This window comes from Streptomyces sp. NPDC111507, assembly GCF_055638955.1.
This window is the reverse complement of sequence record NZ_JBVKBU010000007.1, coordinates 283,379-385,454: the sequence shown is the minus strand read 5'-3', so window position 1 is coordinate 385,454 and position 102,076 is coordinate 283,379. Positions and strand designations below refer to the sequence as shown.

The window sequence follows — 102,076 nt, the reverse complement described above, 5'->3', positions numbered from 1 at the left end:
GCCGGCTGCCCCCCCCCCCCCCCCCCCCCGCTCCCGACCGACGGAGCACCGCACCGCCAGGGGCACCCGGGTCGGCCGGCCGCAGCACAGCGGCCGGTCGGCCCGGGTCTTGCGTATGAGCCGCCGGTGGCGCGTCTCCCCTCGATCAGAGGCGTTCAGTAAATCGAACGTGATGTTCAACGCATCAGGGGTTCGGTATAGTGAACGCATGGTTCATTCGATCGGGGCCCCTCGGGTCCGCATCCGCGTCTCCTGCACCGCACACCACAGGAGCCTCTGATGACGCCCCCTCCGTCCGGCCGACAGCCGGTCAGCAGTACCGCAGCCGCGGTCGGCGCGAAGATCCGTCTGCGCCGCCAGCAGCGCGGCATGAGCGCCGCGGAGATGGCCCGGCGCGCCGGGCTGAGCAAGGCCACCTTGTCGCAGCTGGAGGCCGGCAACGGCAATCCGACGATCGACACCCTGGATGCGATCGCGATCGCCCTGCGCATTCCGATCGCCGACCTGCTGGCGCGTGACGCCGACACCGGGCCGGTCTTCCGGCCGGGCACGGACGCCGAGCCCGGCGAGGTCTCCCGCGAACTGCTGCGCCGCATCAGCAGCGGCAACAGCCTGGAGATCTGGCGGCTGCGCATTCCGCCCGAGACGGAGCTGCCCGGCGTCCCGCACGCCACCGGCACGATCGAGCACCTGCTCATCGCCACCGGGCACGTCACCGCGGGTCCCGTCGACGCCCCGCAGGATCTGGGCCCCGGCGACATGCTCGCCTTCGCAGGGGACGCCCCGCACTTCTACCGCACCGGCGCGGAGGAAGTGGACATCACCGTCGTCTTCGCCTCCCCCATCAGCACCTGAGACCAAGGAAGACGCTTCATGAGCACCACCATCGCCATCACCCCCTCCCACCGTGCCTTCATCAGCGACAACATGGCCGGGGCGTCCCCGCAGATAGCTCAGGCCGTCGCCGACGCGGCCGCCGGACAGGTCCTGCCGTACGGCAACGACCCCTTCACCGACAGCGCTCGCCGCAGGCTCAGCGAGATCTTCGAGCGGGACGTCGATGTCTTCCCGGTCACCACCGGGTCCGCCGCCAACGGCCTGAGCCTGGCCGCCCTCACCCCGCCGTGGGGCAGTGTGCTCTCCCATCCCGACAGCCACATCAACACCGACGAATGCGGCGCTCCGGAGTTCTTCACCAACGGCGCCAAGCTCGTCGGTGTGCCAGGCCCCGACAACAAGATCGACCCCGAGGCGCTGCGGGTGGCGGTGCGCCGCCGGACCGGTGACGTGCACAGCGTGCAGCCGTCCGCGGTGAGCATCAGCCAGGCCACCGAGAGCGGCAGCGTCTACGCCCTGGAGGAGATCCGCAGCCTGTCCGCCATCGCCAAGGACGCGGGACTGCGCGTCCACATGGACGGCGCGCGCTTCGCCAACGCACTCGACCATCTCGGCGCCACCCCGGCCGAGATGACCTGGAAGGCCGGCGTCGACGTCCTGTCCTTCGGCGCCACCAAGAACGGCGCGATGACCGCCGACGCGATCGTCTGCTTCGACCCCGCACTCGCCGCCGAACTCGCCTTCCGCGTCAAGCGTGCCGGGCAGCTCGCCTCCAAGATGCGCTTCCAGGCGGCTCAGATCGACGCCTACCTCACCGACGGCCTGTGGCTGCGCAACGCCCGCCAGGCCAACGCGATGGCCACCCGCCTCGGCGACGGCCTCAAGTCCATCCCCGGCACCGGCCTGCTGGCCACCCCACAGGCCAACATCCTCTTCTGCCGACTGCCCCAGCAGGTCACCGAAGGACTCCTCGCCGAGGGGTACGTGTTCTACCACGACCGCTGGGAACGGGGGATCGTCCGGCTCGTCACCGCCTTCTCCCACAGCACCGACGACATCGACCAGCTGCTCGACGCGGTCCGCCGCCACACCTGCTGACGCTGTCGCCGTATGCGACGGTGATCTGGTCACTGAAGACGTCGGGCTTCTTCCAGGCGCACGGAGAAAGGCGCCTGACCTGGGCTTTACCCGTCAGGCACCTTTCACGCGCCGTACTCTCGGCTCATGGAGCGCTCGATGAGCGTCCATCGCTTTCGGCACGAAGTGCGGTTCACCCCTGCGTCAGCGGGGACCAGGGGACAGCTGGATCGGCAGGGTCACCTCGTGTGGCCGTCGGAGCGCCGGCGGTGGAGCGTGAAGGTCTCGAACACCGACAGGTCGCCGTTCGGCTTGTTCACGTTGTAGTAGGTCACGTGCATGCGGGTGGTGTCACCGGCGTGCCGTCCGGGGTCGACGGTGAAGGCGGCGAAGCCGTAGGGGTGCTCGATGTCCCGGACACCGGTCCAGACCGCCTCCTCCTTGGTGTAGGTGGAGGTGCGCTTGCCGTTGGAGCCGGGGGTCGCCGACACAGCGGTGATCACCTTGGCGGTGCCGTCCGTGAAGAACTTCTCGTTCGTCGTACCCGAGACGCCTCCGCCGCCGAGAATCATGTGCACGGTGCCAAGACCGGTGTCGATGGAATCGGTGGCCTGGGAGGCCGGGCGCGGGGTCAGCGTCTCACTGCCGGTGACGAAGCCGCGGACGGCGAGCGAGCGCTCGTAGTTGTGCTCATGGCCGCACAGGACCAAGTCCACACCGTACCTGTCGAACAGGGGCCCGTACTTCTGGCGCAGGCCCAGGTCGGCGCCGTTCGCGTCCGAGGAGCTGATCATGACCTGGTGCATGGCGACGACCACCCAGTCGACGTCACCGGAGGAGCGCGCCGCCTTCAGCTCCTTCTCCAGGAAGGCGAGTTGCCGTCCGCCGGAGTAGCCGCTGATATAGACGTCGCCACCGTCCTGGAGGCAGTTGTCGTCGTTCTGCAGCACGATCACCCGGACGGAGCCGACCGTGAACGCGTACCACAGGCCCGCGAGTTCGGCGTCGGTCTCGGTGGAGGGCAGGGTGAAGTAGGTCTGGTAGGCGCCGAGCCCGAGCGGGCCGTTGGCCTTCTCGATCTCGTGGTTGCCGGCCGCGGGCATCCAGGGGCGGAAGCGCGCGGAACGGGTGTTGTTGGTGAAGAAGTTGTTCCAGGTACGCACCCGGTCGACGTCCAGGTTCGCGTAGCACAGGTCGCCGTTGAGCAGATGGAAGAGCGGGGCGACCTGCTCGATGCCGGTGACGATGTCCTTCGTCGCGGGGGTGGAGTTCGCGTCGAGCGCCACCGTGCCGTTGGCCGCCCAGGTCACCTGCGGAGCGGACTGGTCGCCGAAGCTGGTGAAGGTGAACGGCTTCCGTCCGCGCGGAGCGGTGCGGAACGTACCGCTGTCGGGCGTCGTGCCCTCGTGGGTGGCGAGGTAGACGTAGTCGGTGCCCGGGGTGAGCCGGTTCAGCGAGGCGTGGTGGACGTAGACGGTACGGCTGGAGGTGCCGTCCACGTAGGTGACGGTCCGGGCGTCGGCGCTGGATCCGAAGCCGTGCTCCAGCGTGCCGTAGTGCACAACCGGTCTGGTCACCGGTCTGTCGGTGATCCACGACACCGTCATCTGGGTGCGCGGATCCGCCCCGAAAGTCAGGTGCAGCCCTTGGACCGGGGGCGCACCGGCCGAGTCCGCGGTGAGGTGAAGGGCCGGGGCGTCAAGCGGAGCGGCCTGCGCCATACCTGCTCCCAGCAACGGGGTGACGGCCGCGCCGGCCCCTGCCGTACCGAGAAGGCCCAGCGCGTGGCGACGGCTGACCCCCTCGGAAGACTGCGTCGACTCGTCCGATGTCCCTGTCTGTGTGGCCATGGTGCCCTCTCTGGCGAGCAGTTGAGCTGACAACCACCGCACCCTGGCGCGCCCCAGCGGCCCCTGAGTGAACAGTGCGTTGCCAGACGGTCATCGCGCCGCGAGTGGCGGGCCACGGAGGCGATTCTTGCCCCGGCCTTTGCCAGCGGCCGCCCCGCCGTTGACGTGACCGGGCCACGACCGTCGATGAACAACGGTCCTTTCGACCCGGTCGCCATTCGTCGAGCGAGCGTGCCGGATCAGCCGAGGTCGAGCGGTTCCTCGTAGCAGCCGCCGAACTCGCGCCCCCGGTCCACGAGGTGGATCTCGAGGATCCAGTGGCAGCGGCGCCCGGCCTTGTCGGTGCGTCGCAGCGGGGTGTCATTGCCCGGCGCGATGGACGACTCCACGTCCGCACCGTCGATCGTCTCGTGCGGGAACTCGCCGACGAGATGCCCGGAGTGCCGGTCGCCCAGCTCCCAGCCCGCGTCGATGGCAGGCCGCTCGAGCTCGGCTTGCAGCCGCCTGCCTGTGATGTCCGGGTCGCTCTCGAAGTAGCCGACGCCCGGCCGCGAAGACCTCGGGCAGGTCGTCGCGCAGCCGCTGCGATGTCATCCGCGGCGATGCCCCGGTCCGGCGGGCTACCGCCGCTTCGCTTGCGCCTGGGCGTCCAACAGACATGCGGCGCACGCGGGTTCGTCATCCGCCATGGGGCCGAACGTAGACCTGTGAATCATCGTCCGGCAACCGGATTCGTCACGGCTTCAGCCGCTGCCAGGACCAGTGCAGGCCCGGCTCACGGTCGTAGCGGAGCCTGCGGTGCGGTCGGGACATCGTCCTGCGTCAGTCGGTCGTTCGCCGTGCGCGAGGGCGGGCGGCTCCGGCCGGCCCGCAGTCGTGCGCCGTCGACCCTGGGTACCGGTTGCCGGCGGGGCAGCACCGCCCCGCCGGGCCGACGGCACGCCTCGCCGCGCGGTCGAGGGCCGACCGGCGCAGTGGCGTGAGGTGCCCCTCATCCCGTCAGCAAGAGCAGGGGCACCGGGGTGTGGGGCCGCCAGTCCGGTGGTACGGCGGCGAGCGCGTCGGCGAGGGCTGCGCCGTGCAGGAACGCGGGCCGGTGTCCGCCGACGGGGCGGGCGGTGGCGCCGTCCCAGGTGACGGGGATCAGCCGGGTACGGCCAGGGGCGGTCGTGATGTCACCGGTCAGCGGGATGCGGGGCAGGGCCGGCAGGGGGCGCCCGGTCAGGCCCGCGAGGAGTGGGGCGAGCAGGGTGTGGGCGGCGGTCAGTGCCGCGTACGGATTGCCGGGGAGGCCCACGATCCAGCGCCGGTCGGGGAGTTGGGCGAGCAGTTGAGGATGGCCCGGGCGGACGGCGACCGCGTCCACCACCCACCGGGCTCCGTGTTCGGCCAGCAGCCGCCTCAGCTGATCGGTGACGCCGACCGAGGTGGAACCGGTCACCACGATCACGTCGGAGTCGTACGACGTGGTGAGCACGACCGTGGCCAATGACCCGACGGGGTGGTCCGGCACGGGACGTACGTCGGTGACCTCGCCGCCGAGCGTGTGCACCAGCGGCGGCAGCAGCGGGCCCAGCGCGTCGCGTACCTCGCCGGGGGCCGGCCGCCCGGAAGGGATCAGTTCGTCGCCGGTGACCAGGATCCGCACGCGTGGCCTGGGCCGTACCGCCAGCGTGTCGTGGCCGCAGGCGGCGGCCAGGCCGAGCAGGGCGGGACCGACCCGCGTCCCTGCCGGCATCAGGCACGCGCCCGCAACGGCGTCCTCGCCCACCAGGCGGATGTGTTTCCCCGGAGCCGACACCGGGCCGCGTACCGTCGCCCCGGCCCGTACCGCGTGCTCCAGTGGCAGCACCGCTTGGGCGCCGCGGGGCACCTGCGCGCCGGTGGAGATCTCCATCGCCTCGCCCTCGGCCAGTACCGCGGGCACCTCCGTGGCACCCGCGCGCACCGCTCCGGCCGACAGCCGCCACGGGCCGGGGCCGGCGACGGCGTATCCGTCCATGGCCGCGGTGTCGAAGGCCGGCAGTGGCTGCCGGGCGCACAGGTCCTCGGCCAGCGTCAGCCCGGCGGCCCAGGTGAGCGCCACCTGCCGGGCGGGCAGGGGCATGGGGGCCGCGTGGGCCAGTTCGCGCGCCCGCGACCACGGCACATCGCGGCAGGAGGTCACCGGGGCTGCGGCAAGTACGGTCATGTGTCCACCGTGTCGCCGTCGTTTTACCCCCTATGGCGCCGGAGGTTGCCGCCGCGCACCAAGTCGCTCACGCCTGTCCCGCCGGGGCAGTGAGAAGCGGGTGCCCACGACGACGCCCGGGAGATTCTGGACCGGACGCCCGGGAGATTCCGGCCCATCTGCCGGGCGCTGCGGCGCACTACCCGCTGCGGGCTCGATCGCGCCGCCTGCTCTGCCGCACTGAGCCGAGGAGCTCAGCCGACCCGTACGGCACGGGCCAGGAAGTGGTGCCGCGCGTCCTCGTAGTGGGCCAGCCGCCAGCCGACCGCGTCCAGCGCGGGCCGCAGGTTGGTCTCGGCCAGCGGGTCGTCGGGGTCCAGGGGTCGGCCGTGCCGGGCGGCGCGTTCGACGCGGCCCGAGGGGTGGAAGAGCAGGAGGGTGCCGCCCGGCGCGGTCACCCGAGCCCATTCGCCCAGTGCGGGGGCGGGTTCGGGCAGGTGGTTGATGAGTCCGGCGCTGAAGATGCCGTCCACCGAGCCGGAGGGCAGGGGCAGGTGGCAGGCGTCGGCGAGCAGCAACGCCGCGAGCTCATCGCGGCCGTGCCGGGCGGCGGCGTCGAGCATCGCCGCGGTGACGTCCACCCCGAGGACCACGCCCTTGTCTCCGACTCCCGCCCGCAGCGCGGGCAGCGCCCGTCCGGTGCCGCACCCCAGGTCGACCACCGTCTGCCCCGCGCCGATCCCCATCCGGGCGACGGCAGCCGCGTAGACGGGTCCGTCGGCCGCGAAGCGCTCCTCCCAGGTCTCGGCCCTCGGCGTGAAGAACGTACGGGTCGATGTGTAGCCGGCGCGGGCCGCCACCAGCGCGGCGAACCGGCCCAGTACGCGGGCCCGGTGGGGCGCGAGGACCGCCAGCTCTTCGAGCGCGTCCTCGCGCAGGCCCGGCGCGTCATCCGGGAAGGCGGTCGCCAAGGCGTCGACCGCGGCGGCGTCGACCTCCAGGTGGAACTGGAGTCCCCACGCCGCCGCGCCCACCCGGAACGCCTGCACCGGACAGCGGTCGCAGGAGGCCAACGCCACGGCTCCGGCGGGCGGATCCATGGTGTCGCCGTGCCAGTGCAGCACCCGCAGTCGCTCCGGGATCCCGGCGAACAGCGGGTCCCCGGCGGCGGCGGACGCCATCCGCACCGGCGCCCATCCCACCTGGAGTCCGTTGCCGGGCCGGGCCGTTCCTCCCGCCGCCACCGCCAGCAGCTGAGCGCCCAGACACACGCCGAGCACCGGCACCTGAGCATCCAGCGCCGCACGCAGCAGGCCCAACTCCGCCGTGCGTGTGGGGAAACCGTCGTCGCTGTACGCGGACATCGGGCCGCCCAGCACCACCAGCGCCTCGGCCCCGTTCAGATCCTCGGGAAGCGGGTCGCCTGCCCACACCCGGCACACCCGCAGCGCGAGCCCGGCTGCCTCCAAGGAGGTGCCGATCTCGTACGGGCCCTCCTCCGCCACGTGCTGCACCACCAGAACAGCCACGGCCGCCCCCTTCCGACTCCGCAGATGCCAACCTGAACAGCGGGATCACATCGTACGCGCGAACCCGGATCGACCATCCAGATGGCGGATGCGGAGACAGAAGGGCACCACACCGGCAGGCGCTGGAAAGACCTTGCCGCTCGCTGTACAGACCTCGATACTTTGTACGGTGACGTCGGAGGAAGCAGGCAAACTGGGAACGGTGGGCCGGCTCATCCGCTACCCGGTGAAGTCGATGCTCGGCGAGGATCTCTCCACGGTCGACGTCACCGAGCGGGGCCTCGCCCACGACCGGCGCTTCGCCCTGACCGACCGGGACACCGGCAAGGTCGCCAGCGCCAAGCACCCCCGTCTCTGGCGTCGGCTGCTCACGTTGACGGCACGGGCCGAGCGTGGCGCGGTACGCATCACCGCTGCGGAAGGCAAGGTGCTGTGGCCGACCGGACCGAGCGTCGACGAGATGCTGTCGGAGATCGTGGGCCGCCCCGTATGCCTCACCGACGCCCCTCCGCACGAGGCGACGCTCGACCGTGCCGACCCCGAGGATGTCCTGCGTGACGCCTCGGAGCCACCGGTGAGCGCGCGGGAGGGACGACTGGGCGGCGGTTCTCCGAAGGGTACGTTCTTCGACTACGCACCCGTCCATCTGCTCACGACCTCAACGCTCGCCCGGATCGCGGCCCTGTCCCCGACCGGCACCGCCGAAGCGGAGCGCTACCGCCCCAACATCGTCATCCGTACCTGTCTTGCCGCGGGTTTCGCGGAGAACGACTGGACCGGCCGCGACCTGCGCATCGGCGCCGACCTCACTCTACGCGTCATCGTGCGCACTCCACGCTGCGCCGTGCCCACCCTGGCGCACGGCACCCTTCCCCCGGACGCCGCCGCCCTGCGGGTCCTGGCGGACCACAACCGGGTCATCCCGTTGGAGTCGATGGGGCCCCAACCGTGCGCCGGCGTCTACGCCCAGGTGCTGCGGCCGGGGCCGATCCAGCTCGGCGACCCCGTCCGCTGGGCCTGACACGAGAAGTCCCCTCGACTGCTCAGTGAGTCGCTACCACTGATAAGGCAGGTACTTCCCGTCGAGGGTGATGACGACCCGGTCGCCCGCGGGGTCGGGAACACGACGGACATCGAGCCGGAAGTTGATCGCGCTCATGATGCCGTCGCCACACTGCTCATGGATCAGCTCCTTGATGGTCGGCCCGTAGACCTGGACGACCTCGTAGAGCCGGTAGATCGTGGGATCCACCGGAACGGCCGCATCCAGGGCTCCCCGGGTCGGCTGGAGCTGAAAGGCCAGGGCGGCGTCGTCACCGAGTTCGAGCAGTGCCGCCGCCGTGGCCGCCTCGTCCTTGCCCATCGGATGCTGGCCGAGCAGGGCCGCCGTGGTCCAGGCCAGCGGCTTGCCGACCGCTTCGGCCAGTTGGGCCCATGTGATCCCGGTCTTCACCTTGGCCTGCCGTACGGCTTCGGCCGCTTCCTGCTTGTTGAGCATGTGCATCTCCCTTGACGACGGTGGTCCTGGTCGCACGTGACACCAGAGTAGGAGCCGTGCCGGGGCATTGACCCAACGACCCACTGGCCTACCGACTCGCAGGCCTGCACGAGGTACTGCCACTTGGTCATGCGGTCCTTCAGGTCCACGGTCGGCCCGTCCAGGGTGAAGGTCCCGTCTCCGCGGTGGTGAACAGCTGCGGTTGGGGCTGAGAGGGGTCTGTCCACGCCCTGACGGCCACCAGAAGGAAGCGGCTGTAGGGGGCCACGAGGCTGCTGTCGGCGACCTGCACTCGATGGTGGCGAAGCATTCGGCCACGAGTGGCGCCTGGACCTCCGCACCGGATACGGCGGTCAGGTCGAGCTCTGGTGCCGTGCGATCCGCGCGACGGTATCCCGGCCGGCGCGCTGTCTGTCGAATCGAGTGTCGGCAGACGGGCACACCCCTATGAAGGCCGCGTCGTTCCTGGGTGCGGCGGGACCAGCCTCCACCGGGCGCACATGTTCATGTGCCCCGCTCCCGCTCCTTGGCGGCGAGGTCGGCCGCGGGCACAGTCGCCTGGGCATGCTTCGGCTCGGGGGCCATGGTCCTCAACGTCTCGAAGGCATCCGCGGTAGGGCCGGCCGGTTCAGCCTGAGGGGATGCTTGAGATGCTTCCCTTCCTGGGACTCTCCCTTGACCTCGCGCATCTGCCACATCCCTGCGAACTCCTCGCTCTGGGCGGACAATTCCGCCACGGCCTCCGCTATGCGGGCCAATTCGGGATCGTGGCCGTAGGCTGCCCTGATTTCGGCGGCACAGGAGTGCGCGGCGCGCTCCCATTCCTGAGAGAACTCGCGCCCCGCCGGGTCGACGAGCACCATGCGGGCGAGGTTGTCGAACTGGTCGAACCCGCTGTGGAGCGCCGCGGCAAGGGAGTTGCCCGCCATGACGTCGAGGGCCGGGCCGATGTCGAAGGCCGGAGTGTGCTCCCATCCGTCCATCAGCTGCAACAACTGTCGACTGACGTCCGCCTCGCCCCCGTCGTGCGGGCGCTGCGAGGCGGTCAGACAGAGGCGGTTGAGATGGTCAGCAGCCTCCGCATCCAGTTTCAGCGCTCGTGCCACGGCCTCGAGCACCTGCGGGGACGGACTGTTTTCGCGCCCCTGTTCCAGCCTGATGTAGTAGTCGGAACTGACTCCGGCGAGCAGCGCGACTTCCTCTCTGCGCAGTCCCGGCACACAGAGCAATTCGCCCTCGTGGTACGCCGGGGAGACCTCTCGTCGTCCGTCAGCTCCCTGTGCCGGCCGGGGGCCCGCAATCCTGGGTGTCATGCACCCACCGTCGACAGAAGTCTTCCGGGCGTTTTCCGCCTAGCCTCGGCAGCATGGACAACGACACGCGCCCTGACACGGTTGAAGGGCTGGGTCAGTTCCTCCGCTCCCACAGGGAACGCCTCAGCCCCGTGGACACGGGACTGTCCAGTGCCGGCCGGCGAAGAGTGCCCGGCTTGCGGCGTGACGAGGTCGCGACGCTCTCAGGTGTCAGTCCGAGCTACTACAGCCGACTCGAGCAGGGCCGTGCGCTCAGCCCCTCACTCCGGGTGCTGGAGACCATGGCCCGCGTCCTGCAACTCGGGGAAGAGGACAAGCGGGAACTCTTCCGGCTGGCCCAGCCGGCAACCCGCCGCACGAAGCGGTCCTTCCGGGTCGAGCGTGTCCGCCCGCACCTGCGGCAACTGATCGAAAGCTGGACCAGGACGCCGGCCTTCATCGTCGGGCGTGCCCAGGACCTGCTGGCCACCAACTCATTGGCCGATGCCCTTTACCGCGATTTCGCGCAGCACGACAACGTGCTGCGCATGCTCTTTCTGGACCCCGCGGCGAAGGCCTTCTACAGGAACGCGGAGCGGGCCAAGCACCGTGCGGTCGCCGACCTTCAGCGGTCCGCCGCGAGCACTCCCGAGGATCCCGGCATCCAGGAGCTCGTCGGCGAACTGTCCGTGCGCAGCCCGGAGTTCCGTTCCCTGTGGGCACGCGAGTACACCCGGGTCCCGCCCTACGACGTCAAGCATGTGCACCACTCCGGAGTGGGAGACCTGGAGTTGCGGCATGAGGCCCTCAACATCCGCAGCGCTCCGGGACAGCAGCTCGTCATCCTGCAGGCCGAGCCGGCCTCCCCCTCCGCTGACGGCCTGGCTCTGCTGGGCTCCATCAGCGCGCCTGAAGTACCTCACCGGCAGAATCCCGCACACGGCGCCTGAGCCAGGAGCCGACGCGCACACTCGCATGCGTCAACAGGTAATCCGGCTCATCGCAGAAGAGGGTGCAGTCGGGAGCTGTCGGTTTTCGAGGTCGCCTGCACGGATTCCCACGCTCGGCTGCACTCCTGTCCGGGCGCGACGAGACGTGCGCCGAGGAACGAGCTATGCACCGTCGTTGCCCTCACGCAGGGAATGAATCATGCTCTGCAGGATCCGGAACGCGCCTGACTGCTCGGTCTCGGTCATGCCGGCCAGCATTCTGACCTCCACGGACCGGACCGCTACGGTCGCCTTCTCCAGGCTCCGTCGGCCGCGAGGGGTGAGCCGCGCGGGAAGAGCCTTCCCGACGGGCGCCTCCGTAGGCCTGGTCACGTAGCCGTCTCGTTCCAGGGCCTGGAGCAGCACGTTCATCGACTGCCGTGTCACGAACGCGCCACGCGCGAGCTCGGAGTTCGACAAGCCCGGCCGTTGAGCCAGCAGCTCGAGGCAGGAGTAGTGCGTCACGCTCATCCCGAGTGGCCGCAGCACCTCCTCCATGGCTGCCCGCAGGGCGCTCGAAGCCTCTTTCAGCAGGTAGCCCAGTGATTTGTCCAGGTCGACTCCGACACCGTTTTGACTCATGTCAGCATTCTGACATACATTGACCTGTGTCAGAAAACTGACACGAAGAGAAGGAGCATCATCATGCCCGCCACCGGCCCCGACTTCATCTCGCTCCAGGTGCGCGACCTCGACGCAGCACAGGCGTTCTACGAGCAGTACCTCGGCCTCGTCCGCTCGCCGGCCGGACCTCCGCACGCCGTCGTCTTCGAGACGAAGCCGATCGCGTTCGCACTGCGCGACGTCGTTCCCGGCACCGATCTCGCATCTGTTGCCCAGCCCGGCATCGGTGCCGCGATCTGGCTCCACGCCACCGACGTCCAGGCCATCCACGATGCTCTCGTCGCCGACGGTCACACCATCGTCTCCGCACCGATCGACGGCCCCTTCGGCCGGACATTCACCTTCGCCGACCCCGACGGCTACCAAGTCACTCTCCACGACCGCGCCTGACAGCCAAACGCCCCCGAAGACCGCCGGTCGCGCCCGGGACGCGATCATCACGCACGGCCTTGATCCACTTTCGAAGAGGGCCCCAGGAGCGCGCGGGGTCGTCCTGGGAGGACTCCGCCGCCGCGTGATTCCAGGCCCTCCACGTCGGTGCCGTTCGTGTTCATGGCTCCACGGTCGCGCCCCGACGCACGGGTAACCGGGCCAGGACTTTCTCAGGAGCTGCGTTCCTGGGAGTTCCCCACCCGCCCTCTGGAGGGTTCGGCGTGGATGAGCCGTGCGAGGTGGTGGCCGGAGTGGGTGGGCGCCCGGCGCAGGGCGATGAGCGCGGCGTCATCGCCGAGGCGTCCACCGACGTGGGCGAGGAGGTCACGCCGGATGTGACGCAGAAGCGGTTCGGGGCCGCACTCGGTCCACTGGGCGGCTCGTTCGGCGAACGGATAGAAGTCACCGCCCTGATTGCGCGCCTCGATGACACCGTCGGTGTAGAGCAGGAGAGTTTCCCCGGCTTCGAAGGTGAACACGTCCAGCGTGCGTGGCGATGGGCCCAGGACACCGACTCCCAGCGGGGGCGCGGGGTGCAGCCTCAGTGCAGTGACGGAGTGTTCCGGGCTGAGCAGCAGGGGCGCGGGGTGCCCGCAGCTGGTCATCCTGACGATGGCCGCATCATCGGGGATCTCCAGCAACAGGGCGGTGACGAAGCGCTCCTCGGCCCCGGCCTCGTCCTCCGGCGGGGTGAATTCGCCGTGGTAGCGGGAGATGCTCTGTTCCAGCGCGTCCGTCAGCGCGGTGAGGTCGGCGTGTTGATGGGAGGCTTCGCGGAACGCGCCGAGCAGCAGGGCGGCCTCTCCGATGGCCGCCAAGCCCTTGCCTCGGACATCTCCGATGAGCACGCGCGTGACGTCGTCGGTACGCGTGACGGCATACAGGTCTCCACCGATCTCGGCCTCGTCCTCGGCGGCCAGATACACGGACGCCGTACGCAGGGGGCCGATCCCGCTGGGCAGCGGCCACAGCAGTACGTGCTGTGCGGCCTCGGCGACCGATCTCACCTGGGCCAGTTGCCGTCCGTGCCGCTCGCGCACCACGGAGTAGCCCACGATCAGAAGGCTCAGTACGGCGAGGGCGACCATCTGCACGATGATGTTGCGCGAGAAGAGGATGCCGTCGTGCAGGGCGATGCCCGCCTCGGCCGCGAGCGCCAGGACGCCGATCGCCCCGGTCAGCCGGGGACCGGCGAAGGATGCGGTGATCGCCGGCGCGATCACCAACAGCGGGCCCAGGTGGATGTCGGCCGGGGCAACGATGTCGACGACCGTGATCATCACGATCAGCAGGACGGGGAGCGCCAACAGCGCATGCTTCGACAGCCCCGGGCCGAAGCCGGCAAAGCGATTCCAGATCCCCACATGTTCCACAGTGCACCGCCCCAGGACAGCTTGCGAGCGCAGCCAGGAACTGTCGGCAAAGCGCCGGAAAAGACTGCCGCGCGCGTGCCGCACGCGCCGGACCACGCATCGACGGAACCGACCCCGCACCGGCGCCCGGCGCGGGGTCGGCAGGGTTGCCGCCCGGCCGCCAACCGCGGGCGACCAGGGGCTCACGCTGCCCGTCCGGCATCGCGTTCACCACGGTGGCCGCCCGGTCGGACACGGAACGCGACCACCTCCGCGACGACGGCCGGGGCGGGTCAGTCGAGGAGGAGGGGATTCGGCAGGGTGGCCGCGGGGTGCATGCGCAGGAGGGTGTGAAGTACTCCTGAGAGGCCGGACATGAGGCTGGGCGAGAACGCCTCGCGGGCCAGGCCGCCGACCGGGCCGCGTTGCTCGAGGCCGGTGAGGATTTCGGCGTCGAGGTCGGAGGGGTCGCCGAAGGCCATGGACGTGAGGAATTCCCAGAGGCCGAGGTCTCCGTGGCACAGGGTATGGCTCCAGCCGAAGCCCTCGGCGACGCAGGCATGTGCGGCCCGACGGGCCATGTCGAGGTGGGCGGGATCGCCCGTGCGCCGGTGGAGGTCGAGCATGCCGATGCCCACTCCCGCACTCCCGTGGCACCAGCTGGTGAAGAAGTCCTCCTCGGCGCCGATGCGGACGTCGAGCCAGTTGCCGTGCTCGGGTTGGTAGAGGGACTCCTGATAGGCGAAGGCCCGCTCGGCGAGGTGGTTCCAGTCGCACCGTTCGGCCGCGGAGCCCGCGTCGCTGAGCGCGAGCCGGGTCAGCGCCCAGCCGATGCCGGTGGCGCCGTGGGCGAAGCCGCCGATGCCCTCGGGGTTGAGCCGGGTCGTCCAGCGGGCGCCGCTCTCGTCGAGGGTGGCCAGCCCGGTCAGTCGGCGGCCGATGTGCGCGGCGGCGCCGAGCCAGCGGTCCTGCCCGGTCGCCACGGCCAGGTTGAGCAGGGGGACGACGGCGCCTGCCGCCCCGTTGAGGAGGTCCACCTCGACGTCGTCCTCGACCAGTCGGCCCTCCGCGAGCAGCAGGCCCCTCGCGGCGGCCCGCTCCAGCAGCCAGTCCTCACCGAGCACCCGGTGCAGCGCCAGCCACGTCCACACCTGCGACGCGGCACCGCTGAAAGCCCCGGGTGACGGCGTCGGTGTCCGGTCCTCGGTACCGACCAGGACCCGCAACGCCCCCTCGAACGTCTCGGCGACGCCCGGCACCTCCTCCGCCCGCCCGGCCCGCACCTCATTCACGTACTCCGCGAGCGTCAGCGCCACCCCGCCCTGCCCGGTGTAGAGGTCCGCGGGCAGCACCCTGATCGACCACCCCGCAGGGGTGAAGACGGGGCTGATCCAGGTGACCGTACCGTCCTCACCGCGCACCGCCCCGTCGCACAGCCGCCGTACCATCTGCGCGGCCAGGTCACGGCGGCGGCGCTCCCTGTCCCGGGCGTGCGGGTCGCGGGCGGCGGCCTGCGTCCGTGTGGGCAGCGAACGCTCGTTGAGGTACGCGCCGACCAGCGCGTCCTGGATCACCGCCTCCTCCAGCGCCAGGTCGGCGGTGCGCCAGTCCTCCACGGTGGTCCGTACGGCGGCCGAGTCCACGGTGAAGGTGAACATCGGCACGTCACCGGCCAACAGGTCCGCGATCTCGCCGTCGATGGCGGCACGCTCGGTCGGCGCGCCGGGCAGCACCTCGGCGTTGCGCCGCAGGATGTCCCGGGCTCGTTCGACCGCCGCCGCCTCGTCGTGCAACGACGCCGGGTGCCAGAGCATCCGGCCGATGTCGACGTACGCCTGCGTCGGCCGCAGGATCCGCCGTGCCTGGGCGCCTTCGAAGCGGCGCAGCAGCCGGTACGGATCCGCCCCGGTCCGGCGCAGGTGCGCGGTCATCTCGCGGAAGCCGGCCAGAATCCTGTCCCAGTACGCGCTCAGCACGGGAGTGGGGCTGGGGTGGTTGCCCGCGGTGGGCATCGCCACCAGGTCCACCTGGAAACGGGCCGCCGCGGTGCCGGCGTCCGCGATCACCGGGCTCGGGATGAGCGGCTGCTGGCCGGGCAGCGACCCGACTCCGGAGATGTCGACCCCGCCGAGCGCGAAGCCGGTGCCGCGTACGGGCAGCAGTCCGGTGCGCAGCACCGTACGGCGGATGGCCGCCGCGGCCACGTCCACCGCGTCGCCCCGGCCGCTGGGCGGGAAGGGCGCGGGGGCGTCGAAGAGCGTCTCGGCGTCCACGATCACCGGCACGGGACCCGCGGCGATCATGTTCTCCGCGTGCATGTCGGTGCCGCCGGTGAAACGGAGGACGGCCAGCCAGTGCCCTACGTTCCGGTAGAACGCGGCGAGTTCGGCCTCGCCGGCGCAGTAGCGGTGGCGGACGAACTCGGCCCAGCCGTAGCCCTCGCGTGCTTGTGTCCGCGGCACCCGGATGCGCTCGTCGGGCGACGGGGCGCCAGGGAAGTCCGCGTAGAGCTCGTCCAGCAGCGCGCCCAGCGCCATGTCGGATTCGGACGGCCGGGGCTTGTACATGACGCTCCCGCCGGCGAAGTCGACTCGACTGACCGTCAGGCCGCCCCGGTGGGTGTCGCCCGCCCCGAACGCCACGGCTCGCATCTCCCCCGCGGATCCCCCCAGCAGCGGCCGCAGCACTTCGCGGTCCGCGGCGAGCCGTTCCGCGAATCCGGCCGTCGCCGCCACCGACAGCCGCGCCACCGACGCGATCCGCGGGCCGACGTTCGGGTATCGGCCGGCCAGCCGGTCGAGATAGCCCTCCTCCCCGGCCTGCTCCAGGAACGCGGTCCACGTCCGCGTGTCGGATCCCGCCCCCGCGTCCTCGGCGTGGCGTCCGCCGGCCGCGGTCATGCGCAGCGCGTGCAGTTCGATGAGGAACAGGCGGGACAGCTTCGCGTGCAGGGACTTGAGCAGGTGGGTGTGGCCGGCTTCCAGTACCGCTTCCTGTTCGTCCCGGCTCAGGGCGTCAAGGGAGGCCAGCCGCCGGGCCAGCTCCTCCCGCCACGGGCGGGCGATGGTCCGTACGGGTCGGGCGAACCATTCCGCCTCGTCCCGCCTCCCCGACTCCCCCGGCTTCCCCGGCCTTTCCGATCCTTCCGGCGCCGATCCGCTCACCGTCCACCCTCCCCATTCCGCCGTGAACTCGCTTCTTGCGGTCGTTCCGAGGGAGCGCGGGCAACTGTGCGACCAGCCCGGACCCATCCGCACCCGGCAGCAACCGACCGAGCCGGAAACCCCCGCGTCCCCGACGCGCGCGGGGCGGGCGGCAACCAACTCGGCAGGCCGCGGCGCGTTCCCGGGTGCGGACGCGTCGTGGCTTGGCGCGCGGTTTCCCACGCTCCGGCTTTATGAACCGCACTCCGCAGGGGCGCCCCCGAAGAGGCGTACTCCGCAGGCGATACGGTCAATAGGCGCGCCCTGGAGAGGGCATTCAGCGGGCAGGCCCTTCGCAAAGGGCCCTGGAGTCACCGCAGGCGATCAGCAACACCAGCTGCCGTGCGACCCACTCGGGCTGGAACAGAAGCCGTAGAGGGAGTCGCTCGGGTCGGTGAGCGCGGCCTCGGCGGCGGCGCCTCCGACGTAGAGGGGCCCGGCGGGGTTGGACTGGCCGTACGCGCTCTCGGCGCCCGCCAGCCAGGCATCGAGCACGGCTGTGGTGGCAACGCTGGTCTGGGGCATGAGAGACCTCCGGTGGATGTGGGGATTGGGGCGGATTGCCCAGCTCTGAGTATCGCCGGGTTCGAACACCCGTCAGACGTCCAATCTGGCCAAAGCCATGTGGTGTTCTTGCGGTCTGTCGCCTTCTACGGGACGGGTGGGACGGTCGCACGGCCGAGCGCCGACCGGGCGGGCGCGGCGGACGTCGAGCCTCCGACTCCAAGCTCCGGCCTGGGCCGCGCACCGACTCGGAGCCCCTGAAGAGCGAAGTAGGGGCGCCTCGGCGCTCGTCCGGTCACCGCGGACCGGTCGGCAACCGAACGACCCCGATCTCGCGCCCTCTCATGTCCCGGTCCAGACCGGCCACTTGGCCAACAAGCGCACCGGCTGTCTTCGATGCCGGCTCCCATGAAGTCGACGGCCGCCGAGGGCCGCCCACCACCATGTCCAGTCACCGGCACATGTCGGAACGTCCTGACAAACCTGTTGACATCACTTGGAGAGCGCTCCATAGTACGTGCCACTAGAGCGCGCTAATAAAGCGCTCTAGTCTCCGGTCGCGAAGGGCCGACGGTCCGCACCCACGACCGTCGGCCACCCCACCGCTCCACGTTCCGCCGTCACACACCCACCGCGGCCGCCGAGCACGGCCGAGCGCGTCCCTCCCCTTCGCCGAAAGCCCTCAAGCCCGCCCGCCGGGTGTCGACGCCATCCCACGCCCCACCGAAACCCACCCTGACCAGTACAGAGAGGCGCAACGGACATGCGCAGAAATCACCGAGCGGCCGCCTTGGCCGGTGCTGTTCTCACCTGCACACTCATCGCAGCCGGCTGCTCCAGCGGCTCGGGTGGCAAGAAGTCCGAGGAACGCGGCGCGGCCGCCTCCGCGGGCAAGGCCGACACCCCACGCATGACCGTGGCCATGATCACCCACGCTGCCCCGGGCGACACCTTCTGGGACCTGATCCGCAAGGGCGCCCAAGCTGCCGCCGCCAAGGACAACGTCAAGCTCGTCTACTCCAGCGACCCCAGCGCGGGCAACCAGGCCAACCTCGTGCAGAACGCCCTGGACCAGAAGGTCGACGGCATCGCGCTCACCGCCGCCAAGCCCGACGCCCTGAAGGCGGTGGCGGCCAAGGCCGAATCAGCCGGCGTACCGGTCGTGGGCTTCAACTCCGGTTTGGACGACTGGAAGCGACTCCACATGCTCGAGTACTTCGGCCAGGACGAGAACATCGCCGGCCAGGCCTTCGGCGGACGCCTGAGCCGGCTCGGCGCCAAGCACGCCCTCTGCGTCATCCAGGAGCAGGGGCAGGTCGCGCTGGAGGCCCGCTGCGCCGGGCTGAAGAAGGGATTCACCGGCAAGACGGACACCCTCTACGTCAACGGCACCGACATGCCGTCGGTGAAGGCGACGATCACCGCCAAGCTCCGGCAGGACTCCTCCATCGACCAAGTGGTCACCCTCGGCGCCCCGTTCGCGCTCACGGCCGTGCAGTCGGCGCAGGACGCCGGCGGCAAGGCCAAGATCGCCACCTTCGACCTCAACAAGGACCTGGTGAAGGCCGTCCAGAGCGGATCGGTCGAGTTCGCGGTCGACCAGCAGCCGTACCTCCAGGGTTACCTCGCCGTCGACGCCCTGTGGCTGTACAAGACCAACGGAAACGTCAGCGGAGGCGGCACGGCGCCGGTCCTCACCGGACCCGCCTTCGTCACCAAGGAGAACGCCGACACCGTCGCCGAGTTCGCGCAGAACGGCACGCGCTAAGGGCTCCGCTGGAAGTGCGGGGAGGTGCCGTCGATCGTCTGCGGCTCCATCGTGGCCGGTCGCGCAGTTCCCCGCGCCCCTTCAGGGCGCTGCCGAACCGCAGCGGACTTCGCCCGACCCGCTTAGCGGCATCCGACCGGCGCTGTGGGCACAGCGGCCGAGCCTCCCTTGGCCGCATCGGGCAGTCCTCGGCGGCGAGGGAGGCACCGTCGCGTATGCCAACGCCCCTGCCATGCGCCGGGTCACCGCGCCCGGCAGACGCCGCCCCGTGCCCCGACGCCGCCGCCTACCCCTCAGGGCCGTCCGACGGAACCGGCCCGCTCGTGCCGCGCACCACGAGTTTGGGGTCCAGCACCGCCTCTCGCGGCTCCAGACCATCGTCCTCCAGCCGTTGCACGGCGAACCGCACCGCGTGCTCGGCCATCAGGACCGCATCCTGGCGAACGGTCGTCAGACCGATCGGCATCAGGTGGGAGAGATGACTGTCGTCGTAGCCGATGACGGACATGTCGTGTGGAACGTCGACGCCTGCCCGCGCCAGCGCCATCAACAGGCCCATCGCGCAACGGTCGTTGCCCGCGAGGACCGCTGTCGGCAGCGGTTGCCCGCTGTCGCGCTCCGCCAGGAGCACGCGGCCGGTCTCGATGCCCGACCGCTCGGTGTGGTCGCCGGGGATCACCCGGATCTCCGGCTCCAAGCCGTAGTGGCGCATGGCGGCCCGGTAGGCGCGACGGCGTTCGGCCGAACCGGGGCCCCGGCCGCCGTCGATGTGCACGATGCGCCGGTGGCCCTGTTCGACCAGATGGTCCATGGCCTGCCGGATGCCCTTCGCCTCGGCACTGTGCACGAAGTCGACGCGGGCCCGGGGGACCCGCCGGCTGACCGAGACGGTCGCCGTGCGGTGACCGAGTTCCTCCAGGTACGCGGGCTCCGCCTCGGGACCGAGCAGGATCAGCGCCTCGCAACGGTGACTGAGCAGAGCCTCCACCGCCTTGGCCTCACTGCGGCCCTGGGAGCTCGCGGAGAGGACGACGTCGTAGCCGAGCCGTTCGGCCTCGGGGTAGATGCCCTCGATCAGGTCCGAGTGGAAGGTCTGATGGACGGTGAACATCACACCGAGCGTGCGACTGCGGCCGCGGGCCAGGAGCCTGGCCGCGCTGTCCAAGCGGTAGCCGATCTCGTCGGCGACACGCAGCACCCGCTCGCGGGTCTCCTGACTCGCGCCGGGCTGATTCCGGAAGATGATCGAGACCAGCGCACGGGACACACCAGCCTTCTCAGCGACATCCGCCATCGTGGGCCGCTGCTTGCCCGATGCGTCCACCTGCGTACCCACCCTTCGACGGCGCCCACCCTACGGGCAGTCGCGAAATCTCCCAGCACCAAGCTATTGACATGACATTTGGACACGGGCCATCGTACTCGCACTAGAGCGCGCTAGTAGAGCGCGCGAGAGAACCCATCGGCAGACCGCCGCCAATCCCCCGCCCCCTCCCCCAAGGACACGCCATGGCACCGGCGCCCTCCCCGCTCCGCACCACCGCGGGCAACCTCTGCCTGGGCTCCGCCCCCGACTCCCGGGGCGTCTGGTTCCCCGAGGACGAGCATCAGGTCCCGTACACCCGCTTCCTCGACGAACTCGCGCAGGCCGGCTACGAGTGGCTGGAGCTCGGACCGTACGGCTATCTCCCCACCGACCCGCAGCGGTTGAAGGCCGAACTCGACGCCCGTGGGCTCCAGGTCTCCGGCGGCACCGCCTTCGGCGCGCTGCACCGACCGGAAGCCTGGGACGAGATGCTCGCGCACGTACGGCAGGTGGCCGCGCTGACCGCCGCCGCGGGCGCCCACCATCTGGTCCTGATCCCGCCCATGTACCGGGACGAGAAGACCGGCGCGTTCACCGAGTCGCCCGAGCTGACCGCCGTGCAGTGGGCGGGCTTCGGCCGCGCCGCCGACCGGCTCGGCCGACTCCTCCTCGACGAGTACGACATACGGCTCGTGATCCACCCACACGCCGACAGTCACCTACAGACCCAGCCCGAGATCGAGCGGCTGCTGGACGCGTCCGACGGCCGGTACACCAACCTCTGCCTGGACACCGGCCATGTGGCATACGGCGGTGGTGACAACCTGGACCTGATCCGCCGCTTCGGCGAGCGCGTCGGCCATGTGCACATCAAGCAGATGGACCCGGCAGTCCTCGCCCAGGTCGCCGCGGAGAACCTCTCGTTCGGCGAGGCCGTACGGCGCGGGGTGTGCGTGTCCCCGCCGGAGGGCGTGCCGAGCCCGGCCGATGTGGTGGCCGAACTCGCGGGACTTGACGCCGAGTTGTTCGTGATCGTCGAGCAGGACCTGCATCCGTGCGCTCCCGATGTGCCGCTGCCCATCGCCGTACGCACACGTGAACACCTGGACGGCTGAGGCCTGTCCGCAACCCGGCGTCCGGACGCGCTTCTCCTGACCCTCTTCCGACTCATCTCCTGACCCCCCTCTTCAAGGAAACGACCATGACCGTACGTGTAGGTGTCATCGGTGCCGGAATGATCGGCCAGGACCACATACGACGACTCACCGAGGCCGTCACCGGCGCACGCGTGAGCGCGGTGACCGACATAGACCAGGCCCGCGCCACCGAGGTGGCCGCCCGCGTCGGCGCGGACGCACTGCCGACCGGTGCCGATCTGATCGCCTCCCCAGAGGTGGACGCCGTTCTCGTCACCTCCTGGGGCCCCACCCATGCCGAGCACGTCCTGAACGCCGTCACGGCCGGCAAGCCGGTGTTCTGCGAGAAGCCCCTCGCCACGACCGCCGAGGACTGTCTGCGTATCGTCGAGGCCGAGCGCGCCCACGGCCGTCGGCTCGTCCAGGTCGGTTTCATGCGCCGCTTCGACGTCGGCTACCGCCAGATGAAGGAGGTCCTCGCCTCGGGATCGATCGGCGCCCCGCTGATCGTGCACTGCGCCCACCGCAACCCGACCGTGCCGGAGTCGTACACCTCCGTGATGGCCGCGCAGGACACGGCCGTGCACGAGATCGATGTCCTGCGCTGGCTGCTCGACGACGAGATCGTCTCCGCCCAGGTGATCACCCCACGCGCCACCGGCAAGCGGTTCGCGCACCTCAAGGACCCGCAGATCATGCTCTTCGAGACCGCCCACGGGGTCCGCATCGACCTGGAGGTCTTCGTCAACTGCCAGTACGGCTACGACATCCAGTGCGAGACCGTCGGCGAGGAGGGCCTGGTCCGGCTGCCCGACCCGGCCGCCGTCGGGGTCCGTACCGCCGGACACCACGCGACCGCCGTACCGCAGGACTGGAAGGGGCGTTTTGCCGACGCCTTCGACACCGAGTTCCGCGCATGGGTCGCGGCCGTCGGCACCGGCAGCGAGCCTACCGGCCCCTCCGCCTGGGACGGCTACGCCGCCACCGTCATCACCGACGCCGCCGTCCGCTCCCTGGAGTCCGACGGCACCGTCGTCACCGTGGACATGAAGCCCCGCCCCGCCCTTTACGGAGGCGCCGCATGAAGATCGCCCTCGACCCGTACATGTTCCGCGCCCTGCCGCTCGACGAGATGGTCCGCACGGTCGCCGAACTCGGCTACCGATACATCGAGTTGTCCCCGCGCGACGACTTCATGCCGTTCTTCCTGCATCCACGGGCGGACGACGAGCGTGTGGCCGACTTGAAGAACTCACTGCGCAGGCACGGCGTCCAGCTCTCCTCCGTACTCCCGCTCTACAAGTGGTCCTCGCCCGACGAGACCGAACGGCAGGCCGCCGTCCGCTACTGGAAGCGGATGATCGAGATCGCCGCAGAGCTCGAATGCCCTTTGATGAACTCGGAGTTCAACGGCCGCCCCGACCGAGCCGCCGAGAGCGAGGCCGCCTTCTGGCGTTCCATGGAGGAACTGCTCCCCGTCTTCGAACGCGAGGGCATCGCCCTCAATCTGGAGGCGCACCCGGACGACTTCTGTGAGGAGAACACGCCGGCGGTCGACCTCGTTCGCGCCGTCAACAAGCCCTGGGTGAACTACCTCTACTGCGCCCCGCACTCCTTCCATCTCTCCGGAGCCTCGGACGTCGGCGCGGACATCGCGGCGATGATGCGCTACGCCGGCGGCAAGCTCCACCATGTCCACATCGCCGACTCCTTCAACCACAAGGGCTCCTCCGGCCTGCGCTACATCCTCAACCCGCCCGGCACCACGGCCCGCATCCACCAACACCTCGACATCGGCCAGGGCGAGGTGGACTGGGACGCCTTCTTCGGCACACTCCGGGAACTGAACTTCGACGGTGTCGCCACCGCGTGCGTCTTCGGCTGGGAGGAACGCGCCGAGGAATCCTCCGCGTTCATGCTGGACCGCATCAGCAAGGAACTCTCCGCGTAACGCGAGCGACGCACCGTGCCCCGACGGTCGGAGGACCGCCGGGGCACGGTGGGAGCGGAGGGCAACTGAACGCCGACCGGGAGAGGCCGCCGCGATCAGACCGCCGGGGCCGGGTAGGTCGGGTACTCCACGCCGGAGACGTGCTGGACGACGCGGACGACCTGGCAGGAGTAGCCGAACTCGTTGTCGTACCAGAGGTAGAGGATCGCGTTGTCGCCTTCGACCTTGGTCGCGCCGGCGTCGACGATCGAGGCATGACGCGAGCCGATGAAGTCGCTCGAGACCGCGTCGGGGGCGCTGATGAAGTCGATCTGGCGCTTGAGCGGCGAGGTCAGCGAAACGTCACGGAGGTGGTCGAGGACTTCCTCGCGCGTGGTCTCGCGGGCGAGTTGCAGGTTGAGGATGGCGATCGACACGTCCGGAACCGGGACGCGGATGGAGCTGCCGGTGATCTTCGCCTTGAGGTCGGGCAACGCCTTGGCGACGGCGGAGGCGGCACCGGTCTCGGTGATGACCATGTTGAGCGGCGCCGAACGACCGCGGCGGTCGGAGTTGTGGTAGTTGTCCAGCAGGTTCTGGTCGTTGGTGAACGAGTGGACGGTCTCCACATGGCCGCGCAGAACGCCGTACTCGTCCGCCATCGCCTTCAACGGCGGGACGATCGCGTTGGTGGTGCAGGAGGCGCAGGACATGATCTGCTCGTCCGGCTTGATCGTGTCGTGGTTGACGCCGTGGACGATGTTGGGAACGTCGCCCTTGCCCGGTGCGGTCAGGACGACCTTGGCGATGCCGGGGCGAAGGTGCTGGGACAGACCCTCGCGGTCACGCCACCTGCCGGTGTTGTCGATGAGGATGGCGTCCTTGATGCCGTACTCCGTGTAGTCCACCGACAGCGGGTCGTCGGAGTAGATCACCTTGATCTCGTTGCCGTTGGCGACGATCTTGCTGTTCGCCTCGTCGACGGTGATCGTGCCCCGGAACTGGCCGTGAATGGAGTCACGCCGCAGCAGCGAGGCGCGCTTGACGATGTCCTGGCCGGCACCCTTGCGGACGACGACGGCACGCAGCCGCAGCCCGTTGCCGGAGCCGGCCTTCTCGATGAGCAGGCGGGCGACGAGGCGGCCGATGCGGCCGAACCCGTAGAGGACGACGTCGCGCGGCTCCTGGCGCTCGATCTTGTTCACGCCCGTGGCGCCGGCCACGGCCTCGGCAGTGAACTCCGCCACCGACAGACCACGGTCGTCGGACTTGTAGGTCGCGGCGAGCATGCCGATGTCGATCTGCGACGGGCCGAGATCGAGCGTGGTGAGAGCCTGCAGGAACGGCAGCGTCTGGATGACCGAGAGTTCCTCGCCGGCGATCTGCCGGGCGAACCGGTGGGTCTTGAGGATGCTCACCACCGACTTGTTCACCAGGGAACGGCTGTGCAGCAGGACCGTGACGTCCCGCTCCCGGTGCAGCTTCCCGATGATCGGGATCATCGACTCCGCGATCTCCTCGCGGTGGTTCCAGTTGGTGAACGAGTCGTCATTGACAGTCACAGATTCATCTTTCGAGCTAGGTGGCGCTCAGATGGTAGCCCGACGCACTTTTGATCATTCGAGCGGGGCCACCTGATCAAGAGGAACGCCCAGCTGAGACGCTCATACGCCCTCGCGCCGGTGGCGCGGGTCCCGGCGACCGGCGTGCGAGCGCGCCCTCATGGCCGGTCTGCCTCGCGCAATGAATGCCCACTTCGAGGGCACGAATGCGCCCCTTTCACGCGGTTCCGACCGCCACCGGTGACTGTTTCGCTTGACATGGGGCGCGCGCTGCCCACCTGCCCGGACCGTCACGAGGTTGCTGTCCTGGCGCCCACCTCCCCGGAATCCGTCTTCGACCCCCACCGCCTCCGTGAACCCACGCCGCTCGGCTTCCGACGCGTCGTCGGGGCGCCCCTTCGACACGGGTTCAGGTCAGACGTCGTCCATGGCCGGGCAGCAGGAGCCCTTGCCCGAGGCGTACGGCGTCGACACCCCGCCTTGTTCGCTGATCTTCGTGCGTTTCCACCCGCGCCCGCTCACGTATCGGGAGGACATGTGACAGTCCCGGAAAGCTCCCCAGACAGCGCCGCCGAGCCCACCGCCGACGGACCACGGTCCACCAGTCTCAGCACCGACGCGGCACGTCAGCTCGCCACCACCACCAAGTCCGAACCTCAGATGCAGGCCATCACCTCACGATGGCTGCTCAAGATGCTGCCTTGGGTGGACGTCAAGGGCGGCGCCTACCGGGTGAACCGGCGACTCCAACTCCGCGTCGGCCGGGGCCGGGTGCAGTTCGAGCAGAACGGCGCGGACGACATCAGGGTCATTCCCGAGACACTGACCGAGCTGCCCGCCCTGCGCGGCTACTCCGACACCGCGGCCCTCCAGGAGATCTCCTCACGGTTCAGGGTGCGTGAGGTGCGTACGGGCCAGGTCCTCTTCGACGCCGGGCAGCCCGTCACCGAGGCCTATCTCGTCGTCCACGGCCGGTTCACCCGCTACACCACCGGCAAGTACGGCGAGCAGGAGGTCACCGGAGTCATCTCGGACGGCGACGGAATGGGGGACGAGGCCATCGGCCAGGCCGACCCGCTGTGGTTCAGCTCGGTACGGGCCGAGACTCCGGGCGTGGTGCTGGCACTCAACTGGGACACGCTCCTGGCGTTCGTGGAGCGCACCCCGTCGCTCGCCGCCCAGCTGGACGCCTTCGCACAGCAGCAGAGCAAGCCCATGAACCGCAAGGGCGAGGCCGACGTACCCGTACAGGCCGGGCACGTGGGCGAACCGGTCCTCGCCGGCGGCTTCGTCGACTACGACCTCGCCCCGCGCGAATACGAGCTGTCCCTGACCCAGACCGTCCTGCGCGTCCACACCAGGGTCGCCGACCTCTACAACCATCCGATGAACCAGACCGAGCAGCAACTCCGGCTGACCATCGAGGAGATCCGCGAGCGCCAGGAGTGGGAGCTGGTCAACAACCGCGAGTTCGGTCTGCTGCACAACGTCGACTACGGCCAGCGCGTCAGCACCTTCTCCGGTCCCCCCACGCCCGACGATCTCGACGAACTGCTGTCGATGCGCCGCAAGACCCGGCTCTTCCTGGCCCACCCGAAGGCGATAGCGGCCTTCTTCCGGCAGTGCAACCGGCGCGGGCTCGTGCCCGGCACCGTGAACCTCGACGGCCACGAAGTACCGGCGTGGCGCGGCGTTCCGCTCTTCCCGTGCAGCAAGATCCCGATCAGTCCCCAGCACACCAGCAGCATCATCGCGCTGCGCACGGGAGAGAAGGACCAAGGAGTCGTCGGCCTGCACCAGACCGGCATCCCGGAGGAGTACGAGCCCGGTCTGAACGTACGGTTCATGGGCATCGACAGCACCGCGATCATGAGCTACCTGGTCACCGCCTACTACGCGATGGCCATCCTCGTACCCGACGCCGCGGGGATCCTGGAGAACGTCCAGGTCGGACGGACCGCGGAATGAGCACACCATCGGCTTCCGGATCGCCGACGCGACTGCCCGGGCCGCCCCGCCTCGTCCCCCTCACGCAAGCCCGGCGGACCGGGGCGATCCCCGGGCTGCGCCACCGGCCCGCCGCGCCCGCGGACCCGGGGAAGGCAAAGGAGGTCGACCGCAGGCTGGAGGCCTGGGTCCGTCGGCTCGACGCGTTCCCGAAGGCGTGGACGGGGGACTTCGCGGGGTTCCAGTTCGGCCGGGCCGTCGTACTCCAGCATCCGGGCGCGGCCGACCTCGAACGTCTCACCGTGGCCGGCAAGCTGCTGCTGGCCGAGAACCTCGTCGACAACTGCTATTGCGAGGAGGACGAGGACAGGGGCGGCTCATCGCGCGGCCTCGGCGGCAGGCTGATCAGGGCCCAGTCCGCGCTCGACCCCTTCCACTCCACTCCCGAACTGGAAGCGCGGTGGCGGCGCGGCATACAGGCCGACGGGCCACTGCGCTCGTATCACGGGGCCCTCAAGGACTACGCCGTCTTCGCCACCCCGAGCCAGACCGACCGGCTGGTGCACGATCTCGCCCGGCTGCATCTGGGCTATCTCGGTGAGGCCGCCTGGGCCGAGATCCGGTACGTGCCACCGGTCTGGGAGTACCTGATGATGCGGCAGTTCAACAACTTCCGCCCCTGCCTGTCGATCGTCGACGCCGTGGACGGTTACGAGCTGCCCGAGGCCCTCTACGTCCGGCCCGAGATCCAGCGGATCACCGCACTCGCCGGCAACGCCACCACGATCGTCAACGACCTGTACTCCTTCACCAAGGAACTGGCCAACGATCCCAGCCATCTCAATCTGCCTCAGGTCATCGCCGCGAACGAACGGTGCGGGCTGAAGGCCGCCTTTCTGAAGGCGGTCGAGATCCACAACCAGGTCATGGAGGCGTTCGAGGAGGAGGCGGCGGCTCTGTCCGCCACCTCACCTCTCGTCGAGCGCTACGCCAGGGGCCTGGCCGCCTGGGTGTCCGGCAACCACGAATGGCACGCCACCAACACCCACCGCTACCACCTGCCGAACTACTGGTAACGCCCTGCCGCCCGGCCCGTCGTCCACCGCGCCACAAGGAGTCACCTTTGCCCATCACCGATGCCGGTACCGCGGCAGCGCCGATGCCGACCCAGGCCACCTGCCAGTCGACGTACCAGACCCGCGTCGCGGACTACTGGAACGCCGAGGAGAACCCGGTCAACCTCGAACTCGGAAAGATCGACGACCTCTACCACCACCACTACGGCATCGGGGACGTCGACTGGTCGGTACTCGACGCGGGCCGGGACGGGGGCGGAGACGGGGACGACGCTGCTCTGCGCCGTGACCGGATCACCGCCGAACTGCACCGACTGGAACAGGCACAGGCCGACCTCCTCGCCTCCCATCTCGGCCCTCTCTCCCGCGCCGACCGCGTCTTCGACGCAGGCTGCGGGCGCGGCGGCGGAAGTGTGGTGGCCCATCTGCGGTACGGATGCCACACCGACGGCGTCACGATCTCAGGGAAACAGGCCGACTTCGCCAATGCCCAGGCCCGCACTCGGAACATCGACGACAAGGTCCGCTACCACCACCGGAACATGCTCGACACCGGCCTGCCCTCCGGTGCGTTTGCGGCTTCCTGGAACAACGAGTCCACCATGTACGTCGAACTCGACCTGCTGTTCGCCGAGCACGCGCGGCTGTTGCGCCGCGGCGGACGCTACGTGACGATCACCGGCTGCTACAACGACGCCTACGGGCGGGCCTCCCGGGAGGTGTCTCTCATCAACGCCCACTACATCTGCGACATCCACCCACGGTCGGAATACTTCCGCGCCATGGCCCGCAACCGCCTCGTCCCCGTCCACGTCCAGGACCTGACCGCCGACACCATCCCCTACTGGGAACTCCGCAAGCAGGCCGACCACCTGGTCACCGGCATCGAGGAAACGTTCCTGAGCGCCTACGAGAACGGCAGCTTCCAGTACCTGCTCATCACGGCTGACCGCGTCTGACATCTGCGCCGCGTTGGCGCTCCTCCGGATGCGACCTATGGTGAGAAGTGGTGCAGAGGCTTCCCATTAGGTGTTCACGACGGGGAGGACATGATCATGTCCGAAGCCACACATGCCACACATCACCGCCCCCTTCGGCGGACGCACGACGATGGCGCGGGCGTCACGACCACCATCAACCGGGCAGCGAGTGCCGCGGGCGCCGCCGGTCGGGCCGCGGCGGATGCCGTACGGCACCCCCAGGCCGTGGTGGAGCGGCTGCGGCATCTGCCTCAGGCGCTGCCGCTGGTGCGGCAGGCGGTGACACCCCTCCTGACCGGACGAGTGCGTGACTGGCGTGGGGAATACGCCTACACGTTGGGTGAGCAGGCATTCGTCTACGGTTTTCCGTACATCTACAACGCCAGGCTGCGCCACCAGTGGGTGACCCAGCCGCGTGACCCGGCGACGGTGCCGTACGCGGCGGTCAACCATTTCTGGCACGCGCAGCGGCTGCTGGACGCCTCGTACCGGGACGGCGGTTGTCCGAACAACGACACCCTGTACTCGACCGCGTGGGTCAACCTGCGCAGCGAGCCGGTCATTCTCTCGCATCCGGACATGGGTGATCGCTACTTCTCCTTCGAGCTGATGGGCATCACCTCCGACAACTTCGACTACATAGGTCAGCGCTCCACGGGATCCGAGGCCGGCCACTTCGCGATCGTCGGTCCGGACTGGAGCGGGAAGCTTCCCGATGGTGTGCGCCGTGTCGCGACCGCGCCGAGCCCGTGGATCCTGATCCTCGGCAGGACGCTGGTCGACGGCGAGGACGACGTGCCGAACGTACAGACGCTCCAAGCTCAGTACCGGCTCACTCCGCTCAGCTTCTTCGGCAGCGGCGGCGGCCCCGTTGACCCGGCGCTGCTCCCGGCGAGCCATGAGGTGCCGGCGCCGGTGGACCCCGCGCAGGATCCCCTCGGCCCCTGGAAGACGCTCAACGCCATGCTGGCCGAGAACCCGCCACCGGCACACCACGCGATCCTGCTCAAGCAGTTCGCCGAGGTCGGCATCGGTCCCGGTCTCGACGTCGAGGCCCAGCCCGAGGCGGTGAGACAGAACCTCATCCGAGCTGCGGCTGTCGGCGTGCCGATGCTCAAACAGCAGATGCTCAGTGGTGAGTGGGCCCATGTGGTGAACGGCTGGCGTTATCCGCCACCGCAGATGGGCCGCTTCGGCGACGACTTCGTCAAGCGTGCCGCCGACCAGTCGTTGGCGGGCATCATGGCCAACGATCCCGACGAGGCGGTCTATCTGCTCAACTACGACGACGCGGACGGCAACAAGCTGTCGTCCGGCCGGTACGCGCTGCGGTTCGACGCGGGCGCGATGCCGCCCGTCGATGCCTTCTGGTCCCTGTCCGCGTACGGCGACGACATGAACCTGATCCCGAACCCGGCCAACCGCTACTCGGTCGGGGACCGCACGACCGGGCTCGTCATGGACCCTGATGGCGGTCTGACCCTCCATCTGCAGTCCACATCACCGGGAGAGGACCGCGAGTCCAACTGGCTGCCCACACCCGAAAACGGCACCTGGTTCGTGATCCTGCGCATGTACCGTCCGCACCGCGAGGTCGTGGACGCGGTATGGGAATGCCCGCCGCTCACCCGCGTCGAGTGACCTGACTGGTCCGCGGGCCGGAATGGATCGTTGCCGCGTGGCCTTGTCGGGATCAGGCCTTGGGGCCGACGGAGTCTTCGATGCGGGCGAGCTGGTGGTCGATGGCGGTCAGCCACACTTCGAGATCGATGAGTGTGGGCAGGGCCGGGTGGTGCTCCGGCAACGGTGGGCCGGCGGGACTCCGGCCCGGCACGGGGCGTTCGTCGGTGGTGAAGTACGTGGCGATGCGGTCGGCTTCCGTCGTCAGCTCGGCGGCCGTCCCACGGACCCATGCGCACGCGTCGGGCGGCACATCGGCCAGGGGCACATCGAAACAAGGAAGCCGCTGGGCACCGAGCACCGTGTGGTACGCCACGACGAGCACCCCGTGCCAGTCCGCCTGGGCGCCCTCCCAGGCGGTGGGTGGCTCGCTGCGGAACTGCGCATAGGCGGACTCCGCCAGACGCAGATGCCGCAGCGTCGGCAATGTCGCGGGCGCAGACGGAGCGGTCGACGGGGCCAGTAGCGCCTCGACCGTGGCGGGTACCAGCGTCCCGCACGAGCGCAGCAGCCCCGCCATGGTGCGGTGAACCTCTTTCCGTGCCCCCGCCGGCCAGGCGAGCAGCCCACACAGGAGGCCGATGAGACTGCCGGTGACGACATCGACGATGCGGGCTTCCGACAGTCGCCAGCCGGTCGGGGTGATCTGGGCGAAGGCGAGGGTGACCACCAGCGTGAACAGTCCCTGTGCGTAGGCGATTCCGAGCCGCGGGCCCAGAGCGAAGGCGATGAGCATGCCCGGCACGAGCAGGACGGCGTAGGCATCCAGGTGCCGGCCGAGGGCGATGAGCAGCGCACCTGCCGCGACCGCCCCCACCAGGTTGCCGATCAGGGCCTGGCGCACGGCCCGCCAGGTGGCGCCGACCGTGGTACGCCCCAGCGTGAGGACCGTGAGGAGGACCCAGAATCCGTGCGTGAGGTCGAGGGTGCCCGCGACAAGACGGGCGAGGGCGAGGCCGCACGCGACCCGTACCGCGTTCTGGAACCACACCGAGCGATGCGTCGCGTTGCCCACGATGCGACGCGCCCACAGCTGCGTCGTGGGCAGGTCGGCGTACCAGAAGAGTTCGCGGGGCCGGAGAGGCGAGGTTCTGCGCCCGGTGGTGGAGACACCCACGGCTGTCACCGCGATCCACGTCGACTCGGCCAGTGTCAGCTCCGCCGCCTGTCGCCGCAGGACGTCGGTGTCCGCACCGGGCTCCCCTTGGTCGGCCGCACGGCGGATCCGTTCCGCCTGGAACTGCCGGATCGCCCTGTCGAGCGCGTCGGCCGTCGGTGGCCGCTCACCGGCACGCAGGGCCGCAGCCGTGTCCTCGCACGTCCGCGCGACGCGTTCGCGGAGCGCGGCGGACGATCGATCCGTGCGCGGTGTCGTGCCAGGGGGCGCGGACGTCGTGCTCCGCGACGCCAACTGGTCCAGGACCCGGCGGACCGCGGCTCCCGCCTGCGCCAGGGCCCGGTCCCGGCGCCCCGGGCCGGTCGGGCGCTCACCTGGGGAAACCTGCGACAGCCGCATCCCCTCGCTGAGATCACGCAGCCTCGCGACGGAGACACGAGCCGGATGGACCGCTGCCGCGGCGGCCGTCTCCAGCGCGTCGGCAAGCACGATCCGGTAGCTCGTGGCAGGTGGACCGGACAGCACGAACACCTGGCACAGGGAGAGGAGTACGACGCCCACGGCCACGCCTGTCAGCCGGGCGCCCAGCGTCTGAGGGGCGTACGGCGGGAAGCAGGCCAGGATGTAGAGGAGTTGGAGACCGGGGGCGGGGCCCGCGGTACGAGGTCCGGCCACCACGGTGAAACTCAGCAGGAATCCGACGATCAGCATGCCGGTCACGGCGGCCGCCGTGCTCACCGCGAGTGCCGTGCCCAGCGCGACGAAGACCACTCCGAACGGCAGGGTCCGCAAGGTGATCCATGCCTGTTGCCGGCCGGTCCCGGGAATGGTGGACAACAGGCCGAGCGCGATCGGTGTGAACAGTGCGTACAGTGCCGCTACGGGTTGGTGAAGGCCGTACAGGAACGTGTAGAAGCCGACGCTCGCCGAGCAGGTGACCTGAATCGACCGTCGTAGGATCGCGGCACCGCCCGGCCCCGGCGTCATGCGTGCTCGCCGCCCGCGCCGGTACGTGCACCACGAACGGCCCCTGACGGCAATGGCGGCTGTCCGCGCATGGCGACGTTCCTCTCGGCAGGCACCGCGTGTCCTCGGCGACCGGGCCTCTGCCCATTTTCGTCCCTCTGAAGGGCCGGCGCACGTGGTGGCGGCCCTGATCGGCGCACGGTCACGCACCAGGCACTGAGCTCCGGGCCGCGCGGCGCCCGGTGGGCGGGGCACCTCACGGGCCCCGCCGAACCGGTCCGGCAGACCTCAGGCGGTCGGATCGTCAGACGGTCAGGTCGTCGTCAGACGGTCAGATGGTCAGCAGGCACCCTCGTCCTGCCAGACGCCCCAGTCGGAGGCGACGGGGGTCTCGTTCTGAGTCCACCACTTGGCCTTCCAGTTGTGGTTGTTGTACGACACCTCGTTGCCGACGGTGTAGACCGCGGTCGAGCTCCAGGCCGGCTTGCACCCGGTGCTCGGGGGCGTGGGCGTCGGCGTCGGGGTAGGAGTCGAGGAGGGCGGCGTGGCCCCGGCGAACTTCACCGAGTACTTGGCGAAGTCCCAGGAGTTCTGCGCCACGCTGGAGCAGGTGCCCGAGGTCCGGCCACCGTTGTCGGCCGGGGTGCACTGACGGTCGCGGTTGAGGGACCAGAACGTGAAGCGGTCCATGTTGTGGCTGGTGGCGTAGTCCAGCACGGTCTGGAAGTCGGTCTGAGTGAAGAACTCGCCGGCGTCGCTGCGCCCGTTCATCCCGGAGAAGCCCTCGTGAGCGTAGGCGGTCGCCTGGTCCCATCCGAAGGTGGACTGCAGGATCTGGTTGAAGTTGGTCAGCGCGCTGGTCTGCGACGCCGCGCCGTTGAAGCCGCCGTCGAACGGCATGATGGAGAAGTTGTTCGGGGTGAAGCCCTGTGACTTCGCCTCCAGCAGCATCTGCTTGCCGAACCAGCCGGTGCCGTCAGCGGTGCCGGCGGTGGTGACGGAGACGTAGAGTCCGGGGTTGTTCTGCTGGAGGATCTTCGCGGCGCCGATCTCGTTCTTGATGGCCGCCGTGTTCTCGTACTCCGGCTCTTCGAGGTCGAAGTCGATGGCGTGCAGGCCGTACTTGGTGATGACCTGCTGGTATGCCGCCGCCGTGGCAGCCGCGTCCGAGCACACCTGGCCGAGCTTGGTGCCGCCGTACCCGCCGATGGAGACGGAGACATCGCCGCCCTTGGCACGGATGGTGTTGACGACCGACTGCACGGCGGTGTCCGAGGAGACCGCGGCCGTACCGCCCCAAGTGGGGCTGCAGCCGCCGCCGTTGGGGGCGAGGACGAAGGCGAGCTGGAACGCCTTGAGGCCGGTGGCGTCCATGATGGTGGCCGGGTCCGGCGGGTCGTTGTCGAGCGGCATCAGGTAGGGAGCCGCGGCGTACCAGCGGTTGCTGAGTGCGGAGGTCGCGCCGGAAGCGCTGCCCGCGACCAGTGCGGTCGTGCCCGCTGCGGCGAGTCCAACGGCGGCTGCCGCGCCCAGACATGCGCGAAGACGTCTCACTGCGTGCCTCCAGGAGGTGGGGGAGAGTCGCCCCAGCTTCCTGCAGGTGTTGAGTCCATGCCAATAGATTGGCCTAGACCAGATAACTCTTGGACTAGACCATACGATTGCTTTACCTCTCCCCCGCTACGGGAGGAACCGAACGCGGTGAGACGTCACGGTCGACGCACGCGAACTGCGGAGCGTGGCCTCCGCCGGGTCAGCCCCGCGCCTGCGCCCTGACATGTGCCGGGTACCACTTCGTGAAGCGGATCGCCGCGACCAGCAAGGCGATCGGGATGACCCAGTTGAGCCAGTCCGACCCCGACTTCACGTGCAGTGCGAGCAGCCCCAGCAGGGCCGTGACCAGGAACACCCCGCCCCACACCGCCGTCAGGATCCTGTTGGTGCGCCGGAACAAGGGTGTGTCCCAGTACTGGCGGGGCACCGACTCACGTGCGTACTGCTCGGTGAATGGTGTGAAAGCGAGGGAACCGAGCGCCACGACGGCGATCACCCCGTTGGCCAACGTCTGCGCGTAGGTCTCCAGCCACATCAGGTCCTGACGGTCCACCGCGAGCCCGAGTACGAAGATGACGGCGAAGAACACCAGACTCGCCGCCTCCAGAATCTTGAAGCTCCCGCGCCGCAGGTCGGGCACATTGAACACCAGGGCCGCGATGAGCGCTGCCAGTGCGGCGTACTTCCACGTACTGGGGCTCGCCACCACGTCGAAGATGATCCAGGGGGCGAAACCGAGGAACACACTGTTGGTGCGCAGGGCTTCGCCGTTGGACACATCGGCCTGTACATCGGCCGCCGGCATTCCGGACGGCGTCATTCTGGGCGGCGTCATTCTGGACGGCGGAGACTCGCCGCTCCCCGTCGCTCCGAGTCCTCGATTCGCATCGGGTTGAGCCATCGGACACCTCCGCGGATGGCGCCTCCATGTCGGAAACCGAGAGCGCGAGGAAACCCCCGGCCGGGCGCTGAGGCGAGGACCTCTGCTTCTCATGCTGCGACCGCCCCCACCCCGCCGCATCCGCTGCGGAAGTCCCCCGGTGTCGCTGACCTGGTCGATCATCGGACCCGATGGCACGGCGCGGCGCGGTCCCACCGTCGTGGCCGGGGTCGACGAACCCATGGTGATCAACGACATGGCGATGACGAGCCGCTTCCTGGGACGAGGCCTTCTGGCTGTGGCACACCGTCGACGCGCACGACTCGTGACACCGGCCCAGCGAGTCGGACGGACCGGACCCGACGGTGATGCTCCACTACGTACAGTGGCACCGGTTGACACTCAGTGACTCCGAACGGTCGGGATCGGGCCGAGCGGCCGACAGGGAGAGCGACAGCGATCTGCCACGAGCCGTGATCGATCCGGCCGCCGGGACCATGCGGCGCAGGCTGCTCGACGACTCCCACGACGCGTTGCGCTGGTACGACACCCAGGGCGCCGCGGGCTCGTGGCTGAATGACGTACGCGTCGGACGGGACGGGCCTGCTGCTGGTCTTCGCGGTGCAGGAATCGGAGTCGGGCCCGGTGGCGCCCGTACGGATCCCGGTGCACGTGCACGCTAGGCCTGCGCGGCTGCCGGCTGCCGACGGAGGAGTGACCGCACGCGCGGCCCGGAATTCAGCCGATGCCGGAGGCTTCCAGGACACTGCCGTATGCCGGTCGTCCTACACGTAGGCGTCCCAGCGGCGTGACGTAGGGTGAGCGCCGGGGTGGAAGACCAGAGGGGGCATGAGGTGGCGCCGGATCCGGTGCGGTTCGCGGTACTCGGACCGGTTCGGGTCTGGCGGGCGGGGACGGAGCTGCACCTCGCGCGTCCACAGGAAAGGGCGCTGCTGGCACTGCTGTTGGTACGGGCAGGTCAGCCGGTCTCCTTGAACGAGATCGTCGACGTCCTGTGGGGCGGGCGTCCGCCGAACACCGCGGTCAATGTGGTCCACCGGCATGTCGGGGCACTGCGCCGCCTGTTGGAGCCCGGCCTTCCCACCCGGGCGACGGGCCGGTGGCTGCTCCGGGACACGGGTGGATACCGACTGGTGGCCGACAGTGACTCTCTGGACCTGTTGCGCTTCCGTGCCCTGCGAGTCGAGGCCCGGCGGGCCGCCTCGGACGGAGCATCCGCACGGTCCGTGGACCTCCTCACCGAGGCGTTGTCGCTGTGGCAGGGGCCGACGGCCCACGGAATCCCCGTGGAGGCGCGCGCACACGCGGCGTTCGTCTCACTGGAGGGCGAGCGCCTCGCGACCGTGAAGGAGGCCGCCGATGTGGCGCTGCGTGCGAACGTGCCCGGTGTGGTCCTCCCCCGGCTCCGGGAGGCCGCTGCCGACAGCCCGTTGGACGAACCGCTGATGGCCCGGCTGATTCTCGCTCTTTCGGCCACCGGTCGACGGGCCGAGGCGCTCAGCGCGTACCTCACCGTGTCGAACCGTCTCGCCGACGAGTTGGGCATCGATGCTGGACCGGAGCTGCGCGACGCCCACCAGACGGTGCTGCGCGACGCGGCATCCACGGCGGCCGGGCCCGCAGGTGGCGCCTCCGAGGCGCGCACCGCCAAGGGTCCAGCGCCCTCGGACGTCGTCGGTCCGCGAGTGGCCTCCCTGCCCGTGCCCGCGCAACTGCCGCTCGATCTGCCGACGTTCACCGGCCGGCGGGCCGAACTGGCCGAGGTCCTCGCACCGCTGTCGAGCGAGGGGCGGCCCGCCGAAACAGTGGTGATCAGTGCCATCGGCGGCATGGCCGGAATCGGCAAGACCACGCTCGCCGTGCACTGGGCCCATCGGGTCGCGGATCGCTATCCCGACGGGCAGCTCTACGTCAATCTGCGGGGCTTCGACCCCTCGGGGGCCGTCATGCGTCCCGACGAAGCGGTCCGCGGTTTTCTGGACACGCTGGGGGTACCACCGGAACGCGTCCCGCACGGTCTGGACGCCCAGGCCGCGCTCTACCGCAGCTTGCTGGCCGGACGCCGGTTCCTCGTCCTGCTGGACAACGCGCGGGATTCCGATCACGTGCGGCCGCTGCTGCCCGGCACGCCCGGCTGCCTCACGATCGTCACCAGCCGCAACCAGCTCTCCGGTCTGGTGGCCGCTCATGGGGCCCAGTCCCTCACCCTGCGTCCGCTCGGCACCGACGAGGGACGGGAACTCCTCACCCGCCGTCTGGGGGCCGAGCGGGTCTCCGCCGAGCGGGAGGCGGCGGCGGAGATCACCACACTGTGCGCCGGGCTACCACTGGCCCTGGCCTGCGTCGCCGCCCGCGCGGCCACCCACCCGCACTTCTCGCTGTCGGCCGTCGCCGCCGAGCTGCGCGAGGCCCATGGCAGTCTCGACGCCTTCATCGAGGCCGACACGTCGGCCGATGTCGGCGCGGTCTTCTCCTGGTCCTCCCGCGCCCTCTCCCCCGCCGCCGCCCGCCTCTTCCGACTGCTCGGACTGCATCCCGGACCTGATGTCACCGCGCCGGCCGCGGCCGCCCTGGCCGGGCTCGCGGTACGGGAGGCGCGGCTGCTGCTGACCGAGCTCTCCCGTGTGCACCTCATCAACGAGCACGCCCCCGGCCGGTACGCCTTCCACGACCTGCTCCGCGCCTACGCCGCCGAACTGGCGCACACCCAGCACAGCGAGGCCGAGTGCCGGGTGGCCGTGAACCGGCTGTTCGAGCACTATCTGTACACGGCGCACGCCGCCGGTCGGCTGATCGCACCGTACGTGGACACCATGCCGCTCCCGCCTCTGCCCGAAGGGACCCTCCCCGAACCACTCGCCGACGACGAGTCGGCCCTGGCCTGGCTCACGGCCGAGTACGCGGTGCTGCTCGCCGTCATCGACGCGGCCAGGAGCTCGGGATCGGACCGCCTTGTCTGCCTTCTCGTCTCGTCCCTTGAGCGGTTCTTCGACCGACAGGGGCACTGGCACGACTGGGCGACCGCCCAACGGACGGCACGCGACGCCGCGCTGCGGCTGTCCGACCCCGTCGTGGAAGCTCACGGCCTGCTCGGACTGGCCCGGGTTGCGGGCCGACTGGGCCTGCGCGACGAAGCCGCTGCCCACCTCGACCGTGTCCTGGAACTCTTCACCGAACTCGGAGACGACACCGGACGGGCCTACGTCCACCTGAGCCTCGGCTGGGAGGCCGAGCAGCACGGTGACCTCCCCGGCGCCCTCCGGCACGATCAGCTGGCCCTGGATCTCTTCCGGGCCACTGGCCGACAGGCCGCGCAGGCAACCGCCCTCAACGCGGTCGGCTGGGACCACGCGACGCTCGGGGATCACCAACAGGCCCTCAGCCACTGCCTCGAGGCCTTGACCATTCAGCGGGATCTCGGAGACCACATCGGCCAGGCCGCCACCTGGGACAGCATCGCCTACGCCCACCACAATCTCGGCGACCATCCGCAGGCCCTCACCAGTTACCGCAACGCTCTCACCATCTTCCGGGACCTGGGCGTGCCGTCCGAGGAGGCGGGAACCCTCGTCCGCATCGGTGACACGCACCGTGCGAGAGGCGACCACGAGGCCGCCCGAGCCGCCTGGCACAGCGCCCTCACCCTCTTCGACGAACTCGCCCACCCCGACGCCGAGAGGGTCCGCGCCCGGCTGGATGAACTGGGCAAACCGCTCGGTGAGGCGTGACGGAACATGTGCCCCGGGAATCGCCGTCCCGGGGCACACGTTCCGGTCAGCTGAGTGAGTTGTCTATCGAGGTCAACGGCACGGAGAACAGCACCCGTTGCGGAATCGCGGTGTCGGTTCCTGTCCAGTGACCTGTGCTGTCGGCCGCCCATTCGGTGAGCGTCCACACCCGGCCCGTACTCCACCAGTAGGACATGCTCTCGGTGTGCTGGCCCCAGCAGGCGTATGTGATGTCCTGCCCGCAGTTGGCTGCCGCCGTGGCTCCGCCGGTGTTCTGCCGCCACAGGATGCCGTGCTGGCCGACACCACCGCGCGCGTCGTCGACGTAGAAGTTCGGCGTGCCACCGTTGGTGGCGCTGTGCGAGAGCACGCCCTGCAGCCCGACGGCGTTCGTCTCGTACGCCTTCGAGGCGTTCACGTGGCTGCTGCTGTCGGTGGCGAGGTAGCCGGGCTCGGAGCTGAAGTCGTACCGCCAGATGCGGGCCGGCTGCGTGCCGCCGGAGGAGAACCACTCGGTGGCGACCAGGCTGTCCGGCACGCTGCTGCGGTCCAGCGAGATGGAGCCGAAGCACGGCCGGGAGTCGTCGTTGGCCGAACTACAGGCCCCGCCGGCGAGGCTGTAGGAGCCGATGGCCGGCATCACGTACTGGTAGCCGTCCGCCGACCATCCGCCACTCACCTTGCCGACCGCGGAGCTGTTGACGGTGGCCTGGAGGATGCGCTTCATGTCGAAGATGTACATCACGTTGTTGTCGGAGTCCTGCTCCCACGACGTGACGATCAGCTTGTCCTGGTACCAGACCATGCCGCCCATGTGGGACTTGAGCGCGCGGTAGTCGGTGCCGCCGTTGAGCGGGATGACCGGCAGCACCCAGCGGTATTTGAGGTTGTTCGGGTCGTTGGCGTCGATGAACGCGATACGGCCCATGTGGTCGGTGGTGGTGGTGCCGTTCTGTCCCCACCCGGACAGGATGACCTTGTTGGTGCCCCACACGCCGTCGTTGTCCGCGTCACCGGAGGAGGTCACGGACTGCGGCAGCCAGTCCTGCGTCACCGCGTCACCGGTGTCCCAGCAGTACGCGGACTCAGCGGTCGGTTTCACCGGCAGGGCGGCGGTCTCGGTGCTGTTGCAGTTCGCCGCGTTCCGCATCGGGTGGTTGGCACTGGCGAGGACCTGGTCGACCCCACGGGACGTACCCATCTCGCTCGCCAGATTGTCGAGAGAGGCCGTCGGGACGCGGTGCTCGACCAGTTGGAGCTTCGACAGCTCCGAGGACGAGGTGATCGTGGTCAGCTTGTTGGGGTTGTCGCCGGGAGCCGCCTGAGCGGTGCCCGCCGACACCAACAGCATGGCCACCGCCAAATACGCGGTGGCCGCAGCGGGTCTCAGACCCTTTTGGAATATTCCATTGATCTTCACCAGACAGATGCTACGGCGTTGTTGACCACGGTCCTCGGCGCTCACAGACGGAACTTGACCGTTCGTCAGGTCACATCCCCGCGTCCGGATCGGCCGCTGCCATAGAGGTCTTACAACGTGCCCTCAGGTAAGCGAGTTGACACGACAGGCTCTGAACGACTCGGCTGTGTCGTCGAGTCGGGGCAGAGCGCCACTCCTCACCTGCCGCTTTGCCCGACCGGAGTTGAGTACGGGTACTCATGCGCACCACGACCAGCCGCGGCACCCTGCAGCCATGACCGACACCCTTCCAGCCCCGGAACGCCGACGCCCCTGGTCGCACCCCACACGCCGGGGCGTGGACCTCGCCCTCGCCATCCCGCTGCTCCTGTTGGAGACCGCGTGGCTCGTGCTGGACTGGATATATGGCTACGGCCTGGAGGTATGGGCGGCGCAAGGCGAACAAACACAGATCGACGCGGCCGGGCTCGCGCACATCGGGCGGGTACGGATGCTGCTGATCGCCGTACTCGTTCTGGCAGTTCTCGCGGCAGTCTTTCGTGCCCGCTGGACGGTGATCGCGCACCTGCTGGTGGCCCTCCTGGCAGGCGGATCGCTGACGGCGGCGCAGCACGAGTGGGACCACAGCCACACCCCGCCACCCGGATGCGTCCGCTACAGCGCGAACTGCTGAGACCGCCGGGCGTGCATCAAGCCGTGTTGTCGCCTCTTGACGTCGCCTGGCCGGCGCCGACGACCTGCGGAGGGAGCGCTCATCCGCGACCCGCCTATCCGTCTCATGGTCGCCGATGCGCGCGGCCGTCCCGGCGCCGCATCCTCCGGTCCCGTTTCCGTGCGGCTCCACGACCCGCTGGGTGGTCGAGCGCTTCAACTCGCGCGCAGCAACATGTGCTTGAGGCGACTCCGAAGCTCATTCTGAAACGATCAGTCGGCCGCACAGTCCGTCACGCAGCCGAATGGGACGCGCCAGAAGAATGGCGCATGTATTCAAATGGCGTACGTATTCAGATTTGCGGTAATAGTTTGATTCCGATTCCGACGCCTTCTGATTTACTGCCGAGATCGGCTCAATGAGTGGCCTTCTCAGAACCGACTGGCGTGCTGCACTTACGCTCCGAATAAGCCCCTGTATTCCTTGGATGCTGCGTGAGGCGACGGAAGGACAGGGACGATGATTGAGCGAAGGAAATTCCTCATGGCCGGTGGCCTGGGGGCCGCGGCCATGTTTCCAGGTGGTGTTCTGGGAACGCGGGCGTATTCCGCGACGGCTCACCCGCCGGCAGGGTGTGAGGACCCCTCAGGGACACCGAACACCCCTCCGCTGAAGAGGTTCGTCGACCCGCTGCCCAGGCCGCTGACAGCCATCTCGGATCCTTCCGTCTATCCGGGCGCCGACTACTACGAGTTCACGATGCGGCAGGGCTCATGGCGCTTCCACCGGGATCTCGCGCCGTCACCCGCGTGGGGCTACTGGGCCACGAACCCGCACGATCCTCACAAGCCGATCGGCATGGGCTATCTCGGGGCTACCATCAGCACGACCAGGGACCACCCGACGGTCGTCAAGTGGCGCAACGAGCTGCCGACCACCCACATGTTCCAGAAGGTGATCGACCAGATTCGCCACAAGAACCCCCTGGTCGCCCCGGTCCCTCCGCCTCCCTACAAGTACGTCAAGCAGTTCCCCGATGACATCAACGTGTGGAACGTCGTACACCAGCACGGCGGTTACACAGCACCACAGTCCGACGGCCTGCCTGAGCAGTCGTTCAGCCCGAAGGGCTTCCATGCCGAGGGCTACACCACCCTGGACCCACGCCGGGCCAAACCCAACGAAGCGATCTACGGCTACACCAACCACGACCATTCGTGCATGCTCTGGTATCACGATCACGCCATGGGGATGAGCGCTCTCAACGTCTATGCGGGCCTTGCCGGCCTCTACCTCATTCGTGACCCCGCCGACGAGCGGCTCGGACTGCCGCAAGGCGAATTCGAGGTCCCCCTCATCCTGCAGGACCGGACCTTCAACCGGGACGGCTCGCTCGCGTACACCATGGTGGACAGGGAAGGCGAGGACACCCCGGTCGTCAACGGGAAGGCATACCCTTTCCTGGACGTCGAGCGGCGACGCTACCGGCTGCGCATTCTCAACGCTTCGAACGAGCGTTTCTGGCGGCTGAAGTTCGACGTAGACCCCAGAGACGCACTTCATGAGCCCCCACTGCCGTTCTGGCTGATCGGCACCGACGGCGGCTTCCGCGCCCCGCTGCAAATGCTGGACTTCCTGATCAGCCCAGCCGAGCGGTACGACCTGATCGTCGACTTCAGTCAGGTTCGCGCGGGCACGAAGGTCAGATTGACGAACTACCCGGGAACGCAGGTCCACTTCCCCGGCGTCCCCGGCTGCGGACCGGAAATCGCGGACATCATGGAGTTTCGGGTCAAGCCATTGTCCGGAGACAGGGACAGGACGACGCCGCCCGAGAAACTCGGGCTGCAGGCGGTCGCACCCATCAAACCGAAACCACACACCCGTCGGCGGGAATGGGTCGTGTACCAGCACAAGCTCTTCAGGACGATGACGCTCAACGCGGTGCCCTACATGGAGCCGTCCCAGGACTTCATCAAGGAGGGCTCGACCGAGATCTGGGAGTACATCAATCCCAACCACGACGCCCACCCGATGCATGTCCACCTCGTCAACTTCCAGGTGCTGAACAGGCAGCCGATCGACGCGGCCCACTACCAGGCGGATTACGAAAAGTGGATCTACCATGGCCGCAAACCAAAGGACTACCCGGTGTTGGCCAACTATTTCACCGGCCCACCGATTCCGCCGAACCCGGACGAAACGCAGTCCTACAAAGACACGGTCAAGGCCCCTGCGCAGATGGTGACCAGAATCATCATTCAGGAATTCGTCCCGCCCAAGGATGACATCGCGTCGATTCCGCACAGCGGCGCCGAGCTCCCGGCGACGTACATCCACCACTGCCACCTCCTCGAACACGAGGACGACGACCTGATGCGCCCGTGGACGATCGTCGGCCCCGACGGCGGCCACAGCGGTGGCGGCCACAGCCACTGACGGGATCCGATCGACCCGCGTGTGCCGGTCCGCGCCCGAGGGGCCCGGACCGGCACTACTGATGAACAGGCCGAGACCTACGGGAAGTTCGCCGGCACTTCTCCCCGCGCTTCCGTGACCCCCTCAACGTGCTCGGCCGCTACGGCTTCACCCCGTCCGCCCCGCGCGATCGAGGGCGGCGACCTCGCGTACGGCCTCGGCGATGGACGGGAAGTCCTTCTTGAGGATCGCACCGTGGTTGCCGGCGACCTTCGCGCCGATCCGTATGTTCGGGTTGCGGGCGATCACCGCATCGAGACCGGTGCGTATCCGTTCCTGCTCGTCACCGCGGCTTCCGAAGGACGTCCCCGAAGCGACCACGTACCGCACCGGGACGGTGATGTCGTCCAGCACGGGGCCCAGCTCGCGCTCGCGGGAGAGCCTGCCGAGCTCGATGTTGCTGTTCGCCTGCTGTTCTGCGGTCATCCGCGGGGCCAGCCCCGTCGGGCGCAGCAGCGGCAGGAACCAACCCATCCGCCGGAACAGCTTCCGGATCCGCTGCTCCATGGCCTCGTCGAGCCAGTCGTACGGGAACGCGCCGTCGACCAGGACCGCGCCCAGGGCACGCTCCGGATTCCGGCGGGCCCAGTGCGCCCCGACGACCGCCCCGTAGGACCAGCCCACCACCAGCGCCCGGTCCACACCCCTGGCCGCGAGAACGGCATCGACGTCCTGGACGGCTGCCTCGAAGGAATAGTCCGCCGAACGCTTCGATCTGCCGCGGGCCCGCTCGTCGTAGGTGATGTGTCGCCACCCCGTGCCCAGTTCGGCGATGACCCGCCGCCAGTACCCCTGAGTGGCGAACTGGCCATTGAGGTAGACCACGGGGATACCGGGACCGCCGGTGTCGGTGACGGCCAGGGCCGTGTCGTCGACCGACACCATGCCGGTCCACTTCGAACTGATCGAGGAAGTGCTGTTCTTCGTCATGTGTTCCCCCTGGCTGGTTCCGGTTCAGTTCGTTCAGAGGCTGCGGGCGGTGATGTCGCCGCGGGAGGTGGTGGCGCGGATGTCGAGTTCGGCGGTGCCGTCGTTCTTGAGCGCGTTGCTGACACGGCCGTAGCCGGTGCCGGCGTCCAGGGCGGCCGAGACGCCGGCGGCGGCGCCGACCGAGATGTCGCCGGACTGGGTGCGGAGCACGACCGTGCCGCGCACGGCCTCGGTGATCCTGATGTCGCCCCGTGCGGTGCTGATCTCCGCGGAGCCGCCCAGCCGGCCGACCTCGACGTCGCCGTCGATCGCGGTGAGGCGGACACTCGCGGCCTCGTCGATCTTGATCTGGCGGTACGCGCCTTCGAAGGCGATGTCGCCGAGGCGTCCGACGCCGCGGAGCTCGGCGCTCGCGGCCTTGGCCTCGATGCGGGAGCCGGCGGGCAGTTGGACGGTGACTTCCAGGGAACCGGAGGGGCCGAAGAGCTGGTTGCTGGAGGTCGAGGCCGTGATCCGCAGGACGCCGTCGGCGTAGGCGACTTCTGTCTGCTCAGCGGCCTTGGTGTCGCGGCTCTTGGAGGGGTCGGCGGGCCGGACCTCGACGGTGGTGTCGGCGCGGTCCGCGGCGATGAACTGGACGCGTCCGGCGGGGATGTCCAGGACGGCGGAGATCGGGGCGGGGGTGTCGAACTTCTGCATCATGCTCTCCCGTGCTCGCTCGTTGTTTCTGACATCGGAAACGCTACGTTGCTTTCAAGGAGCTGACAACGAGCTCGTTGCATAGAATTGACATCTATGCAGGTAGGTGCCTAGAAATTGTTGCAACGGTTCTGACAGGAACGCAACGGCAACCATCCTGGTCATTGCAATGGGTAAGACGTGAACGCTACAGTGGGGGCAGAGACCGCCACGAAGGACCACCGAGGAGATTGCGATGCCGGGAGGCAGGCTCACCCAGCAGGAACGCCAGCAGATCGCGCTGGGGCTGGCCGACAGCCTCCCCTACGCCGAGATCGCCCGACGCCTCGACCGTCCGACCTCGACGATCACGCGTGAGGTGATGCGCAACGGCGGCCCCACCGCCTACCGCGCCGACCTGGCCCACCGCGCCACCGAGCGCCGCGCCCACCGGCGGAGGCCCGCCTCCTCCCGAGGGCCGGAGTCGGTTGCCCAGCCGCACGGACGCGACGCCGAGGCCGTCGCCGAGTACGAGGAGACGCTCACCACCGTCCTCATGGCCTCGGGCATGACCAAGATGACGGCCCGGGTACTGACCTGCCTGTTCATCACCGACGCGGGCAACCTCACCGCGTCCCAACTCGCCCAGCACCTCCAGGTCAGCCCGGCGTCCATCTCCAAAGCGATCACCTTTTTGGAGAGCCAGAGCCTCGTCCGCAGAGAACGCGACGAACGCCGCCGCGACCGCTACGTCGTCGACGACGAACTCTTCTACCAGGCGACGATCGCCAGCGCCCGGGCCAACGACCAGCTCGTCGAAACCGCACGCCAAGGCGTCGCCGTCCTCGGCCGAGACACCCCCGCCGCCACCCGCCTGGAGAACATCGCCCGCTTCCTCGACTTCATCAGCGAAAGCATCACCCGCGCCGCCGAACAGGCCCGCGACGTGCTCCATTCCAGACCCGAAGCAACCTCGAACGACACCGCCCCATCAGGTCCGGACCACGGATAGACAAACCCTCTCGACATCAGGTTCCACCGCAGCGGCCGTCCGCTACAGGGTGCGGAAGTCTCCGCGCGGGCGCCCGCGCGGCTCAAGTCGATGCAGGGCCGCGAGACACCGCTCGCGGCCCTGTTGTGCGTCGGAGTTACGGCTGCTGCTGAGCCGGTGCGGGGCGAGCGCCCGCCGGGCGGCGGGCCTTGGAGACGGTCGAGGCCGCGTCGGACACGGGCGCCGCCACCGCGCGCCACCACGGGGCTTGGGGCAATTCGCCGCCAGGTTCGAAGGGTTGACCCGGTATGGGCAGGGCAACCCGAGCACCTGCTTCAGCAGCGGCCGCGTACGTACGCTCGGCAGGCTCCTCCCACGGATGCGGGGCCAGGTTGAAGGTGCCCCAGTGGATCGGCAGCAGTACACCGTGCGGCTCGCCTCCGCCCAGGTCGAGATGGGCGCGGAGACCCTCCTCCGGTGTCATGTGGATGTCCGGCCAGAAGTCGCTGTAGGCGCCGATCTGCATCATCACCGCGTCGAACGGACCGTGTGCCGCCCCGATTTCGGCGAAGCCGGGAAAGTAACCCGTGTCCCCACTGTGGAAGACCTGGTGCCTGGGACCGGTCGCCACCCAGGATGCCCAGAGCGTACGGCGGTGCAGCGCTCGTCCGCAGAAGTGCCGGGCCGGTGTGGCAGTCAGTGTCAGACCTGCGACCTGAGTCGACTCGTGCCAGTCCAGCTCCGTGATCCGTTCGGGTGCGACTCCCCAGCGCTCCAGGTGCGCCCCCACGCCCAGCGGGGCCACGAACTGGGCGCCCGTGCCGACGAGAGCGCGAATGGTGGGCATGTCCAGATGGTCGTAGTGGTCGTGGGAGATCACCACCACGTCCACGGGGCCGACGTCCTCAAGGGGCAGCGGGACCGGGTGGAGTCGTCGGGGTCCCGCGAAGCCCACCGGTGAACACCGATCGCCCCATACCGGGTCGAACAGCAGCCTTGCGCCATCGATCTCGGTGAGAACGGTGGAGTGCCCCGTCCAGGTCAGTCGCAGATCGGATTCCGGCGCCGCGTCGGGTCCCGTGAGGGTCGGTCGGTGCAGGGGGATCGCCGTGGCCGGCCTGCGACGGACGCGATCGGCGCGGTGGACGTTCGTCCGAGCCAAGTCGAGCGCGGAGCCGGAAGCCATGGTCAGGGTGGCCGTCGGATTGCGGAAGCTGCCGTCGGCGTACTGAGGAGATGCCTGCATGCGCTCCAGTCGTGCACCGGTGGGGATGCCGCCGAAGGCGGCGGGGCGAAGCAACCGCCCGAGGCGCGGCAGAGGCATGAGAGGTCTCCGTAGTGATAGCCGGGTGGGCCGAGGCCGAGGTGAGACGGAAGGTTCACTGTCGACCTGCCGCCTCGACGAACAGCCCTCGGGGTTTCCGCAGGATCTGCGACGCTGAATGTAGTCACTGGAAACAATGATGTCAACGACAACAATGATGCCAGTGTCTACATCTTCTGGGCATGACCATTCGGCCCGACCTCAGGGCAGTGCAGGAGCTTTGCGGTCTTGGCGGCGAAGACCACCTACGGCGCGAGACAGTTCACGGCGGTCATCTCGGCGTACCCCTCCGAAGTGCTGGCCGTGAGTGGTCGGAAGGTGCCCCCTAGAGGTCGGACTGTGGTCTCTGTCGCTCGGGTCCGACCTGCGCGGAGTGGTCGACGACTGCATGACGGCCGGCGGTCTTTCCCTTGCCGCGCTGGAGCGTGCGGGACTGGTCGAGCGGACGGCGGATCCCCATGACGGACGCTCCAAGCCGGTGCGCCTCACCCCGAAGGGCGCCAAGGCGCTCGCCGCGGGGACAGCGGCGGGGGAACAGGTGTTGCGGGAGGCCTTCGGAGCGATGGGCGCCGAACGGCTGGGGAACCTGGACCAGTTGCTCGACGCCCTCCGGGCGGGCCTGTCGGGAGCCGCTTGACGGGCCGCGACGTGACGGGGTCGGGAACCCCCGTTCGACGGGCTCCCCCCTCAGACTTGTGCCATGCCGCCGTCGACGCTCAGTTCCATGCCTGCGCAGAAGCTGCTCTCGTCGGATGCGAGGAAGACGGCGGCCGCGGCGACCTCCTCGGGGCGTCCCATGCGTCCGAGTGGAATGGCGGATGCGAAGGCCTCTCTGATCGCGTCGGCGCCTTCCTTGGAGTCCGCCTGGCCGTCCAAGATCGGGGTGTCGATCGGGCCGGGGCTGAGGACGTTGACCCGGACGCCGCGGCCCTTGAGCTCCTTGGTCCAGGTGCGGGCATAGGAACGCAGGGCGGCTTTGGTGGCGCTGTAGGTGGTGTACCCCTCGACGCCGATGTGGCCCGCGATCGATCCGACGAGGATGACCGAACCGCCGTCGTTCATCAAGGGCAAGGCCTTCTGGGCGGTGAAGAGGGTGCCCCGGGCATTCACGTTGAAGGTACGGTCGAAACCCGCTTCGGTGATCCGGCCGAACACCTGCGGTTCGACCAGACCTGAGTTGGCGACGACGACGTCGATCTTCCTTTTCTCCTCCGCGACGGTCCGGAAGAGCCGGTCGAGGTCGGCGGAGACGCTGACGTCACCCTGGACGGCCGTGACGTTCCTGCCGATCTCGTCCTTCGCCTTCTCCAGTTCGGGCCGGCGCCGTCCGGTGATGAACACGAAGGCACCTTCCTCCACGAACTGTTGCGCGGTGGCAAATCCGATACCGCTACTGCCGCCGGTGACGACGGCGACCTTTCCGTCCAGCCTGTTCATGGCTGTGACCTTTCATGTGTGCGTCGTATCAGCTCTGGTGCCCGATCCCCGCACAAGGAACGGGCGGGTTCGGATGGCGGTGCGGCCGCCGTCGACGGCGATGGTCGCGCCGGTGACTTGGCCGGCCTTCGGCGAGACGACGAAGGCGACGACTTCGGCGGGCTCGGCCACGCGTTTCATCGCAGTGGTCCCGCCGAGGCCGTCGAACAGGTCGCGAGCATGGGGCCGGGTGTGGGCGGGACCGGGGGCAACCGTGTTGAGCGGACGCCGCGGCCGCTGTACTCGGCCGCCCAGCCTTGCGTCATGGATGCCGGCGCGGCCTTGGTCGCGCCGTACGCGGCACCGGTGGCCACGCCGAGGCTGCCCGCCATGCTGCCGATATTGATCACGTTACCCGATCCCTTCGCCGCCGTCGCCAGGGCGAATACCGCGACGACGAAGCACGCCGCGCGCACGTTGCCGACGAACATCGCGTCGTAGCCGGAGACCTTCGTCTCCCCGTTCGGTGCCCAGACCGCGTGCCCGGCGTTGTTGTCTAGGACGTCGACCTCACCTGCCTCACGCCTCACCGGCCTCGGCGGCCGGCCGGTCGATGCCGGCTGAGTCCTCGAGGTCCGCCTCGACGCACCGGACGGAGCCGCCGTCCGCGTTGATCTCGTGGAGAGCGGTAGTGGATTGCAAGTCGAGGTTGTCCTCGCGCTCCACAGACATGGGATGCGCCTTCGAAGACAGACAGATCTGTCTGCCCATGGTCACCTCATGGTCACCCATGTCTGAGCAGATGCGGTCCCCTCGGGAACGCAGGGTGGCCGCACGGGCGCGGCTGTCGGCCGCCGGCCACCGCCGACGCGCTGTTCTACGCCGAGGGAGTCCAGTAGTCGGTCGGGATCGACCACGTCATCGAGCACGCCAAAGTCGCCAAGGCAACGCTGTACGGCGCCTTCGGCAGCAAGGACGGCCTGGTCCGCGCCTGTCTCCAGGCACGGCACGCGGCGACCGCCGAGCGCATGGCACGCGGACTCGAAGCCCGCTACGACATCCCGAAAGAGCGCCTGGTCGGCGCGTTCGAGGTGCGGGGGCTGTCGTTCACCGAGCCGGGGTTCCGCGGCTGCGCGTTCATCGGCGCGAGTGCCGACGCCTGCCGGGCGGTGTCGTCGAACAGGCCGCGCAGGACTACCGCGCTTGGCTGCACGAGCTGTTCTTCGACCTCGCCCAGCAGGCAGGCGCCACGGGCGAGAAGTCACTCGCCCACCGGCTGGCCGCCGCGCCCGCACGGGTGCCGCTCGATCCTGCTCTACGACGGCACCTGGATCAGTGCCTGGCCGGACCACGACCCCAGCGCCGAGACAGCGGCCCGCGCCGTAGCCGCGCCCCTGGTCGAGGCCGCCATCCTGGACGGAGACGGACCGCCCGACGGCGACCACGACCACCAGTCGTTGTGGTGGCCCAACCCGGAAGGAGCCGCTCCCCCGCCGGGAGTGAGCCGGGCCGGGCCGACTCAGTCGCCGACGCCCGGGGTGACCCCGTGACCGTTGGCGGTCAAGGTGACGTCGATATTGCCCCGGGTGGCGTTCGAGTAGGGACACACCTGATGTGCGGCCGCGACGATCTGCGCTGCCTGCTCGGGATCCGAGATCTGCGGCAGGGTCACGTGAAGCTCCACGGCAAGTGCGAAACCGCGATCCTCCGTGGGCAGGAGGCTGACCCGGCTCTCGATCGAAGCGTCACCCGTTCCGACCCTTTCGCGACGGCCCACCACGCCGAGTGCGCCCTCGAAGCAGGCCGCATAACCCACCGCGAAGAGCTGTTCGGGGTTCGTGCCACCCCCCTCGCCGCCCATCTCCTTCGGCGCGCGGAGCTGAACGTCCAGGGCTCCGTCATGAGTGCGCCCGTGGCCGTTCACACGGCCGCCGGTCACGGTTGCCTCCGCCGTGTAGAGAACTCGTGCCATCTCGATCTCCCTTCCGGACCTGCGGATTGCCCCGGCCCACGGCCGGGACCTTTCCAAAGTCTGCCGTTGATCGCACCTCGACGAACCCATCCGTAGGGCACGAGCGACCGGTCACTCCCGCGTCCGGTTCGGCGAACGGTGTCAGCGAAGGGTGGCGACCGAAGTACGGTAGAGGACTTCCTCGGCGCGCTCCCATGACCAGCCGTTCTCCACCACGAGCGTTCGCCAGCCGGTGGGACCGAACCAGTACCAGAGAAGGTCAGCCGTCTCCTGCACCGAGTGGGAGGGCGGCGGAGTCAGCTGGTGCAGGTGCTGGGCGGTCGCGCGCAGTGCGTCCCGGTAGGCCGCGGTCGCGCGCTCCCACAGGGCCTCGCCGTTCTCATGCACGGGCAGCGCCTTGCGGATCGCTTCATGCACGGCGAACTGCCCCTCGTTGCCCATCCGCGTGCCATGGGCCAGGGCTTTCAGGACCGACTCCGGTGTCCGCAGAGCGAGCAGGTCCTCCATGGCCTGCTCGTAACCAGAAGCGATCACACCCTGGTCGACGATCCGGTTCAGGATGTCGCTCTTGCTCCCGACACTCGCAAAGACGGTCTTCGAGGCGACGCCGGCCGCTGAAGCGATGTCGGCGACGGTCACGCGACCGTAGCCACGCTCGGCGAACAGTTCCGTGGCCTGCCCGAGGATCAGTGCCCGCGTCCGTGCGGCGGCCTGCTCGCGCAGCGGGGAGACGTAGCGGCGCTTGGACGGCATTGCGTCATCCTAAGGCGTGAATTCATTAGGCGTGCTATAACCTCAATATCTCCGGCCGGCCACGCGCTCGGCCTGGCTACGACCGCCCCCTGTCCCCCTCGGACCGGTCGGCGTCACCCCTCAGATCGCACACCCGTCGAAAAGGATCAACGCAATGGGCATGGATGCCACGGACCTGGCCCACGGACTCTTCCGGGTCCTCGAGACAGGCGATCCGGCACTGGCCGCAGAGGTGGTGCACGAGGACTTCCACAACCGCGAGGCAGCCGTGTCACCCACGGCCTGCGCACTCCCCGGACCGGCGGGAGTCCTTGCCTCAGGCGCGTGGATGCGCTTCGCCTTCAGCGACCTGACCTTCCCCGTCCTCGGCATCGCCCGCAACGACGAACAGGTCTGGGTAAGGCTTCGCATGCAGGGCCGCCACACAGGTCCGTTCGTCCGCTTCCGTGACGGCGCTCTCGACCAGGCCATACCCCCCACCGGGCGTGACATCGACTTCGAACAGATCCACGTGCTCGAACTCCGCGACGGCAAAGTGGTCGGACACGAAGCGGTGCGCGACGACATGACCATGCTCGGCCAACTCGGCGTCTTCCCGCCCACTCCGGCCACCGCGCTACGCATGGTCGCCTGGCGTGTGACCGGAAGGGCCACGCGCACCGCGACCGACGTCACGGCGAAAGCCGTCGAGGCGGCCGGTCGCCTGCAGGGCAACCCGGATCCGAACCACTGAGCCGCCGAACCGCTGAGTCGCCGAGTCGCTGAGCCGAAAGCCTCCTCGGCGTCCTGGCGCGCCAGGCTCCACCGGGACCACACGGACATCGTTCACGCAACCACCCGACGACCGCGTCGTCCCGGGCGGCCACGCCTCCGGTGGGGTCGCGACCGGTGGGCCCGGTCCGGCTGCCCGCGCCGATAGCGGGGCGGGTTCCGGACCCGGCCCGCCCGACCTGACCATTCGTCGGCGTCCCGCCGACCGACACACCTCCTCCCCCGGCGGGAATATCCGACAATGATTTAGCACTCAACAATATGGACCTGATCGCCGACCGTATGGGAGGCTCGCATGGGCACCACCGCCGAGATCGGGGATGGAACGATGTCTGAGCTGGGCCTCCTCGACACCGGTGGCATCCTGCGCCAGGCATGGGTCGCCCCGGACCGGACGAGCTCGGGCCTGGGCTGGGAGCACGCATATCTGTCCACCCAGCGGGAAACGCCGTACCACTCGACCTTCGACAGCGCCCCCACTCATCTGCTGATCCTTCACCTCAGTGGCCCGGTGACCGTCCGGCGTCGGTCCGGCCGGGCGATGCGGGCCCAGCGGATTCCGGCAGGGGGGCTCTTCGTCCACCCGGCGGGTCGCGCGCTGGACGTCGAACTCCAGGGGGGCCTCGACACCGTCCACCTCTATCTCAGCGACTCGGCCCTCCAGGAAGCGCACGGCGGCCGCGGAGCGGTGGAACTCGCCGAGGAACTGGGCAGCTCGGATCCCCTGATCGAGCAGGTCATGCTGGCCCTGGACGGCGCCGTGCGGCAGTGGGAACCCTCCGCGCGCACCTACGTCGATCACCTCGTCGGCATGCTCGCCGCCCAGCTCGCCCACGCGCACACGGCCGGTCGGCCTCCGGCCGCGGCCGGCGCGATGTCGGGACTGACGACTCAACAGCTCGTGTCCGCACGGGAGTTGATGGAGCAACACATCTCCGACCCGTTGCGCGTCTCCGATCTGGCCGCGGCCACCGGGCTCAGCGCGAGCCAGTTCAGTCGGCAGTTCAGGACCAGCACCGGAAAATCTCCGCACCAGTTCCTGTTGCAACTGCGGCTGGACCACGCACGCCGGATGCTGCGCACCACGGTCCTGCCCATCCCCGACGTGGCCGTCCACTGCGGTTTCTCCCATCAGGAACACCTGACGCGCGTGATGCGCGCCAAGCTCGGCACGACCCCCGCCGCGGTCCGACGCGCGGGCTGACGCCGCGTTCCACGGCCCGCCCCGGCCCGTCCCGCCCGCCCCTCTCCTCCGGCGCACCGCGGGCACCACATCCGCCCCGCGCCCCCGCCAGAGCCACCGCACTGCGCCGATCCTGCAGAAACACGCGCGAAACGTGCAGGAGTCCGAGCGCCCGCCGTCCCCACACTCGGTGTCAGAAATTCAGGGACCCACGGCAACGCGAAGGCGGACCCCCATGAGGAATTTCGTGTACACCTCCCATCCCTCGCGGATCGTCTTCGGCACCGGAACGGTCAGCCAGGTCCGCGAGGAGGTCGAGCGACTCGGCTGTTCCCGAGTCCTCCTCCTGTCCACTCCGTCGGTGGCCAAGGCCGCCGCCCGGGTGCGTGATGCCCTCGGTGACGTCATCGTGGCGGAGTTCGACGGTGCCACCATGCACACTCCGGTCGACGTGACCGAACGGGCCCTCGACGTCCTGCGGAAACACTCCGCCGACTGCCTGGTGGCCGTCGGCGGCGGTTCCACCACGGGGCTGGCCAAGGCACTCGCGCTCCGCACCGATCTGCCGCAGCTGATCCTTCCCACCACCTACGCGGGTTCCGAAGTCACCCCCGTCCTCGGCGAGACGCAGGACGGACGCAAGACCACCGTGGCCTCCCCCGCGATCCTGCCCGAGACCGTCGTCTACGACGTCGAGTTCACCCTCGGCCTGCCGGTGGGCCTGTCGGTCACCAGCGCGGTCAACGCCATGGCCCACGCCGTGGAAGCCCTGTACGCGCCACAGGCGAACCCTGTCATCGACGCCATGGCGCTCGACGCGATCGCGCTGAGCGCCCGCGCCCTGCCGGCGCTCGTGGCCGAGCCGTCCGACACCGCGGCACGCGCCGACCTCCTGCATGCCGCGTGGCTGGCCGGTACCTGCCTCGGCTCCGTCGGTATGGGCCTGCATCACAAGCTGTGCCACACGCTGGGGGGCGCCTTCGACTTGGCGCACGCCGCGACGCACACCGTGATCCTGCCGCACGCGATGGCCTACAACGCCCCGGCCGCCGGGGACGCCATGAGTCGCATCGCCGGCGCACTCGGCGTGCCGGACGCTCCGAGCGGGATGTTCGACCTGATCACCTTGCTCGGGGGCCCCACCTCGCTGCGTGAGCTGGGCATGGCGGAGGCGGAACTGGCGCAGGCCGCGCGGCTGGCGGTCGCCACGCCATACCCCAACCCCCGTGAGCTGACGCCCACGGGAATCGAGAGCCTGTTGCGCGACGCCTGGCAGGGCCGCCGTCCGACGGTTCCCGCGGCGCCGACTCCTGCTCCGCGAACCCCTGGGCCGTCGGCCCCCGCGGAGCACGGAGTGGCTTCGGACGTGGAGCGCCTGACCGCTCAGGTGGTGGAGAGCTTCGCGGACGCACCCGATCCGCGGGGCAGGCAGCTGATCAGCGACCTCGTACGGCACCTGCACCACTTCGTGACGAGCAATGACGTCACCGAATCCGAGTGGGAGCGGGCCATCGACTTCCTGACCCGTACCGGACAGATCTCCACCAGCACCCGCCAGGAGTTCGTGCTGCTGTCCGACACGCTCGGGGTCTCCAGCATCGTCGACCTGCTCACCCATTCACGCACCCCGCAGACCACACCGTCAGCGGTCCTCGGCCCCTTCTACACGGACGGGCCGCCGGAAACCGCACAGGGCGGCGACATCTCACAGGGCGTGGCCGGCACTCCTCTGTGGGCCGACATCCTCATCACCGACACGGACGGACGGCCCGTGCCGGATGCCGTCACGGACGTCTGGCAGGCCAACAAGGACGGTTTCTACGACGTCCAGCTGCCCGAGTTCGACGGACCGGTGCTGCGGGGCCGCCTGCGCACCGATGAGCAGGGACGCCTGCGCTTCTGGACGACCCTGCCGGCCGAGTACCCGATCCCGGACGACGGACCGGTGGGACAGCTGCTCCAAGCCGTCGAACGTCATCCCTACCGTGCGCCCCACCTGCACTTCATGATCTCCGCCGCCGGTCACCAGCGCCTGATCACCCAGCTGTTCGTGAAGGGCGGCCACTACATCGACTCCGACACCGTGTTCGGCGTCAAGGAGGGCCTGATCGTGGATTTCACACCCCGGATCGGGCCGACCCCGGACGGCCGTGCCGTCGACGGGGAGTGGCGCAGCCTGCAGTTCACCTTCCGCATCGCCCGCCTGGCCGACGGCCCCGCACACTGACCTGGAGCAGTCTCATGGACTCGACCCACACCTACGACACCGACGTCCTCGTGGTCGGCAGTGGCCCCGCCGGTGGATCCGCGGCCCTGCTCCTGGCCACGTACGGCATTCGCACGCTGCTCGTCACCAAGTACGGCTGGCTGGCCGACACCCCCCGTGCGCACATCACCAACCAGCGCACGATGGAGGTACTGCGCGACCTCGGCGTGGACGGCGAAGCCGCCGCGGCCGGCAGCCCCGCCGAACTCATGGGCGACACCGTTCTGTGCACCGCCCTGGCCGGCGAGGAGATCGGCCGGATCCGCAGCTGGGGCACCGGCCCGCACGCGGCGACCGAGTACGGTGCCGCCAGCCCCGCGCAGATGATCGACCTTCCGCAGACCTTCCTGGAACCGATCCTGGTGAAGAACGCCGCGGCGCGAGGAGCCAAGATCCGTTTCGACACCGAGTTCCTCAGCCTGGAACAGGACGCCGACGGCGTCACCGCCCGGCTCCGGGACCGGGTGCGCGGCGACGAGTTCACCGTGCGAGCCCGCTACCTGATCGGCGCGGACGGCGGCCGCAGCGGCGTGGCGGAGCAGATCGGACTGCCGATCGACGGGCAGAGCGGCAAGGCCGGCAGCATGAACATCGTCTTCAAGGCCGACCTGTCCCGGCACGTGGCCCACCGCCCGAGCGTTCTGTACTGGGTGATGCGTCCCGGCGCCCACATGGGCGGCATCGGCATGGGGCTGGTGCGCATGGTGCGGCCGTGGAACGAATGGCTGCTGGTGTGGGGATACGACATCGAGCAGCCCCCGCCCCACATGGACGAGGCGACCGCCCGTGACATCGTCCACGACCTCATCGGCGACCGCGACATTCCCGTCGAGATCATGTCGAGCTCGCTGTGGACGGTCAACCACAGCTATGCCACGACATATTCGTCCGGGCGGGTCTTCTGCGCAGGGGACGCGGTGCACCGGCACCCGCCGTCCAACGGCCTCGGTTCCAACACCTCGATCCAGGACTCGTACAACCTCGCCTGGAAGCTCGCCATGGTCATCCGCGGGCAGGCCGGCCCGGGGCTCCTCGACACGTACACCGCGGAGCGGGCACCGGTCGGCCGGCAGATCGTCGATCGCGCCAACCTCAGCCGTGACCAGTTCGGCCCGATCTTCCAGGCACTGGGACTCGACGAGTACAGCGAGGAGGAGGACATCGTCGACGGTCTCGCCGCGTGCCGCAGCGGGACGGCCGAGGGCACCAAGCGACGGCAGGCGCTGGAAGAGGCCATTCAGCTCAAGAACTACGAGTTCAACGCCCATGGCGTGGAGATGAACCAGCGCTACGACTCCTCCGCGGTCGTCCAGGACACCGGCGCCGCCGAGGAATGGACCCGGGATCCGGAGCTCTTCCACCGGCCGACGACCCGCCCCGGCGCGAAACTCCCGCACGCCTGGCTCGTCGACGGCAACGGCCACCGCCTGTCCACACTGGACGTCGTCGGCAAGGGCACCCTCACGCTGGTCACCGGCCTGTCGGGTGGCGTGTGGGAGTCGGCCGCGGCCGACTGCGCCGAAGCTCTGGGGATTCCCCTGAAGTGCGTCCGCATCGGTGCCGAGGACAGCCGCGACGCCTACGGCGAGTGGCGCCGGACATCGGAGGTGGCCGAGGACGGGTGCCTGCTCGTCCGCCCGGACGGACACATCGCCTGGCGGGCCTCCTCGGCGCCGGACGCCGGTTCCGCGGCATACGGCGAGCTGCTCGAAGCCCTGAGGACCGTACTGCACCGTTGACGACCGCGACGCGGCACCCGCGTACAGCCACACACCCACACCCCACACGGAAACCCGAACAGAGGCAGACACCGCTCGGGGCGAGTCTGCCGGACCGGAACGGAGCGCAGTGCACATGGACAAGGTGGTTGCCACGGCCGAGGAGGCACTGGCCGGCGTCATGGACGGAGCGTCCCTGGCCGTGGGCGGTTTCGGCCTCAGCGGCGTCCCCGACGTGCTGATCCGCGCGCTGTACGCGACCGGTGCGACCGGGCTGAGCGTGGTCTCCAACAACTGCGGCGTGGACGGCGGCGGTCTGGGCATCCTGCTCGCCGCCGGTCGCATAGCCCGCGTCACCGGCTCGTACGTCGGCGACAACAAGGAGTTCGCCCGCCAGTACCTCTCCGGTGAACTGCTGGTCGAACTGACGCCGCAGGGCACGCTCGCCGAGCGCCTGCGCGCCGGCGGATGCGGCATCCCCGCCTTCTTCACGCCCGCCGGTGTCGGTACCCAGGTAGCCGAGGGCGGCCTGCCCTGGCGCTACGCCCCCGACGGCACCGTGGCCGTCACCTCACCTCCCAAGGAGGTCCGCGAGTTCGACGGCCGGCGTCATGTGCTCGAACGCGGCATCACCACCGACTTCGCACTGGTGCGGGCGGCCAGGGGCGACCGCCACGGCAATCTCGTCTTCCACCGCTCGGCCCGTAACTTCAACCCGCTCGCCGCGATGGCCGGCCGCGTCACGATCGCCGAGGTCGAGCAGCTGGCCGAGCCCGGCGAGCTCGACCCGGACGAGATCCATCTCCCCGGCGTGTTCGTCCAGCGTGTGGTGGAACTGACGCCGGAGCAGGCCGCGGACAAACACATCGAACGGCGCACTGTCTCCGCGCCGTCGGCACGAGGGACGGTGCGGCACTGATGCCATGGACCAGGAACGAGATGGCCGCGCGCGCGGCGGCGGAGATCCAGGACGGCGACTACGTCAACCTCGGCATCGGACTGCCCACGCTGGTGCCCGAGCACGTGCCCGAAGGAGTGCACGTGGTGCTCCAGTCGGAGAACGGGGTGCTCGGCGTCGGGCCGTACCCGGCCGAGGAGGACGTGGACCCCGATCTGATCAACGCGGGCAAGGAGACGGTCACCGTACTGCCGGGTGCGAGTTTCTTCGACTCCGCGTTGTCCTTCGGAATGATCAGGGGCGGTCACATCGACACCGCCATTCTGGGAGCCATGCAGGTCTCCGCCACCGGAGATCTCGCCAACTGGATGATCCCGGGCAAGATGGTGAAGGGCATGGGCGGTGCGATGGACCTCATCCACGGCGCCCGCCGAGTCGTCGTCGTCATGGACCACTGCGCCAAGGACGGCAGTGCGAAGCTCGTCGCCGCGTGCACTCTGCCTCTCACCGGTGCGGCCTGCGTCGACCGGGTCATCACCGACCTCGGCGTGCTGGACGTCACCGAGGACGGACTCGTCCTCGTGGAGACCGCTCCCGGCGTCAGCACGGACGAGATCGTCAGCCGTACCGCCGCGCCCGTGCGCGTGCCGGACCCCGTCGCCTGACCCCGATCCAGCACTCCCCCCTCCCCAACTCCCCTCCACCACAAGGAGTCCCGATGAACGAGCGCCTGCGGGACGTCTACGTCGTCGACGCCGTCCGCACCCCGATCGGCCGATACGGCGGTGCCCTGTCCGCCGTGCGCCCGGACGACCTCGCCGCCGGAGTCGTACGTGAACTGCTCCGCCGCAGTCCCGCCCTGGACCCGTCCCTCATCGGTGACGTGTTCTTCGGAAACGCCAACGGCGCCGGGGAGGACAACCGGGACGTCGCCCGTATGGCCGTGCTGCTGGCCGGTCTGCCCGTGACGGTCCCCGGAACCACCGTCAACCGGTTGTGCGGCTCGGGGATGGAGGCGGTCATCCAGGCCGCCCGCGCGGTGGCGCTCGGCGATGCCTCCGTCACCGTGGCCGGCGGAGTGGAGTCCATGAGCCGCGCCCCGTGGGTCCTGCCCAAACCGGAGCGGGCCTTCCCGGTCGGCAACCAGGAGTTGTACTCCACCACCCTCGGCTGGCGGATGGTCAACCCGCGGATGCCCGACGCGTGGACCATCCCGCTCGGCGAGAGCGCCGAGCTGATCGCCGACAAGTACGGCATCACCCGCGAGGCCCAGGACGCCTTCGCGCTCGCCAGTCACGAGAAGGCCGCCCGGGCGTGGAAGGACGGTGCGTACGACGCCGAGGTGGTCCCCGTCGAGAGTGTGGACCTGCCCCGCGACGAGGGGATCCGGGACGACACCTCACTCGAAGCGCTGGCCCGCCTCAAGCCGGTCTTCCGCGCCGGCGGCACGGTCACGGCCGGCAACGCCTCGCCCCTCAACGACGGCGCGGCGGCCCTGCTGCTGGTCGACGAGGCCGGGCTGGCCGAGACGGGCCGTGAGCCGCTGGCCCGGATCCGCGCCAGTGCCGTGACGGGCATCGAGCCGCAGTACTTCGGTCTCGGCCCGGTCGACGCCATCCGCAAGGCCCTGACGAAGGCGGGCCGCACCTTCGACGCCCTGCACACCGTCGAGCTCAACGAGGCATACGCCGCCCAGGCGCTGGGCTGTCTCGCCGCCCTGCCGGAACTCGACTCCGGCATCCTGAACCCGAAGGGCGGCGCCGTCGCCCTCGGGCATCCCCTCGGCGCCTCCGGTGCTCGTATCACCGGAGCGGTTGCCCATCAGCTCGCGGAAGCCGGCTCGGGCACGGGCCTGGCCGCGCTCTGCATCGGCGTCGGGCAGGGCCTGGCCCTGGTCCTGGAGCGCTGAGGCGGCGCCCCCCGGTCAGGATGTCGTCGCCACGCGTTCGAGTGCGGCGGTGAGTGCGGCGAGGTCATGGCCGGCGAGGTTGTCGAGAACGTGCCGTCGGATGCTGGCCAAGTGGGCGGGCCAGGCCTCCTGAAGGCGGGCGAGGCCGTCGTCGGTGAGGACGGCGTTCCAACCGCGCAGGTCTTCCTGGCACTTGGCTCGTTGGACGAATCCCTGCTTTTCGAGGCGGTTGACGACACGCGTCATCCCGCTGAGCGAAAGATTGCAGGCGGTGGCGAGCTCACTCATCCGCATCCGGCGGTGGGGCGCCTCGGACAGGAACATGAGCGGGGTGTACTCGGAAAGGGGCAGCCCTCCGTCGCCGAGCATGTCCGCGTCCACCAGTCGTGGCAGCGCCATCATGACGTGGGCCAGAGCGCGCACGAGCGCTTCCTCGGTCTGGTCCATGGGGCGCAGGGGCTGTTCGTCGTAGGGCATGCCTCACAGCCTATCTCCTTGACACGGCAAGCACTCATACATTTACTTGACTCAGCAAGCACACATACAAGCGAAGGTGCACACCATGACCAGGATCGGCATCATCCTCGGCAGCACGCGCCCCGGACGCAACGGCGAGGCCGTCGCCCACTGGGTGCACGAGCTGGCCACGCACCGCGCCGACGCACAGTACGAACTCGTCGACCTCGTGGACTACAAGCTGCCGCTGCTGGATGAGGCCTACCCGCCGGCGATGGGCCAGTACAGCCAGCCCCACACACAGCAGTGGGCCGCGAAGATCGCCTCGTTCGACGGCTTCGTCATCGTGACCCCCGAGTACAACCACTCGGTGCCCGGCGCGCTGAAGAACGCCATCGACTTCCTGGCGGCCGAGTGGGCCAACAAGGCCGTCGGCTTCGTCAGTTACGGCTCCACCGGCGGCGTCCGCGCCGTCGAGCACCTGCGCCTGATCGCGGGTGAACTGCAGATGGCGGACGTCCGCTCCCAGGTGGCGCTGTCCCTGTTCACCGACTTCGAGAACTTCAGCGTCTTCAAGCCCGCCGACAGCCACCGTGACGCCGTCACCGCCACCCTCGACCAGGTCGTGGCGTGGAGCAACGCCCTCGCTCCGCTGCGCGCCGCCTGACGCGAGGAATCACGGGGCGCCGCCCACCCGTGCCCCGCAGCGGCGTCCGACACCGGTGCGGGGTGCGGGTCCTGAGCCACCTTTCGACCGTTACGGGAAATGAGAAATCCGCCGATGTCAGAACGTGCTGCCTCCCCCGCGGGTGGACACCCGATCACGCTTGGGCTGGACACGTTCGGCGACGTGACCGACGACGCCCAGGGCCGACCGCTCTCGCACGGCGAGACGATCCGTAACCTGGTGGCGGAGGGTGTCCTCGCCGATGAGGCCGGACTCGACCACTTCGCCATCGGTGAGCACCACGTCGACTGGATGCCGCTCTCGGCGGCGGACGTGGTGCTCGGGGCGATCGCGTCGCGTACTTCGCGCATACGTCTGGGATCCGGTGTCACCGTGATCAGCTCGGACGATCCCGTTCGGGTCTACCAGCGGTACGCGACCCTCGACGCCGTGTCCGACGGCCGTGCCGAGGTGATTCTCGGCCGGGGCTCGAGCACGGAGTCCTTCCCGCTGTTCGGCTACGACCTCGGCGATTACGACACCCTGTTCGAGGAGAAGGTCGGCCTCTTCGCCGAACTGCGGAAGGAGAAGCCCGTCTCCTGGTCCGGCAGCACCCGGCCGGCACTGGCGAACCAGCCCGTCTACCCGCACAGCGAGTCCGGAGCGATCCCCACCTGGATCGGTGTCGGCGGAAATCCTCAGTCCGTCGTCCGTGCCGCACGCTACGGATTCCCGCTGATGCTCGCGATCATCAGCGGTCCGACCGCGCGGTTCGCCCCCTTCTCGCAGCTCTTCCGTCAGGCGCTGGAGAAGTTCGGCCGACCCGATGTGCCGGTCGGCGTGCACAGTCCGGGGCATGTGGCCGCGACCGACGAGCAGGCGGTGGAGGAGTTCTGGCCGTACTACGAGAAGACGATGCGCATGATGGCCCGGCAGCGAGGATTCCGCGTCCCGGCATTCGAGCACTTCATGAACGATGTCGGTCCCGGCGGCGGGCTGTTCGTCGGATCACCGGAGACCGTGGCACAGAAGATCGCCATCACCCTCCGGGAGCTCGACGCGAGCCGCTTCGACCTCAAGTACGGGATGAACGGTCTGCCGCACGAGACGCTCATGACCACCATCGAGCTCTTCGGCACCAAGGTGGCCCCGCGGGTGCGGGAGCTGATGGCCTCGTGAGGTGTTCCACCCTCAGGCCGACCGGCGTCGCCGTCCAAGCCGCCTGCGCCCCGTGATGGCTGACACGGGTGCAGGAGGGTCGCGACTGTGGGAGCACGCGACCCATCGGACACGGCTGTAGCCGTCTCCGTCGGGGCGGTGTCCGTGGCCCGCGCACTGAGTGCGCGACGGAGAGCCGACGGATACCGCCCCTTCACGTTGCTGACACCGCAACCCTCGCTCCCTGTCGTGCGTCCGGCCGACGCGCGTGACGTTCAGCCGGGCGGGGACAGGGTTTCAGCTCACGAACTCCTCGTCCCCGTAGCGCACCTCGGCTCGGTTCCAGTCGACGCCGAGTTCGGCCGTGAACCTCTGGGCCACCGGCAGGTCGGCGAGCGGGGCGATGAGGATGAGCCGCCCCTCCAGGGTGACCGAGCCGCCGCCGAGCCGGTCGCGGGCCTCCGCGTCCGCGAGCAGCGCGTCATGCAGACGGGTCCGGCTCACGCCGGGAACCTGGATCTCGACCGCGTCGATGTCCGGCGAGGTGCGCGGCAGGCAGCGGAACGTGAGCACCGATTCCTGGTGGTACTGCTTGGCGACGACGTCGGCGATGTGGTGGAGCCCGTCGCGGCCGACCTGGTCGACGTCGAACTCGCGTGAACGCTCGTAGGTGGCTTTCTTGAGGTCGCCGGACCAGAAGACGCCGTCCAGGAGGGTCGAGGAGCCGGGCCTGGCACCGTTGGCGTGGATGATCTCGCGCACCTCGTGGTCGAAGCGCGTCAGGCGGGTGTGGAGCCGGGAGTCGGCCGGATCCGTGATGATCGCGGTGTTGTCGGTGGCGAAGACCTCCGCAGTGGGGCAACCCCGAGCCGCCGGGCTTGCCGGTGCGCTTCCCGCGCCCGCAGCTCCCAGCGTCAGGGCGGCAACCGTGGCCAGGACGCGCAACTGCCGCCGCATGATGACGTTCTTCATGCGGTGATCAACGAGTCTTGGCCGACTTCGTTGCGTCACCGCCCGCGCCGCACCACGGACCCGACCGCGGGCCCGGGCCACGGCATCCGGCCACCTACACCGGGTACTCCGGTGCCTGGGTGCTCGGGCGCCTCACCGCGAGGGCCGCGATGTCGTCGTTGAGCCTGCCGCCGCTGTAGTGCAGCAGGTCCTGGTGAAGCCGGTCGAGCAGCTCACGGGGCGGCCTCGGGCCCTGCCGCCGCATCCAGTCCGGGAGCGGGAAGAACTCGCCTGTGCGGCCCCGGGTCTCCGATACGCCGTCGGTGTAGAGCAGTAGCTGGTCGCCCGGGGTGAAGTCGACGGTGTCGACGCAGTAGTGGTCTCCGATGAGCGACGCGAGGTGCAGGGGCGGCGAGGGAGCGGTGGGATCCAGGACGCGGATCTTCCCGTGATGCGCGAGCAACGGCGGAGGGTGCCCACAGTTGAGAAGTCTGACGTGGCCGCCGTCGTGCGGGATCTCGACGATGAGAGCGGTGGCGAAGCGCTCCGGCAGGTCCTGCGCCGGAAACGCGGCGCTGTAGCGGTTGATGCTGATCTCCAGACGATGGATGACGCCTCTCAGATCGGGCTCGTCGTACGCGGCCTCCCTGAAGCAGCTGATCACCGCCGAGGCCGCCCCCACCGCGGACAGGCCCTTGCCGCGTACGTCGCCGATGAGCAGCCGGACCCCGTACGACGTGGCGGCGGCTTCATAGAAGTCGCCGCCGATCCGGGCCTGTTGTTGGGCCGCCAGATACAGCGACTCGATCTCGACGTCATCCATGCGGCGTGGCAGAGGGCGCAGCAATACCTTCTGGGCCGCGTCGGCGACGAGGCGGATGTGGAAGAGCGCCTCCTCGCGCTGAAGTCGGACATGGCTCGCGTAGGCGGCCGCCAGGGTGACCGCGACGATCGCCGCCGCGGTGTACTGCGTGCCCAGGTCGGTGTAGACGAAGCTGAGGCCGATCATGACCAGCAGGCAGAACGCGCCCAGCAGGATCGTGGGGAGTACGGGCCACATCGCGGCGGCGAGGGCGGGGGCGGCGGGCAGCAGTCGGCTGACGGCGATCTCCCTCGGTGTGGAGAACGCCAGGCAGGTGATGAGCAGGGTGAGGACAACCGGTGACAGCGGGGCGGCTTCCCACCAGCCACCGCCGAGGGAACGACGGCGCCGCAGCCATCCGGACATGATCACAAAACGCATCATATCGGTCGAAGTAGACATTGAGCGGGGCATCGGGCGGTCAGACCCGGCTCGGGGCCGTAGACGCACGGCGGGACTGCGGGACGGTGGCCCGAAACGTGCGGCGCGAACGCGTGTCGATCCCGGTGGCCGACATTGCCGCCCTTAATCGAACGGACTAGTCTGTTCGATTAAGGGAGGTGCCCGCATGGCGACGCGCACGAGAAGGACGAACACGGTCGAGAAGATCCTGGACACGGCAGCCGACCTGTTCTACGCGAACGGCCTACGGGGCGTCGGCGTGGACCAGGTGATCGCCGCCTCAGGGGTGGCGAAATCCACCCTCTACGTCCACTTCCGCACCAAGGACGAGCTGGTCGCGGCCTACCTGCGCAGAACCGACATATCGTGGCGCGCCCAACTGGAGGCGGCCGCCGAACGGGCGGGCGACGACGCGGCGGCCCGGATCACCGGGCTGTTCGACGCACTGACGGACGCCTTCGACCGGCACGGCTTCTTCGGCTGCCCTTTCGTCAGTGCCGCCGTCGAGACCGCGCTCGACTCCGAGGCCCGGGCCATCACCGTGCAGCACACCGAACGCCGTCACACCTGGCTGACACAGCTCAGCACCGAGGCGGGCGCCGCCGACCCCGACGCCCTCGCCCGCCACCTCGGCCTCCTGATAGACGGCGCCCTCACGTCCGGACGGCTGCTCCAGGACCGCGCGGTGGTGGATCAGGCCAGATCCGCGGCCCGGCGCCTGCTCGACGACCACACCCGCCGCGACACGGCCGACGACGTCCCGTAACAGGCCACCAGGCACACCCGTGACCGCGAGACACCGCACGCCTCCGGCTCCGTACCCACGAACAGCTTCCAGGAAGGAAGGCAGGGCCATGCGCGCAGCGATCCTCGAACAGTTCGGGGCACCCCTGGTACTCAAAGACCTCCCCCGGCCTACCCCCGCCCCGGGCGAGGTCCTGGTGAAGATCGCGGCCAGCGGAGTGAACCCGCTCGACATCAAGATCCGGGCGGGGAAGGCCGCACACGCCCGGACCGTCCTGCCCGCCGTACTCGGCCTCGATCTCGCCGGTGTGGTCGAACAAGTCGGTATTGACGTCACCGGATTCGAAGTCGGCGACGAGGTCTACGGACTCACCGGCGGGGTCGGCGACCTCCAGGGCTCCCTCGCCCAGTACGCGGCGGTCGACGCCCGGTTGCTGGCCGTCAAACCCGCCGCTCTGACCCTGCGCGAAGCCGCCGCACTGCCTCTGGTCTTCATCACGGCGTGGGAGGGCCTGATCGACCGCGCCCGGGTCCGCCCCGGACACAAGGTCCTCATCCACGGCGGAGCCGGTGGCATCGGACACGTGGCCATCCAGATCGCCCGCTCCCACGGCGCCGACGTCTACGCCACCACCTCCCCCGCCCACGCCGACACGGTCGCGCGTCTCGGCGCCACACCCATCGACCGCACCGCGATGTCCGTGGCGGAGTACGTCGGCGAACACACCGGCGGCGAGGGCTTCGACATCGTCTTCGACACCGTCGGCGGTCCCGTGCTCGACGCCTCCTTCACCGCCGTGCGCACGTACACCGGCCACGTCGTCAGCGCACTCGGCTGGGGCACCCACGCCCTCGCTCCCCTCTCCTTCCGGGGCGCCACCTACTCCGGTGTGTTCACCCTGATGCCCATGCTCACCGGCAACCACCGCGCACACCACGGCGAGATCATGCGCGAGGCCACCGCCCTCGTCGAAGCGGGCTCCCTCAAGCCACGGGTCGACCCACGCGCCTTCACCCTCGGCTCCGTCGCCGACGCGCACGCGGCGGTCGAACAGGGCAACGCGGCAGGCAAGGTCGTGGTGGACATCGCCCAGGCTCCCAGCGGACCGTGAGTCGCGCTCCGTATTCCGCCTGTAGTGCCTTTCGGCGGGCGTGGACCAGCTGGAGTGGCTCGCCCCGGCGCTGACCGGTGTTGACGGTTCAGGTTGAACCGGAGTTTTCCGGCGATCCGGTCCCGGTGTGCCCTCGGACATGCACCGGGACGGCGCCGGCCGATACCGCCGTCAGCCCTTGAGCTTGAGGAGTATGCGGGCCAGCTCTTCGAGCTCGGCCGGGTCCAGCCTGTCCGCCAGGACTGGAGACAGGGTTTCGCGGCGGGCGGCGTCCGCGCGCTCGAAGAGGTCGCGGCCCTGCGGTGTGATGGTCACCTCGACGGACCTGGCGTCGGCGGCCGAGGGGGCGCGGGTGACCAGTTCGCGGGCCTGGAGGGCGTCGATCACCCGGGAGACCTGGCTTCGGCTGATCAGCGCACAGGAGCCGAGATCGGTGGCCGACAGCGGCCCGTCCTGGTGGTAGAGCCAGAGCAGTACCTCGAACCAGGAGGCCGGCAGGCGGAAGTCCTCCTCCAGTCGGGCGCTCGCGCGTGAGGTGAGGGCACTGCTCACCCCTACGAGGCGGTAGTACGCCTGATCCTCGACAGGAAGTTCTGCCTGCTTGAGCCTGATGTCCGTCACCAGGTGAGTCTACCAATTTGCGTGCACGCACACACAACTCTAATATGTGTGTGTACACGCATCCATGGAGGTTCGTCATGAAGATCGCCCTCGTCACCGGCACGTCGACCGGCATCGGTCTGGAAACCGCCGTACTCGCCGCAAAGGCGGGCTACGAGGTCATCGCGACCATGCGGAACACCGCCAAGGCCGCAGCGCTGCTCGAGCGGCTGCCCGACGCCGACGTCCGACAGCTCGACGTGACGGATCCCGACTCGGTCAGGGCCTGCGTCGACAGCGTGATCGCCGACCACGGACGACTGGACGCGCTGATCAACAACGCCGGGGCCGGACACCTCGGCACCATCGAGCTGGAGAGCGTCGACGACGTCCGCGACGTCATGGAGGTCAACTTCTTCGGAGTCGTCCAGGTCACCAAGGCCGCGCTGCCGCACCTTCGCGCTGCCGAGGGGCGTCTGATCACGGTCACCAGCGTCGGAGGCGTGGTCGGCCAGCCGTTCAACGAGGCCTATTGCGCGGCCAAGTTCGCGGTCGAGGGCTGGATGGAGAGTCTCGCCCCGGTCGTCGGCAAGCTCGGTGTCGCGGTGAGCGTGATCGAGCCCGGCGCGGTGGCCACCGAGTTCGTCGCGAACGTGCGGGCCGACCGGGACGTCGAGGCCCTGGTCGCCGGAGCCGGGGACTACCAGTCGGTGATCAACGGCTATCTGGCCCGCACCCAGCAGGCGTTCTCCGCGGCCCAGTCGGCGCGGGAGTGCGCGGAGACCGTCGTGGGCGCGCTGACCGCCGCCGAGCCCCGGTTCCGCTACCAGAGCTCCGAGTCCGCGGCCGGCTTCACCGCCGTCAAGCTGGCCGACGCCGACGGCTCGGCCGTGCAGGCTCTGACCACCTCCTGGCTCGGGGCGTGAGCATCTCGGGCCGGAGGACTTCCACCTCGCGGACGCCGGGGGCCAATGCGCCGTAGAAGCCCCGTCGGCCGGCGAGTTGCTATCCGGACATTCAGGCGGTGCGTGTCACTTACGGGTTCCTCAAGTCATGGTGACTTCGCGGTGAGCTGGGCATGATGGGTACATGACGTTGGCCTTGCGCGCCATGGCGCGACTGGCGAGCTGGCCGGACCTCACGGAGACACCGCCAAGCTGTGGCACGGGGCGGGCGCTGCGCTCGGTCCAGGACGAGATCGTCCACTTCCATACAGACCAAGACGTTGACCTGCACCTCACCGCCCGTGCCATTCGGCGTTTCGAAGACCACCTCAGGGGCGCGACCGCGGTCCGTTTGGTGCCCGGTTCGCGCTGGGTGACGATACGCCTCGAAGTCGAGACGGACATGGACCTGCTGCTGACCCTGGTGAGCCTCGCTCTTCAGGCCCATCAGTCGTGGCCGGTTTCCCGCGATACGCCGACGGCCAAGTGTAATGATCACCACGACATGGTGCTTCCGCGTGACCATTCCAGCGGGAGCTGAGAAGCAACATCTTTCGGGCAGGGGACGTCGTGGCTGTCGAGACGCGCGAGGAAGACGCTATCCGCGGAGTCGTCGAACGTCTCACGAGCACCTACGCCGAGACGCGTACGCCCCATCAGGTCGAGGCGGCTGTCACCACGGCTCACGCCGCCTTCAGTGAGCGACCCGTGCGCGACTTCGTTCCGGTCCTGGTGGAACGCAAGGCGCGCGCCCTTTTGAACGAGGCTTCGGGCTGACATCGCGCTTCACACGGCGGCGAGCGCGGGCACGCTCGCCGAACACGGTTCGCAGGGTGGCGACGGTCCGTCGCCGAGCGCGGCTTGACGGACTTCTGACGCCCAGGTCTGCCGACAGTTCTCTGACGCAGAAAGTCACCCATTCGCTGGGAGGGTGTACCCAGACGTCGAAGCCCACCGAAGGAGAACTGTCCGTAGCCGGAGGGCCGTTGCGGGTACCGCGCTTCGGCAGCAGCCCCCTCACGGCCGTCCGGTCGCGTTGACCGGGCAGTCGCTGGGCACATACGTCAGTACGCACCCGGCGCTTCACGCGATGCGGCAGGACGGACGGGACCTGCTCTGCTCGGCGGACACCGTCGGCGGGGACCTCGGGCGGCAGGATGCGCCGACGCTCCTGTTGCCTGCCCCGGCCGGACTGCTCGGACGCCTCGTCGGCGCGCGGTCGAGCACTACCTGTCGGACTCCGGTGCCGACGACGACCTGCCTCCACGTGCACGGCATCGTCCCTCCGGGCGCGGATGTCACCGTTCTGCGGGGTGACCGGGCCGACCGCAGGTTCGTAACGCCTACGGCCACCACGGCGTCGTCGTCGGTGTGCTCGGTTGGAACAGTCCGCGCGAACTGCGCTCGGCGCGCGCTCTCGTCGTCGGCCACGCGCCCTGGCCTCCCCACCCGTACGAAGCGGCCATGGCCAGGGCCGACGGGCACATGGCGATGTCTCCATGACGAGCCGAGGTGAGCCGTAAAGCAGTCCATGCCGCAGAAGAGGCGGCACTTGACGGTCGCCCGGGACGACGTGGGCCGAGTCCGGCATCCCCCGCCGAGACGAGCCCGCCACATCACGGTGGATCATCCGCGCTACAAGTGGGTGGCGCTGTCCAACACCACCCTCGGCACGCTCATCGCGACGGTCAACGCCTCGATCGTGCTGATCTCGCTGCCCGCCATCTTCAACGGCATCCATCCGGAACCGCTCCAGCCCGGCAACGGCGCGGCTATCCCCTGTGGATGCTGATGGGTTTCATGCTGATCATGGCTGTGCTGGTGGTCACCCTCGGCCGCCTCGGCGACATCCGCGGCCGTGTACGGATCTACAACGCAGGATTGCTGATCTTCACCGTCACCTCGGTGGTGCTCTCCCTGGACCCGCTCCACGGTGGCCCCGGTGCCCTCTGGCTGATCGGCTGGCGGGTGGTCCAGGCGGTCGGGGGCACGATGCTCATGGCCAATTCCGCCGCGATCATCACCGACGCCTTCCCTGCCCGGCAACGCGGCATGGCGCTCGGCGTCGACATGGTCGCCGGCATCGCGGGCTCGTTCATCGGGCTGCTGGCGGAGTGGGACTGGCGGTCGGTCTTCTGGGTCAACGTGCCCATCGGGCTCGTCGGCACGGTCTGGGCCCACCGCTCACTGCACGAAGCCGGCATACGCAGGCCGTCCGCATCGACTGGTGGGGCAACGTCATCTCCCGGTGCTCGCCGGGCTGACCGGCGGGGTCGCCGTGCTCGCGCAGCTGTCGCGGGCCGAGCCGCGTCACTGATACAAGGCCGCACCAAGCCCGAACCATCAGCCCGGAAGCAGTCGCTCACGCCTCCTTGCGCGTGCCGGGCTGATCGGGACTGCCGCCGAGAACGCTGTCGATGTAGGCCGCGAGCGAGGAGCGCAGGCCTTCGGGCGTCATCTTCTCGACGTCGATCAGGTGCGCCACGAGGTCGGCGCGGATGGCGGCCAGCAGGGCGTGGGCCGTGAAATCCGCGTTGTGTACGCCAGGCACCTGTTCCAGTGCCGCACGGAGGATTTCGTGCCACCAGCCGTAGTGCTCGGCCTGGTAGGGGCTGCTGAGCCCGGCGTCCTCCGCGGCCGTCATCAGGTTCCGGTTCTCGATCTTGAAGCGGAGGGAGGCATCGAGGAGGTCCAGCACCCGCTGCCGCGATGAGGATCCGGCTGCGTCCTGCGCTTCCCGCACGGCTTGCTGCAGGGGGTCGAGGCGGGAGGCGATCACAGCGCCGATCAGGCCGGCTCGGTCGCCGAAGCGGCGGAAGAGGGTGCCCTTGCCCACACTCGCGGCCGCGGCGATGTCGTCCATCGACACGCTGTGGGGGCTGCTGCTGGCCGCGAAGAGGGCGTCGGCGGCAGCCAGGACGGCTTCTCGGTTGCGCAGGGCGTCCGCGCGTTCTGTGCGCTGGGCCACGGGGCCTCCTTGGTATTCGGCCTGTCCCGGCCCCCGGGAATGATATGCGGTGGGTTCGCGCGAGTGGCGGCTCGCGCCCGGCCGCGACTCCCGCACAGGGCGTCAGCGGGCGTCACCGCCCCTACTTCCTCGGTGAAGCTGAGAAGCGACTTCGGTGCGGTGAGGTGCCGGTTCGGCTTGTGCGGATCGGATTCCTCGGCCGTGGAGTAGTTCAGGTGATCTTCTGTGGTCGAAGGCCCGGCGCAGGATCGCGCCCCGCGCCCGGGCGTCGGCGATCAGGCGGTCACTTCCTCGTCGTGCTCGGCTGCCAGCGCGACTCGTAGGCGGCCGTGACGTTGGGGAAGCGGGCGCTGGCGTCACGGAAGCCAGGAGACGCCGCGCTCGTAGACGTGGTCGATGCGCGGGTCCTCGGGGTGGCCGTGGAGGAAGGACTCGGCCGCCCGGCAGTGGCTGGAGGCACACAGCAGACCGTCGCGTGCGCTGACGGGGTGGATTCCGTGTGCCTCGGCCTCCAGGCGTTCGGCGGTGGAGAGCCAGGCGTCGTGCCGGCTGTCGTAGTCGCCGGGAGCGACGCGAGAGGCGGTGGCGATGACCTCGCCGACGTCCGAGCCGCCGTAGGCGGCGAGACCGAGGTTGCGCAGGGTCTCGAACCAGAAGGGTGGATCGTCATGGAACATCAGCTGTTTCATGACAACTCCCGTTCGACGAAGGCGTGGAACGTGCCCGGTGGGCGGCCGGTGAGGCGCTGGACGGTGTCCGAGGTACGGTCCTCCGCGCCGTCGGCGATGGCACGGTCCATGCCCGCCAGCATGGTGGCGAACTCCAGCGGTATCTCCGCCGCCCAGCGGTCGCGCAGCTGGTCGAACGTCAGATGCCGGTGTACGACGGATCGGCCCGTGACCTCGGTGATGGTCGCGGCGACGTCGTCGTAGCTCAGCGCCTGCGGCCCGGTCAGGATCAGGTCGGCGTTGGGGGCCTGCTCGTCGGTCAGGGCACGTACGGCGACGGCGGCGATGTCCTCCGCGTCGATGAACCCGACGCGGCCGTCTCCCGTAGCCGTCAGGATGGCGCCGTCCTCGCGGATGCTGCGCGCGTGGGGAGTGGAGCCGGCGAAGTTCTGCATGAACCAGGACGGCCGCAGCACCGCCCACTGCTCGAACAGGCCGGGCAGGGCCTGGTGGACCTGTCCCACCGCAGGACCGCCCGCGGGGATCGCGGATGAGCTGAGCAGCACCGCGCGGTGCACGCCTGCCGACCGGGCCTCGCGGAGGAAGGGCAGCATCACCGCGGCCGGGTCCGAGGAGCCGATCGGCGGGATGAGGTAGACGCGGTCGACGCCGTCGAGGGCCTCACCGAAGGTCGCGGGCTCGTTCCAGTCGAAGCGGACAGCCTCCGCACCCTCCACCGGGGTGGAGCTTCGGCCGGCCGCCTTGACGCGGTGGCCCTCGGCGACCAGCCCGGCGACGACACGGCTACCGGTGGTTCCGGTGGCCCCGATGACCAAGGTGGCGCTGGGGGCGTTCATCAGTTGGCTCCTACGAAGTCGGCGCCGGGCTGCTGAACGGCGAGGGGGTTCCAGTAGTCGCGGTAGGAGGTGATGCGTCCGTCCCTGACCGTGACCACGGCGATGTAGGTCATGTCGAAGGGGCTGTCGGTCTCGACCAAGCGGCCGACTCCGCGCATCTCCACCACGATCGTCTCGGGGACGGTGGTCTGGTGGATCGTCACGTCGGGGAAGTCGTGGAGGTCCACGTGGTCGGGGTAGTGGCGCATGTAGTCCCCGATGGCCTGCCGGCCCTCCAGCCGCTCCGGCCAGCCCTCGGGCGCGAAGGGGAACTCGAGGACGCCGGCCTCGTCCCACAGGTCCACCCAGCCGGGGATGTCCTTCTCCACCAGCAGTCGCAGGCCGTGGCGGTACAGCTCCGCGGCCGTCATCGGCATTGCCATGATCAAGGTTTCCGTTCTGCTCGAAGGCGCCGCGATCCCAGCCCGTGGGGTACGGCCACTCGTCACGAGAAGCGCGTTGTCCAGTGACGACGGTTCCCAGTCGCGGGACACCCGAATGAAAGCGGACCGACAGTCCGTATGCACTGGAGCATACGGACCGCCAGTCCGCTTGGCAACCCTGAGCGCGGCCGGTGACGCCGACGGGTCACGGAGGAGCGATACGGGGCGCCAGTGCGGCGGCATCGAGTCCCGACAGCTCCTGCAACGACCGTCCACGCGGTTCGATGCGGAAGAGGTACGTCACCAGGAAGCCGAGCGCGCTGGTGACCGCCACCCCGTAGAGCAACAGGCTCTCGCCGAGCCGCGCGAGGAGCACCGGGAACAGGAAGGTGCCCAGGGCCGCGCCCAACTTGCCGCACCCGGTGGCGAAGCCGTGGCCGGCGGCTCGCATTTCGGAGGGGAACACCTCGGCGGGCAGCGTGAAGGTGGTGGAGTTGGGGCCCAGGTTCATGAAGGTGTTGAACAGGGCGAACCCGACCACGACCATGGAGAGGTGGGCCTGCGGTCCGCCCGGCAGTTGGGCGCTCCAGGCCAGAATGCACAGCGCGAGGGCCATGACGCCGAATCCGGTCAGTTGCAGCGGCACCCGGCCGACCCGGTCGACCAGCACGATGGCCAGCCAGAAGCCGATGACCAGGAAGACGTCCAGCACGGCGGTGCCCTTGGTGGAGGCGATGTCATCGGCGATGAACGTGCTGTTGGCACCGGCCAGTGCGAACGAGGCCAGCAGGGTGGGGGTGAAGATGCCCACGCCGTAGGTGGCGATGTCCATCAGGAACCAGGGCACCGCGGTGAAGATCGTGCGCCGCCTCCACCGTCGGGAGAACAGTTGCGGCTGGAGGAACGCACGGAACCCCTCCGGGGGAGCCTCCAGGCGTTCCCGGTCGGCACCGGTCACCGTCACGGGTACACCGACGAGCGCCCGAGCGATCTCGCAGGCATCCTCCTCGCGTCCGTTCTGGGCGAGCCAGCGCGGACTCTCCGGCACCGCGCGCCGCAGCCAGATGATCAGGAGGGCGGGCAGCACGCCGAACCCCAGCATGATCCGCCAGGAGTCGACCTCCGGCCGGACGTTGAGGACCACGACGCCGACCACCGCGCCGAGCAGGATCCCTGCCGCCTGCAGACTGAACGCGCCCACCAACCACCGTCCGCGGTTCTTGGACGGCAGGATCTCGGCGAGGTAGCCGGCGGCGATGGGATAGTCGAGACCGACCGCCAGCCCCAGAGCGAATCTGAACGCCGCCAGCGACCAGGGGTCCCAGGCGAGGGTGCACAGCACCGAGAAGACGACGAACATCCACAGGTCCAGCCGGAAGATCCGGCTACGGCCGATCCGATCCCCCAACGGCCCCAGCAGCGCGGCGCCGCACATCGCACCGACGATCGCGGCAGCCGAGATCAGTCCCTGCAGCGCGGAGCCGACCGCGAAGTCCTTGGCGACCAGCGGATTGGCCACCCCGATGATGAAGAAATCGAAGCCGTCCAGCAGGATGCCCAGTCCCGCCAGCAGCCAGAACCGGACATGGAACCGGGACATGGGCGCGCCGTCCAGCGCCTCACCCAGCGGCATTGCACGAACGGCAGCATGGTCGGTCGCCGTCGCTGAATCGGTCGACAAGACGTCCCTCACTCGAGCACGATTTCCAGGAATCCCCCCGGGAGATCGTGCGGGAGCCGACCCGCCGCCACCATCGCCACGGAGAGGTGGCGGACCGCGACGCTCGAACGGATTACCTCCTCTCCCCCATTCGACCACCTGACCTCCGCAGGGCGGGGTCAACCCTCCGACCAGCGGGATCCGCACGGGCGCGCCGGGGATTCTCGTCACGCCGGGGATTCTCGTGAAGTTGAGGCGTTGTTCACCCGAACTCCGGGCGGCGGCCGGACAGTACGGAATCAATCCATGTCAGTCCCCAAGGAGTTGCGCCTGATGTCGAGCACCACGCCCGCCGAGGTCCGTACCATCCCAGCGGGCGGCAGCACCGCACCACCCGGAGGCCACTCGTTGAGGTGGGACATCCAGGGGTTGCGTGCGGTGGCCGTCACGCTCGTGGTGCTCTCCCACGCCGGGGTGCGACAGGTCAGCGGCGGATACGTCGGGGTCGACGTCTTCTTCGTGATCTCCGGCTTCCTCATCACGTCCCTGCTGCTGCGCGAACTCGCCACCACCGGTCGCTTGTCGGTCCGCACCTTCTACGCCCGCCGTGCGCTGCGGTTGCTGCCCGCGTCGTCCCTGGTCATCGCGGTCACGCTGGCCGGGTCATGGCTGTTCCTGTCGAAGGCGCGGCTCGCCGAGTACGCGGGTGACGCCCTCGGCAGCGCGCTGTACGCGGTCAACTTCCGGCTGGCGGCGGCCGGTACGGACTATCTCGCCCAGAACAGTCCGCCTTCGCCGTTCCAGCACTTCTGGTCGCTCGCCGTGGAGGAGCAGTTCTACCTGGTATGGCCGCTGCTCCTGCTGCTCAGCTGGCGAGCCGCCCGCGGCCGGCGCCGGCTGATCGCGCTGGTGCTCGGGGCGCTGTGCCTGGGGTCGTTCGTGGTCAGCGTCCTGGTGACGAACTCCTCGGCGCCCTGGGCGTACTTCGGCTCCCCCACCCGGGGCTGGGAGCTCGGCGCCGGCGCGCTGCTGGCGCTGGCCACGGCCCGGCTGGAACGGCTGCCCGCGGCCCTCGCGGCCTCGCTGACCTGGCTCGGCCTGGCCTGCGTCGCGCTTGCGGCGGTCTGGTACGACGACGCGACGCCCTTCCCGGGCTACCACGCCCTCCTGCCGGTCCTCGGCGCCGCGCTCGTCCTGGCCGGCGGCTGCGCGCCCGCCTCGCACGGCGCGGGGTGGCTGCTCGGACGGCGGCCGATGGTGTGGCTGGGCGGGCTCTCGTACGGCTGGTACCTGTGGCACTGGCCGCTGCTGGTCGTAGCCCCGGTGGCGCTGGGCCGTACGGACGGCGCCGCCGGGGTACCACTCGCGCTCGGGCTGTGCGCGGTCGCGCTGGGTCTGGCCTGGCTGACGCTGCGCCTCGTCGAGAACCCGGTCCGCTTCCACCGGGCGTTCCGGGGACGGCCGAACCGGGCCCTGGCGCTCGGCGTCGGGCTGTCGGCGGGGGCGACGGTGCTGGCGCTGACGGCGGCGGCGGTCCAGCCGACGATCGAAGTCGGCGGCCCCGCGCCCGTACTGGCGCAGGAGCTGGCAGGCGCGCCGGACCCGCAGGCGCGGCTGGCCGAGCTCCTGGCCACGTCCTCCGGCAGCCTGCCGAACAACCTCACCCCGGCCCTGACGAAGGTGAAGTCCTCCCGGTCCGCGGTCTACCGGGACGGCTGCCATGTCGACTACGACAGCACGCGGAATCCGCCGTGCGTCTACGGCAACCGCGCGTCCTCCCGGACCGTCGTGCTCTTCGGCGACTCCCACGCGGCCCAGTGGTTCCCGGCTCTGCAGGGTCTCGCGACCGAGCGCGGATGGAAGCTGGTCTCACTGACGAAGGCCTCCTGCAAGGTCGCCAGCGTGACCATCATCAACCGCCACAAGCCGTACACCGCCTGCGACACCTGGCGTTCCCACGTCGTGGCGAGGATCAACGCCCTTCACCCTGCCCTGGTGGTCGTCTCCTCCTCGGACGCGGGCGACCCCGCCGAGCCCGCCGACGACACCCTGCGGCAGTGGACCACGGGCTTCGAGGACACCTTCCGGGACCTCGCCACCTCCGGCGCCCACGTGGCCGCCCTGCTCGACACCCCGTGGCCCAAGGGTGACCCGGTCGACTGCGCCGCCGACAACTCCCTGCAACTGCACGCCTGCGCGAACCACCTGCCGGACGCGATCCACGATGCGACCCGCCAGTCCGCCCTCCGCAACGCCGCCGCCGAGACCGGCACCACGGTCATCGACCCCCGGCCCTGGGTCTGCGCGATCCGCACGGGCGTCTGCCCCGTCGTCGTCGCCGACACCGCCGTCTACCGCGACGAAAGCCACCTCTCCGAGGCCTACGCCGCGGCCCTCGCCCCCGTCCTCGCCGACGCCTTGGACCGTCTCGTCAGTTCGTCCTGAACGCACGGGGCGATTGAAACCGTTCAATCGCCCCCGCCTCGGACGCGTCAGGTTCCACCGAAAGCGCGTACCCACCCGGCAGCACAGCAAGAAAATCCCGCACACTCATTGACCTCCGTCCCGCACGCCTCTACGTTCACCGCCCGTGAATCGATTCATCGCTTCTACGTGAGGGGCCCCAGTGATCAGCAGGAGGAACTTCCTGGCGGCATCGGCGGCCACGACGGCCGCGGCCGTCGCCGACCCCGGATCAGCAGTGGCCGCAACGGCGTCCGCACCAGCCCGAGCGGGTGCACCACGCGGTGCCCTGCGCATCACCACGCCCACCGTCGAGTACGTTCAGCACCCCCTGGGCCTCGACGCGCAACACCCGCGGATGAGCTGGCCGATGGCCTCGGACGTACCGGCGGTGCGCCAGAGCGCCTATCAGATCCGTGTCGCCTCCAGTGCGCCGGACCTTTCGCACCCGGATGTCTGGGACAGCGGAAAGGTCACCTCAGGTGAGTCCGTACTCGTCCCGTACGCGGGCCCCCAACTGAAGCCGCGGACGCGCTACTTCTGGTCCGTACGCGTCTGGGACGCCAAGGGCGCGGCCTCCGCCTGGAGCGCGGCGGCATGGTGGGAGACCGGCCTCATGGACGCCGCACAGTGGTCGGCGGAATGGGTCTCGGCCCCTCCGGCTCTCACTGACGCACCGTCGCTGGAGGGCAGCGCCTGGATCTGGTTCCCCGAGGGCGAGCCGGCCAACAGCGCGCCCGCGGCCACCCGTTGGTTCCGTCGCGCCCTCGATCTCCCGGACGGCCTCACGGCGGCGACCCTGGCCATCACCGCCGACAACGTGTACGCCGTTTCCGTGAACGGCACCGAGGTGGCCCGTACCGACCTGGCGACGGACAACGAGGGCTGGCGCCGGCCGGCCGTGCTCGACGTCCTCGCTCAGGTGCGTTCCGGGAAGAACGTCCTCGCGGTCTCGGCGACCAACGCGACCGAGGGACCCGCCGGTCTGGTCGCCGTCCTCGTCCTGCACACGGCATCCGGCGAACAGCGGATCATCACCGACGACTCCTGGAGGTCGACGGACAAGGAGCCCGCCGCCGACTGGCGCGAGGCGGACTTCGATGACAGCGGCTGGCCGGCGGCGAAGGAGGCCGCCGCCTGGGGAGCCGGGCCCTGGGGGCGGGTCGTCGCGGCGTCGTACGCGGCCAACCAGCTGCGCCACGAGTTCAGGCTCCCGGGCAAGAAGGTGGCCCGCGCCCGCCTGTACGCCACGGCTCTCGGCCTGTACGAAGCCCACCTCAACGGCCGCCGCGTGGGCCGCGATCAGCTCGCTCCCGGCTGGACGGACTACCGCGAACGCGTCCAGTACCAGACGTACGACGTCACCACGCTCCTGCGGCCCGGCGCCAACGCCGTCGGCGCGTACGTGGCTCCGGGCTGGTACGCGGGCAACGTCGGTATGTTCGGACCCCACCAGTACGGCGAACGCCCCGCGCTGCTCGCGCAGTTGGAGGTCGAGTACGCCGACGGGACGAGTGAGCGCGTCGTCTCGGGCACGGACTGGCGGGCCGCCTCCGGACCGATCGTCTCCGCCGACCTGCTGGGCGGCGAGACGTACGACGCGCGCAAGGAGACCTCCGGCTGGACCTCACCCGGCTTCGACGACCGTACCTGGCTCGACGTCCGCGCCGCGGGCGACACCGCCCCCGACCTGATCGTCGCGCAGGTGGACGGCCCGGTCCGGGTGGCCGGGGAACTCACGGCAAGGACGGTGACCGAACCACAGCCGGGCGTCTTCGTCTTCGACCTCGGCCAGAACATGGTCGGATCGGTACGGCTGCGCGTCTCGGGCGAGGCGGGAACGACCGTACGTCTGAGGCATGCCGAGGTGCTCAACCCGGACGGCACCCTCTACACCGCGAATCTGCGCACCGCCGCGGCCACCGACACGTACACACTCAAGGGCGGCGGCGAGGAGACGTACGAGCCGCGCTTCACCTTCCACGGCTTCCGCTACGTCGAGGTGACCGGGTTCCCCGGCACTCCCCCGGCGACCGCCGTGACCGGCCGCGTCATGCACACCTCCGCGCCCTTCACCCTCGACTTCGAGACCGACGTCCCGATGCTCGACAAGCTGCACAGCAACATCACTTGGGGGCAGCGCGGCAACTTCCTGTCCGTCCCGACGGACACACCCGCGCGCGACGAGCGCCTGGGGTGGACGGGCGACATCAACGTCTTCGCGCCCACGGCGGCGTACACGATGGAATCGGCCCGCTTCCTCACCAAGTGGCTCGTGGACCTGCGCGACGCACAGACTTCGGAGGGCGCTTTCACGGACGTGGCACCCATGGTCGGCACGGTCGGCAACGGTGTCGCCGGATGGGGCGACGCGGGCGTCACGGTCCCCTGGTCCCTGTACCAGGCGTACGGGGACCGACAGGTCCTGGAAGATGCCTGGCCCTCCATCCAGGCCTGGCTGAAGTACCTGGAGAGGAACAGCGACCACCTGCTGCGGCCGGCCGGCGGGTACGGCGACTGGCTGAACGTCTCCGACGAGACTCCCAAGGACGTCATCGCCACCGCGTACTTCGCGCACAGCGCCGACCTCGCGGCCCGCACGGCCGAGGAGCTCGGCAGGGACTCCGCCCCCTACCTCGACCTCTTCGAGCGTGTCCGCACCGCTTTCCAGAACGCCTACGTCACCACCGCCGGCAAGGTGAAGGGTGACACGCAGACGGCCTATGTCCTCGCCCTGTCGATGAACCTGCTGCCGGACGCGCTGCGCAAGGCGTCGGCCGACCGCCTCGTCGCGCTCATCGAGGCCAAGGACTGGCACCTTTCGACGGGCTTCCTCGGTACACCCCGGCTGCTGCCCGTCCTCACCGACACCGGCCACACCGACGTCGCCCACCGGCTGCTTCGGCAACGCTCCTTCCCCAGCTGGGGCTACCAGATGGACAAGGGCTCCACCACGATGTGGGAACGCTGGGACTCCATCCAGCCCGACGGCAGCTTCCAGACCCCGGCCATGAACTCCTTCAACCACTACGCGTACGGCTCGGTGGGCGAGTGGATGTACACCAACATCGCCGGCATCGCGGCGGGCCGGCCCGGCTACCGCGAGATCGTCATACGCCCCCGCCCGGGCGGCGACGTCACCTCCTGCCGCGCCACGTTCACCTCAGGCTACGGCCCGGTCTCCACGCGGTGGCGGCTGCGATCCGGCGAGTTCGCCCTGAGCTGCGCCGTGCCTCCCAACACGACCGCGAAGGTGTGGGTCCCCGGGGAAGACCCCGACGCGGTGACCCACACCCCCGCGACGTTTCTGCGGACAGAGGACGGCTACGTCGTGTACCAGGTCGGCTCCGGCGACCACCGTTTCACGACCGGGCGAGCACAGGGGGCTGCCCGCGGCCCCCGTCACCAGTAGTGGCGGCGACCACCGACGGCGTGTCCGGCAGCCCCGAGGATCCACAGGACGAGACCGATGATCACAAGGATCACGCCGATCGTCCAAAGAATGCTGATGCCCGTGACGAAACCGACGACGAGCAGAATGATGCCGAGGACAAGCATGGCAACCTCCCGCGATCAGCCCCCCTCGTCTCCTCCGTGTACCACCGCAGGGCAACTCCTAACGCGGTCGCGGCAGGCGATTAGCGCGGCTGCGGCAGGCGATCGGGGGAGCTCTCCGGCTCCTGCGGCGGGGATGGGATCTTCGCGGGCACGAGTTCGGTGAGCAGGAGCGTACGGTCGTCCGCTCCGTCGTTGGTGGCCGACGTGCCATGCAGCAGGCGCCGGCACAGGGAGTCCAGGGTGTCCGGGCCGGCGACGCGGTCGGGGTCGACGCCGGCCGTGTCGAGAAGGCCGGCGAGCCGGGCGATGCCCTGGTCGATGTCGGTGTGGCGGGACTCGACCAGGCCGTCGCTGTAGAGCAGGAGGAGCATCGGGTCGGGCACGTGCAGAACGGTGGGTTCGTACGTCCCCATGCCGAGTCCGAGGGGCAGGCCCGGGCTGGTGAGTGTGACCGGCCCGGTCCGGCCGCCCGGATCGCGGATCAGCGGGGGCGGGTGGCCGGCTCCGACGAAGGTACAGATGCGGCGCCTCGCGTCCCACTCGGCGTACATGCACGTGGCGAAGGAAGCTCCCGGTGTGTCACACGCGAGCGCGTCGAGACGGTGCATCAACTCGGCCGGGGAGATGTCCAGTCCCGCCAGGGTACGGACGGCGGTGCGTAGCTGGATCATGGCGACGGCCGATTCCGGACCGTGCCCCATGGCGTCCCCGACGATCAGACTGACGCGGCCGCCCGACCGGGGCAGCACGTCGAACCAGTCACCACCGATGATGTTGTCGCGCCCGGCGGGGAGGTAGCCGTGGGCGATACGACATCCCTCGAACAGCTGCTCAGTGGCGGGGAGCAGACTTCGGCGGATGGCCAATGCCGTACGACGCTCGCGTTCGTACCGGCGCGCGTTGTCCAGGGCCACACAGGCGCGCACCGCCAGCGACTCCACGGCCTCGGCGTCGGCGCGCAGGAAGGGCGCCTGGTCCGGGCCGCGCGTGCAGGCGATGAATCCGACGGCGGTATCGCGCAGATGCAGCGGGACGACGAGGAAGGAGGCCGTGCGCAGGAGGGCGTCCATGCGGGCGTCGCCGCCACCGGCGGTGCTGAGCCGCGCGGACGTATGGGCGTCGACCGTGTCGAGCAGTTGCGTCTCGAGGGTGGCGATGGCAGTTGTGTAGGGCGTCCCGCGCGGAAAGACGATGACCTCGCCGACCGGCAGCAGCCCCTCCCAGTCCTCGGGCGCGTCCGTTCCGATGCGCAGCGCCAGTCGGCGGGCCTCGATCTGCGGCGGTTCCGCGGAGGCGTACGCGTTCTCCTCCAGCAGCCAGCGCTCCAGCAGGTAGACGGAGGCCGCGTCGCAGAACCCGGGCGTCAGCGCGTCGACGACATGGCTGCCGGTCAGGCTCAGGTCGAGTTCCGAGCCGATGGCGTCGGCCGCGGGGGAAAAGGCCGGCCGACGCGGTGAACGCGCTGTGGCGGGTTCGTCGTCCATGGGACAGTGCGCTTCGTTCCGCAGGGTTGTGCCTTTCCGGTGGGGCGCGGGTCCGGCAGCGTGGACTGGACATCGACCCGCCACGCCTGGTCGGCAACTATATGATGGAGCGTCAAGATCACGGACATGACAGGGAGTTGAGTTGGCCGACAACGACGGTCTCCCACAGGGGATCGATCCCGACAAGGCGAGCGTTGCCCGGATGTACGACGCAATGCTCGGCGGACAGCACAATTTCCCCATAGACCGGGAGGCGTTGGCGGCCTTCACGGCGATCGACCCCCAGGTGCGCACGCTGGCGCGGGCCAATCGCGCCTTTCTCGGCCGGGCGGTGCGCTTTCTGGTCGAGGCCGGGGTACGGCAGTTCATCGACCTCGGATCGGGCATCCCGACACAGGGCAACGTGCACGAGGTGGCACAGGCGGCCAGCCCGGACGCCCGGGTGGTCTACGTGGACAGCGACCCGGTGGCCGTGGCCCACAGCACCGCCCTGCTCGCCGACAATCCCGGCGCGGACATCGTCGACGCCGACATCCGCCGGCCGGCCGACATCCTGTCGTCCCCGCAGGTACGGAAGCTGATCGACTTCGAGCAGCCCGTCGCGGTGCTGATGATCACGATCCTGCACTTCATCACGCCCGAGGAGAACCCCGCCGGCATCGTGGCCGCGTTCCGGGACGCCCTGCCGGAGGGGAGCTGGCTGGCGCTCACGCATGCGACGAACCAGGATCGCCCGGACACGGCCGCCGCCGTGGGGCAGCTGTACCGGTCCAAGGCCACATCCCCGGTCACCGCCCGCTCCCGCGGCGAGATCCGGGATCTCTTCGACGGCTTCGACCTCGTGGAGCCCGACCTGGTCTACGTACCCCTGTGGCGCCCGGCTCCGGACGACCACATACCGGAGAACCCGTCGGAGTACTGGGTGTACGCGGGCGTCGGCCGCAAGTCCGTGTGACGGGGCCGAAGGCCAGGGGTCAGAGCGCGTCCGAGGACAGATCGCGACGTCGGTCGGACATCGGCGGCGCGTCTTTGTCACCGCCCGCCCGTGACGTCCGGTCGATGGGAGAGGTCCACACGGCTCTCGGATGGCTGGGGGCATGGGGACCGAGGACTTCGGCGACCGCCGCGGACACATGGTGCCGGAGCGAGTCGGGAAGCGGATCTCCGTTGACGGCGGCGACCAGGTCTTCGGCGACATGGTGGACTTTGGTGTTGGTGTGCTGGGACACCTCGACCAGTACATTCCAGGCGTCGGCGGCGCTCAGGCCGAACGAGGCCATCAGCACGCCCCGGGCCAGATCGATGACCGGCCGGGTCTGCATGGCCCGTTTGAGCTGGACGACTTCGGTGCGCAGGTCCTGCTCGGCGTCGTCGCTCAACCCATCCTCCTTGTGCGCTCCGTCGTTCTTGCCGGGATGCCTGTCACGGCCGCCGACGGTCCGCCGATCGACCGCACAGGGGCTTCGCGCAGGGAGCGCTGGAGTTGGTGCTCGGTGTCGATGGCACCGGAGATCGCGGCGGCCGCCCGCCCACCGGCCGAACGTGCCACGCCCTGCACAAGCGGGCAGTAGCCTTCGCTGCCGGCCTGGACGGACAGTGGACGTTCGTACATGGCAGTCGCTCCTGGGGCATCCGCCTATCTCACTACTCCAAGCGTCGACCTTCGAATCCTCACACGTCAAGAGATACAGGAACTTTCTTTCACCCTTTTGAATGCGCGAATGCCGAGCCGTATGCTCGAGACATGGGTGAAGTACCGCAGGGACATACCGGCTGGACCTTTCTCACCAACCACGCCCGAGTGCTGGCCGCGATCTCCAGGGATCAGGGAACCCGTATCCGCGACATCGCCGCACGGTGCCGGCTCACCGAGCGCGCCGTCCAGAAGATCATTTCCGATCTGGAGCAGGACGGCTATCTCACCCACACCCGCCAGGGCCGCTCAAACATCTACCACATCGAACCGGGGACCATCCTCCGGCACCCGGCGGAGGCCGGGTTGACCGTAGAGGGCCTGCTGACCCTCCTCGACCAGCACGAATCACGGCGCGACGGCAGGCCCGAGCCCGAGCAGCGCTCGCTGGCGTTCGATCATTCCGCTCGGCACGCGACGGACTGATCCCTGCGGCCGCGACGAGAGCAATGGCCAACCAGCCTTTCGCCGGGGCCTGTTGAGGGAACCCAGCGTCATATCGCGTCCGGGGGTCGCCCCGGTGGCGTCCCCCAGGGAACTGTCGCCAACCCAGAGGAAACTCCCGCGCTTCCTCCCGCGATCCGGTCGTTGCCTGAGCCGACCGCGGTGCCTCCGGACGCGGAGTGGTCACCGGTCGCAATCGTGCCGCCGTCCTCGCCGCGGTCGATGACGTCGTCACCGCCGGCCCCATTCCCGTTCCCCGAGACGGCGACGCTGTCGCCCGTCGCGTCGCCCAACTCCCCGGGCCCCTCCAGGAGTACGTCATCGCCGGCCCCCGAGGCGCCGAAGAATCCTCCGAGGGCGGTGTCGCCCCTGCCGTCATCTCCGGGGCCGCCGAACAGGCGGTCGGCCGCTGCGCCCTGCCCAGCGGAGTTGTCGCCCACCAGAGTGTCGTTGCCGGCACGGCCGGACAGCTGGTCCTGGCCCGCGGCAGCGTTCACGGCTCCGGTGGCGCCGAAATTGTCGCCGATCAGGCTGTCGTCGCCGTCCCCGCTGTCCCCGCCGTCGACGGAGTCGGCACCCCGGCCGCCGATGAGACGGTCGCCCCCGCCCAGACCACAGATCGGGTCGCTGCCACCAAGGCCGTCGATGGCGTCGGCGGCGCCGATGATCACGTCCGGCCCCGGAGTCCCGCTGGTTCCCCTGGTCGTCGCCAGCCAGCTAAACAGGTGGGCGCCCGCGCGGCGGCCTGCGCCTCCCCGCCCCTACGAGGCTGGTCGCCGCAAGGACGACGCCACTGCAGGACAGGACACCAAGACGCCCTGCTCTCTTCCGACGGTTCTTCGGCACGGATGCTCCACCGGGGGGGCGTCGAAATCACCTGTCGCAGGAGCCCGTCCAGGGTGCGTCGCCGGAGCAGCCCGGCAGGGCCGTTTTCATCCTTTCAGTGGCGTGGCGCACCTGGGGTTGCACTGCGTGCCGGTCGGACATACTGACCGGTACGGCCTTCCTCGCCGGTATGACAAGAGGATGAACGTGATCACAGGTGGTTAATCTTCTCATCACATGATGAACCCGCCCAAAGGAGGCACTCGTGACCACATCGTCGCAGCCACGGGTATCGGGTCTGGAAATCCGCTCCATCGACTACGTCCCCCTCGACGAGCGGCACGGAAAACTCTGGCACCTGGGGCCTCTGTGGTTCATGTCCAACGCGCAGATCGCCACCCTGGCGGTAGGGCTGATCAGCATCACCGAGGGCGGCAACCTCGTCTGGTCGCTGATCGCGATCGCCGCGGGCACCATCCTCGGCACGTTCTTCATGGCCTTCCACTCCGCGCAGGGTCCGCAACTGGGACTGCCGCAGATGATCCAGTCACGGCCGCAGTTCGGCTACGTCGGGGCCCTACTCGTATGGCTGTTCGCCTATGTGCAGTACGCCGGGTTCAACATCTTCAACACGATCCTGGCCGGTGAGGCCCTGCACACCACGTTGCACGGCGGCGTCAAGCTGTGGGTCGTCGTGGTCACACTCATCGGGTTCGTCATCGCGCTGGTGGGCTACGACGTCATCCACCGCGCCGAACGGGTCCTCACCTACACCTTCCTGGTCGTCTTCGGGATCTTCACCGTGGGCATCCTGCTCACCCTGCACTATCCCCCGGGCTCGTTCGACCTCGGCGGCTTCCAGTGGACCCCGTTCCTCGCGCAGTTCGGCGTGGTCGCCGGGTACCAGATCAGCTGGGCCATCTACGTCTCGGACTACTCCCGCTACCTCCCGCCGGACGTGACCGTCCGCAAGACCTTCTACTGGACGTACTTCGGGTCGGCGCTCGGCGGCATCTGGCTGATGTGTCTAGGGGCTCTGCTCGCCGCGTGGGCGGGCAAGGACTTCGAGACCGTCCGTTCGATCAACGCGGCGGGCGACAAGGTCTTCAGCGGCTTCGGCGCGATCGTGCTGCTGTTCTCCGCCCTGGGCCTGATCTCGGTGACCGCCCTGAACATGTACGGCGGGTCCCTCACACTCATCAGCGCGATCGACTCGTTCAAGAGAGTGCGGCCGACCGTCGCCGTACGGCTCGTGACCATCGGCCTCACCGCGGCGCTCTCCGTGGTGGGGGCACTGGCCTCCACCGCCCACTTCCTCGAGAACTTCAACAACTTCCTGCTGTTGGTGCTCTACCTGTTCATTCCGTGGACCGCCGTGAACCTCATGGACTACTACGTGGTGCGCCGCGGCCACTACGCGGTCGCCGAGATCTTCAACCCGCACGGCATCTACGGCCGCTGGGGTTGGCACGGCATCATCGCCTACCTGGTCGGCTTCGCCGTCATGGTGCCGTTCTTCTCCGTCGGCACGCTCTACGTCGGACCCGCCGCCCACGCGCTCGGCGGTGCGGACATCGCCCTGTTCATCGGGCTCCCCGTCTCCGCGGTGCTCTACTGGCTGCTCACCCGGTCGATCGACGTCGACGCCGAGGCCCGCCTGGCCGAGGCGGAGATCGCGACGCTGGAATCAGCGGCCCATGAGCACCGAGAGCCATGACCCTGCCCTGCGCCGTCGAGCGGCGAGGAGGTCGGGGTGGCGTGCGTCGGCGTTGCGCCAGCGCAGGTTGGGGGCGAGTTCGCGGATCGCTCGGCCAAGAACCGCGGGGCACGTTCGTGCGTCCTGTCTGTCTTGCAGAGTGACGGCCGCCGCTCGGGGCGCGAACAACAGCAAAGGGTGATCATGAGGCGGAAATGGGTGCTCGCCGCAGTTGTGGCGTTCCCGGCGGCTTTCGTGGGGTGGATCGCCTGGACGGTCTTCACGGCCTTCACAGCCGACCCGATGACCCAGGTGGAAGCCGCCTCGTGCGCGGACGCCATGCGCTACGCGGACCAGGACGGGCTGCCCAAGGGGGCTCAGGACGCGAAGTGCACCGTCCGCGCCTGGCTGGACACGGAATACCAGGCGCGATTCACGATCCCACGAACGGATCTGGACGCGTGGCTGAAGGCGGCCTATCCCGGCACCCGTCTCACGCCGGAGAGCTGCTCCGGGACACCGGTGGACGTCTGCGCCCACATCGATCTGCACCCCGAAGCCGAAGGCGGGGCGATGGCGGTAGACATAGACGTGCGGTACGGCGAGGACTCGACAGCGGTCGTCGATTTCTCGGCGTACGACGTGTGACGCAGCGGGCGCCGCCGTCCGCACGATCGTTAGCGGTCACTGCCCTCCGTGCCGGCCGACCTGTCCGGTCACAGCCCTAGACCGCCGCGAGCAACGGCGCGACCAGACCCCGCGCCCACTCCCCGGACGCGGGCTCCCCGCTGAAGATCGCGCGGTAGTACAGCGGACCGAGCAGTCCGTCGACGGCCCGCTCGACGCTCGGCACCTTGCCTCCTCGACCTCGCTCCCGCTCGATGATGGACTCGAGCTGAGCGTGCCGGTCGGCCGTGCACGCGCATCCGCCCTCCGGACCCGAGCCGATCGTCGCCCGCATCAGGGCGAGGACGTCGGGGTCGGCGAGGTCGGTGGCGACATCGCCCGTCCACCGCTCCAGGTCACCCGCCAAAGAGCCGGTGTCCGGCACCACGACGTCGCCACTGAAGCGACTGGTGGCGACGTCGGCCAGGAGCTGTGCCACTGAACCCCACCGCCGGTACACCGTGGTCGCGTGCACGCCGGCGCGCGCCGCGATGGCGGGAATGGTCAGCGCCTCGGTCGGCTCTTCGGCGAGCAGCTCCCCGACCGCGCGGTGGACGGCCGCGCGCACCCGCGCGGAGCGGCCGCCGGGACGGGGCTGGACTGTTGCTTCGGTCATGCGGAAATTATCGCACTGATCGCTGCGTTAGAGGAGACTGCTAACGCAGTGATCGCTGCATTCGGAGAGAGAGCGCATGTCTGACGCACGCACGTCCTACAAGAAGATCCCGTCGGCCTCAGCCCCAGGGGGCCCACCGTCCGGCCGTGCGCGGCGGGGGCTGAGCCGACCGGTCGCCTTCGCGTCCATCGCGGCCGTCTTCGTCCTCTTCATGGCCGCGTCGAGCGCGCCGTCGCCGCTCTACGTCATCTACCAGCACGAGTGGAGCTTCTCGGCGACCACGCTGACCACGGTTTTCGCGGTGTACGTCGTCGGAATGATCGGGGCGCTCCTGGTGCTCGGCGCACTGTCGGATCACATCGGCCGCCGACCGGTCCTGGCATCGGCCATCGCCCTCGAAGCGGTGGCGATGGCACTGTTCATCGTCGCCGACGACGTCTCGATCCTTCTGACGGCCCGCTTCGTCCAGGGCATCGCCACCGGCGCGGCCATGACCACACTCGGCGCGACCCTCGTCGATCTCAATCCGCCCCACGCGCCGCACCGTGCCGGGGTCATCACCGGTGCGGCCCCGACGTTCGGGCTGGGCCTCGGCGCACTGGGCTGTGGTCTCCTCGCGGAGTACGGGCCGCACCCGACCCGGCTGGTCTACGTGCTGCTGCTCGCGGCTCTGGTCCTCGCCGGTCTGCTCATCGCCCTCATACCCGAGACGGCACAGCGCCGGCCCGGCGTCGTACGGTCGCTTCAGCCGCGCCTCGGCGTCGCTCCGCGACTGCGCACGGACCTGATGGCACTCGTGCCGATCCTGGTGGCGAGCTGGGCACTGGGCGGCCTGTATCTCTCACTCGGCCCGTCGGTGGCCGCCAACCTGTTCGGCCTGTCCAGCCATGTCATCGGCGGCCTGGTGGTCACCCTGCTCTGCGTGCCCGCCTCGATCACGGCGTTCGCGCTGCGCGGCTGGCCCACCGAGCGCACGCTCGCCCTTTCGGCCGCCTTGCTACTGCTCGGCACGGCCGTCGGTCTGGGCGGTGTGGAGGCGAACTCGCTCACCATGGCCGCGTCCGGCACCGCCATCGCCGGAATCGGCTTCGGCGGCTCGGCTCTCGCCAGCTTCGGCACACTGGCCCGAATCGCCGCGCCGGCCGAGCGGGGCGAACTGTTCGCGGTCGCGTTCGTCATCTCCTACCTGGCCTTCAGCATCCCGGCCGTGGTGGCGGGGATCGCCGCCACGAACGTCGGCCTGCACGAGACCTCGGTCGTCTACAGCGCGGCCGTGATCGCCTTCAGCGCCCTCGCGCTCGCCGCCCAACGGCTCCGCACCGGACGGGCCATGAACACCGGCCAGTGCGACCGGCCCGCCACGGCCCAGCGCTAGAGACACTCCGACACGGGCGCCCTCACCACCGATCCATGACGGTGGGCGGGTACACGAAGCCCCCGGCAGGCACAAAGGCTGCCGGGGAGCTTTGGACTCCAGAGGAACGCCACGACCCCGCCCAGGACCGTCGTCATCGCCGATGCCCGCGACGGCATCGGCTCGGAGGGTCAGCGGTCGGCGATGTCCTCGCGCAGGCCGTCGGAGAATTCCCACCACGACAGGGGAAGCCAGTCGCCGTTGACGAAGGCGTCGACCGTGGCGCCTCGTCCGCGGACCGTCACGGTCGTTCCCGGCGGGTAGGTGGTGCCGGACAATCCCGGCACGGGGACAAGCAGCGTTCCCAGTCGCTGTGCTGACATCTTCGGCCTCCTTCTCCACTGCATTTCTCTGCACGGCACCGAGCAGTTATTCACATCGACGTTACCGGCTTGTCCGATCGCGTAGGACGGAGAATCATGAGAGATGGGTCACGCGGAGAATGTGGGCGGGGGCGTGGACATCACATACATGCGTCACCGAGCGGAGGTGGCAGCCGTGAAGGCCGTCGTTTACAAAGGGCCGTTCAGCGTTGCGGTCGAAGAGGTTGAAAAGCCCAGAATCCAGCATCCGAACGATGTGATCGTGCGGGTCACTTCCACCGCGATATGCGGGTCCGATCTGCACATATACGAGGGCCGTACCGCCGCTGAGCCCGGCATCGTCTTCGGCCACGAGAACATGGGAATCATCGAAGAACTCGGCCAGGGCATCACCTCGCTCAAGGAGGGCGACCGTGTGGTCATGCCCTTCAACGTGGCCTGCGGGTTCTGTATGAACTGCGTCGAGGGATTCACTGGTTACTGCCTGACCGTCAATCCCGGTTTCGCGGGCGGCGCGTACGGATACGTCGCCATGGGCCCCTGGAAGGGCGGCCAGGCCGAATATCTGCGCGTACCGTACGCCGACTTCAACTGCCTGAAGCTGCCGCCGGGAAACGAGCACGAGAGCGATTTCATATTGCTCGCCGACATTTTCCCCACCGGATACCACGGTTGTGAGCTCGCCCAGGTCCGCCCGGGCGAGAGCGTTGCGGTGTACGGCGGAGGGCCGGTCGGACTCATGGCCGCCTATTCGGCTCTGATGCGCGGCGCGAAGAAGGTCTTCGTCGTGGACCGGGTCCCCGAACGGCTGCAGAAGGCCGAGGAGATAGGCGCGGTTCCGGTCAACTTCTCCGAGGGCAACCCGATCGAGCAGATCAAGGACCAGACGGAGGGCATCGGCACGGACAAGGGCATTGACGCCGTCGGCTATCAGGCGACAGGGCACGGCACGGACCGCGAGGAACCGGCGACCGTCCTGAACTCCCTCGTCGGCACGGTTCGAGCCACCGGAGCGCTCGGGGTGCCCGGCCTCTATGTGCCCTCCGACCCCGGCGGCCCGGACGAACAGGCCAAGCAGGGCATGCTCCTCGTCTCGATCGGCAAGCTCTTCGAGAAGGGCCTGCGGATGGGGACGGGACAGTGCAACGTGAAGCGCTACAACCGGTACCTGCGCGACATGATCATCGAGGGCAGGGCGAAGCCCAGTTTCGTCGTCTCCCACGAACTGCCCCTGGATCAGGCGCCGTCGGGCTACGACAAGTTCGACAAGCGGATCGAGGGCTACACGAAGGTGATACTGCACCCGTAGCCCTGCGGACCGCGGCCTCCGACCACTGCCGCTCGCCGGCTGTCGCGATGTGATGCCCTGCCGGCCGCGCTGGGAGTTGCCCGGCGGACAGGGACCGTCGGCGGACGGTCGTCCGTGGGCCTGGCCCCGCCACTCCCCATGCGTGAGGTCGCTGCAGGCGACGGGAGCCAGGCAGTGAACCCCTCCCCCTCGCGCAGCGGACGACGGCGGGCCTCGGCGGAACAGAATCCGCCGGGGCCCGCCGCCCGGGTACGTACGACCGGTGACCGGCGTCAGTCCGTGCCGGACTCCATCGCGGCGCGGTCCAGCATCGTCTCCTCGTCCGTGGCCTCGCCCCGCGAGGCGATCACCTCGGCGCCGCCCTCGTCCATGGCGCCGATCAGACCGGTCGAGGCCGCCTGCGCGGCGCCGATCGGCGTCGGGTGGTCGCTGCCGACCAGGCCCAGGCCCGCGTACTGCTCGAGACGGGCACGGGAGTCGGCGATGTCCAGGTTCCGCATGGTGAGCTGGCCGATGCGGTCCACCGGGCCGAACGCCGAGTCCTCGGTCCGCTCCATGGAGAGCTTGTCCGGGTGGTAGCTGAGCGCCGGGCCCCGGGTGTCGAGGACCGAGTAGTCCTCGCCGCGCCGCAGCCGCAGGGTCACCTCGCCGGTGATCGCCGTGCCGACCCAGCGCTGCAGCGACTCGCGCACCATCAGCGCCTGCGGGTCCAGCCAGCGGCCCTCGTAGAGCAGCCGGCCCAGCCGCCGGCCCTCGTTGTGGTACGCGGCCACGGTGTCCTCGTTGTGGACCGCGTTGACCAGACGCTCGTAGGCGATGTGCAGCAGCGCCATGCCGGGGGCCTCGTAGATGCCGCGGCTCTTGGCCTCGATGATCCGGTTCTCGATCTGGTCGGACATGCCGAGGCCGTGCCGGCCGCCGATCGCGTTGGCCTCCATGACGAGGTCGACCGGGGAGCCGAACTCCTTGCCGTTGACGGTCACCGGACGGCCCTGGTCGAAGCCGACCGTCACGTCCTCCGTGGCGATGTCCACCGACGGGTCCCAGAACCGCACGCCCATGATCGGGTCGACCGTCTCGATACCGGTGTCGAGGTGCTCCAGGGTCTTGGCCTCGTGCGTGGCGCCCCAGATGTTGGCGTCCGTGGAGTACGCCTTCTCCGTCGAGTCCCGGTACGGCAGCCCGTGCGCGAGCAGCCACTCCGACATCTCCTTGCGGCCGCCGAGCTCCGTGACGAAGTCCGCGTCCAGCCAGGGCTTGTAGATCCGCAGGTGCGGGTTGGCGAGCAGCCCGTACCGGTAGAACCGCTCGATGTCATTGCCCTTGAACGTGGAGCCGTCGCCCCAGATCTGCACCCCGTCCTCGAGCATGGCCCGCACCAGCAGCGTGCCGGTCACGGCACGCCCCAGCGGCGTGGTGTTGAAGTACGGGCGCCCGCCCGACCTGATGTGGAACGCACCGCAGGCGAGTGCGGCCAGCCCTTCCTCGACCAGCGCGGCACGGCAGTCGACAAGCCGAGTGATCTCGGCGCCGTACGCGGTGGCACGGCCGGGCACGGACGCGATGTCGGGCTCGTCGTACTGACCGATGTCGGCGGTGTACGTGCACGGGACGGCACCCTTGTCGCGCATCCAGGCGACGGCGACCGAAGTGTCGAGCCCTCCGGAGAAGGCAATGCCGACGCGCTCGCCGGTGGGGAGGGAAGTGAGGACCTTGGACATGGCAAGATTATGCAACATCCCGCATGGTCATGCAAGACCACTCCACAGACGGTCGGATGCCCCGCCGATCGAGAAGTGACCGAGACCACAAAGAAAACGATGCCGTTTCGATAGCGTCCGAGCTACGCTGATGCCAACGAAGTGAACGAAACCGTTTCGTTCACAGGGAGTACGGTGGCGGACACCCGACCCACGTCGGCAGTCGCCCCCACCCTCACGAAGGGCGCCCGTCATGACCTCCGTACTCGTGGTGCACAGCCAGTCCCTGCACCGTCTCGGTCTGCACATGCTGCTGGCGGCCGAGCCTGACCTGACCGTCGTCGGCGAGGCGACGAGTGGCGCCGAGGCGGTCCGCATGAGCGCCGCGCTCGGTCCCGACGTCGTCGTGATGGGCCACCACGAAGCCGATCCGAACGGCGTCGAGGCCATCCGCCGCATCACCCGGCCCCTCACCCCGTTTCCGGCACCCGAGCCCGTCAGACCCGGCGGACGTCCCCCGCGCGTCCTGGTCCTGACCGCCGGCAGCCACGAGGGGTACGCCTACGCGGCACTGCGCGCGGGAGCCGGTGGGTTCCTCCCCCAGGACGCCACCCCCGACGAACTGACCGCGGCCGTCCGCATCGTGGCCGCCGGAGACGCCGTCACCACGCCCAGCGTCACCCGTGCGCTCATCGACGCGGTCCGCCAGGAGCGCCCGGCCCGTACCGCCGAGCAGGAGACCGGGCTCGACATGCTCACCGAGCGGGAACGCGACGTCCTCACCGCCGTCGCCTCCGGCTGGTCCAACGCCGAGATCGCCGCGCGGCTGTCCATCGCGCCGACCACCGTCAAGTCACACGTCAGCCACATCCTCGCCAAGATCGGCGCCCGCGCCCGCGTGCAGGCGGTGACCTTCGCCTACGAGACGGGCCTGGTGCGACCGGCCGCCTGACGCCGACCTTCACCGCGAGGCCGCCGACCCGCACCGCGAGGCCGCCGACTCGGCGAGCAGGTCCGCGTCACGGTGCCACTCCCCGTAGACCACGCCTCCGCTCCCCTTCGCGCCGCGCCCGCGTGTAGGCGGTGGCCCCAGAGCGCCTGTCAGACGCGCTCCGCGGTGGTGCCACGCAGGACGAGCCGTGGGGCCAGTAGGACCTCGCGGGGCTCGGTGCGGCCCTGGTCCAGGCGCTCGACGGCGGCGATCACCGCATGCCGGGCCTGTTCACGGGCGCTCTGGCTGACCGTGGTCAGATTGAAACAGCTCAGGCGGGACAGGGCGTCGTCGTCGTAGCCGACCACGGACACCTCGCCCGGCACGGCGACCCCGGCACGGGACAGAGCGGCCAGGACGCCGATGGCGGACTGGTCGTTGAACGCGACGATGGCGGTGGGCAGTTCGGCGCCGTCGAGCAGTTGGCGGGCGGCACGTTCGCCGGCCGTTTCGGTGTTGTCGCCGCGCAGCACCCCGATGTGCGCGTCCAGGCCGTGACGGCGCATGGCGGCGCGGTAGCCGCGGCGACGGTCGGTGGCGATGACGCCCTTGCCGCCGTCGACGTAGGTGATCGCGCGGTGGCCGAGCTCCACCAGGTGGTCGACCACCTGGCCGACCCCGTCGTCGTCGGCCGAGCGGACGACATCGAGGTCGGCGTCGGCGATCCGGCGGCCGACGGCGATGACGGGAGCCTTGCGGTCCAGCGCGGCGAGCGCGTCTCCTGAGGCGGTCGGGCCGAGCAGGATCAGAGCCTCGCTGCGGAAGGCCAGCAGCGTCTCGACGGCGGTGTGTTCGTCGCGGGTGCGGGTCTGGGTGCTGAGGACGAGGTCGTAGCCGACCTCCTCGGCGGCCGTGTGGAGGTGCTCGACCAGATCCGCGTGGAAGGGGCTGTGGATGTCGACCATGACGCCGAGCAGCCGGGTGCGTCTGCTGGCCAGCAGACTGGCGGTGCGGTCCACCTGGTAACCGAGCTCGGCGGCTGCCTTCAGGACGCGCTGTCGGGTGCGCTCGCTGGGGCCGGGCACACCGCGCAGCACCAGGGAGACGGACGCGGTGGACACGCCCACGCGTGCGGCCACGTCCTCCAGCCGGGGGCGTTTGCTCGCGCCGTCCCTGCGACTCGCGGAAGCGTCATCGTCCACTCGCACCTCCCGGCAGATCTCCTCGGGCAACACCCTTGACACGTTCACGAAACGAGCCGATAGTACCAGAACTTAAAGCGCTTTAAATTGTCCTGACGTTCCAACGAAGTCAGCTCGGACCGCTACGGCTCCCGGCGTTCCGAGACCGGCTACGTCACCGTCCCGCAGACCGAGTTCGCCAAGCCACCGCATCGTCTCGACCGCAGCACGGTCATCACGTCCAGGCCATCGACTCCACCGCGTCGAGGGCCTGTGTCCGGCTGCCAACAGCTTCCGGGCACCCCACCCGCTTCTGAGCCCGCCGCACCCGATGCAGCAGGTCTCTCCCGCGCACGGCGCCCCGACCGAGGCCGCCGCGACCTCCCCGGTCCCATCCAGCAGCCGCGCATCCACAGCCCACCGCCCGACTCCCTCTCACTTGCACAGCGAGGTGCACGCGCCATGAGCCACACATCCCTCCCCCGTTCTCCCCGATTCCGCAGAATGGCCCCGGCCGTGGCGGTGACCGCCGCGGCCGCTCTCACCCTCGCCGGCTGTTCCAGCAGCTCCGGCGGGAAGAAGGCCGCGGAGAGCGGGGCCGCGGTGTCGGCGGGCAAGGCCGACACCCCCCGCATGACGATCGCCATGGTCACCCACGCGCCCTCCGGCGACACCTTCTGGGACACCATCCGCAAGGGCGCCGAGGCCGCCGCCGCCAAGGACAACGTCAAGCTCATCTACGCCAACGACGAGACCGCCGCCGACCAGGCCAACCTCGTGCAGAACGCGATCGACCAGAAGGTCGACGGCATCGCGGTCACCCTCGCCAAGCCCGACGCCATGAAGGCCGTGGTCGCCAAGGCCGAGGCGGCCGGCATCCCGGTCGTCGGCTTCAACGCCGGCCTGTCCGAATGGAAGAAGCAGGGTCTGCTGTCGTTCTTCGGTCAGGACGAGTCCGTCTCCGGCCAGGCGCTCGGCACCAAGCTCAACGGCACCGGCGCCAAGCACGCCTTGTGCGTCGTGCAGGCCCAGGGGGACGTCAACCTGGAACAGCGCTGCGCCGGTGTGAAGAAGACCTTCAGCGGCAAGACCGACAACCTCTACGTCAACGGCACCGACATGCCGTCCGTGAAGTCGACGATCACCGCCAAGCTCGCGCAGGACACGTCCATCGACGAGGTCGTCACGCTCGGCGCTCCGTTCGCGCTGACGGCCGCGCAGGCGACGTCCGAGGCCGGCAGCAAGGCGAAGGTCGCGACCTTCGACCTCAACAAGGACCTCATCTCCGCCATCGAGAAGGGAAGTATCCAGTTCGCGGTCGACCAGCAGCCCTACCTCCAGGGCTACTTGGCCGTCGACTCGCTGTGGCTCTACAAGACGAACGGCAACTACAGCGGCGGCGGCGAGCAGCCGATCCTGACCGGCCCGGCGTTCGTCGACAAGTCCAACGTCGACACCGTCGCCCAGTTCGCCGCGAAGGGCACCCGGTGAGGACCGTGCCCCAGCAGGCCGCGCCGGCGGTGACCACACCGCCGGCCCTGGCTCCGGCCCCAGCCCTGGCCCTGGCCCTGGCCCCAAGGAGACCGGCGGCCGGACCGCCCAGCGTCCTCTGACGCGCGTCCTCGCCCGGCGCGCCAAGAACGAGATCTCGTTCGGGCATGTAAAGGCCCCAGGTACAGGGCGGACATGACGTGGCGGCATCCCGGTGCACACGGCGGTCCCACGACCTCCACCCGCCTCCGGGCACCACCAGGCACCGCCGCTGGACCGAAGACATCCTGCCCCAACGCTCCACCGTCTCCCCGTGACCGGAAGGCAGACTCCCGTGAAGATCGCCCTCGACCCCTACATGATCCGTAACGTTCCGCTCCTCGAACTACCCTCCGTGGTCGCCGAGTTGGGCTACGAATGGATCGAACTCTCCCCCCGGGAGGACTTCATCCCCTTCTTCCGGCACCCGCGCGTCGACGACGCGACCGTACGGAAGTTCCGCAAGGCGCTGGACTCGGCGGGCGTCGGCGTCTCCTCCGTCCTGCCCCTGTTCCGCTGGTCGGGACCGGACGAGGATGCCCGGCAGGCCGCCGTCCGCTACTGGAAGCGCGCCATCCGGATCACCGCCGATCTCGGCGTGGACAGCATGATCTCCGAGCTCAACGGCCGGCCCGAAGATCCGGACCGTAGCGAGGCCCAGTTCTGGAAGTCGATGGACGACCTGTTGCCGCTCCTTGAGCGGGAGGGCATCCGCCTCACCCTGGAGCCGCACCCCGACGACTTCATCGAGGACGGCCACGACGCGATCAATCTGATCCGCGGCATCAACCACCCGAACGTCAGCTTCCTGTACTGCGCCCCGCACACCTTCCACATCGGCAACGACGCTCCCGGCATCATCAAGTACGCCGGCGACCTGCTCACCCACGTCCACCTCGCCGATGCCCTGGACCACACCGCGTCCTCCGGCAACCGCTACATCCTCAACCCGCCCGGCACATCGGCCCGGATCCATCAGCACCTCGACATCGGCCAGGGCGAGGTGGACTTCGACGAACTCTTCCGCGAGCTGCGCGCGAACGGCTTCGACGGCACCCTCACGGCCTGTGTCTTCGCCTGGGAAGAACGCGCCATGGAGTCCTCCGTCTTCATGCGGAAGAAGATCGACGAGCACCTGGCCACCTGGTCCTGACGGACCACGAACGCCCCGACACGAACGCCCCGGCACGGACGTCCCGGGTGCGGGCTGACATTCCTTCCTTCCTTGTGAACCTTCCTTGTGAACCTTCCTTGAGAGAGGCACCCCCATGACCACGTCCGCCAAACCCCTCTCCGTCGCGGTCATCGGCGCCGGTATGGCAGGGCGCAGCCACGCCGCCGGCTACCGCAACGTCAACACGGTCTTCGGCGTCGGTCTGCCGCCGGTCCGGCTCGCCGCGATCGCCGATGCCAACGTCGAACTCGGCGAGGACGCCGCCCGCCGCTACGGCTTCGAGAAGGCACTCCCGAGCTGGGAGGCCGTCGCCGAGGACCCGGCGATCGACGCCGTCAGCATCGTCGTCGGCAACGCGCTGCACCGGCCGATCGCCGAGGCACTGGTCGCCGCGGGCAAGCACGTGCTGTGCGAGAAGCCGCTTGCCGGGTCGATGGAGGACGCCCGCGCCATGGCCGAGTTGGAACGCACCGCCGATGTCGTGACCGCCGTCGGGTACACCTTCCGCCGCTCCCCCGCCATCGCCGCGATCCGCGAGCACGTCCGGCGTGGCGAGCTGGGTGACCCGACCCTGTTCAGCGGCCGCTACTGGTGCGACTACGCGACCGACCCGAACGGGCCGCTGAGCTGGCGATTCAAGGGCGGCCTCGGTTCCGGTGCGCTCGGGGACATCGGCTCGCACGTCATCGACGCCGCCGAGTACGTCGCGGGGCCCATCGCCTCGGTCTCCGGTGCCTCGCTGACGACGCAGATCCCCAAGCGGCCCCTGCCGCTGGGCGCGGTCGTGGGGCACAACGCGGCTCCCGTCTCCGACGAGTTCGGTGAGGTCGAGAACGAGGACACCGCCTCCTTCACCGCCCGCTTCGAGTCCGGTCTCATCGGCACCTTCTCGGTGACACGCACCGGCTTCGGCCTGCCCAACGGGCTGTCCTTCGACATCCTGGGCGTCGGTGGCCGCGCCGCGTTCGACCAGCACCGGCCCGCCGAGTACCTCTTCGACGACGCCCAGCCCGAGGCTCGTACCCGAGGCGCGCGCCAGATCATCGCCGGCCCGCAACTGCCGTACTTCGCGGGCGGGGTCCCGATGGAGGCGCCGGGCGTGGGTGCCAGCAACGCCGACAACTTCACCTACCAGGCCCGGGCCTTCCTCGACCAGGTCGCGAGCGTCGCCGAGCCGCTGCCGGCCTGCGCCACCTTCGCCGACGCGCTGCGGACCATGAAGATCATCCGGGCCGTCGTCGAGTCCTCCCTGGGCGGTGGCGCCGCCGTCACGGTTCCGCCCGCCGCCTGACCGCCTGACCCCCACCCGCGTCCAAGGAGCACCCACATGGCCCTCAAGCTCGGCGCCTACACCGCCTGTCTGCACGACCGCCCTCTCACCGAGGCCCTCGACATCCTTAAGGAGAACGGCCTGACCTCCGTGGAGGTCAACACCGGCGGCTTCATTCCGTCCCCCCACTGCCCGGTCGACCTGCTGCTGTCCTCGGCCACCGCGCGCGAGGAGTACCTGGCGACCTTCGCCGACCGCGGGATGGAGCTGACCGGCCTCAACTGCAACGGCAACCCGCTCAACCCGCTCCCCGGCGTCGGCCCGAAGCACGCCGACGACCTGCGCCGCGCCATCCGCCTCGCCGCCCTGCTCGGTGTGAGGCACGTGGTGACCATGTCCGGCACACCGGGCTCCGACCCCGACGCGAAGTACCCGTCCTGGGTCGTCAACCCCTGGGACGGCGTCTACATGGACGTCCTGGACTACCAGTGGGGCGTAGCCGTCGAGTTCTGGAAGGAGATCGACGCGCTGGCCCGGGAGAACGACGTCCGGGTCGCCATCGAGATGCACCCGCACAACCTGGTGTTCTCCCCGGTCACCCTGAAGCGGCTCGTCGACGAGACCGGCGCGACGAACGTGGGCGCAGAGATGGACCCCTCACACCTGATGTGGCAGGGCATGGACGTCATCGCCTGCATCGAGTGGCTGGGTCCGCTGGTGTTCCACGCCGCGGCCAAGGACGCGACGCTCTGCCCCGGCGCCGACATCCGTGGCGTGCTGGACACCTCGTTCACCCGCGTGCCCGCCGACGCGCCGGGCAAGGTGCCCACCGGCTACGGGTTCTGGTGCAACGCCTGGCCCGAGAACCCGGCGTGGAAGTTCGTCGCCGTCGGCGTCGGACACGACGTCGCCTACTGGACCGAGTTCCTGCGCGCCCTCGCCGAGATCGACCCGGACATGGCCGTGAACATAGAACACGAGGACGCCGCCTACTCCCAGACCGAGGGACTGGCGCTGGCCGCCAAGAACCTTCAGGGCGCCGCGACCGCCCTGTAGTTCCACCCCACCGCATGGCCCCGCGCCCACCCATCAGGCGCGGGGCCATCGACTGCCCCAGCTCACCCGGTCAGCCGCGCGCCGGCACAAGGAACCCGGTCTCCGCCACGCGAGCTCCCTCACCGGCACTCCCGGTTCGCGCTGGGCCACGGTGGGGCGGCGCCCCAGCGGGACGTCACCGTCCGCCGAGCGTCACCTTGGCGGCCTTCGTCCACCCCAGGTCGACCAGCTGCACGTTTCCGCCCGTGCAACGGCCACGGGTCGATCGTGCATACGTGGAGCCGTATCGGTAGGTGCCGTTGCCCTGTGCGTTCGCCGCGGGCTGGGTGAAGTAGGCGACCGACTGGGGCACCTTGTCGCAGGCGACGGCGGTGCCGAAGTACTCGCTGAAGTTGGACGGGACGCCGAGCAGGGTCTGATCGCGCGGCACCCGGAGACTTCCGACGGCGGTGTCGACGCCCGTCTTCATGTTCTGGATCCACGCGCCCCACCACTGCCCTCCCGAGTCCGCGTTCAGGCGCCACACCCGAAGCCGGTAGTCGGCCTGCCGGTCGATGGCATAAGCGAGCCGGCAACTGAGCCCCGTCCCCTCGCCGCCGAACGCCCCGCAGCTCCCCCTGCTGGCGTTGGCGTTCCACAGGGAGAAGATCGCCGTCTCACCGGTCGTGTGATTGAAGCGCGTCCCGTCGGTCTGCAGGCCCATGTACCCGCCGTTGCCCGGTGTGGCCGTGAAGTCCCACATCATGGCCCAGTACGAGTGGTTCGCCTTCTGGGTGATCTGCACCCGCTGGTCGATGTTCCAGAACCCCTTGGCACCGTGGAAGTTCCATATCGCGTACTCGTTGGCGTCCTGGTGCTGCCCGGCCTGTGCCGGCGCCGTGCTCAGCATGAGCACCGCGCAGACAGCCGCGACGCATCCCAGAACCCCGCGCGCCCGAGAGCGCCGACCCCGTGGGCGTGCCATTCTGCTGTTGATCGTCCCCACCCCCCTGTTCACGCCGACCGCCCCCGCGTCGCGGTCCGGACCCGGCGGTGGTCGTACGGCACCACGCTAGGCGAACGGATATAGAAGGCAAAAGGGGCGTGGGGGGAAGTAATGGCACGCTGCCCGAGTGCTCCCTCACGCCCCCTACGACGTCCACGCGCCGCATCTGCACGTACTCGTCCACGTCCTTCCCGTGCGGTCGCGTCAGTCCTGCTCCTGGTGGGGAAGCCCTTCGCGTACGTTTCCGGAGTAATCCCGGGCGACCAGCGCGGCCGTGACGGGGCCGCGCTCCGGCAGGTCGGTCAGGTCGGGCCCGGCGATGAGGAACGTCCCTCCGGTGATGTGTGCCGCCAGGTCGGGCATGCCGTCGCGGCGCAGGACGACCGAGGCGATGTGGTCGTCTTCCAGCTCTGTGCCACCTCTCCGCGTCGCCTCACGTGGAAGGACGACGACGAGCTGCACCGTCTCGCCCGCGCCCTCCTCGACGAGCCGGCGCCCTGCTGAAGCACTTCACAACCCACCACCGTCGCCCGTCGGCTGTCACGCCCGTGCCGGCTTGCGGGCCAGTTCGTAGGCGAAGCCGACCGTCTCGGTGAGGCGGTCGTCGGCCGTGTGGCGGCTGAGTCCGGCGGTGAGTTCGGCGTCGAAGGCGGCGGCGTGGTCCGCGAGCACCGGCGGCGGCAGGAACGATGTCGACCGGATGTGCCCGGCGAGTTCACGGTTCGTCCAGTGGTGCTCGACCGAGAACTCGTGGCGTCCGGCGGGCTCGAACCCGGCACGGGACAACACGTCGTGGTCAGGGTCCCGCTGCCTCGGCTGGTCCCAGCCGGGCGGAACGCGTCCGGCCGCGCCGAGGGCGTTCCGCCATGTTCGCAGCACGCCGGCGAGCGCCCGCTGCCAGTCCTGGGAGCCCGCCCAGG

At 69.4% G+C, this 102,076-nt stretch carries 92 protein-coding genes and 3 pseudogenes (1 of these 95 only partly in view); 48 read left to right on the top strand and 47 right to left on the bottom strand.

Going from position 1 to position 102,076, the window contains the following annotated elements; all coding sequences use genetic code 11:
* Window positions 1-279 precede the first annotated feature (279 nt).
* A complete protein-coding gene (locus ACZ7M2_RS28825) occupies window positions 280-855 on the top strand; it encodes a helix-turn-helix domain-containing protein (RefSeq protein WP_352047516.1) in 576 nt (191 codons plus the stop codon).
* An 18-nt stretch (window positions 856-873) separates the two neighbouring features.
* Window positions 874-1,935: a threonine aldolase family protein gene (locus ACZ7M2_RS28820; protein WP_471597742.1), complete on the top strand. Its 1,062-nt coding sequence runs from the start codon at window positions 874-876 to the stop codon at window positions 1,933-1,935.
* A 218-nt stretch (window positions 1,936-2,153) separates the two neighbouring features.
* Here ACZ7M2_RS28820 and ACZ7M2_RS28815 read toward each other — a convergent pair whose 3' ends face one another.
* The 4 genes and pseudogenes from ACZ7M2_RS28815 to ACZ7M2_RS28800 form a co-directional block, all read right to left on the bottom strand.
* On the bottom strand, window positions 2,154-3,764 hold the full coding sequence (locus ACZ7M2_RS28815; RefSeq protein WP_471597741.1) for a purple acid phosphatase family protein: 1,611 nt from the start codon (window positions 3,762-3,764) through the stop codon (window positions 2,154-2,156).
* Between the two features lie 239 nt (window positions 3,765-4,003).
* Window positions 4,004-4,346 (bottom strand): annotated as a pseudogene (locus tag ACZ7M2_RS28810) (M24 family metallopeptidase); the annotation flags it as partial.
* Between the two features lie 409 nt (window positions 4,347-4,755).
* Window positions 4,756-5,955, bottom strand: coding sequence for a molybdopterin molybdotransferase MoeA (locus ACZ7M2_RS28805; protein WP_471597740.1), 1,200 nt, complete (start codon window positions 5,953-5,955; stop codon window positions 4,756-4,758).
* A 233-nt stretch (window positions 5,956-6,188) separates the two neighbouring features.
* Complete coding sequence (locus ACZ7M2_RS28800; protein WP_471597739.1) at window positions 6,189-7,463, bottom strand: methyltransferase domain-containing protein; 1,275 nt, start codon at window positions 7,461-7,463, stop codon at window positions 6,189-6,191.
* A gap of 169 nt (window positions 7,464-7,632) precedes the next feature.
* Between ACZ7M2_RS28800 and ACZ7M2_RS28795 the strand changes: the two genes are divergently transcribed.
* The gene (locus ACZ7M2_RS28795) at window positions 7,633-8,484 is read left to right on the top strand and encodes an MOSC domain-containing protein (RefSeq protein ID WP_471597738.1); all 852 of its coding nucleotides are present in this window, start codon (window positions 7,633-7,635) and stop codon (window positions 8,482-8,484) included.
* Window positions 8,485-8,517: 33 nt separating this feature from the next.
* On the opposite strand, the gene cynS is transcribed toward ACZ7M2_RS28795, so the two are convergent.
* A complete protein-coding gene (gene cynS / locus ACZ7M2_RS28790; RefSeq protein ID WP_471597737.1) occupies window positions 8,518-8,961 on the bottom strand; it encodes a cyanase in 444 nt (147 codons plus the stop codon).
* Window positions 8,962-9,551: 590 nt separating this feature from the next.
* Window positions 9,552-10,274, bottom strand: coding sequence for a helix-turn-helix transcriptional regulator (locus tag ACZ7M2_RS28785; protein WP_471597736.1), 723 nt, complete (start codon window positions 10,272-10,274; stop codon window positions 9,552-9,554).
* 53 nt (window positions 10,275-10,327) lie between these two features.
* Here ACZ7M2_RS28785 and ACZ7M2_RS28780 point away from each other — a divergent pair, with 53 nt between their 5' ends.
* Window positions 10,328-11,203 (top strand): helix-turn-helix transcriptional regulator, encoded by an 876-nt coding sequence (locus ACZ7M2_RS28780; RefSeq protein ID WP_471597735.1) that lies wholly within the window; start codon window positions 10,328-10,330, stop codon window positions 11,201-11,203.
* 162 nt (window positions 11,204-11,365) lie between these two features.
* Here ACZ7M2_RS28780 and ACZ7M2_RS28775 read toward each other — a convergent pair whose 3' ends face one another.
* Window positions 11,366-11,824, bottom strand: coding sequence for a MarR family winged helix-turn-helix transcriptional regulator (locus ACZ7M2_RS28775; RefSeq protein WP_471597734.1), 459 nt, complete (start codon window positions 11,822-11,824; stop codon window positions 11,366-11,368).
* A 63-nt stretch (window positions 11,825-11,887) separates the two neighbouring features.
* On the opposite strand from ACZ7M2_RS28775, the gene ACZ7M2_RS28770 reads away from it, so the two are divergent.
* Complete coding sequence (locus tag ACZ7M2_RS28770; RefSeq protein ID WP_471597733.1) at window positions 11,888-12,256, top strand: VOC family protein; 369 nt, start codon at window positions 11,888-11,890, stop codon at window positions 12,254-12,256.
* A 212-nt stretch (window positions 12,257-12,468) separates the two neighbouring features.
* On the opposite strand, the gene ACZ7M2_RS28765 is transcribed toward ACZ7M2_RS28770, so the two are convergent.
* The 3 genes from ACZ7M2_RS28765 to ACZ7M2_RS28755 form a co-directional block, all read right to left on the bottom strand.
* Window positions 12,469-13,578 carry a PP2C family protein-serine/threonine phosphatase gene (locus ACZ7M2_RS28765; RefSeq protein ID WP_471597830.1) on the bottom strand — a complete coding sequence of 370 codons (1,110 nt, stop codon included), beginning with the start codon at window positions 13,576-13,578 and terminating at the stop codon, window positions 12,469-12,471.
* Between the two features lie 365 nt (window positions 13,579-13,943).
* Entirely contained in the window at window positions 13,944-16,814 is a 2,871-nt protein-coding gene (locus ACZ7M2_RS28760; protein ID WP_471597732.1) for a type 2 lanthipeptide synthetase LanM family protein, read from the bottom strand.
* Between the two features lie 363 nt (window positions 16,815-17,177).
* Window positions 17,178-17,378: a DUF6229 family protein gene (locus ACZ7M2_RS28755; protein WP_352047503.1), complete on the bottom strand. Its 201-nt coding sequence runs from the start codon at window positions 17,376-17,378 to the stop codon at window positions 17,178-17,180.
* A gap of 742 nt (window positions 17,379-18,120) precedes the next feature.
* Here ACZ7M2_RS28755 and ACZ7M2_RS28750 point away from each other — a divergent pair.
* Complete coding sequence (locus tag ACZ7M2_RS28750; protein ID WP_471597731.1) at window positions 18,121-19,125, top strand: substrate-binding domain-containing protein; 1,005 nt, start codon at window positions 18,121-18,123, stop codon at window positions 19,123-19,125.
* A gap of 286 nt (window positions 19,126-19,411) precedes the next feature.
* On the opposite strand, the gene ACZ7M2_RS28745 is transcribed toward ACZ7M2_RS28750, so the two are convergent.
* Window positions 19,412-20,419: a LacI family DNA-binding transcriptional regulator gene (locus tag ACZ7M2_RS28745; protein WP_470052976.1), complete on the bottom strand. Its 1,008-nt coding sequence runs from the start codon at window positions 20,417-20,419 to the stop codon at window positions 19,412-19,414.
* 215 nt (window positions 20,420-20,634) lie between these two features.
* Here ACZ7M2_RS28745 and ACZ7M2_RS28740 point away from each other — a divergent pair, with 215 nt between their 5' ends.
* The 3 genes from ACZ7M2_RS28740 to ACZ7M2_RS28730 all read left to right on the top strand — a co-directional run bounded on the left by ACZ7M2_RS28740 (window position 20,635) and on the right by ACZ7M2_RS28730 (window position 23,518).
* Complete coding sequence (locus ACZ7M2_RS28740; RefSeq protein ID WP_471597730.1) at window positions 20,635-21,546, top strand: TIM barrel protein; 912 nt, start codon at window positions 20,635-20,637, stop codon at window positions 21,544-21,546.
* Between the two features lie 86 nt (window positions 21,547-21,632).
* Window positions 21,633-22,652, top strand: a complete 1,020-nt coding sequence (locus tag ACZ7M2_RS28735; protein ID WP_471597729.1) for a Gfo/Idh/MocA family oxidoreductase — start codon at window positions 21,633-21,635, stop codon at window positions 22,650-22,652.
* Window positions 22,649-23,518 carry a sugar phosphate isomerase/epimerase family protein gene (locus ACZ7M2_RS28730; protein ID WP_471597728.1) on the top strand — a complete coding sequence of 290 codons (870 nt, stop codon included), beginning with the start codon at window positions 22,649-22,651 and terminating at the stop codon, window positions 23,516-23,518. The genes ACZ7M2_RS28735 and ACZ7M2_RS28730 overlap by 4 nt, the downstream gene beginning before the upstream one ends.
* Before the next feature lie 95 nt (window positions 23,519-23,613).
* On the opposite strand, the gene ACZ7M2_RS28725 is transcribed toward ACZ7M2_RS28730, so the two are convergent.
* On the bottom strand, window positions 23,614-25,059 hold the full coding sequence (locus ACZ7M2_RS28725) for a glyceraldehyde-3-phosphate dehydrogenase (RefSeq protein WP_403692151.1): 1,446 nt from the start codon (window positions 25,057-25,059) through the stop codon (window positions 23,614-23,616).
* A 414-nt stretch (window positions 25,060-25,473) separates the two neighbouring features.
* The gene (locus tag ACZ7M2_RS28720; protein WP_471597727.1) at window positions 25,474-25,596 is read right to left on the bottom strand and encodes a hypothetical protein; all 123 of its coding nucleotides are present in this window, start codon (window positions 25,594-25,596) and stop codon (window positions 25,474-25,476) included.
* Between ACZ7M2_RS28720 and ACZ7M2_RS28715 the strand changes: the two genes are divergently transcribed.
* The 4 genes from ACZ7M2_RS28715 (at window position 25,597) to ACZ7M2_RS28700 (ending at window position 30,703) form a co-directional block, all read left to right on the top strand.
* Window positions 25,597-27,027: a family 2B encapsulin nanocompartment shell protein gene (locus ACZ7M2_RS28715; protein WP_471597726.1), complete on the top strand. Its 1,431-nt coding sequence runs from the start codon at window positions 25,597-25,599 to the stop codon at window positions 27,025-27,027. It abuts the gene before it with no gap.
* The gene (locus ACZ7M2_RS28710) at window positions 27,024-28,082 is read left to right on the top strand and encodes a family 2 encapsulin nanocompartment cargo protein terpene cyclase (RefSeq protein ID WP_471597725.1); all 1,059 of its coding nucleotides are present in this window, start codon (window positions 27,024-27,026) and stop codon (window positions 28,080-28,082) included. The genes ACZ7M2_RS28715 and ACZ7M2_RS28710 overlap by 4 nt, the downstream gene beginning before the upstream one ends.
* Window positions 28,083-28,165: 83 nt before the next feature.
* Window positions 28,166-29,041 (top strand): geranyl diphosphate 2-C-methyltransferase, encoded by an 876-nt coding sequence (locus ACZ7M2_RS28705; protein WP_471597829.1) that lies wholly within the window; start codon window positions 28,166-28,168, stop codon window positions 29,039-29,041.
* A gap of 96 nt (window positions 29,042-29,137) precedes the next feature.
* A complete protein-coding gene (locus ACZ7M2_RS28700) occupies window positions 29,138-30,703 on the top strand; it encodes a DUF1254 domain-containing protein (RefSeq protein WP_471597724.1) in 1,566 nt (521 codons plus the stop codon).
* Window positions 30,704-30,755: 52 nt separating this feature from the next.
* Here ACZ7M2_RS28700 and ACZ7M2_RS28695 read toward each other — a convergent pair whose 3' ends face one another.
* From ACZ7M2_RS28695 to ACZ7M2_RS28685, 3 genes are all read right to left on the bottom strand, one after another.
* The gene (locus tag ACZ7M2_RS28695) at window positions 30,756-32,846 is read right to left on the bottom strand and encodes an FUSC family protein (RefSeq protein ID WP_471597723.1); all 2,091 of its coding nucleotides are present in this window, start codon (window positions 32,844-32,846) and stop codon (window positions 30,756-30,758) included.
* Window positions 32,847-33,164: 318 nt separating this feature from the next.
* Entirely contained in the window at window positions 33,165-34,379 is a 1,215-nt protein-coding gene (locus ACZ7M2_RS28690; RefSeq protein WP_471597722.1) for a carbohydrate-binding protein, read from the bottom strand.
* A 199-nt stretch (window positions 34,380-34,578) separates the two neighbouring features.
* Window positions 34,579-35,199: a DUF3159 domain-containing protein gene (locus tag ACZ7M2_RS28685; RefSeq protein ID WP_471597721.1), complete on the bottom strand. Its 621-nt coding sequence runs from the start codon at window positions 35,197-35,199 to the stop codon at window positions 34,579-34,581.
* An 890-nt stretch (window positions 35,200-36,089) separates the two neighbouring features.
* Between ACZ7M2_RS28685 and ACZ7M2_RS28680 the strand changes: the two genes are divergently transcribed.
* The gene (locus ACZ7M2_RS28680) at window positions 36,090-39,008 is read left to right on the top strand and encodes an AfsR/SARP family transcriptional regulator (protein ID WP_471597720.1); all 2,919 of its coding nucleotides are present in this window, start codon (window positions 36,090-36,092) and stop codon (window positions 39,006-39,008) included.
* 46 nt (window positions 39,009-39,054) lie between these two features.
* On the opposite strand, the gene ACZ7M2_RS28675 is transcribed toward ACZ7M2_RS28680, so the two are convergent.
* Entirely contained in the window at window positions 39,055-40,428 is a 1,374-nt protein-coding gene (locus tag ACZ7M2_RS28675; RefSeq protein ID WP_471597719.1) for a hypothetical protein, read from the bottom strand.
* Between the two features lie 274 nt (window positions 40,429-40,702).
* Between ACZ7M2_RS28675 and ACZ7M2_RS28670 the strand changes: the two genes are divergently transcribed.
* Together ACZ7M2_RS28670 and ACZ7M2_RS28665 are read left to right on the top strand one after the other, a co-directional pair.
* On the top strand, window positions 40,703-41,101 hold the full coding sequence (locus ACZ7M2_RS28670; protein WP_471597718.1) for a DUF6234 family protein: 399 nt from the start codon (window positions 40,703-40,705) through the stop codon (window positions 41,099-41,101).
* 522 nt (window positions 41,102-41,623) lie between these two features.
* Window positions 41,624-43,519: a multicopper oxidase family protein gene (locus ACZ7M2_RS28665; RefSeq protein WP_471597717.1), complete on the top strand. Its 1,896-nt coding sequence runs from the start codon at window positions 41,624-41,626 to the stop codon at window positions 43,517-43,519.
* A gap of 147 nt (window positions 43,520-43,666) precedes the next feature.
* On the opposite strand, the gene ACZ7M2_RS28660 is transcribed toward ACZ7M2_RS28665, so the two are convergent.
* Both ACZ7M2_RS28660 and ACZ7M2_RS28655 read right to left on the bottom strand, forming a co-directional pair.
* The gene (locus ACZ7M2_RS28660) at window positions 43,667-44,488 is read right to left on the bottom strand and encodes an alpha/beta fold hydrolase (protein WP_471597716.1); all 822 of its coding nucleotides are present in this window, start codon (window positions 44,486-44,488) and stop codon (window positions 43,667-43,669) included.
* Between the two features lie 33 nt (window positions 44,489-44,521).
* Window positions 44,522-45,187 carry a DUF4097 family beta strand repeat-containing protein gene (locus tag ACZ7M2_RS28655; RefSeq protein WP_471597828.1) on the bottom strand — a complete coding sequence of 222 codons (666 nt, stop codon included), beginning with the start codon at window positions 45,185-45,187 and terminating at the stop codon, window positions 44,522-44,524.
* A 235-nt stretch (window positions 45,188-45,422) separates the two neighbouring features.
* Here ACZ7M2_RS28655 and ACZ7M2_RS28650 point away from each other — a divergent pair, with 235 nt between their 5' ends.
* Window positions 45,423-46,178 carry a helix-turn-helix domain-containing protein gene (locus tag ACZ7M2_RS28650; protein WP_471597715.1) on the top strand — a complete coding sequence of 252 codons (756 nt, stop codon included), beginning with the start codon at window positions 45,423-45,425 and terminating at the stop codon, window positions 46,176-46,178.
* Between the two features lie 136 nt (window positions 46,179-46,314).
* Here ACZ7M2_RS28650 and ACZ7M2_RS28645 read toward each other — a convergent pair whose 3' ends face one another.
* Window positions 46,315-47,481 (bottom strand): MBL fold metallo-hydrolase, encoded by a 1,167-nt coding sequence (locus tag ACZ7M2_RS28645; RefSeq protein WP_471597714.1) that lies wholly within the window; start codon window positions 47,479-47,481, stop codon window positions 46,315-46,317.
* 373 nt (window positions 47,482-47,854) lie between these two features.
* On the opposite strand from ACZ7M2_RS28645, the gene ACZ7M2_RS28640 reads away from it, so the two are divergent.
* Window positions 47,855-48,118: a MarR family winged helix-turn-helix transcriptional regulator gene (locus ACZ7M2_RS28640; RefSeq protein ID WP_471597713.1), complete on the top strand. Its 264-nt coding sequence runs from the start codon at window positions 47,855-47,857 to the stop codon at window positions 48,116-48,118.
* A 50-nt stretch (window positions 48,119-48,168) separates the two neighbouring features.
* Here the strand turns inward: ACZ7M2_RS28640 and ACZ7M2_RS28635 are convergent, their stop codons facing one another.
* From ACZ7M2_RS28635 to ACZ7M2_RS28620, 4 genes are read right to left on the bottom strand one after another with little or no spacing between them, the layout of a single operon-like run.
* A complete protein-coding gene (locus ACZ7M2_RS28635) occupies window positions 48,169-48,918 on the bottom strand; it encodes an SDR family NAD(P)-dependent oxidoreductase (RefSeq protein ID WP_471597712.1) in 750 nt (249 codons plus the stop codon).
* A gap of 12 nt (window positions 48,919-48,930) precedes the next feature.
* Window positions 48,931-49,128 carry a hypothetical protein gene (locus ACZ7M2_RS28630; RefSeq protein ID WP_471597827.1) on the bottom strand — a complete coding sequence of 66 codons (198 nt, stop codon included), beginning with the start codon at window positions 49,126-49,128 and terminating at the stop codon, window positions 48,931-48,933.
* On the bottom strand, window positions 49,095-49,487 hold the full coding sequence (locus tag ACZ7M2_RS28625; protein ID WP_471597711.1) for an SDR family oxidoreductase: 393 nt from the start codon (window positions 49,485-49,487) through the stop codon (window positions 49,095-49,097). The genes ACZ7M2_RS28630 and ACZ7M2_RS28625 overlap by 34 nt, the downstream gene beginning before the upstream one ends.
* A complete protein-coding gene (locus ACZ7M2_RS28620) occupies window positions 49,477-49,629 on the bottom strand; it encodes a hypothetical protein (protein WP_471597710.1) in 153 nt (50 codons plus the stop codon). The genes ACZ7M2_RS28625 and ACZ7M2_RS28620 overlap by 11 nt, the downstream gene beginning before the upstream one ends.
* A gap of 176 nt (window positions 49,630-49,805) precedes the next feature.
* Between ACZ7M2_RS28620 and ACZ7M2_RS28615 the strand changes: the two are divergent.
* Window positions 49,806-49,880 (top strand): annotated as a pseudogene (locus tag ACZ7M2_RS28615) (TetR family transcriptional regulator); the annotation flags it as partial.
* Window positions 49,881-49,925: 45 nt separating this feature from the next.
* The gene (locus ACZ7M2_RS28610) at window positions 49,926-50,447 is read left to right on the top strand and encodes a hypothetical protein (RefSeq protein WP_471597709.1); all 522 of its coding nucleotides are present in this window, start codon (window positions 49,926-49,928) and stop codon (window positions 50,445-50,447) included.
* Here ACZ7M2_RS28610 and ACZ7M2_RS28605 read toward each other — a convergent pair.
* Together ACZ7M2_RS28605 and ACZ7M2_RS28600 are read right to left on the bottom strand one after the other, a co-directional pair.
* The gene (locus ACZ7M2_RS28605) at window positions 50,417-50,869 is read right to left on the bottom strand and encodes an organic hydroperoxide resistance protein (protein WP_471597708.1); all 453 of its coding nucleotides are present in this window, start codon (window positions 50,867-50,869) and stop codon (window positions 50,417-50,419) included. The two genes, ACZ7M2_RS28610 and ACZ7M2_RS28605, sit on opposite strands and share 31 nt — an antisense overlap.
* Before the next feature lie 141 nt (window positions 50,870-51,010).
* On the bottom strand, window positions 51,011-51,622 hold the full coding sequence (locus ACZ7M2_RS28600) for a TetR/AcrR family transcriptional regulator (protein ID WP_471597707.1): 612 nt from the start codon (window positions 51,620-51,622) through the stop codon (window positions 51,011-51,013).
* 154 nt (window positions 51,623-51,776) lie between these two features.
* On the opposite strand from ACZ7M2_RS28600, the gene ACZ7M2_RS28595 reads away from it, so the two are divergent.
* From ACZ7M2_RS28595 to ACZ7M2_RS28565, 7 genes are all read left to right on the top strand, one after another.
* Window positions 51,777-52,355, top strand: a complete 579-nt coding sequence (locus tag ACZ7M2_RS28595; protein ID WP_471597706.1) for an ester cyclase — start codon at window positions 51,777-51,779, stop codon at window positions 52,353-52,355.
* A gap of 333 nt (window positions 52,356-52,688) precedes the next feature.
* The gene (locus tag ACZ7M2_RS28590) at window positions 52,689-53,597 is read left to right on the top strand and encodes a helix-turn-helix domain-containing protein (protein WP_471597705.1); all 909 of its coding nucleotides are present in this window, start codon (window positions 52,689-52,691) and stop codon (window positions 53,595-53,597) included.
* A gap of 214 nt (window positions 53,598-53,811) precedes the next feature.
* Window positions 53,812-55,803, top strand: coding sequence for a maleylacetate reductase and hydroxyquinol 1,2-dioxygenase domain-containing protein (locus tag ACZ7M2_RS28585; RefSeq protein WP_471597704.1), 1,992 nt, complete (start codon window positions 53,812-53,814; stop codon window positions 55,801-55,803).
* A 14-nt stretch (window positions 55,804-55,817) separates the two neighbouring features.
* Entirely contained in the window at window positions 55,818-57,581 is a 1,764-nt protein-coding gene (locus ACZ7M2_RS28580) for an FAD-dependent oxidoreductase (protein ID WP_471597703.1), read from the top strand.
* Window positions 57,582-57,696: 115 nt separating this feature from the next.
* A complete protein-coding gene (locus ACZ7M2_RS28575) occupies window positions 57,697-58,479 on the top strand; it encodes a CoA transferase subunit A (RefSeq protein WP_352047478.1) in 783 nt (260 codons plus the stop codon).
* Entirely contained in the window at window positions 58,479-59,123 is a 645-nt protein-coding gene (locus ACZ7M2_RS28570) for a CoA transferase subunit B (protein WP_352047477.1), read from the top strand. The genes ACZ7M2_RS28575 and ACZ7M2_RS28570 overlap by 1 nt, the downstream gene beginning before the upstream one ends.
* Window positions 59,124-59,176: 53 nt before the next feature.
* Window positions 59,177-60,367 (top strand): thiolase family protein, encoded by a 1,191-nt coding sequence (locus tag ACZ7M2_RS28565; protein ID WP_471597702.1) that lies wholly within the window; start codon window positions 59,177-59,179, stop codon window positions 60,365-60,367.
* Window positions 60,368-60,382: 15 nt separating this feature from the next.
* Here the strand turns inward: ACZ7M2_RS28565 and ACZ7M2_RS28560 are convergent, their stop codons facing one another.
* Window positions 60,383-60,844: a MarR family winged helix-turn-helix transcriptional regulator gene (locus tag ACZ7M2_RS28560; protein ID WP_471597701.1), complete on the bottom strand. Its 462-nt coding sequence runs from the start codon at window positions 60,842-60,844 to the stop codon at window positions 60,383-60,385.
* A gap of 85 nt (window positions 60,845-60,929) precedes the next feature.
* On the opposite strand from ACZ7M2_RS28560, the gene ACZ7M2_RS28555 reads away from it, so the two are divergent.
* Complete coding sequence (locus tag ACZ7M2_RS28555) at window positions 60,930-61,490, top strand: NADPH-dependent FMN reductase (RefSeq protein ID WP_352047474.1); 561 nt, start codon at window positions 60,930-60,932, stop codon at window positions 61,488-61,490.
* Between the two features lie 114 nt (window positions 61,491-61,604).
* Window positions 61,605-62,669: an LLM class flavin-dependent oxidoreductase gene (locus ACZ7M2_RS28550; protein WP_471597700.1), complete on the top strand. Its 1,065-nt coding sequence runs from the start codon at window positions 61,605-61,607 to the stop codon at window positions 62,667-62,669.
* 276 nt (window positions 62,670-62,945) lie between these two features.
* Here ACZ7M2_RS28550 and ACZ7M2_RS28545 read toward each other — a convergent pair whose 3' ends face one another.
* Entirely contained in the window at window positions 62,946-63,620 is a 675-nt protein-coding gene (locus ACZ7M2_RS28545; RefSeq protein ID WP_471597699.1) for a hypothetical protein, read from the bottom strand.
* A 94-nt stretch (window positions 63,621-63,714) separates the two neighbouring features.
* A complete protein-coding gene (locus ACZ7M2_RS28540) occupies window positions 63,715-64,833 on the bottom strand; it encodes a PP2C family protein-serine/threonine phosphatase (protein WP_471597698.1) in 1,119 nt (372 codons plus the stop codon).
* Window positions 64,834-65,029: 196 nt separating this feature from the next.
* Between ACZ7M2_RS28540 and ACZ7M2_RS28535 the strand changes: the two genes are divergently transcribed.
* Both ACZ7M2_RS28535 and ACZ7M2_RS28530 read left to right on the top strand, forming a co-directional pair.
* Window positions 65,030-65,629 (top strand): TetR/AcrR family transcriptional regulator, encoded by a 600-nt coding sequence (locus ACZ7M2_RS28535; protein ID WP_471597697.1) that lies wholly within the window; start codon window positions 65,030-65,032, stop codon window positions 65,627-65,629.
* Between the two features lie 88 nt (window positions 65,630-65,717).
* Entirely contained in the window at window positions 65,718-66,719 is a 1,002-nt protein-coding gene (locus ACZ7M2_RS28530; protein WP_471597696.1) for a zinc-dependent alcohol dehydrogenase family protein, read from the top strand.
* 171 nt (window positions 66,720-66,890) lie between these two features.
* On the opposite strand, the gene ACZ7M2_RS28525 is transcribed toward ACZ7M2_RS28530, so the two are convergent.
* Window positions 66,891-67,340, bottom strand: a complete 450-nt coding sequence (locus ACZ7M2_RS28525) for a MarR family winged helix-turn-helix transcriptional regulator (RefSeq protein ID WP_471597695.1) — start codon at window positions 67,338-67,340, stop codon at window positions 66,891-66,893.
* A gap of 77 nt (window positions 67,341-67,417) precedes the next feature.
* On the opposite strand from ACZ7M2_RS28525, the gene ACZ7M2_RS28520 reads away from it, so the two are divergent.
* The 4 genes and pseudogenes from ACZ7M2_RS28520 to ACZ7M2_RS28505 all read left to right on the top strand — a co-directional run.
* Window positions 67,418-68,245: an SDR family oxidoreductase gene (locus ACZ7M2_RS28520; RefSeq protein ID WP_471597694.1), complete on the top strand. Its 828-nt coding sequence runs from the start codon at window positions 67,418-67,420 to the stop codon at window positions 68,243-68,245.
* A 163-nt stretch (window positions 68,246-68,408) separates the two neighbouring features.
* Window positions 68,409-68,804 (top strand): luciferase domain-containing protein, encoded by a 396-nt coding sequence (locus ACZ7M2_RS28515; protein ID WP_471597693.1) that lies wholly within the window; start codon window positions 68,409-68,411, stop codon window positions 68,802-68,804.
* Window positions 68,805-68,833: 29 nt separating this feature from the next.
* Complete coding sequence (locus ACZ7M2_RS28510) at window positions 68,834-69,040, top strand: three-helix bundle dimerization domain-containing protein (RefSeq protein WP_471597692.1); 207 nt, start codon at window positions 68,834-68,836, stop codon at window positions 69,038-69,040.
* Between the two features lie 796 nt (window positions 69,041-69,836).
* Window positions 69,837-70,503: pseudogene (locus ACZ7M2_RS28505) on the top strand (MFS transporter); the annotation flags it as partial.
* Between the two features lie 122 nt (window positions 70,504-70,625).
* Here ACZ7M2_RS28505 and ACZ7M2_RS28500 read toward each other — a convergent pair.
* The 5 genes from ACZ7M2_RS28500 to ACZ7M2_RS28480 all read right to left on the bottom strand — a co-directional run bounded on the left by ACZ7M2_RS28500 (window position 70,626) and on the right by ACZ7M2_RS28480 (window position 74,811).
* Complete coding sequence (locus tag ACZ7M2_RS28500) at window positions 70,626-71,231, bottom strand: TetR/AcrR family transcriptional regulator (RefSeq protein WP_471597691.1); 606 nt, start codon at window positions 71,229-71,231, stop codon at window positions 70,626-70,628.
* 356 nt (window positions 71,232-71,587) lie between these two features.
* The gene (locus ACZ7M2_RS28495) at window positions 71,588-71,920 is read right to left on the bottom strand and encodes a hypothetical protein (protein ID WP_471597690.1); all 333 of its coding nucleotides are present in this window, start codon (window positions 71,918-71,920) and stop codon (window positions 71,588-71,590) included.
* A complete protein-coding gene (locus ACZ7M2_RS28490) occupies window positions 71,917-72,756 on the bottom strand; it encodes an NmrA family NAD(P)-binding protein (RefSeq protein ID WP_471597689.1) in 840 nt (279 codons plus the stop codon). The genes ACZ7M2_RS28495 and ACZ7M2_RS28490 overlap by 4 nt, the downstream gene beginning before the upstream one ends.
* Window positions 72,756-73,178, bottom strand: a complete 423-nt coding sequence (locus ACZ7M2_RS28485) for a nuclear transport factor 2 family protein (protein WP_471597688.1) — start codon at window positions 73,176-73,178, stop codon at window positions 72,756-72,758. Before ACZ7M2_RS28485 ends, ACZ7M2_RS28490 begins: the two co-directional genes overlap by 1 nt.
* Window positions 73,179-73,383: 205 nt before the next feature.
* Window positions 73,384-74,811, bottom strand: coding sequence for an MFS transporter (locus ACZ7M2_RS28480; RefSeq protein ID WP_471597687.1), 1,428 nt, complete (start codon window positions 74,809-74,811; stop codon window positions 73,384-73,386).
* 360 nt (window positions 74,812-75,171) lie between these two features.
* Between ACZ7M2_RS28480 and ACZ7M2_RS28475 the strand changes: the two genes are divergently transcribed.
* Window positions 75,172-77,283, top strand: a complete 2,112-nt coding sequence (locus tag ACZ7M2_RS28475; RefSeq protein WP_471597686.1) for an acyltransferase family protein — start codon at window positions 75,172-75,174, stop codon at window positions 77,281-77,283.
* 181 nt (window positions 77,284-77,464) lie between these two features.
* Window positions 77,465-80,713 carry an alpha-L-rhamnosidase gene (locus tag ACZ7M2_RS28470; protein WP_471597685.1) on the top strand — a complete coding sequence of 1,083 codons (3,249 nt, stop codon included), beginning with the start codon at window positions 77,465-77,467 and terminating at the stop codon, window positions 80,711-80,713.
* Here ACZ7M2_RS28470 and ACZ7M2_RS28465 read toward each other — a convergent pair.
* Window positions 80,704-80,859, bottom strand: a complete 156-nt coding sequence (locus tag ACZ7M2_RS28465) for a DUF6131 family protein (protein ID WP_095856802.1) — start codon at window positions 80,857-80,859, stop codon at window positions 80,704-80,706. The genes ACZ7M2_RS28470 and ACZ7M2_RS28465 overlap by 10 nt on opposite strands.
* 80 nt (window positions 80,860-80,939) lie before the next feature.
* Window positions 80,940-82,343, bottom strand: a complete 1,404-nt coding sequence (locus ACZ7M2_RS28460) for a PP2C family protein-serine/threonine phosphatase (RefSeq protein WP_471597684.1) — start codon at window positions 82,341-82,343, stop codon at window positions 80,940-80,942.
* A 142-nt stretch (window positions 82,344-82,485) separates the two neighbouring features.
* Here ACZ7M2_RS28460 and ACZ7M2_RS28455 point away from each other — a divergent pair, with 142 nt between their 5' ends.
* Window positions 82,486-83,298, top strand: coding sequence for an SAM-dependent methyltransferase (locus ACZ7M2_RS28455; protein WP_352047462.1), 813 nt, complete (start codon window positions 82,486-82,488; stop codon window positions 83,296-83,298).
* Window positions 83,299-83,317: 19 nt separating this feature from the next.
* Here ACZ7M2_RS28455 and ACZ7M2_RS28450 read toward each other — a convergent pair whose 3' ends face one another.
* Window positions 83,318-83,722, bottom strand: a complete 405-nt coding sequence (locus ACZ7M2_RS28450) for an ANTAR domain-containing protein (RefSeq protein WP_471597683.1) — start codon at window positions 83,720-83,722, stop codon at window positions 83,318-83,320.
* A complete protein-coding gene (locus ACZ7M2_RS28445; protein WP_471597682.1) occupies window positions 83,719-83,955 on the bottom strand; it encodes a hypothetical protein in 237 nt (78 codons plus the stop codon). Before ACZ7M2_RS28445 ends, ACZ7M2_RS28450 begins: the two co-directional genes overlap by 4 nt.
* 132 nt (window positions 83,956-84,087) lie before the next feature.
* On the opposite strand from ACZ7M2_RS28445, the gene ACZ7M2_RS28440 reads away from it, so the two are divergent.
* Complete coding sequence (locus tag ACZ7M2_RS28440; RefSeq protein WP_471597681.1) at window positions 84,088-84,462, top strand: helix-turn-helix transcriptional regulator; 375 nt, start codon at window positions 84,088-84,090, stop codon at window positions 84,460-84,462.
* Window positions 84,463-84,530: 68 nt separating this feature from the next.
* Here the strand turns inward: ACZ7M2_RS28440 and ACZ7M2_RS28435 are convergent, their stop codons facing one another.
* Entirely contained in the window at window positions 84,531-85,151 is a 621-nt protein-coding gene (locus tag ACZ7M2_RS28435; protein ID WP_471597680.1) for a hypothetical protein, read from the bottom strand.
* Window positions 85,152-85,570: 419 nt separating this feature from the next.
* Between ACZ7M2_RS28435 and ACZ7M2_RS28430 the strand changes: the two genes are divergently transcribed.
* Together ACZ7M2_RS28430 and ACZ7M2_RS28425 are read left to right on the top strand one after the other, a co-directional pair.
* Window positions 85,571-87,022 carry a purine-cytosine permease family protein gene (locus ACZ7M2_RS28430; protein ID WP_471597679.1) on the top strand — a complete coding sequence of 484 codons (1,452 nt, stop codon included), beginning with the start codon at window positions 85,571-85,573 and terminating at the stop codon, window positions 87,020-87,022.
* A 183-nt stretch (window positions 87,023-87,205) separates the two neighbouring features.
* Complete coding sequence (locus tag ACZ7M2_RS28425) at window positions 87,206-87,649, top strand: hypothetical protein (RefSeq protein WP_471597678.1); 444 nt, start codon at window positions 87,206-87,208, stop codon at window positions 87,647-87,649.
* Window positions 87,650-87,725: 76 nt separating this feature from the next.
* On the opposite strand, the gene ACZ7M2_RS28420 is transcribed toward ACZ7M2_RS28425, so the two are convergent.
* Window positions 87,726-88,283 (bottom strand): TetR/AcrR family transcriptional regulator, encoded by a 558-nt coding sequence (locus ACZ7M2_RS28420; RefSeq protein WP_352047455.1) that lies wholly within the window; start codon window positions 88,281-88,283, stop codon window positions 87,726-87,728.
* A 76-nt stretch (window positions 88,284-88,359) separates the two neighbouring features.
* Between ACZ7M2_RS28420 and ACZ7M2_RS28415 the strand changes: the two genes are divergently transcribed.
* Entirely contained in the window at window positions 88,360-89,658 is a 1,299-nt protein-coding gene (locus ACZ7M2_RS28415; RefSeq protein WP_471597677.1) for an MFS transporter, read from the top strand.
* A gap of 170 nt (window positions 89,659-89,828) precedes the next feature.
* Here the strand turns inward: ACZ7M2_RS28415 and ACZ7M2_RS28410 are convergent, their stop codons facing one another.
* Window positions 89,829-90,020, bottom strand: coding sequence for a hypothetical protein (locus ACZ7M2_RS28410; protein ID WP_030190387.1), 192 nt, complete (start codon window positions 90,018-90,020; stop codon window positions 89,829-89,831).
* A gap of 175 nt (window positions 90,021-90,195) precedes the next feature.
* Here ACZ7M2_RS28410 and ACZ7M2_RS28405 point away from each other — a divergent pair, with 175 nt between their 5' ends.
* The gene (locus ACZ7M2_RS28405; RefSeq protein ID WP_471597676.1) at window positions 90,196-91,329 is read left to right on the top strand and encodes a glutathione-independent formaldehyde dehydrogenase; all 1,134 of its coding nucleotides are present in this window, start codon (window positions 90,196-90,198) and stop codon (window positions 91,327-91,329) included.
* A gap of 272 nt (window positions 91,330-91,601) precedes the next feature.
* Here the strand turns inward: ACZ7M2_RS28405 and argG are convergent, their stop codons facing one another.
* Window positions 91,602-93,050 carry an argininosuccinate synthase gene (gene argG / locus ACZ7M2_RS28400; RefSeq protein WP_471597675.1) on the bottom strand — a complete coding sequence of 483 codons (1,449 nt, stop codon included), beginning with the start codon at window positions 93,048-93,050 and terminating at the stop codon, window positions 91,602-91,604.
* A gap of 232 nt (window positions 93,051-93,282) precedes the next feature.
* On the opposite strand from argG, the gene ACZ7M2_RS28395 reads away from it, so the two are divergent.
* Window positions 93,283-93,981, top strand: coding sequence for a LuxR C-terminal-related transcriptional regulator (locus ACZ7M2_RS28395; protein WP_471597674.1), 699 nt, complete (start codon window positions 93,283-93,285; stop codon window positions 93,979-93,981).
* Between the two features lie 149 nt (window positions 93,982-94,130).
* Here the strand turns inward: ACZ7M2_RS28395 and ACZ7M2_RS28390 are convergent, their stop codons facing one another.
* Window positions 94,131-95,162: a LacI family DNA-binding transcriptional regulator gene (locus ACZ7M2_RS28390; protein ID WP_471597673.1), complete on the bottom strand. Its 1,032-nt coding sequence runs from the start codon at window positions 95,160-95,162 to the stop codon at window positions 94,131-94,133.
* A gap of 441 nt (window positions 95,163-95,603) precedes the next feature.
* On the opposite strand from ACZ7M2_RS28390, the gene ACZ7M2_RS28385 reads away from it, so the two are divergent.
* From ACZ7M2_RS28385 to ACZ7M2_RS28370, 4 genes are all read left to right on the top strand, one after another.
* Window positions 95,604-96,632 (top strand): substrate-binding domain-containing protein, encoded by a 1,029-nt coding sequence (locus tag ACZ7M2_RS28385; RefSeq protein WP_471597672.1) that lies wholly within the window; start codon window positions 95,604-95,606, stop codon window positions 96,630-96,632.
* 334 nt (window positions 96,633-96,966) lie between these two features.
* Window positions 96,967-97,824 carry a sugar phosphate isomerase/epimerase family protein gene (locus tag ACZ7M2_RS28380; protein ID WP_471597826.1) on the top strand — a complete coding sequence of 286 codons (858 nt, stop codon included), beginning with the start codon at window positions 96,967-96,969 and terminating at the stop codon, window positions 97,822-97,824.
* A 115-nt stretch (window positions 97,825-97,939) separates the two neighbouring features.
* Window positions 97,940-99,136: a Gfo/Idh/MocA family protein gene (locus ACZ7M2_RS28375; RefSeq protein ID WP_471597671.1), complete on the top strand. Its 1,197-nt coding sequence runs from the start codon at window positions 97,940-97,942 to the stop codon at window positions 99,134-99,136.
* 36 nt (window positions 99,137-99,172) lie between these two features.
* Window positions 99,173-100,171 carry a sugar phosphate isomerase/epimerase family protein gene (locus tag ACZ7M2_RS28370; protein WP_471597670.1) on the top strand — a complete coding sequence of 333 codons (999 nt, stop codon included), beginning with the start codon at window positions 99,173-99,175 and terminating at the stop codon, window positions 100,169-100,171.
* Between the two features lie 175 nt (window positions 100,172-100,346).
* Here the strand turns inward: ACZ7M2_RS28370 and ACZ7M2_RS28365 are convergent, their stop codons facing one another.
* The 3 genes from ACZ7M2_RS28365 to ACZ7M2_RS28355 all read right to left on the bottom strand — a co-directional run.
* A complete protein-coding gene (locus ACZ7M2_RS28365; RefSeq protein ID WP_471597669.1) occupies window positions 100,347-101,060 on the bottom strand; it encodes a DUF3472 domain-containing protein in 714 nt (237 codons plus the stop codon).
* A 300-nt stretch (window positions 101,061-101,360) separates the two neighbouring features.
* Window positions 101,361-101,618 carry a hypothetical protein gene (locus tag ACZ7M2_RS28360; RefSeq protein WP_471597668.1) on the bottom strand — a complete coding sequence of 86 codons (258 nt, stop codon included), beginning with the start codon at window positions 101,616-101,618 and terminating at the stop codon, window positions 101,361-101,363.
* Window positions 101,619-101,696: 78 nt separating this feature from the next.
* Window positions 101,697-102,076: the final stretch of a class I SAM-dependent methyltransferase gene (locus ACZ7M2_RS28355; RefSeq protein ID WP_471597667.1), read on the bottom strand. Its footprint extends 442 nt past the window's final position; the window shows 380 of its 822 coding nt (coding positions 443-822); its start codon lies beyond the right edge, outside the window; it ends in the stop codon at window positions 101,697-101,699.

Excerpts from the sequence above, each read along its gene's own strand:
- ACZ7M2_RS28645 (WP_471597714.1), bottom strand. The coding sequence starts at position 47,481 with ATGCCTCTGCCGCGCCTCGGGCGGTTGCTTCGCCCCGCCGCCTTCGGC.
- ACZ7M2_RS28745 (WP_470052976.1), bottom strand. The coding sequence starts at position 20,419 with ATGGCGGATGTCGCTGAGAAGGCTGGTGTGTCCCGTGCGCTGGTCTCG.
- ACZ7M2_RS28700 (WP_471597724.1), top strand. The coding sequence starts at position 29,138 with ATGTCCGAAGCCACACATGCCACACATCACCGCCCCCTTCGGCGGACG.
- ACZ7M2_RS28620 (WP_471597710.1), bottom strand. The coding sequence starts at position 49,629 with ATGTCTGTGGAGCGCGAGGACAACCTCGACTTGCAATCCACTACCGCT.
- ACZ7M2_RS28365 (WP_471597669.1), bottom strand. The coding sequence starts at position 101,060 with ATGCTGAGCACGGCGCCGGCACAGGCCGGGCAGCACCAGGACGCCAAC.
- ACZ7M2_RS28485 (WP_471597688.1), bottom strand. The coding sequence starts at position 73,178 with ATGGCAATGCCGATGACGGCCGCGGAGCTGTACCGCCACGGCCTGCGA.
- ACZ7M2_RS28765 (WP_471597830.1), bottom strand. The coding sequence starts at position 13,578 with ATGATCACGGTCGTCGACATCGTTGCCCCGGCCGACATCCACCTGGGC.
- ACZ7M2_RS28825 (WP_352047516.1), top strand. The coding sequence starts at position 280 with ATGACGCCCCCTCCGTCCGGCCGACAGCCGGTCAGCAGTACCGCAGCC.
- ACZ7M2_RS28705 (WP_471597829.1), top strand. The coding sequence starts at position 28,166 with ATGCCGACCCAGGCCACCTGCCAGTCGACGTACCAGACCCGCGTCGCG.
- ACZ7M2_RS28560 (WP_471597701.1), bottom strand. The coding sequence starts at position 60,844 with ATGCCCTACGACGAACAGCCCCTGCGCCCCATGGACCAGACCGAGGAA.
- argG (WP_471597675.1), bottom strand. The coding sequence starts at position 93,050 with ATGTCCAAGGTCCTCACTTCCCTCCCCACCGGCGAGCGCGTCGGCATT.
- ACZ7M2_RS28520 (WP_471597694.1), top strand. The coding sequence starts at position 67,418 with ATGAAGATCGCCCTCGTCACCGGCACGTCGACCGGCATCGGTCTGGAA.
- ACZ7M2_RS28555 (WP_352047474.1), top strand. The coding sequence starts at position 60,930 with ATGACCAGGATCGGCATCATCCTCGGCAGCACGCGCCCCGGACGCAAC.
- ACZ7M2_RS28495 (WP_471597690.1), bottom strand. The coding sequence starts at position 71,920 with ATGAAACAGCTGATGTTCCATGACGATCCACCCTTCTGGTTCGAGACC.
- ACZ7M2_RS28580 (WP_471597703.1), top strand. The coding sequence starts at position 55,818 with ATGGACTCGACCCACACCTACGACACCGACGTCCTCGTGGTCGGCAGT.
- ACZ7M2_RS28815 (WP_471597741.1), bottom strand. The coding sequence starts at position 3,764 with ATGGCCACACAGACAGGGACATCGGACGAGTCGACGCAGTCTTCCGAG.
- ACZ7M2_RS28650 (WP_471597715.1), top strand. The coding sequence starts at position 45,423 with ATGCCGGGAGGCAGGCTCACCCAGCAGGAACGCCAGCAGATCGCGCTG.
- ACZ7M2_RS28600 (WP_471597707.1), bottom strand. The coding sequence starts at position 51,622 with ATGCCGTCCAAGCGCCGCTACGTCTCCCCGCTGCGCGAGCAGGCCGCC.
- cynS (WP_471597737.1), bottom strand. The coding sequence starts at position 8,961 with ATGCTCAACAAGCAGGAAGCGGCCGAAGCCGTACGGCAGGCCAAGGTG.
- ACZ7M2_RS28570 (WP_352047477.1), top strand. The coding sequence starts at position 58,479 with ATGCCATGGACCAGGAACGAGATGGCCGCGCGCGCGGCGGCGGAGATC.
- ACZ7M2_RS28780 (WP_471597735.1), top strand. The coding sequence starts at position 10,328 with ATGGACAACGACACGCGCCCTGACACGGTTGAAGGGCTGGGTCAGTTC.
- ACZ7M2_RS28660 (WP_471597716.1), bottom strand. The coding sequence starts at position 44,488 with ATGACGAAGAACAGCACTTCCTCGATCAGTTCGAAGTGGACCGGCATG.
- ACZ7M2_RS28515 (WP_471597693.1), top strand. The coding sequence starts at position 68,409 with ATGACGTTGGCCTTGCGCGCCATGGCGCGACTGGCGAGCTGGCCGGAC.
- ACZ7M2_RS28585 (WP_471597704.1), top strand. The coding sequence starts at position 53,812 with ATGAGGAATTTCGTGTACACCTCCCATCCCTCGCGGATCGTCTTCGGC.
- ACZ7M2_RS28480 (WP_471597687.1), bottom strand. The coding sequence starts at position 74,811 with ATGCCGCTGGGTGAGGCGCTGGACGGCGCGCCCATGTCCCGGTTCCAT.
- ACZ7M2_RS28465 (WP_095856802.1), bottom strand. The coding sequence starts at position 80,859 with ATGCTTGTCCTCGGCATCATTCTGCTCGTCGTCGGTTTCGTCACGGGC.
- ACZ7M2_RS28655 (WP_471597828.1), bottom strand. The coding sequence starts at position 45,187 with ATGCAGAAGTTCGACACCCCCGCCCCGATCTCCGCCGTCCTGGACATC.
- ACZ7M2_RS28785 (WP_471597736.1), bottom strand. The coding sequence starts at position 10,274 with ATGACACCCAGGATTGCGGGCCCCCGGCCGGCACAGGGAGCTGACGGA.
- ACZ7M2_RS28610 (WP_471597709.1), top strand. The coding sequence starts at position 49,926 with ATGGCACGCGGACTCGAAGCCCGCTACGACATCCCGAAAGAGCGCCTG.
- ACZ7M2_RS28605 (WP_471597708.1), bottom strand. The coding sequence starts at position 50,869 with ATGGCACGAGTTCTCTACACGGCGGAGGCAACCGTGACCGGCGGCCGT.
- ACZ7M2_RS28445 (WP_471597682.1), bottom strand. The coding sequence starts at position 83,955 with ATGTACGAACGTCCACTGTCCGTCCAGGCCGGCAGCGAAGGCTACTGC.
- ACZ7M2_RS28395 (WP_471597674.1), top strand. The coding sequence starts at position 93,283 with ATGACCTCCGTACTCGTGGTGCACAGCCAGTCCCTGCACCGTCTCGGT.
- ACZ7M2_RS28710 (WP_471597725.1), top strand. The coding sequence starts at position 27,024 with ATGAGCACACCATCGGCTTCCGGATCGCCGACGCGACTGCCCGGGCCG.
- ACZ7M2_RS28565 (WP_471597702.1), top strand. The coding sequence starts at position 59,177 with ATGAACGAGCGCCTGCGGGACGTCTACGTCGTCGACGCCGTCCGCACC.
- ACZ7M2_RS28375 (WP_471597671.1), top strand. The coding sequence starts at position 97,940 with ATGACCACGTCCGCCAAACCCCTCTCCGTCGCGGTCATCGGCGCCGGT.
- ACZ7M2_RS28460 (WP_471597684.1), bottom strand. The coding sequence starts at position 82,343 with ATGGACGACGAACCCGCCACAGCGCGTTCACCGCGTCGGCCGGCCTTT.
- ACZ7M2_RS28575 (WP_352047478.1), top strand. The coding sequence starts at position 57,697 with ATGGACAAGGTGGTTGCCACGGCCGAGGAGGCACTGGCCGGCGTCATG.
- ACZ7M2_RS28820 (WP_471597742.1), top strand. The coding sequence starts at position 874 with ATGAGCACCACCATCGCCATCACCCCCTCCCACCGTGCCTTCATCAGC.
- ACZ7M2_RS28490 (WP_471597689.1), bottom strand. The coding sequence starts at position 72,756 with ATGAACGCCCCCAGCGCCACCTTGGTCATCGGGGCCACCGGAACCACC.
- ACZ7M2_RS28530 (WP_471597696.1), top strand. The coding sequence starts at position 65,718 with ATGCGCGCAGCGATCCTCGAACAGTTCGGGGCACCCCTGGTACTCAAA.
- ACZ7M2_RS28670 (WP_471597718.1), top strand. The coding sequence starts at position 40,703 with ATGACCGACACCCTTCCAGCCCCGGAACGCCGACGCCCCTGGTCGCAC.
- ACZ7M2_RS28410 (WP_030190387.1), bottom strand. The coding sequence starts at position 90,020 with ATGTCAGCACAGCGACTGGGAACGCTGCTTGTCCCCGTGCCGGGATTG.
- ACZ7M2_RS28685 (WP_471597721.1), bottom strand. The coding sequence starts at position 35,199 with ATGACGCCGTCCGGAATGCCGGCGGCCGATGTACAGGCCGATGTGTCC.
- ACZ7M2_RS28425 (WP_471597678.1), top strand. The coding sequence starts at position 87,206 with ATGAGGCGGAAATGGGTGCTCGCCGCAGTTGTGGCGTTCCCGGCGGCT.
- ACZ7M2_RS28385 (WP_471597672.1), top strand. The coding sequence starts at position 95,604 with ATGAGCCACACATCCCTCCCCCGTTCTCCCCGATTCCGCAGAATGGCC.
- ACZ7M2_RS28370 (WP_471597670.1), top strand. The coding sequence starts at position 99,173 with ATGGCCCTCAAGCTCGGCGCCTACACCGCCTGTCTGCACGACCGCCCT.
- ACZ7M2_RS28730 (WP_471597728.1), top strand. The coding sequence starts at position 22,649 with ATGAAGATCGCCCTCGACCCGTACATGTTCCGCGCCCTGCCGCTCGAC.
- ACZ7M2_RS28475 (WP_471597686.1), top strand. The coding sequence starts at position 75,172 with ATGTCGAGCACCACGCCCGCCGAGGTCCGTACCATCCCAGCGGGCGGC.
- ACZ7M2_RS28805 (WP_471597740.1), bottom strand. The coding sequence starts at position 5,955 with ATGACCGTACTTGCCGCAGCCCCGGTGACCTCCTGCCGCGATGTGCCG.
- ACZ7M2_RS28720 (WP_471597727.1), bottom strand. The coding sequence starts at position 25,596 with ATGTCCTCCCGATACGTGAGCGGGCGCGGGTGGAAACGCACGAAGATC.
- ACZ7M2_RS28750 (WP_471597731.1), top strand. The coding sequence starts at position 18,121 with ATGCGCAGAAATCACCGAGCGGCCGCCTTGGCCGGTGCTGTTCTCACC.
- ACZ7M2_RS28695 (WP_471597723.1), bottom strand. The coding sequence starts at position 32,846 with ATGACGCCGGGGCCGGGCGGTGCCGCGATCCTACGACGGTCGATTCAG.
- ACZ7M2_RS28535 (WP_471597697.1), top strand. The coding sequence starts at position 65,030 with ATGGCGACGCGCACGAGAAGGACGAACACGGTCGAGAAGATCCTGGAC.
- ACZ7M2_RS28415 (WP_471597677.1), top strand. The coding sequence starts at position 88,360 with ATGTCTGACGCACGCACGTCCTACAAGAAGATCCCGTCGGCCTCAGCC.
- ACZ7M2_RS28775 (WP_471597734.1), bottom strand. The coding sequence starts at position 11,824 with ATGAGTCAAAACGGTGTCGGAGTCGACCTGGACAAATCACTGGGCTAC.
- ACZ7M2_RS28665 (WP_471597717.1), top strand. The coding sequence starts at position 41,624 with ATGGCCGGTGGCCTGGGGGCCGCGGCCATGTTTCCAGGTGGTGTTCTG.
- ACZ7M2_RS28590 (WP_471597705.1), top strand. The coding sequence starts at position 52,689 with ATGGGCACCACCGCCGAGATCGGGGATGGAACGATGTCTGAGCTGGGC.
- ACZ7M2_RS28545 (WP_471597699.1), bottom strand. The coding sequence starts at position 63,620 with ATGAAGAACGTCATCATGCGGCGGCAGTTGCGCGTCCTGGCCACGGTT.
- ACZ7M2_RS28440 (WP_471597681.1), top strand. The coding sequence starts at position 84,088 with ATGGGTGAAGTACCGCAGGGACATACCGGCTGGACCTTTCTCACCAAC.
- ACZ7M2_RS28740 (WP_471597730.1), top strand. The coding sequence starts at position 20,635 with ATGGCACCGGCGCCCTCCCCGCTCCGCACCACCGCGGGCAACCTCTGC.
- ACZ7M2_RS28770 (WP_471597733.1), top strand. The coding sequence starts at position 11,888 with ATGCCCGCCACCGGCCCCGACTTCATCTCGCTCCAGGTGCGCGACCTC.
- ACZ7M2_RS28420 (WP_352047455.1), bottom strand. The coding sequence starts at position 88,283 with ATGACCGAAGCAACAGTCCAGCCCCGTCCCGGCGGCCGCTCCGCGCGG.
- ACZ7M2_RS28595 (WP_471597706.1), top strand. The coding sequence starts at position 51,777 with ATGGGCATGGATGCCACGGACCTGGCCCACGGACTCTTCCGGGTCCTC.
- ACZ7M2_RS28635 (WP_471597712.1), bottom strand. The coding sequence starts at position 48,918 with ATGAACAGGCTGGACGGAAAGGTCGCCGTCGTCACCGGCGGCAGTAGC.
- ACZ7M2_RS28735 (WP_471597729.1), top strand. The coding sequence starts at position 21,633 with ATGACCGTACGTGTAGGTGTCATCGGTGCCGGAATGATCGGCCAGGAC.
- ACZ7M2_RS28755 (WP_352047503.1), bottom strand. The coding sequence starts at position 17,378 with ATGCCCCAGACCAGCGTTGCCACCACAGCCGTGCTCGATGCCTGGCTG.
- ACZ7M2_RS28550 (WP_471597700.1), top strand. The coding sequence starts at position 61,605 with ATGTCAGAACGTGCTGCCTCCCCCGCGGGTGGACACCCGATCACGCTT.